Genomic DNA, 111,148 nt, shown 5'->3' with positions numbered 1-111,148 from the left:
GTCCTTCGTCGACCTGATGAAGAAGCGGTCCCGCCAGCAGGCCATCCTGCTTCCGCGCCAGGTGGCCATGTATCTCGCCCGCGAGATTTCATCACTGCCCTTCGCTGACATCGGACGATCCTTCAACATGCACCACTCCACCGTGATGAACGCCATCGACTCGGTGCGGGACCGGATGAAGCGCGATCCCGAATTCCACAGGATGGTCCAGGCTTTACTGAACAGCATCCACTGATTTACCTGTTGTTATGGTCTTTTCCACAGGCCCCTGTCCATCTGGATCCACACCCGGGCGCTTCCTGCCCCGCCAGACGGCCCCGAGGGCTTTGTTCCGCAGGCATCCAGGCGCTTTCCACAGCCTGTCCCAGGCAGTGAAACTCCGGTAGGATAGGGCTTTGACACGTCTTTCCACAGGTTGCCCAGGTCCTCAGCATCATCAAGGGTGATTCATGAATCTTCAGTTACAGGTTTCCAAGGATCGTCTGGACCGGACTCTGGGTCTGCTGAAGCATGCCCTCGACCGCCGGGTGACCCTTCCGATCCTTCAGCACATCCTCGTGGACGTCCGTCCCAAGGAAGTGGTGATGAAGGCGACAGACATGGAACTGGCCTTTGAAGCCACCGTGCCTGGCGAAGGGCAGGGCGAATGGACCATGGCTGTGCCTGGGAAGAAGTTCATCGAGACCGTGCGGGTCTTCCCTGAAGGCATCCTCAGCCTCGAATGTCCGGATGCGGGCGGCCGTCTCTGGCTGCGCGCCAAGGGCATGAACTCCGAGCACAACATCCAACCCGGCGAGGGCTTCCCTGAACTTCCCGCCCCTGGCAAGGAACTGCCCGTCGTGAAGATCCCCGTGCTGCGCTTCAAGCGCGCCATCCAGCTGGGATCGATCGCCGTGAGCAAGGACGCCACCAAGCCCACGCTGTCTGCCGTGTTGCTGCACCTGTCCAAGCACCATGTCCGCGTCGTCTCCACGGACGGCTTCCGTCTGGCGGTGGCCGAAGTGCCCTGCGACACGAAGCTGAAGGACGAGGTGCGGCTCATCGTCCCCAAGCGCGCCCTGGACCTTATTCCTACCCTGCTGGGCGATGAGGGCGAGGTGGAACTCTGCTGGGACGGCACGACCCTCTTCCTCGATCAGCCCGGCCTGAAGTTCAGCACCCGCCTCGTTACCGGCAACTACCCGGCCTACGAGAAGGTGCTGCCCGCCGAGCTGCCCAAGCGCGTCATCATGGACCGCGAAGTCTTCCTGCGCACCCTGCGCTTCGTCGGCCTGAAGAAGGATGACTACAACAAGAACGTGCGCCTGTTCTACGAATTCCCCAACCTGCGCACGGTCTTCCAGCATCCCGACGAAGGCGTGAACCAGGCGACGCTGCCCTTCACGGGCGAGGAACATCCCTTCGAACTGGCCTTCAACATCGACTACCTCACGGAGCTGCTGGAGCGGCTCCCGGGCGAGGAAGTGGTCTACCAGTTCAAGGACGAGGTCGGCCAGGGCGTCTTCATGTCGCCCAGCCTCGAGGATTTCAGCTTCCGCTATGTCCTCATGCCCGTCCGCTTCGCCAACAGCGCCACCGCCTGAGGCGCCTGCAGCACCGCATTTCACCGTACCCAACCAAGTGAGTCTTGATGTCCGAAGAAGTCCTTAGCGCCCGCGTTCACACCCCCCTGGAAACCGATAGCTACACCGCCGACAACATCACGGTCCTGAGAGATCTCGAAGCGGTCCGCAAGCGGCCCGGCATGTACATCGGCGATACCGACGATGGCAGCGGTCTCCACCACATGGTCTACGAGGTGGTGGACAACGCCATCGACGAGGCCCTGGCGGGCTTCTGCACCCGCGTCGACGTGATCCTCCACAACGACGGCAGCTGCAGTGTCGAGGACAACGGCCGCGGCATCCCGGTGGACATCCACAAGGAAGAGGGCCGCAGCGCCGCCGAAGTGATCATGACCGTGCTCCACGCCGGCGGGAAATTCGACAACACGAGCACCGAGGGCAAGAACGCCTACAAGGTGTCCGGCGGCCTCCACGGCGTGGGCGTGTCCTGCGTCAACGCCCTCTCCGCCAAGCTCTGGCTCACGGTCTGGAAGGAGGGCCAGGAGCACGCCATGACCTTCTCCCAGGGCAAGGCCGACGCCCCCCTGAAGGTGATGGGCCCCACGGCGCGGCGCGGCACCCGCGTGCGCTTCCAGCCCGATCCGGAAGTCTTCAACAACGTGCTCGACTTCAGCTTCGAAACGCTGAGCCAGCGCCTGCGCGAACTGAGCTACCTCAACCAGGGCGTCCACATCCGCATCACGGACGAGCGCTCCGGCGACACCCACGACTTCATGAACGCCGGCGGCATCAGCGCCTTCGTGGAACACCTGAACCGCAACAAGGTGGCCCTCCACAAGCCGCCGATCTTCATCAAAGACGAGAAGCAGGACACCACCGTGGAGGTGGCCCTCCAGTGGAACGACTCCTACCAGGAGACCCTCTACTGCTTCACGAACAACATCCGCAACCGCGACGGCGGCGCGCATCTGGAGGGCTTCCGGGCCGCCATGACGCGCGTCATCAACACCTACGCCGAGAAGAACAACCTGCTCAAGAGCGCCAAGGTGAGCCTCTCGGGCGAGGATGTGCGTGAGGGACTGACGGCGGTCATCAGCGCCAAGGTGCCGGATCCCAAGTTCTCCAGCCAGACCAAGGACAAGCTCGTCTCCTCGGAGGTGAAGGGCATCGTCCAGACCATCGTCTACGAAAAGCTCTCCAGCTTCTTCGAGGAGAATCCCCGCGAAGCGAAGGCCATCCTGGAGAAGGCCATCGAAGCCGCCCGGGCCCGCGAGGCCGCGCGCAAGGCGCGCGAACTGACCCGCCGCAAGGGCGCCCTCGACGGGGGCGGCCTGCCGGGCAAGCTGGCGGACTGCCAGGAGAAGGATCCGGCCCTCAGCGAAATCTTCCTCGTGGAGGGTGATTCCGCCGGCGGCAGCGCCAAGCAGGGCCGCCACCGCGCCACCCAGGCCATCCTGCCCCTCAAGGGCAAGGTGCTGAACGTGGAGAAGGCCCGCTTCGACAAGATCCTCAGCCACAACGAGCTGCGGGTGCTGATCCAGGCCCTGGGCACGGGCATCGGCAAGGAGGAGTTCAAGGTCGAGAACCTCCGGTACCACAAGATCGTACTGATGACCGACGCCGACGTGGATGGCTCTCACATCCGCACGCTGCTGCTTACGTTCTTCTACCGGCAGATGCCGGAGCTGGTGGAGCGCGGCCACCTCTACATCGCCCAGCCGCCCCTCTACAAGGTGAAGAAGGGCAAGACCGAGAAATACCTCAAGGACGAGCGGGCCCTCGAAGAGTTCCTGTTCCACAAGGCCCTGGACGGCTGGAGCCTCAGCCTGCCGGACGGCACCGAGCACAAGGGCGCCATCCTCGTGCGGGAAATGAAGAAGTGGGGCGAGGTTCAGCAGCTCTACGGCAAATTGAACCGCCGCGGCTATGCCCGTCCCCTGGTGGACGCCCTGCTGGCGGAAGGACTGCTTGATGCGGATCGGTTCGCAGATCGGGCCAACCTCGAGCAGCTGGCTTCGGCCATCACCAAGCAGAAGTTGGGCACCTGCGAGATCGAAACCGTCGAAGCCTTCGAGCGAAGCGCCGAAGGGGAGGATCCCGCGGTCACCGTTCCCGCCAGCCACCGCCTGCGTGTGGTGCGCATGCACCTGAACCGCCCCATCACCCTCTGGATCGACAGCCAGGTGGCGCACTGGGGCGAGTTCCGCCGCCTGTCCGCCCTTCACCTGGAACTGGCCGCCTTCAGCGGGGGCGAGCTGCGGTTGCGCCGCCTCAAGGACGTCAAAGAGATCGCCAAGGAGAAGGATGAAGAGCCCGAAGAGGGCACCAAGCTCAGCAAGGAGCAGGTCTTCACGGATCCGGAGGCCATGCTGGGGGTGATCCTCGAAGAGGGCAAGCGGGGCCTGGGCATCCAGCGCTACAAGGGGTTGGGCGAAATGAACCCCGAACAGCTCTGGGAGACGACCATGGATCCCGAACGTCGCACGCTGCTTCAGGTGCGGGTCGACGATGCCGTGGAAGCCGACGAGATCTTCACCATCCTCATGGGCGATGCCGTGGAACCCCGCCGCCGCTTCATCGAGACAAACGCGCTCCTGGCCGAAAACATCGATATCTAGGCCCTTGTTTTACAACCGGTCGAGCAGCGTTCCACGTAGAACATCGGAAGAACCATGAATCAGAATCGAATCGAGCCCCTGGAAATTGAAAAGGAAATGCGGAAGTCCTACCTGGACTACGCCATGAGCGTCATCGTCGGCCGGGCCCTGCCCGATGTCCGCGACGGCCTCAAACCCGTCCATCGCCGGGTGCTGTTCGCCATGAAGGAGGCCGGGAACGACTGGAACCGGGCCTACAAGAAGTCCGCCCGCACGGTCGGTGACGTGATGGGTAAGTACCATCCCCATGGCGACTCCGCCATCTACGACACCCTCGTCCGCATGGCCCAGCCCTTCTCCATGCGCCACGTGCTGGTGGATGGCCAGGGCAACTTCGGCTCCATCGACGGTGACAGCCCCGCGGCCATGCGCTACACCGAAGCCCGCCTCTCCCGCCTCGCCAACGAGATGATGGGCGACATCGACCAGGACACGGTGGATTTCGGGCCCAACTATGACGGCAGCATGGAGGAGCCCCTCGTCCTGCCCTCGCGGTTCCCCAACCTGCTGGTCAACGGCTCCCAGGGCATCGCCGTGGGCATGGCCACCAGCATCCCCCCCCACAACCTGCGGGAATGCTGCAACGCCCTGGTGGATCTGATCGACCAGCCCAGCCTCGGCCTCGAAGGCCTGATGGCCCACATCAAGGGCCCCGATTTCCCCGGCGGCGGCCTCATGCTTGGCACCGAGGGCGTGCTGGACGCCTACCGCACCGGCCGTGGCCGCTGCGTCGTCCGCGGCAAGGCCCACGTGGAGCAGATCAAGCGGGCGGGCGACCGCGAGCAGATCGTGTTCACCGAACTGCCCTACCAGGTGAACAAATCCACCCTCATCGAGAAGATCGCCGAGCTGGTGCGCGACAAGAAGATCGACGGCATCAGCGACCTGCGGGATGAGAGCGATCGCGAGGGCATCCGCCTGGTCATCGAGCTCAAGAAGAACGAGCCCAGCGACATCGTCCTGAACCAGCTCTACCAGCAGACCCAGCTCCAGAACAGCTTCCCCATCACCATGCTCGCCATCGTGAACGGGCAGCCGCGCATCTGCACCCTGCGCGAGGTGCTGCAGGAGTTCATCGGTTTCCGCCGCGAGGTCGTCACCCGCCGGACCCTCTTCCAGCTCCGCAAGGCCGAGGAGCGGCACCATGTCCTGCTGGGCCTCAAGATCGCCCTCGATCACCTGGACGCGGTCATCAAGCTCATCCGCGCCGCCAAGAGCCCTGAGGAGGCCAAGGCCGGCCTCATGGCCGGTGCCTTCGCCACCGCCGCGGCCATCAAGAAGGACCCCAGCCTCTGCCTGTCCGCCATCCAGGCCCAGGCCATCCTGGACATGCGCCTCCAGCGCCTCACGGGCCTGGAGCGCGAGAAGATCCTCGAGGAACTGGCCGAGATCGAAAAGCTCATCGCCCGTCTCAAGGCCATTTTGGCGGACGAGAAGCTGCTCTTGAAGGTCATCAAGGAAGAGCTGCAGCAGGTGGCCGAGCAGTTCGGCAACGACCGCCGCACGGAAATCGTCGGCTACTCCGGCGAGATCCGCATGGAGGACGTGGTTCCCGACGACCCGATGGTCGTCACCATGTCCAAGGCCGGCTACATCAAGCGCACCGATCTCACGGCCTACCGGCGCCAGCGCCGCGGGGGCAAGGGCAAGGTGGGCATGAAGACGAAGGACGAGGATTTCGTCGAACAGCTCTTCATGACCAAGGCCCACGACACCCTCATGGCCTTCACGGACAAGGGCATTGTCTACGCCCTCAAGGTCTACGACCTGCCTGAGGCCGCCGCCTCCACCCGCGGCAAGCACATCCGCAACCTCATCTCGCTGAAGGACGGGGAGAACGTCGTCACCCTCATGGCCATCCGGGACTTCCCCGAGGGCGAAAACCTGGTCTTCGCCACCAGCGACGGCACCGTGAAGAAGTCCAGCCTGGCGGCCTACGCCAACATCCGGGCCAACGGCCTCATCGCCCTCAACATCGATGACGGCAACAGCCTGGTGGCCGTGCGGCGCTCGACGGGTTCCCAGCAGATCGTGCTGGCCACGGCCCAGGGCAAGGCCATCCGCTTCCCCGAGGAGGACGTGCGGGCCACGGGTCGCGCCACCACGGGCGTTCGCGGCATGAAGCTCGCGAAGGGCGATCACATCGTGGATATGGAAGTGGCCGATCCCCTGCCGGACCTGCCCGAAGGCATCGAGCCCGACGAAAGCACCGAGGATCACGGCATGCTCCTGACGGTCTGCGAAAAGGGCTACGGCAAGCGCAGCCTCCTCCAGGACTACCGGCTCCAGGGCCGGGGCGGCACGGGCGTCATCAATATCCGCGCCGGGGTTCGCAACGGCCACGTGGTGGGCTTCAAGCTCGTCAAGCCTGGCGAAGGGTGCCTGCTCATCAGCCAGGAAGGCATGGTCATCCGCTTCCTCATCGACGAGGTCCGCAAGACGGGCCGCAATGCCCAGGGCGTCGGCCTGCTCAAGCTGGCCAGTGCCGAGGACCGGGTGGTGGGTCTGGCCAAGATCGACGCCAGCGCCATGGCCCTGGACGAGGAAGAGGATCTGGGTGAAACCGAAGTGGCGCACCCGGGCCCCGATGAAGGTGGGGTTCAACCAAAGCTGTCATTGGATTGAACGTCGAAATGTCTGAAAGCGCCTATTATCAGATCTATTGTGACGAATCATGTATTTCTGATCGTTACCATGTAATAGGCGGCTTGATTTTAAATAGGAAACACGAATCAGCAATAATAGAAAAAATTAAAACCTTTAGATCTTCAACAAATATGAGCAAAGAGTTGAAGTGGACAAAGGTGAAGAACCAAAAACGCGAACAATATGTTCAATTTGTTGACATAGGCTCGCAATTGTTTCTTGATGATGTAGCTCATTTTCATGCGCTGGTAATAGATAGTCATCAATATGACCATAAAAAATATAGCGCAGGCAATGCTGAAACCACATTTTATAAAATGATGTATCAATTTGTTTTACATCGGTTTGGGAAATATCTAAAAGTGGGTGATCGATTTTCGTTATTTCTTGATCAAAGAAGCACTTCGTATTCATTGAGTGATTTTAAAACCATAATGAATAGAGGTTTAGTCAAGAGATATGGTTTGCCTCAAAACCCACTAAGAGATGTGGTACCTCTGAATTCAAAAGAACACGACTTGATTCAAATGGCCGATGTTTTTATGGGGGCAATCGGCTTTCGAGTGAATGGCAAAGAACTGGCAGCGAATGCTTGCAGTGCAAAGTTGGCGCTTTGCGCTCATATCGAAATGAATCTTAAAATTCGAAGCTTAGCCCACCCAATTGAGGAACACGGGTTCTCGAGTTGGCATTTTCGATTTCGAAAATAAAAAAGCGCCCTCAACCCTAGGCCCTGTTGGGCTACCCTCTGGGGGTTGCCACGGGTGAACCGTGGTTTTCGGGAATGAGTGGCGCTCACGCGTAGCCTAACATGCTGGATTGCGATAAAAAAGTCAAGACGGATTTTCGTTAATTATTCGCCATTCAACCAGCTCGTCCAATCCCCATTTAGCAGCTCCACGGCCTCCCGTTCCAGCCGGGGCAGGCGTTCCACATGGAACACGTAGACCCAGGCCCGGTAGTGCTGGCCGCCATCGAGGATCACCGGGCGAATTTCGCGGGTGAAGAGGCCTTCTTCCACCCCTTCGAGGGGATCCAGATCGGCCAGGGCGGAGTCGAGGTCGGCCTCGTCGTCGTAACCGACGAAGTCCCCGCGGACCCAGCCTGGGCCCGGTGGACCGTCGGGGGGTTCGGGGCTAGGCACCAGGGCCGGGTAACCCGCAGGAAGGTGGAAGAGCCGCCCGGCCGCCCAGGCACGGGTCAGGCCCTGGGGGTGGGTGCGCATCAACCAACCGTGGTTCGACCCGCCTTCACGCAGGGTGCCGTACACGAAGAGGCCGTCACTCTCCATGGGGGGTGTCCTTTCCGGAGCCCCGCAGCCCGAGGGTGTCGAGGGTTTCGGCCAATTCATGCAACCGGAAGGGCTTGGTCAGGAAACGCCGGTGGGGGCCGTTCAAGAGGTTGGGCCGCGCCTCCGAACTGTAGCCGCTGATCATCAGGGCGGGGAGATCGGGGCGGAGGGCTTCGATCCGGCTCAGCACTTCGGCGCCGCCTAGTCGGGGCATGACCAGGTCCAGGATGACGAGATCCCAGGCCTCGGGGTCGGATTCGAAGCGTTCCAGGGCCTCCTGGCCATCGGCGGCTTCGGACACGTGGAAGCCTTCGCTTTCAAGGAATTCCCGGGTCAATTCCCGGATCCCGGCCTCGTCGTCGGCGAGCAGGATCCGCCGGGACTTGGGGGCCCCGGGCGCGGTCTTCAGCGGGGCCGGTGCGGTCCGATCGAGGGGGAAGACCAGCTCGGCGCGGGTGCCCTCGCCAGGATGGCTCTCCAGGCTGAGCCGCCCACCCATCTGGCGGGCGAGGGAGAACGCGAAGGAGAGACCGAGCCCGCGACCCTTGGCCATGGGCTTGGTGGAAAAGAAGGGGTCACAGGCCCGGCGCAGGATTTCGGGGCTCATGCCCGTGCCGTTGTCCTCCAAAGTAAGGTGAACCGAGTCTTCTTCGTGCCAGGCCTGCAGCTTGATGCGGCCCCGGTCGGGAATGGCGTCCAGACTATTAGCCAGGAGGTGCTGCAGGGTCTGGTTCAGGAGGTCGGGGTCGAGGCTGACCACCAGCCCCTCCTCGAGGGCCAGCTCGAAGGAGATGCGGGCAGGCAGGTCGCCCGTCCGCTGGAAAAAGGGACCCAGAGCCTCCCGGAGGGGCTGGGGGTGGGCCTGCAGGGGGACCTGGTGGGAGAGGGCCTTCAACTGCTGCACCGTCTGGCCAAGGGAAAAGGCGGCCTCGTCCAGCTTTTGAACGAACAGGGAGGCTTGGCTCTCCGCCGGCAAAAGGTCCTGTAACCGGTCGAGATTGCCGAAGACCACTGTCAACTGGTTGTTGAATTCGTGGACGAGACCTCCGGCCAGGGTGCCGACCGCCTCCATGCGTAGGGCTTGTAAATCCCTTGCTTGCAATGCCTGGTGGGCGAGTCGGGATTCTTCGGCCACCGCGGAGGTGACAAGCGCGGCCAGGGCCAGAACCAGCAGGTGGAGCTGGGAAAAACGGAAGGCCTCGTCCGGCAGCTTGGACCCGAAGGCACCGAGGTGGGCGAGGAAGGCGAGGGACAACAAGGCCACTCCGGCGCTGCTGTCCCGCGGGCCGAAGCGGAGGGCCATCCACAGGACCGGCAGCACGAGGGCGAACTGAAGGGCGAGCCTGAAGTCCCCGGAGAGGCCTGGATTGATGCGCCCCCCGAAGAGCAGCAACAGGCAGAAGGCCCCGACCAGAAGCTTGGCCGCGAGGGGCGGGGTGGGGCCGACCTGAGGCGGGCCTGTCTCGGCTTCCATCCAGGCCGGAACGAAGTGAAGGATCCAGGGGCCCAGGCACAGGATGGCCGTCAGGTCCCCGAGGAACCAGGAGAAGGCAGTGGCCACGGCGTGGGGGAAGCCGTGACCCGGGAGGTTCAGGCCCACGATGACCGATCCCAGGCAGGCCGAAAAGAGGGCGCTGGAAAGCAGGGCCGTGCCGAGCCAACGAACCAGATCTCGGGTGCGGCTCAAATCCGGATGAGGACAGCCCAGCCGGACCATGATCCGCCAGGCGGCCCAGGGTCCGAAGGTTTGCAGGGCCGCCATGGCGAGAGCGTGCGGCCAGGGCAGCCATCCCGTGAGGTTGAGGAGGAGGCTGCCGAGGGCGAGGCCCCACCAGGCCCTTCGTCCCAGCACAAAGAAGGCGGTGTGGGATAACGCGGCGGCGGGCCAGAAGAGGTAGGCCTGGAAGGTCAGGCCCGAGGCGAGCGGGATCTTCGCCGTCGCCAGGAAAACCAGGGCCAGCGCCAGGACCTGAAGCACCCGGACCGAGCCGCCCCTCTCCTGGGGCGGAGGGACGGCTGGGCCCGGGCGCTCGGTCATGGACTACTCGGGAATGGGGAACTGGTCGGTCAGGTGGAAGACTTCCTGGCGCACCCGCGCGAAGGTGCTGTCGTCGGCCCGGTGGCGGAGGGTCACGTCGAAGAAGCGGGCGATGTGATCCATCTCCTCCTCCTTCATGCCGCGGGTCGTGAGGGCGGGGCTGCCCAGGCGGACGCCCGAGGGCTTGAGGGGCGGGTTGGGATCGAAGGGGATGCCGTTCTTGTTGGTGGTCATGCCGGCGCGGCCCAGGCATTCCTCGGCTTCATGGCCCAGCAGGCCGTGATCGCGCAGATCGACGAGGAAGAGGTGGTTGTCCGTGCCGCCGCTGACGATGCGCCAGCCGCGCTCCTGCAGGCCCTTGGCGAGGGCGTGGGCGTTGCGGATCACCTGGCCGCTGTAGGCCTTGAATTCGGGCTGCAGGATCTCATGGAAGGCCACGGCCTTGGCGGCGATGACGTGCATGAGCGGGCCGCCCTGGACGCCCGGGAAGACCGCGCGGTCGAGATCCTTCGCGTACTGGGATTTGCAAAGGATGATGCCGCCGCGGGGACCGCGGAGGGTCTTGTGCGTGGTCGAGGTGACGAAATCCGCGTGGGGCACGGGGCTCGGGTGATGCCCGGTGGCCACGAGGCCCGCGATGTGGGCCATGTCCACCATGAGCATGGCGCCCACCTCGTCGCAGATCTGGCGGAAGAGGGGGAAATCCCAGGTGCGGCTGTAGGCCGAGGCGCCGACCACGATCATCTTGGGGCGGTGCTGCAGGGCCAGGCTGCGGACCTCGTCCATGTCCACGCGTTCGTCTTCTTTCTTCACGTGGTAGGGCACGAACTTGTAGAGGATGCCAGAGCTGTTCAGGGGGTGGCCGTGGGTGAGGTGGCCGCCGTGGGCCAGATCGAGGCCCATGACCGTGTCGCCGGGCTTGAGGGCGGCGAGGTAGACGGCCATGTTGGCCTGGGCGCCGCTGTGAGGCTGCACATTCACATGTTCGGCGCCGAAGATCTCCTTGGCGCGATCCCGGGCCAGGTTCTCGATGATGTCCACCTGGCCGCAGCCGCCGTAGTAGCGCTTGCCCGGGTAGCCCTCGGCGTACTTGTTGGTGAAGTGGGAGCCCATGGACTGCATGACCGCGCGGGAGGCGTAGTTTTCAGACGCGATGAGTTCCAGGTGATGCCGCTGGCGCTGGACTTCCAGTTCCAGGGCCTGGAACACGGCGGGGTCTGAGGTTCGGATCACTTCGTACATGGCCGGGGCTCCCGTGTGATGTATTCATCCTAGCCGCGACCGTCGCCCCGCAGAGCCCCTCTTCGTGAGCAGGGTCACAGGTCTACAGACGTGCGACACTGGAAGGTCGGAGAGTCTATGCCCTTCCTGCCCCCTCACGATGGACCCGAACTGGAGCGGTTCGAGCATCCGCTGGCGAGCCGCTACGCCAGCAAGGCCATGGTGCGTCTGCTGTCGCCGCTCTACCGGCAGCGCGTGTGGCGCCGCCTCTGGATCGCCCTCGCGGAATCCGAATCCGAGCTGGGCCTGCCCGTCACCGCTGCCCAGATCACTGAGCTCAAGGCCAGCCAGGACGCGGTGGATCTGGAGACCATTGCCAAGCACGAAGCCGCCCTGCGCCACGACGTGATGGCCGCCATCCACGCCTGGGGTGAGCAGGCACCCGGCGCGCGGCCCATCATCCACCTCGGGGCCACCAGCTGCTTCGTCACGGACAACGGCGACCTGCTCATCGTGCAGGAGGCGCTGGCCCTGCTGCGTCGCCGCCTGCAGGACGTCATCGCGGCCCTGGCCGGTTTCGCCGCCCAGTGGCAGGACCAGCCGACGCTCGGTTTCACCCACTTCCAGCCCGCCCAGCCCACGACGGTGGGCAAGCGCGCCAGCCTCTGGATCCAGGACCTGCTGCTGGACCTGGAGGACCTCGACCACCTCATCCGCACCACGCCCGTGCGTGGCGTGAAGGGCACGACGGGCACTCAGGCCAGCTTTCTGGAACTCTTCGAAGGCGACGGCGCCAAGGTGGAGGCCCTGGAGCAGCGCTTCTGCGCCAAGGTGGGTTTCCCCGCGATCCCCGTGAGCGGCCAGACGGCCACGCGCAAGCTGGAGGACCGCATCGGCCAGGTGCTATGCGGCATCGCCGCCTCGGCTTCCAAGTTCGCCTGCGACCTGCGTCTGCTGCAGCACCTGAAGGAAGTGGAAGAACCCTTCGAGACGAAGCAGATCGGTTCGAGCGCCATGCCCTACAAGCGCAATCCCATGCGCTCGGAACGCATCAACAGCCTCGCCCGCTTCGTGCTCGGGCTCATGCCCTCCAGCTACCAGACCAGCGCCAGCCAGTGGATGGAGCGCACCTTGGACGACAGCGCCCATCGGCGCCTCACCATCAGCCAGGGCCTGCTGGCGGCCGATGCCATCCTCGTGCTGCTGCGCAACGTGGCCTCGGGCCTCGTGGTCTACCCCAAGATGATCGAGGCGCGCCTGGCGCAGGAACTCCCCTTCATGGCCGCCGAGGTGCTGCTCATGGAAGCGGTGAAGCGGGGCGGGGACCGTCAGGATCTCCACGAGCGCTTCCGTGTCGCGGCGCTGGAGGCGGGTCGCCGCATCAAGGCCGAGGGCCGTTCCAATGATCTGTTGAAGCTGCTGGCGGAAGATCCCGCCTGGGCCATGAACGAGTCCGAACTGGCCGCCCTGCTGGATGCCACGCGGTTCACGGGCCGGGCCGGCGATCAGGTCCGCCAGTTCCTGGCGGGTCCCGTGGCCGAGGCGTTGAAGGATCACGCCCCCGCCGAAGAAGCCGCCGTCCGCGTTTGAGCTTGAAAGGTTTCCCATGTTGAAGCTGGCCGTCATCGGCGCCCAATCCCTGCTGGGCCGCGAACTCGTGAACGCCCTGGAGGCGCGCGAGGCCTCCGTGGTGCCGCTTTCCACGGGACCCCTCACCGTGGAGGAAGAGATCGGCGACTTGGTGGTCTTCGCGCCGACGCCGCTGCTGCTGGAAGGCCTGGACGCGGTGATCCTGGCCGACACGCCGGACCCCGCGCTACTGGCCGATTTCCCCGGTCGCATCCTGGATCTGCGTTCCGAGCCCGAAGCCAAGACCGACCCCATGCCCCTGGCCGGAGCCTGGCCCAAGGACGCCCGGGCGCTTCGCAGCCGCCCGGCCCTGGAACAGGTGCTGGCGCTGCTTCCCAGCCTGCTGGAGGGCCTGGGCGACGTGGGCGGAACCCACCTGCGATCCGTGGCCTGGATGGGCGACCAGGGGCTGGACGGCCTCGTGGAGCAGACCCTCGCCGTGCTCAACGGTGAGGATCCGGACCTGGCGAAGCTGGGCTACCGGCAGGCCTTCGAGGTCGTGCCCGTGACGCCGCCCGCGGGCAAGGGCCGCCTGATGGAGGTCCGCGTGCCCTCCTTCCATGGCGACCTGTTGATCCTCCAGATCCGCGCCGCCGAGGGCAAGAGCCTCGTGAAGAAGGAGGCGCCCGCCGGCGTGAAGTGGGTGGACGCGGCGCCCAGTTCCCGGGACGTGGCCGTGAGCGCCGACCTACTGGCCCACATGGACCTCGCGGGCGACAACAAGGCGGCCATGCTCACCCTGGGCTTCGACCCCGTGCTATGGGGCGTGCTGCGGCCCACTCTGCGCGTGCTGGGCTTGATGTAGGCGCCATGGCCAAGAAGCTCGACGAACCCCAGGAGCGCGGCGACTTCTTCAAGTCCCTGGGCACCCTGTTCGCCGGCTTCGTCGCGAACCGCATCGAGGATGCGGTGACGGGCCTCGGCCCCAAGCTGCTGCGGCCCCCGGGCGCCCTCGACGAGCTGGAATTCCTCACCAAATGCACCCGCTGCGACAAGTGCATGCGGGCCTGCCCCGAGAATGCAATCCTCATGGCGCCCGCGTCGGCGGGCCTGGCCCTGAAGACGCCCTATATCGATCCGCGCAGCGTGCCCTGCTTCCTTTGCACAACGCTTCCCTGCGTGGCCGCCTGCGAGGACGAGGCCCTCGTCTGGCCGCGGCTCAAGCGGGCCGATGGTCAAGAGATCGAGGGGCCCAAGGCCACCCGCATGGGCACGGCCCGCGTGAAACCCAGCCAATGCGTCACCTGGGGCAGCCTGGATCGCGAGGCCCGGGCCTGCCGCATCTGCGTGGACCGCTGTCCCTATCCCGAAGAGGCCATCCGCATCGTGACCTTCGAGGGGGAAACGATTGGTCATCCGGTGGTGTACGCCGACGCGTGCACGGGCTGCGGCCTCTGCGTCTTCGCCTGTCCCGCCGAACCCTCGGCCATCGTCGTGGATCCGCGCCGGGACTGAGCCTAGGCGATGCTGATGCCTTCCATCTCCGCCACTTCGTGGGCATTGAAACTGGACCGCACGAGGGGCCCGGCGTAGACCGTGGCGAAGCCGAAGGTCTTGGCCTTGGCGCCGAGCTCGGCGAATTCGTCGGGATGCACGTACCGCTTCACCGGCAGCTGGTGGCGCGTGGGGCGCAGATACTGGCCCAGGGTGAGGATGTCGACACCGGCCCGGGCCAGCGATTCGAAGGTGCTCATCAGCTCGGCTTCGGTCTCGCCCAGGCCCAGCATCATGCCGCTCTTCGTGCGAAACGACGAACCGTAGAGCGAGGTGCCCAGGTCCTTGGCGTGCCGCAGCACGGCGAGGCTGCGCTCGAAGCGGCCCGCGGGACGCACTTCCGAATAGAGGCTGGGCACGGTCTCGGTGTTGTGGTTGAACACGGCGGGACGCGCCGCCACCACGCGCGCCACGGCGTCGAGATCGCCCATGAAGTCGGGCACCAGCACCTCCACGTCCACACCGGGATTGCGGCGGCGGATGGCGAGGACGGTCTCGGCGAAGTGGGCCGCGCCGCCGTCGGGCAGGTCGTCGCGGTTCACGCTCGTGAGCACGGCGAAGCGCAGGTTCAGGGCCGCCACACGCTCGGCGGTCTCCTGCGGTTCATGGGGGTTCAGGAGCCGGGGCTTGCCGCTCTGGATGCTGCAGAAGCCGCAGGCGCGGGTGCAGACCTCACCCATGAGCAGGAAGGTGGCCGTGCCGTGGGTGAAGCAGTGGGTCCGGTTGGGGCAGCGCGCCTCCTCGCAGACCGTGTGTAGGTGCGAATCTCGCAGGTCCTTCTTCATGCCATGCAGATCGGAGAGCTTGACGCGCTCCTTGGTGATCCATTCGGGCAGGCGGGGATGCCCTTCGAGCACTTCGCGGCCGACACGCTTTGAGAAACGGGGCATTCGGACTCCTGATCTTTCAGTTTCCCGTAGGATTCATGGAATGTCCAAGTCGCTTTCCAGACTCCTGCGCCGGGAGCAGTTCGCCTTCCTGGGCCGGGAACGCTCGGCCTGGGATGAGCATCTGGGGCGGGCGCGGGCCTTCCTCGGTGAGGGCCTGCAGGCGGCGGATCCGGGGCACCCCGTGCTGGTGCTCGGGGCGGGTGCGGGCCTGGAGCTGCCCTGGTCCCTGACGCCCAAGCACACAATCGGCTGGGACGCGGATCCCTGGAGCCGGGTCTGGACGGCCCTGCGCCACCGTCGCTGGCCCGCCTGGATCTTCGACGACATGACCGGAGGCCTGGCGGATCTGGAAGCCACGGCGCGGCGGGCCGTGGCAGAGCCCTGGTCGGGCCACCGTCGCGATCGGGACACGGCGGCCCGGCGTCTGGCAGGCCTGATCCCCTTCCTGCACCCCGACCCGGCCCCGCTACGCGCCTGGATTGCGGCGCACCGCCCCGGGGCGATCCTTTGCGCGAACGTCATGGGTCAGTTCGGTGTCGTGGCCGAGCGGGTGGTGGAGGCGGCCTTCGGGTTCGCGCCCTGGAGACTGGATCCAGAAACGCCCGATCCCCTGGCCGAAGCCCTGGAAGGCTGGACGGGGCGGGCCCTGGCGGCCTTCCTGGACGCGCTGCGCGACAGCGGCGCAGACCTGTGGCTCCTGTATGATCGGGCCGTGGTCTTCAGTGGCGGCGCCCTGGAGCTGGGGCCCTGGGATGAAGACTGGTCGCGCCAACTGCGCGGGAATGGCGTGCCCATCGAGGCGAGCGATCCCCTCGGTGGATTGGATGTGGCGGCCCATGTTCGGGGCGGCGGCCTGGAGCTGGCGCGGCAGGAGCGCTGGATCTGGCCCCTGGCGCCAGGGCAAAGGCACCTCGTCGAGGCCCTGGCCTTCCGGCGCAGCCGGTGAATCTCTGTGGCCTCGATCAACCCTTGTCCCCACAAGCTCCAGCAAAGGCCATAATGGTTTTCCTTGGGGTGTGTCGGATATGGCGTGGTTGGGCTGGGCATTGGCGGCGTTGGGCTTCATGGGCCTGGCCAATCTGGGAATGAAGGCGGCAAGCATGCGCGGGCTCGGATCGGCCTCGGTGCTGTTCTGGGTGGTGCTCGGCGAACTTCCGCTGGCGTTGATCTACTGGACCTGGCGCGGGCGTCAGACGGGCCCCACCGTCGGCGCGGCATGGGCCCTGGGGGCGGGCGTCTTCACGGCCGTGGCCCTCATCCTGCTGAACGAAAGCTTTTCCCGCGGCGCGAAGGCCGCGCTCGCCGTCGGCATCATGAACGCCAACTTCATCCTGGTGGCGCTTCTGGCCTTCCTGCTTTTCCGCGAGCACCTCCAGCCCTCCAAGCTGCTGGGTCTCGCGGCCACCCTCTCCGGCCTTTGGCTGATGGCCCGCTGATCCAGGACTCCTGAACGATGCCCAATTTCCGCAGAATCCTCCTGGGCCGTCGCCTCGCCAGCGAAGAAAGTCACGAAACCAAGATCAGCAATCCCATCGCGCTGGCGGTGTTCAGCTCGGACGCGCTCTCCTCCGTGGCCTACGCCACGCAGGAAATCATGGCGCCCCTCACGGCGGCCGTGGCCATCTTCGGCGCGGGCGTGCTGGGCTGGTCCTGGTGGGTGGCTCTCGGCATCGTGGGCCTGCTGCTGGTGCTGAACGTCAGCTACCGCCAGACCATCCACGCCTACCCCAGCGGCGGCGGCGCCTACCTGGTGGCCAAGGACAACCTGGGTGAGGTGGCGGCGCAGACGGCCGGCGCCTCGCTGCTCATCGACTACATCCTGACGGTGGCGGTGTCCGTGTCCGCGGGCGTCTCCGCGATCGTATCGGCCTTTCCCGGGTTGGAAGCCCACCGGATCTTCCTCGCCGAAGGCATCATCGCCTTCATTGGCTTGATGAACCTGCGGGGCGTGAAGGAAAGCGGGCTCGTGTTCTCGGTGCCGACCTACGGCTTCGTGCTCTGCATCCTGGGCCTGCTGATCAAGGGCTTCTGGAACGTGGCCACGGGTCAGGCGGTCGTCACCCAGCACGCGGTGGTCCACCTGGAAGGCACCTCCAAGCTGGCGGCCATGTGGCTCTTCGCCCGGGCCTACAGCGCGGGCTGCACGGCGCTCACGGGCGTGGAGGCCATCAGCAACGGCGTGACCGTCTTCAAGGTCCCCTCGGCCCACAACGCCGCGAAGACCATGACGTGGATGGTGGCGATCCTCGGAACGATGTTCCTCGGCATCACGTTCCTGTCGAACCACTACGGCCTGACCTACCACCCGGATGCGCCGGAGACCCTGCTCTCCCAGCTGACGCGGGCCATCCTCGGCGGGGTGGACCACGGCTTCTCCAAGGCGGTCTACCTCATCACCACGGGCTTCACCATGGCCATCCTGGCCCTGGCGGCCAACACGGCCTATGCGGATTTCCCGCGCCTGGCCGCGCTCCAGGCCAAGGACGGGTTCCTGCCCCGCCAGTTCACGAGCCAGGGCGACCGCCTCGTCTTCTCCAACGGCATCCTCATCCTCTCCATGGCCGCGGGTTTCCTTGTGCTGGTTTTCGGTGCGAAGGAGGACCACCTGCTGCCCCTCTACGCCGTGGGCGTGTTCCTGGGCTTCACCCTCAGCCAGTCGGGCATGGTGCTGCGCTGGTTCCGCCTCAAGGGCAAGGCCTGGCAGCTGAAGGCGCTCATCAACGGCATGGGTGCGGTGACGACCCTCATCGTCATGCTGGTCATCGCCGTGACGCGCTTCACCCACGGCGCTTGGATCGTGCTGGTGCTCGTGCCCGCGATGGTGATGACCTTCTTCAACATCCACCGCCACTACATCCGCGTGAAGTCGATCCTGGCGGGCAGCCGGGCGGAATTTCACAGCCCCCGCAAGAACCGCGTGGTGGTGCTGGTTTCGGGCATCCATTCCGGTGTGGTTCAGGCCCTCAACTACGCCAAGGTCATCGCCGACCACGGCGAGGTGGAGGCCCTCACCGTCGATTTCCCCGATGAGAACGGCCGCGACAGCGCCGCCCTGGAGAAGCTTCGCTCCGACTGGCCGCGCTACTGCGAGGGCATCCCCCTCCGGGCGCTGCGCAGCCCCTACCGCAAGATCGTCGAGCCCATCGTGGATGAACTGGACCGCATGCGGCGCGCGGAGCCTGAATACACCATCACCGTCATTCTGCCCGAATTCGTGACGGGGCACTGGTGGGCGAACCTGCTGCACAACCAGACGGCCTGGCGCATCAAGGGCACCCTGCTGATGAAGCCCAAGACCGTGGTGATCTCGATCCCCTACCACCTGGAGCCCCTGGTGGAGTAGCCTCCATCCTGGAGAGCCTCCATGCAGAGCCTGAGACGGATGTTGCTGGGGCGGCGGCTGGCCAGCGAAGAAACCCAACACACCAAGATCAGCAACCCCATCGCCCTGGCCGTCTTCAGCTCGGACGCGCTCTCCTCTGTGGCCTACGCGACGCAGGAGATCATGGCCTCGCTCTCGGGGGCCCTCATGCACGCGCTTGGCGCGGGCGCGCTGGCGGGTGTGGCGGGCCACGCGATCTTCGGCTGGTCGATTCCCGTGGCCCTGGGCATCATCGCGCTGCTGATGATCCTCGCCATTAGCTACCGGCAGACCATCCTGGCCTATCCCGGTGGCGGCGGCGCCTACATCGTCTCCATGGAGAACCTGGGCGACATCGCGGCGCTGACGGCGGGCGCCTCCCTGCTCATCGACTACATCCTGACGGTGGCGGTGTCGGCTTCCTCAGGCGTGGCGGCCATCACCGCAGCCCTGCCCGTACTGGAAGGCCACAACGTCGCGCTGACGATCCTCTCCATCGGCTTCATCGCCCTCATGAATCTGCGCGGCATCAAGGAGAGCGGCGGCCTCTTCGCGATTCCCACGTACGGCTTCGTGCTCAGCATCTTCCTGATCCTGGGCTACGGGACACTGAAGCTGGCGCTGGGCGGCGGCCCCACCGTGGTCCAGGTCCAGCATGCGGCCCAGCAGGGCGCCCATTTGGCGGGCCTGTCGATGGTCTGGATTTTCATGCGCGCCTACAGCGCGGGCTGCACCGCGCTCACGGGCGTGGAGGCCATCAGCAACGGCACGACGGCCTTCCGCGATCCCGCCGGGCCCAACGCAGCCAAGACCATGATCTGGATGGTGCTGCTGCTGGGGACCATGTTCCTCGGCATCACGCTGCTGGCGCACCGCTTCGGCGTGACCTACCAGCACAGCGCCGATCCCACCGTGGTGGCCGAAACCCTGCTGTCGAAACTGAACAAGGCCATCCTCGGCGATGTCAGCCACGGCCTGCCCAAGATCATCTACTACCTGGTCCAGGGATTCACCTTCGCCATCCTTGTGGTGGCGGCGAACACGGCCTTCGCGGATTTCCCGCGGCTGGCGGCCCTGCAGGCCCGCGACGGCTTCCTGCCGCGCCAGTTCGCCAGCCAGGGGGATCGCCTCGTCTTCTCCAACGGTATCCTGATCCTCTTCTTCTTTTCGGCAGCCCTCGTCTGGGCCTTCCACGCCAACACGGACATCCTGCTTCCGCTCTACGCGGCGGGCGTCTTCATGGGGTTCACCCTCAGCCAGACGGGCATGGTCGTCCACTGGCGCAAGGTGCGCGGCCGGCACTGGCACGCCAAGGCGGTGGTCAACGGCCTGGGGGCCATCACGGCCTCCATCGTGCTGCTCGACATCGCCATCACCAAGTTCATCCACGGCGCCTGGGTGGTGATCCTGCTGGTGCCCGTGCTGGTGGTGGTCCACTTCAACATCCGCCGCCACTACGTCGGCGTGAAGTCCAAGCTGGCGGCCAGCCGCACGGACGCCTTCCTGCCCAACAAGCACCACGCCATCGTGCTCGTGAACGGCATCCACCGCGGGGTGGTGCAGTCGCTCCTGTACGCGCGCCTCATCGCGGGCGACCGTGTGGAGGCCCTGACGGTGGACCTGGGTTCGGACGGCTACCACGAGAGCCCGGCCATGGAGAAACTGCGGGCGGACTGGTCCATCTACGGGCTGGGCATCCCGCTGCGATGCATTCCGAGCCCCTATCGGAAGATGGTGGAACCGATCCTGGAGGAGGTTGACCGCATCCGGGACGCGGAGCCCGAACTCGCGCTCACCATCATCCTGCCGGAATTCATCACGCCCAAGTGGTGGCAGCAGATCCTCCACACCCAGAGCGCCTTCCGCATCAAGGCGAGGCTGCTGCTCAAGCCCGGCGTGATCGTGACCTCGGTGCCCATGCACCTGCCGCAGTAGGAGGCCCCTGGGCTATCCGCGCATCCGCGAGGTGGGCCGCGACAGCAGTTCCTGGCCGCTGAGCCACTCGGCGAGGGTCTGGTGCCGGGGGCTGAGCACCATGCACAGGAAGCTCAGCGGGAAGCAGACGACGGAAAGCAGGTGGACGAGGGAAAAGGCCATACGCCGTTCGGGGCTGTTCTCGGGCAGGGTGACGCCGAAGGTGCCCATCATCGGCGACTGGCCCGTGAGCACGAGGGGGGCCATGAAGAGCATCCACGAGACCGCTACCAGGTAGGGCAGGACCAGGGGCCAGGCGCCGGTGAAGAGGCGGTTCGGTGACACGCCCAGCACCAGGGCCGGAAGGAGCATCGCGAGGGCCTGGACAAACACCAGGAGGAGGGCTTCGCTGGCCTCGACCTTCACGAGGGGCCAGAAGCTCGAGGCGGGTTCCTGGGCACCGAGGGTCGGCTGGGCGGGCGCAGGCGAGGGTGTGGGCTCGGGCCCGCCTGGACGTTCCAGTTCCTCGGGGCTGATCTCCACCGTGACCGGGGCCACCCGCCCGAGGGCCGGGGCCGTGAGGGCCCGGGCGGGTGTCTGGAACGAGGCCTGGGCCAGGGCCGAGGCCTGGAAGAGCAGGGGGCGTCCCTGCCGGGGCGGGGCCAGGGCCAGGCCGCATTCCGGGCACTCCGCCGCGAGGGGTGAGAGGCGGGTGTGGCAGCTGGGGCAGGTGCGGCGGGTGGGCGTGGCCATCGGAACCACTATCCGCCAGGGGGGTGAGGCCTGTAAACAGCCGCGCCCCGGCAAGCCGGGGCGCGGGGAAGGCGGTGCAGCCTACTTCACGTTCACGGCGAGCCAGGCCGTGTTGACGGTGTTGTAGACCGAGCTGCCCGAGGGATAGCCCAGGGCCGTGCAGGCGCTGAGGGTGGCCGTGCGGGCCCCGGCATAGGTGGTGCTGCTGGTCATGTAGGCCGTGAGGGCCTTGTACCAGATGCGGGCGGCCAGGTCGTTGCCAAGGCCCGTGATGCTGGTGACGCCGTTGGCCATGGGGGACTGGATGTTGCCCGAGAAGGCGTCGATCTGGCTGCCGTGGGCCAGGAGGAAGAAGAAGTGGTTGGCGACGCCGGAGCTGTAGTGCACGTCGAGGCGGCCCACGGACTTGGACCAGGCGTCCGCGCTGCTGCCATCGAGGCTGGGCTTGTACATCCAGCGCAGCGGGTGGGCGAAGGAGGAGGTTTCGAGCTGCTCGCCGATGAGGTAGTTGGCCGCCGGAACGACGCCACCCACCGTCGAGATGGTGCCGCCGATGCTGGTGTAGTTGGGGATGGTCGTCGTGCCGCCGCCGTGGCCCATGAACTCGACCATGGTGCCGAAGATGTCGGAGTTGGCTTCGTTGAGGCCGCCGGACTCGCCGCGGTAGGTGAGGTTGGCGGTGCGGGCGCAGACGCCGTGGCTCATTTCGTGGCCCGTCACGTCGATGGAAGTGAGGGTCTGGAAGCTGGTGCCATCGCCGTAGGTCATGCAGAAGCAGCTGTCGGACCAGAAGGCGTTGTCGTAGCCGTTGCCGATGTGGACACGGCTGTAGGTGGCGGTGCCCGCGTTGTCGATGCCGTTGCGGCCGAACACGTTCTTGTAGAAGTCCCAGGTGTTCAACATGCCGTACATGGCGTCCACGGCCGCGGTCTGGCCGTTGGCCGCCGTGGTGGAGGTGCCTTCAACGTAGTTGGCGCCGTCGCCCCAGGTGTTCGTGGTGTTGGTGTAGATGCTGCCCGCTGCCGTGGAGGAGGTGGAGGCGTGGTTGGCGTTGGTCACCACGTTGGCGCCGAAGGTGCCGCCGGTGCCGCGGGTGGTGTCGCGCAGTTCGTAGCCCGTGCCCGTGCTGTTGGTGGGGATGGAGACGACGCCCGAGTACTGGGAGTTGCCCGTGCCCGTGGCGCCCGCCGTGTGCAGGCTGTTCCAGGATTCGAGCACCGCGCCGCTGTGGGCGTCGATGAAGAAATCCGTGTGGCGGATGCCGTCCTGGGCGTTCTCGAGCTCGGTGTGCACGTGGTAGACGAGGGTGGGACGCGCCGAAGCGCGATCCGGCGTGGCGATCACCAGCTCGGCGCTGGGCGCGTAGGCGTAATCGCCATTGGGGGCCAGGAAGGCGTGGGCGGAGGCCAGGGCCTCGGAGGCGCCGAGGGTGGGGGAGACACTGAGATTGAGGCCGCGCACGAGGGCATCCGTGTGCTCGGTCACCAGGCCGCCCCGCATGTGGACGATGGATTCCCCTTCGAAGACGCGCACGCCCTTGTAGAGCTGGTGCATGCGCACGTGGGCTTCGCCCGTGGCTTCCTCGAAGACGTTCTTCGTCGCGAAGCTGTGGTCGCGGCTGAGTCCCAGCTGGTAGACCCGGGTGTCCAGGTGTCGCTGGGCCGCGTCGGCCAGGGGCTGGCCGGCGGGGTGGGCGGTGAGGGCCGGAGCCAGCAGGACCGCGGCGACGGCGAGGCGGAGGGCGAGGCGTGAAGGCATAGAAATCTCCTATGGGAGCCGAGAGGCTCCGCGAGGCGTGGAAAAGGTGAGAAGGAATGGGGGAGACGAATTTAAGCCTGGAGGGGGCGGCCGGCTTTGGATGGTTAAGAGTTGTTAAGTTTGTTGAAAATGGGTTCCGTTTGATGGAAAGGGGGCGGGGCCATGTCACCATCGGTGGTTTGGGCCTGCAGGTCCGATTCCCCTCCGCGATCCCCCGGCCGATAAGGACCCGACGATGACGAGCGAACCCCTGGGCGTCTTCCACCCGAGTGGCCGGTTCTACCGGTTCACCATCCTGATCTTCATCAGCCTGCTGGTGCTCGGGAGCTACTTTGCCTACGACAGCATCGGCGCCCTCGAGAACACGCTGATGGCGGAACTGCACCTGGACCGCAGCACCATCGGATCGCTCTACACCGCCTACTCCGTGGCCGCCATCGCCATCGTGTTCTTCGGCGGCATGCTCTACGACAAGCTGGGGCCTCGCAAGGCGAGCCTACTCTTCAGCGTGCTGGTCTTCCTGGGCGCGGTCATCGTCGCCGTGGCCAAGGGCAAGTGGATGCTCATCTTCGGCCGCCTGATCTTCGGCGCCGGATCCGAATCCCTGATCGTGGTGCAGAGCGCCATCATCAGCCGCTGGTTCAAGGGCAAGGAAATGGCCATGGCTTTCGGCATCGCCCTCACCCTCAGCCGCGTGGGCACGGTGTTCTCCTTCAACACGGAAGAACTCATCGCCGACCATTTCCACAGCTTCCGTGTGGCGCTCTGGGCCGCGGCCCTGCTCTGCCTCTTCTCGGTGCTCTGCAACCTGGTCTTCATCGCCATGGACCGCCACGGCGAGAAGGTGCTCTCCTTGCAGAAGGCCGAAGCCGGCGACAAGATCGTGTTTTCCGACCTCAAGAAGTTCACCTCGTCCTACTGGTTCGTGGTGCTGCTCTGCGTGACCTTCTACAGCGCCATCTTCCCCTTCACGGCCCTGTCCTCGGACATGTTCCACGACAAGTGGGGCATTCCCAACGTGACGGCCATGAGCGGCGGCTTCCTGACCAAGGTGTTCTACAACTTCACCCACATGTTCAACACGGCGCCGGGCATCACCAGCATCACCATCGCCGCTTCGATGATCTTCGCGCCCTTCGCGGGCGGTCTGGTGGACCGCATCGGACGCCGCGCCTCCCTGATGGTGGTGGGCGCGCTGATCATGATCCCCGCCCACCTGCTGCTGGGGGTCACCCACTGGAACCCCATTCCGATGATGGCCCTGCTGGGCGTCGCCTTCGTGCTGGTGCCCGCGGCCATGTGGCCTTCGGTGCCCCTGGTGGTGGAGGAGAAGCGGGTCGGCACGGCCTTCGGTCTCATGACGGCCATCCAGAACGGCGGCCTGGCCCTGTTCCCGCTGCTCAACGGCTGGCTGCGGGACAAGACCGGCACCTACACGTCCACCCAGATCATGTTCTCGGGACTGGGCGCGGCAGGCCTCCTCTTCGCCTTCCTGCTCCTCCGCGCGGACAAGCGCCACGGGGGTGTGCTGGAGGCGGGATCGGGCGCGGGAAGCCGGGGTACGGAGCTTCAGCCCGAGTAGACTGGGAGCGGCTTCCGGAGGACACATGACCCGCTGGCGGAGGATCCTGGCTCACCTGGCCTCTGGCCTGGTTGGCGCCGTGGTGCTTCTGTCGGCGCTGGCCTGCGGTTCGGGCGCGCCTGCGCCCGCGCCGCCTCCGGTCCAGGCGCAGGCCGCGCCACGGGATTCGATTCCGCCGTACGTGCGCGAGACCCTGGCCTATGTCCGGCAGCACGGCTACGCCCCGCCGGGCTTTGTGGGCGGGCGGGTCTTCGGGAACTACGAAGGCCAGCTGCCGCGCTACAACGTGCGCCGCAAGCGCATCGAGTACCGGGAGTGGGACGTGATGCCGAAGGCCGAAGGCCACAACCGGGGCGCCGAGCGCCTGATCACGGGAAGTGACGGCCGGGCCTGGTACACCGCGGATCACTACCGCAGCTTCACCGAAGTGAAATGACCCAGCCGACGCTTCCGATGGATCCCGGAGGCCCCCTGATCCGCCCCTGGTGCGGGTCCACGGGGGCCCTCAGGGCTGCCCTCGGGAATCGCACGGGCCAGGGGTGGCTTCATGGATCCCGCATGCGCACCCGCCAGGGGCTGATGGACGAATGGGCCGTCGCGGCCGGGTTCCCGTCCTATTTCGGAGGCACCTGGGATGGACTGCGGGACTGTCTTTCCGATCTTCCGGAAGGCGGCGTGTTCCTCGTGCTGGAGGCGGATCAGCTGCTCCAGGACGCGCCGCCCGAAGAGGTGGCCACCCTCTGGCGGGTGCTGGAGGATGTGCGTGAAGACCTGGCGCCCAGGCCCTTTTGGGTGGTGCTTCAGGCGGAGCCCGGGCGATACGAAACCCTGGTGGAAGGCCTGAGGGCCATGGGACTGGCCTAGGGCCGCGCCGTTTTGGCCAGGTAGGCCTCCAGCGCGTGAAGGGCCTGGGCGCGGACCTTGGCCTGGAACCAGGGCGTCCAACCCAGCAGGACTCCCGGGAGGCCGAAGGCCTGGCGGGCCCAGGCCCAGAAATCGAACCGGTCCTGATGGGTGCGGATGAGCCCGTCTTCGAAGCCCAGGGTGGCCTCGATGCGGTTGAGGACGGCACGGCCCGTGCGGCTGAAGGTGTAGCGGGCCTCCCAGCGGACGATCACCGTGGCGCCCATCTCGCTGGACACCTGGTGGGTGATGCGGAGGTCGGCGGAGCGGCTCAGCAGCATCGCCCACATGGCGCAGGCTTGGGCGCGGGGCAGGGGGCCGAAGGCCGGATCCTCGAAGGTGGCCTGCGGGTGGTAGCAGGCGGCCATGGCCTCAGCATCATGCCGGGCGAAGGCCTCGTAGAAGCGGTTCGCCACCTCGGCGGGGGACATCAGAACTGGGCCTTGAAGGCTTCGAAGGCCTGGCGCAGCTCCGCGAGTTCTTCACGCAGGGAGGCCACCTCCGCCTCCAGCTGATCGATGCGGCCTGAGCGGGCGGGCGAGGGCTCCGGAAGGGCGGTAGAAGCGGTGTCCACGGGGCCGGAGAGCAGGTGGGCGACGCGTGCTTCGCGGGCGCCGGGGGCCCGGGCCAGGCGCACCACGAGGGGCGGTTCGGCCTCCATCAGCACCGCCAGGCAGCCCTCTACTTCGGCGAGATCGGGGAAGGCATACATCCGCTTGCTGTTGGTGCGCAGCTCGCCGGGCGTCTGGGGGCCGCGCAGCAGGAGCTCGGCCAGCAGCGCGCCTTCCTGCACCGAGAGGTTCCAGGTGGGCTTGGCCGTGTGGGCCACCTTCAGCACGCGTCCCGGCCAGTGCTCCGCGAGGTTTTTCTCGATGAGCGCGGCCACGCCCTCCTGCACCTCGGCTTCCGTCAGCGACAGCACGGGATCTCGGTTGCTGGACTGGTTGCAGGCGTTGAGCAGCGCGTTCAGGGAGAGGGGGTAGACGTCGGGCGTGCTCAGCTGTTTTTCCAGCAGGCAGCCCAGGATGCGACATTCGAGCAGGCTCAGGTTCAAGAGAGGACGAAGCTCCGGTTGGAAAGGGTGTGGAACATGAATAAAACGGCTAAACGCGCTTGAAAAGTGTCTATAGTTTGCAAACCCAATCAGGCGTTTCGCGAAAGCGAGGGACAGTATGGACCTATCACGCCGCAGCTTTCTAGCCACCCAGGGGGCCGCGCTGGGGGCCCTGCTCCTGCCGGGAGGTCTGCTTTCGGCGGTGGAGGCCGCCACGCCCGCGGCGCCGGCCCTGGAGGACTGGGCCCAGGTCCGGGCCCAGTTCCGGCTGTCCCGGGATTTCATCCACCTGGCGGGCTTCTTCATCGCCTCGCATCCCGAGCCCGTGCGGGCGGCCATCGAGGGCTATCGGCGGGCCATCGACGAGAATCCCTTCCTGGCGGTGGAGCAGGGCCTCTTCGAATCCGAGGCGACCAATCTCGAACATCGCGTCTGTGAAGACATCGCGGCCTACCTGGGAGCGCGGCCGGAGGAGATCGCCCTCACGGGCAACACGACCATGGGGCTGGCGCTCATCTACCACGGGCTGCCCCTGAAGCCGGGGGACGAGATCCTGACCACCACGCACGATCACGTCGTGCACCACGAGAGCATCCGGCTGTCGACCCAGCGGAACGGCGCCTCCGTGCGCAAGATCGCGCTCTTCGAGGAGGCGGCCGCGGCCACGACGGAAGACATCGTCGGGCGGATCCGCGCCGCCATCCGGCCGGCGACGCGGGTGCTGGGCCTGACCTGGGTTCATTCGGCCACGGGCATCCGCCTGCCCATCCGCCGCATCGCCGATGCGCTCGACGAGATTAACCGCAGCCGCAGCGAGGCCGAGCGCGTGCTCCTCGTCGTCGATGGCGTGCACGGCCTGGGCGCCGTGGAAGATTCGATCCCCCGGATGGGCTGCGATTTCTTCAGCGCCGGCACTCATAAGTGGATCTTCGCTCCGAGGGGCACGGGCATCCTGTGGGCCCCGGCGAAGAGCTGGGCGCGGCTCACGCCCCTCATCCCGACCTTCTCGGACATGGAGTGCTTCAACGCCTGGGCCGAGGGCCGCCCCGTGAAGGGGCCGACCATCGCGGCCCGCGTCTGCCCCGGGGGATTCCACGCCTTCGAGCATCAGTGGGCCGCGGGCGCGGCCTTCCGCATGCACATGAAGATCGGCCCGGCGCGCATCGCCGATCGCGTCTTCGAACTGAATGATCGCTGCCGGCGCGGCCTCGCGGCCATCCCGGGCGTGAAGCTGCACACCCCGCTGGCCCGGGAGCTTTCGGCGGGCATCAATTGTTTCGAAGTGGCGGGCCACAGCCCGGCCGCCGTCGTGAAGGCGCTGCTGGACAAGCGCATCGTCGCCAGCACGAGCCCCTACGCCATCACGTACGCGCGGCTTTCCGCGGGCCTGATGAACACGCCCGAGGAGGTGGACCAGGCCCTGGTCGCGGTGCGGGCGCTGGCGTCCTGAACCGAGCCTACCGGCCGACGAGGCCCGCCATGGGGCTGCTGGCGCTGGCGTAGAGGCGCTTGGGCATGCGTCCGCTTTCAAAAGCGAGGCGGCCGGCGAGGACGGCGTGATCCATGGCCTGGGCCATCTTGGTGGGCTCGCCCGCCTCGGCCACGGCCGTGTTCAGCAGCACGCCGTCCGCGCCCAGCTCCATGGCCAGGGCCGCGTCCGAAGCCGTGCCCACGCCCGCGTCCACGATCATGGGCAGCTTGAACGAGTCGACGACTTCCTTGATGAGCAGCAGGGTCATGGGGTTCTGCACGCCCAGGCCCGAGCCGATGGCGCTGCCCAGGGGCATGACGGCGGCGCAGCCCACGTCGCAGAGCTTCTTGGCGAGGATGGGATCGGCGTTCACGTAGGGCAGCACGATGAAGCCCTCCTTCACGAGGATCTTCGCGGCTTCCAGCGTCTCCTCGTTGTCGGGGTAGAGGCTCTTGGGATCGCCGATGACCTCAAGCTTCACCCAGTCCGTCTGCAGGGCTTCGCGGGCCAGGCGGGAGACGCGCAGGGCGTCCTCGCGGGTGAAGCAGCCCGCCGTGTTGGGCAGGAGGGCGATATCCTTGGGGATCCAGTTGAGGATGTTGTCCTCGCCCTTGGCGGCGAGGTCGAAGCGGCGCACGGCCAGGGTGACCATCTCCACCCGCGCGGCCCGGTAGCAGGCCTGCATGGTGGCGAAGTCCTTGTACTTGCCCGTGCCGAGCACGAGGCGGTTGTTGAAGGTCTTGCCGGCGATGACGAGGGACATGGGCGCTCCGAACCTCCAGTCTAGCGCCGCTGCCGAGGCTCGACCCGGTCTCAGGGCTCGTGGGAGGTGCCGGAACAGAGCACGTCCAGCCGCTGCTCGCCTGCTGTCGACCGGAAGCGAATCCGCAGCCAGGGGGGCGGCTGGGTTACCGGGCTTCGCAGGAAGACGAGCCCCCGCTGAATCCCGCCCGCGGGCAGGCTACCCGGACGGAAGGCCCGCTCCCGGAAGCAGGCGCCGAGCCGCGCATTGCTGCGGGCGGCGACCCAGGCGTTGGGGAGGCCGAAGACCAGGTCGGTGGTCGCCATGAAGAGCCAGAAGGCGGGGTCGGCCAGGCTGCTCGCGGTGTTGCTGAAGGCCAGGCCCATGAGGCCCGCGGGAATCAGGGGATAGATCAGGTAGCGGATGGGCCTCTGGCGCACGAGGTCGAGGGCGGCTTCGGGCGAGAGGAGGGCGGCGCCTGTAGGGCCCTCCAGCCCCAGGATGTCGAGGGCCTCCGGCGCGTGGTTCTCCAGACCGAGGACCAGAAGCTGAAGCCCCGCCTCGCGGGCCCGGTCCTCGTAGCGGGAGTTGTCCCCCCAGGGTTGGGGCGCCAGGTGTCCGCTCAGATCTTCGGCCCGGCCCGGGATGGGCGCGGCGAGCACCTCGATGGGACGGTAGATCCGCGCGCAGGCGAGGTTTTCCAGGAGGAGCAGGAGCGTGCAGAGGATGGTTTTCATGGCGGCCCTCCAGGGGCTCAGATTCGGCGCGGGTGCCAGCGGCGCATGGGGAGCAGGGAAGGCGCCGCCGCGAGGAGGCCCAGCAGGGCGCCCCATACATGAGCCTCAGGCAGGGGGCGCCAGGCCGCCTGGGAGGGCAGGACGTAGAGCCCCAGGCACCCTTCGAGGCCGAGCTTCAGGCCCAGGCCACCGAGCAGAAGCAGTCCGACGCTGAGGGATTCCTCACGCTGTAGGAGGCGCTGGCCCGTCCAGGCCCACAGCGCGCAGGCCAGGCCGGAGGCTCCGCGGTATTGGCCGCCGCCGAGCCCGGGCAGGAGCGCCAGGCTCAGCAGGGGCGCGATGAGGAGGGCAGCGGCCAGCAGGCGGAGGCGCTCCTGGCGGCGCACCAGAAGCGCGGGCACGGCCAGGGCCATCAGGTTGGCGAGGGCGTGGTCCCATCCGAAGTGGACGAGGTGCGCGGTCCAGAGGCGCCAGGGCTCCTGCAGGGCCTCCGAGGTCAGGGCGAGAGGATCCATCAGGACCTCCGCGAACGAAGGGCGAAGCCGAGGATCGAGAGGGCACCGAGGGCCTCGACCCAGCCGAAGCTGCCGCCGAAGTTCCGGCCCCCGCTCTGGCGCAGCGACACGCCCTGGCGGTCCACCACCTCCACGTCCTTGCGTTCGCCGCGGGCGATCTCGGCCTTGAAGTTGGCGACTTCGACATCGAGGTTTTTCGCCAGATCCGTCATCGCGCTCTGGAGGCCCTCCTGGGAGTGCGCGCGCAGCTGCACCTCGCGATGGGCCCAGGTGGAGCTGCCCTTGATCTGACTTTGGCCCGGGGCTCGGAGCAGGAAGGTGTGGCTGGGCACGTCGTAGACGGCGGCATCGATGAGGGTGCGCGTGTCGTTGGCGTCGCCGGGCAGCACGTAGGCACCGACGATGGACAGGTAGGTGAAGCTGTACCACTTGGGATCGGTGTACTGGATCTGGTCGACGCTGACGAGGGCCATCACGTCCACCCCGTACATCCGGGCCACCTGGTCCAGGTTGTCGAAGCCTCCATTGGGACGGAGGTAGGTGCTGGGCACCAGCTTGATGTCTGCCACCCAGGGCTTGTCCCTGAAGCTCTGCTTGACGACGTCGAGCAGCGGCTTCTCCTGGCCCGGGGCCATGAGGCCCTGCACCCGCCAGGAGGCGGAGGTGGCGGGCACGAAGGCGATGCCGAGCTTCAGGGGCAGCTTCAGCCGCGCCCCGGCGGGGTTGGGCAAGGGGGCACTCTGCTGCTTGGGGTAGAGGTAGTCCATCAGGCTGCTGCGCCGGGCGTGGGTCTGGGGCGTGTTGCAGGCAACCGTGGCGAGGAGGGCGCCCAGCAGGGCCGCGTTGAGGATCAGACGAGGATTCATGGGGATCTCCAGTCTCAATACGCTTGCGTATGGATGCCATACGGTATGGTATGGTAGGCTGGTCGGGTTCTCTGTCAAGGCCGCCATGCCCACACCGAAGAAGAAACCCCGTACCGCCGTCCCGCTCTCGCGGGAGGCCTGGGTGAAGGCCGCCACGAACCTCATCGCCCAGGAGGGGGTGCAGGCCGTGGCGGTGGAACCGCTGGCCCAGGCCCTGGGCGTGACGAAGGGCAGCTTCTATTGGCACTTTCAGAACCGCGACGAGCTCATCCACGCGGCCCTGGAGGCCTGGGAACAGGATCAGAGCCGGGACGTGGTGAGCCGCTACGGCGGCATCAGCGATCCGCGGCGCCGCCTGCGGGTGCTGCTCTTCGCGGCCTTCGAGGACGTGGAGAACGGGCGCTTCTTCGCAGCCCTGGCGGTATCGAGCGAGGATCCCCGCGTGCAGCCCTACCTGCGCCGGGCGACGGAGCAGCGGCTGGCCTTCGGCGTGCAGGCCTTCCAGGCCCTCGGCCTCGCCGAAGGGGAGGCCCGAGAGAAGGCCCTGCTCGCCTACGCGGCCTACGCGGGCTACTTCCAGCTGCTGCGAAGCACGCCCGAGGCGGTGCAGGCCGTGACCGATCTGAGCGGCTATGTCCGGCGCCTGGCGGATGCCTTGGTACCGGCCTAGTTGCGTTTGAGGCGCCGCCATGGGAAGGTGGAGCTTCCGATGGAGGAGCGATTCCCATCATTACCGGCGGCGAGGGCGATGAACCCGATGACCCGTTGGGAAAGGGGAGAATCGCCGAAGGGAACGCGGATCATCAACGCGCCCCCTGGACGTCGAGGCGAAAGCCCGGCGGCTGTCGTGCCGGTCACCCGGTACGGAGGGCCTGAGGCGCAGCGGCGGGATCGCTCCCACCGCGTTCCTGAGGGCACCGTCGGCACGCCGAGGTTTCCATGAACGCATCCCCCGCAGAACTCCGAAGCTGGCTCAGCAGCCGGCTGCTGACGCTCTGCGCGTCGGAAACCACCTCGGGCGCCGAGGATGCCGGCCTGCCGGACCTCCGCGCGCTGCTGGCGGAATTGGGCGCGACCCTCGTGGAACAGCCGGTGGCGCCGGGCCGCACCAACGTACTGGCCATCTGGGGCCGGCCCCAGGTGCTGTTTTCCACGCACCTCGACACGGTGCCGCCCTACCTGTCGCCGCGCCTGGAGGGCGAGACGCTCTGGGGCCGCGGCACCTGCGACGCTAAGGGTCAGATCGTGGCCCAGCTAGGGGCCCTGAAGACGCTGCTGGCCGAGGGCCGCGACGGCTTCGCCTGGCTGGGCGTCGTGGGCGAGGAGACCGACAGCGCCGGCGCCGCGGCGGCCCTGGGCCTGGCGGACCGCCTGCAGGATCTGAAGGCGCTCATCAATGGCGAACCCACGGAGCTGAAGCTGGCCACGGGCCAGCGAGGCGTGCAGCACGTCTGCCTCCACTGCCAGGGCCGGGCGGCCCACAGCGGCAGCCCCGAGCTGGGCCGCAACGCCACCTGGCCCCTGCTGGATTGGCTGCAGCGGCTGCGTGAGCAGGCGCGACCCGTGGACCCGCAGCTGGGCCCAGAACTCTGGAATCTCGGCCTGCTGCAGGCGGGCGAGGCCCTCAACTCCGTGCCCGCGAAGGCCGAGGCCCACCTCATGGCCCGCGTGGTGCCGGGCAGCACCCTCCTCGACGAGATCCGCCGCCTGGCGCCGCCCGAAGGCTCGGTGGACCTGCGCCTCGACGAACCCGCGGACCTCTACCCGGCGGTGCCCGGCTTCGACCGTGCGCCCATGCCCTTCGGCTCCGATGCGCCGGCCCTGCGCGCGCTGGTGCCGGATCGCACCGTAGTGCTGGCGGGACCGGGCAGCATCACCGTGGCCCACACGCTGGATGAACACCTCACCCTTTCCGACCTTGAAGCCGGCGTGGACCTCAACCGCCGCCTGGCCCTGCATTTCCTGGGAGACTGAACCATGACCACCAAGATCCCCGTCACCGTCCTGGGCGCCACCGGCGTCGTCGGCCAGCGCTTCGTCCGCCGCCTGGCAAACCACCCCCTCTTCCGCGTGGAGCACCTCGCGGCCAGCGAGCGCAGCGCCGGCAAGCGCTACCGCGACGCCTGCGCCTGGCGTCTGGACGGCGAGCCCTACGGCGGCCTGGGCGATCAGGTGATGGCCGAGGGCACGCCGGAATTCGCGCTCTCGCCCGTGGTCTTCAGCGCCCTCGACACGGCCCCCGCCAGCGAGCTGGAGCCGGCCTTCGCGCGGGCCGGGGCCATGGTCTTCTCCAATGCCGCGGCTTTCCGCATGTCACCGGAAGTGCCCCTCCTGGTGCCTGAGGTGAACGCCGCCCACCTGGGTCTGCTGGATCTCCAGCGCCACCACCACGGATGGAAGGGCGGCATCGTCACCAACGCCAACTGCACGGCCACCGTGCTCGTGATGGCGCTGGCGCCGCTGCACGAAGCCTTTGGTGTCGAGGCGGTGATGATGACGTCCATGCAGGCCATCAGCGGCGCGGGTTATCCCGGCGTGCCCAGCCTCGACATCCTGGGCAACGTCATCCCCTTCATCCGTAATGAGGAGCCGAAGGTCGAAGAGGAGACGCCCAAGATGCTGGGCTGCTTCACGGGCAGCGGCGTGGAGCTGGCGCCCATGGCCGTCAGCGCCCTCTGCCACCGCGTGCCCGTGCTCGAGGGCCACACGGAGGCCGTCAGCGTGAAGCTGAAGGGCAACCCCTCCCTCGACGCCGTGCGCGAAGCGTTCCTGAATTGGAAACCCGAGCCCCAGCGCCTGGGCCTCTTTTCGGCGCCCGCCGTGCCCATCCACGTGCACACCCTGGAGGATCGTCCCCAGGTGCGCCGCGACGTGGAGCAGGACGAGGGCATGAGCATCCACGTGGGCCGCATCCGCGTGTGCCCCATCCTCGGCCTCAAGTTCGCGCTGCTGGGCCACAACACGGAACGCGGAGCGGCGGGCGGCAGCATCCTCAACGCCGAACTCGCCCACGCGAAGGGGTACCTCCGATGATCGTCCTCAAGTTCGGCGGCAGCAGCGTCGCGGATGCGGCCTGCATGCGGCAGGTGGCGGGCCTCGTGCAGGCGGCTCTGTCCAAAGCGCCTCTCGTCGTGCTCTCGGCCATGGGCAAGACCACCAACGGCCTCTTCGACGCCGCCAAGGCCGCCGAGGCGGGCGACCTGGCCGCGGCCATGGAGTGCCAGCGCGCCCTCATGGCCGCCCACCGCAAGGCGGCGGAGGAACTCTTCGACGGCGCCGTGCCCGAAAGCCTGGACGTGGCCCTGACGGACCTCTTCGGCGAACTGGAGCTGCTGCTGCGCGGCGTGGCCCTGCTGCGCGAACTGAGCCCCCGCAGCATGGACGCCATCGCCTCCCTCGGCGAGCGGCTGTCCACGCGCATCTTCGCGGCCTTCGTGGGTGGCACTTGGGTGGACGCACGCACGGTGTTGCGCACGGATGACGTCTTCGGTGAGGCGGTGCCCCAGCAGGACGCGATCCGCACCCTGGCGGCGGAGCACTTGGCACCCCGCCTTGGCGCAGGCCGATCCGTCGTCACCCAGGGCTACATCGGCGCCACGGAGGACGGCCTCACCACCACGCTGGGTCGGGGGGGCAGCGACTACTCGGCGGCCCTCTTCGGCGCGGCGCTCGGCGCGGAAGAAGTGCAGATCTGGACCGACGTGGAAGGCGTGCTCACCTGCGATCCGCGCATCGTGCCCGAGGCCCTGCCCATTCCCGATCTGAGTTTCGCGGAGGCCGCCGAACTCGCGGCCTTCGGCGCCAAGGTGCTGCACCCCGCCACCATCCAGCCCGCCGTCGAAGCGCGCATCCCCGTCACCGTGCGCCACACGCAGAAGCCCGAGGGCCGCTTCACGACCATCTCGGCCGAGGTGCGCACGGGTCGTCCCATCACGGCGCTGGCCAACCGCGGGCCGGTAACGGTGCTGACGGTGAGCAGCACGCGGATGCTCGCGCAGAGCGGGTTTCTCGCGCGGCTCTTTGAAGTCTTCGGTCGCCGGGGCGTGAGCGTCGACCTCGTTGCCACGGCTGAAGTCAGCGTGTCGCTGACCGTGGAAGCCGACGTGCCCCTGAAGCCCCTGCTGCAGGATCTGGCGGTCTTCGCGACGGTGGAGGTGCACGAGGACCGCGCCATCATCGCCGCCGTGGGCGAGCGCCTGAAATCCACGCCGGGCCTCGGCGCCCAGCTACTCACGGCCTTGGGCGACATCAACGTGGAGATGATCAGCATGGGCGCCAACGAGATCAACCTGAGCCTCGTCGTGAAGGGGGAAAGCACCGCCGAGGCGCTGCGCCGCCTGCACCGCGTGCTGGTGGGAGGCGCCGCGTGACCTTGCGCATCGGACTTTTCGGCCGAGGCCGTCTGGGCTCGGCCATCCTCGCGGAGGCCGGCGAAGGCCTGGCCTGGACCGTGGATAGGGGCGAGGCGCCCGGCGGCGCCGTGGACGTGGCCATCGACGCCAGCCTGGCGGAAGGCGTGGAAGCCCACCTGGACTGGGCCTTGGAAACGGGTACCGATCTGGTGATCGGCGCCACGGGCTGGTCCATCCCGGATCTGGAAACGCGGATCGGAGGTCGCATCGGCGTGCTGACGGCCACCAACTTCTCGCTCACCGTGGCCCTCATGGCGCGCCTGGCGACAGTGATGGGACGCTTCGCGGCCCTGGACCCGACTCGCGATCCCTACCTCTTCGAGCACCACCACCGCCTCAAGGCCGATGCGCCCTCGGGCACCGCCAGGACTCTGGCGGCGGCCCTGATGGCGGGCTGCCCGCGCAAGACCGAATGGACCCTCGGTACCCCCGCGCCGCACCAGCTCAGCCTGGGCGTGCTGCGCGCCGGCGCCGAATTCGGCACCCACACGGTGGGCCTCGACGCCCCCGCCGAGGTGCTGGAACTCACGCACAGGGCGCGCTCCAGGGCGCCCTTCGCCCAGGGCGCCCTCGCCGCCGCCCGCTGGCTGCACGGACGCAAGGGCCTCTTCACCATGGACGACTTGGGCGCGGACCTGCTCGACCCCTTGTTCACCAACTTGAACGAGGGGGGATCGTCCGCTCGCGGTGCTCGCTCTTCGTCCCCCCTCGAACTCCCCCACGGGGTATCCGGGCAAAGCCCCGATACCCCGTCCTTCGGAGGCAAGCCATGACCCTGGATCTGTCCGGCCTCGCCGTCGCGCTGGCCACGCCCTTCACGTCTGCGGGCGACCTGGACCTTCCCGCCTTCCGCAAGCTGGTGCGCCACGTGGTGGGGGGCGGGGTGGACACCCTGGTGCCCCTGGGCACGACGGGCGAGGCGTCCACCCTGCTGGATGCGGAGCGCGACGCGATCATCACGGCCTGCCTCGAAGAAAGCCAGGGCCGCACGGTGATCGTCGGCACGGGCTCGAACGCCACGCGCCAGGCCGCGGCCCTGACGCGGCGCGCGCAGGAACTGGGCGCCGCCGGCGCCCTGGTGGTGACGCCCTACTACAACAAGCCCAACCCCGATGGCCTGGTGGCCCACTACGCCGCCATCGCCGAGGCCGCGCCGGGCTTCCCCCTTGTGGCCTACAATGTGCCGGGCCGGACGGGCCAGAACGTGGTGCCCGCCCTGCTCATGCGGCTCTGGGAGAACCCCCAGGTGGTGGCCGTGAAGGAAAGCAGCGGCAGTTTGTCCCAGATCGCCGAGGTGGCCCGGACCCTGCCCAAGGGCAAGACCCTGCTGTCGGGTGACGACAACCTGGCCTTGGCCTCCATGGCCGTGGGTGCCTCGGGCCTCGTATCCGTGCTGGGTAACGTGCTGCCCCGGGAGACCTCGGCCCTGGTGGCCGCGGCTCGCGGCGGGAATGGGGCCGAGGCCCTGCGCCTGCACCAGCAGCTGCTGCCCCTCATGGACGCGCTGTTCGTGGAGAGCAATCCCGTGCCCCTGAAGGCGGCGCTGAAACTGCTGGGCCTCGGCACGGACGTCGTGCGCCTTCCCCTCGCGCAGGCCTCGGCGGCCACGCGCACCCTTTTGAGTGAGGCCCTCTGCCTGGCCTCGGACGGCACCCTTCCCGGAGTGATGTGATGGTCGTGGATGTGGATCTCATTCGTGGTTTCTTCAGCCAGGCGCCCGAGGCCCTGCTCGTCGATCCCCAGGCTCCGGCCATGCACCAGCTGCTGCTCGTGGGCCTGGAAACCGGCGCCATCCGGGCCGCGGAACGCCAGGAGGACGGCAGCTGGCAGGCCAACGCCTGGGTGAAGCAGGCCATCCTCTGCGGCTTCCGCCGCACGGCCATCGTGGCCATGGAGGGCCCGGGCTTCCCCATGTTCGACAAGACCGCCTACCCGCCGCGCCACTTCGGGCCGGAGGATGCCGTGCGCCTCGTGCCCGGTGGTTCCTCCGTGCGCCGCGGGGCGCACGTGGCCAAGGGCGTCGTCGTGATGCCCCCGGCTTACGTGAACGTGGGTGCCTTCGTGGACGAGGGGACCATGGTGGACAGCCACGCCCTGGTGGGCAGCTGCGCGCAGATCGGCAAGCGGGTGCACCTTTCGGCCGCGGCCCAGATCGGCGGCGTGCTCGAACCCGCCGGAGCACGTCCCGTCATCGTGGAAGATGAAGCCTTCGTGGGCGGCCTCGTGGGCCTCTTCGAAGGCATCGTCGTGCGCAAGCGCGCCGTGCTGGCTTCCGGCGTCGTCATCACGGGCAGCACGGTGATCTACGACCTGGTGAACGGCCGCGAGCTGCGCCAGGAGGTACCCGAAGGAGCTGTCGTCGTGCCCGGTTCCCGCCCGGCCTCGGGGGACTTTGCCAAGGCCCACGGACTCCAGGTGTCGGCCCCCTGTATCGTGAAGTACCGCGACGACAGGACCGATGCGGCCACCGCCCTGGAGCAAGCCCTGCGATGAAGCCTGCAGAACGTCTTTCCCAGCTCAAACCCTCGCCCATCCGCGCCATCACGGACGGCACACCGCCGGGCGCCATTCCTCTTGGATTGGGCGAGCCCACCTGGGACCTGCCCGAGGTGGGGCGCAAAGCCCTGCTGCGCGATCCAGGTCCCTGCGCCTACGTGCCCCACGTGGGACTCACGGAGCTGCGCAAGGCCGTCGCCGCCTTCCACAACGCCCACCTCGACGAGGTGCTCATCACCACGGGATCGCAGGGCGCGCTGTTCTCGCTGTTCCAGGCCTGGGTGAACCCCGGCACCCAGGTGCTCATGCCCGATCCGGGCTTCGTGGCCTACCCGGCCCTGGCCCGCATGGCGGGCGCCGAACCCGTCACCTACCGGCTTTCACCGGACCGCTTCCGCCTGGATGCGGACGAACTGATCCGCGTGCTGGAGGCGACGCCGGACGCCTCGGCCGTGATCCTCAACCTGCCCTCCAACCCCACGGGCGGCGGCGGCGACCTCACGGCGCTCAAGCGCGTGGCGGACGCCTGCACGGCCCGCGGCGTGCTGCTCATCTCCGACGAGGTCTACCGCGACCTGCACTTCGGCGTGCGGGCCCCCAGCCTGCGCGACGTCACGGACCGCGGCGTGGTGACGAGCTCCGTGAGCAAGGGCTGGGGCGCGCCGGGCCTGCGTGTGGGTTGGGCCGTGGGCGATCCCGCCTGGCTGGCCCCCGCCCGCGTGGTGCACGGCTATGCCGTCACCGGCACGGCCACGCCCGCCCAGTGGGCGGCCCTGGCCCTCATCGAGCATTCCGATACGGTGCTGGCCGAGGCCCGCGCCGCCGTGCAGCTGCGCTGGGAGGCCCTGGCGGCCGCCCTGCGCGAAGAGCTGGGACAGGTCGTGGCTCCGCCCGACGGCACCTTCTACCACTTCATGCCCCTGCCGCCTTCGGCCCACGCCGATCCCCTCGCCTTCTGTCTGAAGCTGCGTGACGAGGCCAAGGTCGTGCTCATCCCCGGCCTCGCCTTCGGCGAAGGCGGCCGCGGCCACGCCCGTCTCAGCTTCGCCGCGACGCCCGAGCAGCTGCGCGAAGGCGTGCGGCGCCTGGCGCCGTACTGGAAGAACTGAAAAAGATATTCACTGCAGTTAGAGGTTTTAATGCTTTTCGCTTTTGACGACACTCAGTGCCGCTCCCTCGCCGAAACCCATGGCACGCCCTGCTTCGCCTACTCAGGCGCGGTGGCTGAAGCGCAGTTCCGCGCGCTTCGCGACGTGTTGCCTGGGCGGGTGCGCCTCGCCTACGCGGTGAAGGCCAACCCCCATCCGGGCCTGCTGGCGCGCTTCGCGTCGCTAGGGGCCAGCTTCGACTGCGCGTCCATCGGGGAGCTGGGCCGGGTGGAGGCCCTGAATCTTGAGCCGGGCCGCACCTTCTTCGCGGGCCCGGGCAAGCGCGAGGCGGAGCTGCAGAAGGCCCTGGCCATGGGCGTACGCATCCAGGCGGAGGGTTTCGAGGACCTGGCGCGCATTGACGCGCTGGTGGATCGCGAAACCGCCGTCAACCTGCGGGTACATCCGGCCTTCGACGTCTCCGAGGGGAACCGCATCATCGGCGGCAGCGGGCCTTCGGCCTTCGGCATCGACGAGGAGGACGTGCCGGCCCTGTTGGCGCGCGCGGCGCAGCTGCGCCACGTCCGCATCCGCGGCCTGCATGTCTTCGCGGCCAGCAACCAGCGGGACGCCGCCAAGCTGAAGACCATCCACGGCGCCGTGCTGGACCTGGCCAAGCGTCTGCACGAGCAGCATGGCCTCACCTTCGAGCAGATCGACCTGGGCGGCGGTCTGGGGATTCCCTACGCGCCCGAACAGGCGCCCCTGGATCTGGCGGCCTTTGGACAGGGACTGTCGGATCTGCTCGGGCGGCACGCCTGGTACAAGGGCGAACTGATCCTGGAGCCGGGCCGCTTCCTGGCGGGCCCCTGCGGCGTCTACCTGGCTCGGGTGGTGCGCATCAAGGAGAGCCGGGGCACACGCTTCGCCATCCTGGAGGGTGGCATCAACCACCTCATCCGCCCCCTGCTCACGGGCGAACCCTTCCCGGTCAAGGCCGTGGGCCAGGGGGAAGGCGCCGCCGCCCACACGCTGGCGGGGCCCCTATGCACGAGCCTGGACCGCCTGGGCGAGGTGCGGCTGCCCGAGCTGAAGGCGGGCGACCTGCTGGCCTTCGGCAGCACGGGTGCCTACGGCCTGAACGAGGGCATGACCCATTTCCTGAGCCACCCGGTGCCGCCGGAAATCTGGGTGGGGTGAGGCCCTAGCCGAGCAGCGTGATCCAGGCGCCCCGCTGATCCTTGGGCAGGGCCTTGATCCGTTCGAGGAGCTTGAGGCGGACCTGCCAGGTCTTGTCCCCGGGGAAGAGGGCACGGCCGCGCAGGAGGTCCATCTCGGCCTCCTCCCACTTGGCCTGGCTGGCGTGGGCGACGCAGAGGGCGAGGGCCAGGCGGCCGCCCCGGGCGCGGAGGTCGGTGTCGCCGGGCTGCGCGCGAAGCAGGGTGTCGAGCACCTTCAGGGCGGCCTCGAGATCACCGGCCTGCAGGTGCTTTTGGAACTCAGGCAGGCTGGCGCCGGTGACGCCCCCGGCCAGCCCGGCCCTGGCCTTCTCCAGCAGCTGGGCTCCAGAGGCATCGTTGGGGCTGCGGTTCACGAAGGCCTCGGCGCGGAGGTAGGCCCGCAGAGGGTCAACGACGAGGGCGGCCTCGGCCTCCTGGCGGATCGAATCGGAGGTTTCGGCGAGGTCGGGGGCCTGGGCCTGCTGGGACACGGGGGCCACGGCGGCCGCCCGGGCGGCGCGGACCTCCTCCTTTAGGGCCTGGTCCTTCCGGTAGCTGTGGAAGAAGGTGAGGCCGAGGATGAGGGCGATGGTGCCGCTGCCCGCGTAGGCGAGGGTCTTGGTGTCCTTCAGCCAGGGCAGGCGCTCGGCGGCTTCCCGCAGCCGCTCGGGCAGGGACAGCCCTTCGCGCGGGGCCTGGGCCGTCTTGAGGAGGGCGGCTGGAGGTTCGACGCCCTGGGCCTCGGTGGCACCGGAGGCCTCCACGACGGCCATGGCGATGCGCCCCTGGGGATCCAGCGACACCACCGGGGTGGGCGGGGCCGCGACGGCGCCGGGTCCGCCGGGCTTGCGGCAGCGCTCCAGGCCCTGGAGGGCGCGGGCATTGCCCGGATCCAGGCCCAGGGCCTGCTGGAAGGTGAAGGCCGCCTCCTCGTGGCGCTGCAGGGTGAGCAGGTGCTCGGCCTGCCGGAGCTTGAGGTCCAGGGCCTCCGAGACGGTCGTCGCGGGTTGGGTCGGCGCGGCGGGCGCGGTGGGGGCCGGGGCCGAACCTGCCTCCGCGCGGGCCTGTCTCAGGTAGCCCTCGATCTCGGTGCGATGGGGTTCCAGCGCGAGGACGCGCTCCCACTTGGTGATGGCTTCTTCCACCAGGCCCATGTCGTAGAGCTGGACGGCCTCGCGCAGAAGCTTGTCGATGTCTTCGTCCCCGTGGAGGGCCTCCACTTGCACCGGCGCGGGACTCGGGGCCGCCTCCAGGGGAGGACGTCCCAGTTCGCGGCGAGCCCCGTTGGCATAGCCGCGGGCGAGGGCGTGGGCGGGATCCAGGGAGAGGGCCTGCTCCCACTTCCGCAGCGCGTCCTCCAGTTGGCCCATGTCGTAGAGGGTGCAGCCCTCGGCGACCAGGCGCTCGGGATCCGGGGCGGGTGCGGCAGGCCGCTCGACGGCGGGAGGCACCGGCGCCGCTTCGCCAGGTTCGGCGCCGAATGCAGAGACGGGTTCGGGCTGCGGAAGGGAGGAAGGCAGCGGCACTGGTTCCTCGGCCACCTCGATTACGGGCTCGGGCTGCGGTTCAGGCGACGTCGCGGGGGCTGCCACTGGGGCCGAGGCGGGTTCGGGGGCCGGTGAGAGGACGGGTGCTGGGGGCGGTTCCGGAGCCTTCGCCTGGGCGGCTTCGGCCTCGCGGAGGGCCAGGAGGCGCTGCTTCACGAGGACCAGGCGTTCGCGGGCCTCGGCGTGGGTGGGCTGCTGCTTGAGGATGGCCTGCCAGATCTGGCCGGCCTTGACGATCTCCCCCTTGGCAAAGAGGTCATCCGCCTGACGGAGATGGGGCGCGTAGGGATCGGGCGTCATGGGTCGCGTCTCAGTGAAGCGGGAATTCGTCGGTGCTGCGCACCAGCAGCATGAAGGTGCTGTTCCCGCAGGTGAATTCCTGCTGGCTGAAAAGCTGGACGGCACCCGTGATGCGCTCGCCGTTGACCAGGGTGCCGTTGGTGGACTGCTGATCGCTGATCCACACGGTGCCGTCCCGGTGGATCTCCAGCAGGGCGTGTCGGCGGGAGGTCTCGGGGTCCAGGGTTACGACGTCACCTTCCTCGCGGCCGATGACCGTCTGGGGGTTTTCGATGACCTTCACGGTGGAGGCCTGGGGCCCGGACAGGAAGGCCAGGCTGAACTTCAGGCCCGGGGGCATGCCCGGCACCTGGAGGCCTGCGGCCACGAGCATGGCTTCGCGATCGCGCCGGGCCGTTGTCTGGGCCGCCGGGATCGGGGCGGGGGGCGTCGGCTCGTTGGGGGGCATGGGGGCCGGGACCGTCACGAGGGGAGGTTCGGGCATCAGGGGCGCGGGGGCCAGCGTCGGGTTCATCACCTCGAAGACGTGGCTGCATTTCGGGCATTTGAACCGCTTGACCCGGACGGTGCCGAATCGACTGTCGTCATATTGGAAGCGGGCCTGGCAGGCCGGGCACACCACGATCATCGGGCCCTCGGGAAGCAGTTGCAGTGTATCCCTACTTCTTGCGCGTGGCGAAGAAGCTGAATTCGCTGCGCAGGGGAATGCCCTCGGGGAGCTTGAATCCCGTGACCGTGGGGGGCAGGGGCTGGTTGACCTTCAGCGCGCCGAGTTCGAGGAACCAGGTGTCCCCGCTGCGCTCGATCCACTGGATCTGACGCGGCAGCCAGGACTCCTTGTCCACCCACAGATTCAGGGTCTGCATCCGCTTGCGGAGCGACAGAGTACGCGGCGTGAGGGTGAGGAACCAGGTGTTGGAGCCATCCTTCGCGTCGGAGAGGGCGATCTGGAAGTAGTCCGACAGGTAGCTCAGCTTCTGGCCCAGGCCCAGGAATTTCCGGTCGGCGTTCTTGATGAAGCCGATCTTCATGAGCTCGCCTTCGCGGGCCTCGGGGCTGTACGAGATGAGGGCCTTGGGCGTCAGGTGGAGGATGAGGTCCTCTGGAGGTTGGAAGGCGAAGTGCGCGAAGTCGGAGCCCTGGAGGTACAGCGTGCCCTTCGTGACCGAGGGCGTCTTCAGGAGGGCGCGCCGCAGGGTGAGGGTGAAGGGGCATTGCAGGGTCTGGGCCTGGGCCTGGGCGGCGTCGAAGCGCTCCACCACCTCGCGCAGGGGAGGCGGCGCCTGGGCGGCCAGGGGAGGCGCGGCGCCCAGGGCGAGCAGGATCAGGACGAGGAGGGTTCGGGACATGGACACTCAGTGGGATGCGGTGGACAGGGCGAGGGGTTCCCGCTGATGGGCCACGTGCAATGCCACGGTGGTGCCCCGCAGGACCTCCTCGGCGGCGAAGCGGGCCAGGTCGGGGTGGTTGTTGGATTCGCTGAGGTGGGCCAGCACGAGCCGTTTCAACCGCGGCGAGCAGACCCGCGCCAGCAGCTCGGCCATGGAGGCGTTGCTGAGATGGCCCACCCGGCTGAGGATGCGGGCCTTGAGCTGGGGCGGATAGTCGCCTTCGCGCAGCATGTCCACGTCGTGGTTGGCCTCCAGCACGAGGAGGTCGAGCTCCTGCAGGTGGTCGGCCACCAGGGCCGTGGGATGGCCCAGGTCCGTGACGACGGCGCAGGCGCAGCCATCGGCCTCGACGCGGTAGGCCACGGGATCGGCCGCATCATGGGGCAGGGCGAAGGGCAGGACGCGCCAGCCCTGCCAGTCCAGGGCCTGGCCGGCCTTCAGCTCGACCCAGCGGTGGTTGGGGATCGGCTCTCCCTGGGCCTTTTCGGCGGCCTTGCGCGTGTCGGCCGTCGCGAGGATGGCCCAGTCGGTCCGGCGGAGGATGACGCCCAGGGCGCCGATGTGATCCGAATGCTCATGGGTGAGGGCCAGGGCCTGGACGCCCGCGGGATCGAAGGCCAGGGCCTCCAGGCGCTGCCGGATCTGGCGCAGGGAGATGCCCGCGTCGATGAGGAGCGTCCGCTCGCCATCCGACAGGGCGTGGCAGTTCCCCTTGGAACCGGAGGCGAGCGCCGCATAGTGCATGGTCCAGGATAACGCTTACACTGACCGCATGAGCCCCAGTCAAAAGCCCGCCCCGACCCTGCGTCCCTCCACCCTCGCGGATCTGGAAACCCACGTGGCACACCGCGTCGCCATGTTCCGCGACATGGAGATGGGCTCCGAAGAAGGCCTGAAGCGCATGGCCGAGGCCTTCCGCCACCAGCTGCGGGGCTGGCTGGTGACGGGCCAGTGCCGGGGCCTCATCGCCGAGGAGGCGGGCCGCCCCGTGGCCAGCGTGCTCATGCTGATGAAGGACTCGGTGCCCACGCCGGTCTCGCCCCTGTCGGTGCGGGGCTACCTCTTCAACGTCTACACCGAACCCTCACACCGGCGCCGGGGCCTGGCGGCCCTCCTGACCGAAGGCGCCCTGGACCTGGCCAGGGACCTGGGCATCGAGATCATGGAGCTGCACGCCAGCCTCGAAGCCGAGGGCCTCTACCAGCGGATGGGCTTCGCGCCGACCAGTGAGATGCGCCTCGTGATGGGCGCGGGCATCAAGACGCCGAAGCAGTGGAAGCATCGGCGCTGACGGCGTTCGCCGTCACGCCGCGCCAGCGCCACAGCACGAAGATCGCCAGGCCGCAGACCAGGGCGCAGGGCAGGCTGGCCTCCAGGCCGAAGGCCCCGCCCGTGAGCCATTCGGGCTTGCCGTGGAAGACCGGGGTCCACAGGCCCTTGACATCCGTCGTGCCGCTCACGCCGAAGCCGAGCAGGCTGCCCTGGGCCCAGTTCCAGCCCAGGTGCAGGCCGATGGGCAGGGCCAGGCTCTTGGTGCGCAGGTAGCAGAAGCCCAGCAGGATGGCCGCCAGCCCGATGTTCAGCGTGGCCCAGGCCTTGGTGGCGCCGTGCATGCCCGGGTTGCCCCAGTGCAGAAACGCGAAGAGGGCGGCGAAGACCAGCTGGCCCACCCAGGGGCCGGCGCCTTCCACGAGCCGCTGGAAGGGGTAGCCGCGGGACATGATCTCCTCGTTGAAGGCCACGCCCAGAAAGAGGAGGGCGGCGGCAAGCATCTGCCGGGCGCCGATGGCCGCGGCCTGTTCCCAATGGAAACCTCCGAAGCCCTTCACGACCAGGGCGGTCACCACCATGAGCAGGAGGCCCAGGAGGGCGCCCAGGCCGAACTCGCGGAACCAACGCGATCCCAGGCGGAAACCCAGGTCGCGGAAGGCTCGCTTCTCCAGGCGCACGCAGATGAGGCTGGCGAGGGCCATGACGATGGCGTTGATCCAGACGAGGAGGGTGTTGCTGGGCCGGGGCGCATGGAAGGCCTTGGCGATCATGCCGAGACCGATGCCCATGGCCATGAACAGCGCGATGAAGCCGAGGACCTTCCACCCGCTGCGGACAGAGCCCTCCTCGTTGAGGAACCACTTGGACATGACATCTCCTGGAAAACCGGGCTACGGAGGGATGCGCCCCCGGTTGAGCCCTACATGACGCTCTGGGTTTCGGCGAAGGTGCGGGAGATTTCCAGGAAGAGCCTTTCCTCGTTGGGTTTCAGGGCCACGGCGCGGGCGAACCAGACGGCGGCCTTCTTGCGCTGCCCGGCCACCAGCAGGGCCCGGCCGAAGGCGAGGAAGCGTTCCCAGGCGTCCTTGTCCAGCGCCAGCAGCACGCCCATGTACCGCTCGGCCTCGTTCACCAGGCCCACTTCCGCCAGGTCCACGGCGGCCTGGGTGACGGCCTCCTTGTTCTTGGGATCCCGGGCCAGGATCTTTTCGTAGCCCTCCAGGGCCTCGGTCTTGTAGCCGTGCTTCAGCCAGGCCTGGGCGATGAGGCGCAGTACCTGTCCATCCTTGGGTTCGCGGGTCTCGGCCTCCTTGAAGGCGGCTTCGGCCTTGGGCTTGTCCAGGGCCGCCAGGTAGGCCCGGCCGCACTCGGCCAGGTATTTCGCGTCCTTCGGCTTGAGGGCGCGGGCCTTGTCGGCGCAGCCCTCGAGGATGGCGCGGCGGTCCCCGTTGAAGAAGGCTTCGTCAAAGACAACGGGGGTGGGCACCTGCGCCGCGAGCGACAGGGTGGCGAGGGTGAAGACGAGGCTTGAGACGCGCATGGGCACTCCGGGAATGGAACCAGTCAGGAGCTAGCGAAGGTCGAGTTCGACATCGAAACGGAGACTGACGGGACCGGCTTCCGAGGGCCGGTCGCTCTGCAAGGTGCCCACCCAGGTGCCCGACCGGGTCGCGTCTGGTCTCAGGTCGAGGGTATCCAGACGGCGCCCGCCCTCTGGAAGGTCCTGGTAGCCGAGAAGCCGCATGCGATCGGGCCCGCAGGCGCCCGTCAGGGTGGGCGGATGAGCTCCGGGCACCTGCCAGCGGGCGAGGGCGCCCCGCCTCAGGATGGGTGTGGTGGGCCCGCCCGCGGACCAGCCCACGGGATAGGCCTCGCGGATCTTGGCGGCCGAGGCCGCATCGCCCTGCACGTCCAGGAGGCGGATCCGGACCTCGGCCACGGGAAGCTCGGCGGCCACGGCGGGGGGCGTGGTGGCCGCCGGCGGCCATGCGGCGGACGCAGGGACATCCAGGCTGAGGAAGGTGTAGTCGAAGCTGGCGGCGTGCTCCTGGGCCCGGTCGTGGAGCACCTTGAAACTGGGCGTGCCGACCAGATCCCGGCACCAGGCCCTGGCTTCGTCCCAGCGCCCGCAGTGGGTAGCGGCCACGAGGGCGAAAGTCTTGTCGCGGGGGCGCAGGTCGGTGAGGGGAAGGACGGGTTCCAGCGCCTCGGCCATCCGGGAGGGGTCTTCCAGACGGACGGCGATTTCGAGGGCCAGGGTGTTCATCGTGCGCGTGAATTCCTCGGGGACGTGCTCCTGGCCCACCCGATTGGAGAGGGCCTGGGCCGCTTCGCTGCGTTTCACGGGATCGGCGCCGCGATAGAAACTGGCGCCTCCGCGGGGGACGATGGTCCGGCGGGACTGGGCCAGGGCCGTGCTCACGAGCCGCCAGGCCTGCTCCAGATCCTGGCGCTCGCGGGTGACCGCAGGCACGGGCTCCATGCGGCTGCGCAGCAGGTGCGCCTGCAGGAGCCACTCCGCGGCGAGATAGCGGGTTCGCCACGTGGAGCTGCCGCCCGTAAGGATCATCTTCATGGCCGTCCGTTCCACGGGCGAGCCGGGCTCCACATCGGCGAGCGCCGCCTGGGGATCCGCCTGGAACTTGGCCAGGGAGCTCCTCAGGACGGCGGATTCATCGGCCTGAAGGCTGAGGATGGAAACCGTCAGAAGCAGGGGCAGGCGCATGGGGGCTCCTAGCTCGGTTCGGCGCCGTGATCGGCGTAGGCGAGGGCGATGGCGTTCCACATGCGCTCCTCCTGGGGCTTGGCCTGGCTGGCCCGGGCGAACCACTTGGCGGAGGCGTCGCGGTGGCCTTTGCGCAGGCAGGCGCGGCCGAAGGCCACACAGTTCTGCCAGTCCGAGGGATCCAAGATCCAGGCCCGCTCCATGAGGGCCTCGGCCTCCTTGGCATGGCCGAAATCCGACAGATTCACGGCGGCGCGGGTGAAGGCGTTCTTGTCCTTGGGATCGGCCATCTGCATGTCGGCGATGGCCTTCAGGGCCTCGGCCCGCTGCCCGGCGCGCATCCAGGCCACGGCGATAAGGCGGTGGACGTCGGCATCCTTGGGCTTGTCCATGCGGGCCAGCTGGAAGCAGTCCTCGGCCTTGGCCTTCTCCCCGGCGGCGAGGAAGGCGCGGCCGTATTCGGCGAGCATCTTCGCGTCCTTGGGGCGCAGCAGGCGCGCGCGGTCCGCGCAGCTGCCCGCCAGCCGCTTCGGGTCCCCCCGGAAGGCGGCTTCATCCAAGGCCTGGGAAAAGAGGGCCTGGGACAGAAGGGGAAAGGCCAGCAGGCCGGGTAGCAGGCGGCGCATGGGCACTCCGGAAGGGGTGGCTCATGATAAGCCACTTCGCCGCGCCGGGTGATTTGCGCGGGACTTGTCTAGGGGTGGGCTGTCCAGGCGGGGTTCTCCTGCTCGGCGAAGAGGAGGGCGATCTCGTTCCACATGCGGACCTCCTTCGGACGGGCCAGGACCGCCCGCTCCAGCCAGAGCCCGGCGAGGTCGCGCTTGCCTCCGCGCAGCGCGGCCCGGGCGAAGGCAATGGGATCCTCCCACTCCTTGGGCTCGAGGACGTGGATCCGCTCGATCCACGCGGAGGCCACTTCCCAATGCTGGGTGCGCAGGGCGGCGAAGGCGAAATCCTTGCCGTTGTTGTAGTCCTTGGGATCGAGGGTCCAGGCCCTTTCCATCAGGGTCTGAGCCTCTTCCACGCAGCCGGCGTCCAGCAGGTTGATGGCCGCGTGCTTGAAGACGTTCTTGGCCTTGGGATCCATCGTCTGCATGGTCTGCAGGGCCGCGAGAGCCTCGGGCTTCTGACCCGCGGAGAACCAGGCCATGGCGATGAGCCGGTAGGTCTCGGCATCCTTCGGATCCGACAGCGCAGCGGCCTTGAAGGTGACTTCGGCCTTGGCGCGGTCCCCCGCCAGCAGGTAGGCGCGGCCGTACTCCGCGAGCAGGCGCGAATCCTTGGGATCGAGGGCGCGGGCCCGGTCCGCGCAGACCGTCAGCACGGCCTTGGGGTCGCCCTTGAAGAAGGCCGCCGTGGCGTCCTGGCCCAGCAGGGGAAGCGAGAGGGGAAGTGCGAGGAGGAAGATGAGCCGCCGCATGAGACCGCCTACAGGGGGATGTTCCCGTGCTTCTTGGGGGGCATGGTGTCGCGCTTGGTGTCGAGGAAGGCCAGGGCCTTGACCAGCTTCAGGCGGGTTTCGCGGGGCAGGATCACCTCGTCCACGAAGCCGTGCTCGGCGGCGATGTAGGGGTTGGCGAACTTCTCGTTGTACTCGGCGATGAGCTCGGCCTTGCGGGCCGCGGGATCCGGCGCGATGGCGATGGACTTGCCGTGCAGCACGTTCATGGCGCCCTCGGCGCCCATGACGGCGATCTCCGCCGTGGGATAGGCGAAGTTGAAGTCCGTGCGGATGTGCTTGGAGGCCATCACGCAGTAGGCGCCGCCGTAGGCCTTGCGGGTGATGACGGTGATCTTGGGCACCGTGGCCTCGCAGAAGGCGAAGAGCAGCTTGGCACCGTGGCGGATGATGCCGCCGTGCTCCTGCGTGACGCCCGGCAGGAAGCCCGGCACGTCCTCGAAGGTGATGAGGGGGATGTTGAAGGCGTCGCAGAAGCGCACGAAGCGCGCGCCCTTCTCGCTGGACGCGATGTCGAGCACACCGGCGTAGAAGGCCGGCTGGTTGGCCACGATGCCCACGCTGCGCCCGTCGATGCGGGCAAAGCCGACGACGAGGTTGGGTGCGAAGGCCTCGTGCACCTCGAAGAAGTGGGCGTCGTCCACCACGCCGCGGATGATGTCGCGGATGTCGTAGGGCTTGCTCGCGTCGTCCGGCACCACCTTGTCGAGGTCCGGATTCTCCAGGGGCATATCGCGCTTGGGCGCGCGCCTAGGCGCCTCGCCCAGGTTGTTGCTGGGCAGGAAGGAGAGCAGCTCACGGGTGTGCGCCAGGGCCGCCAGGTCGCTTTGGGTGACGAAGTGGGCCACGCCGCTCTTGGCGCTGTGGGTGGCGGCGCCGCCCAGCTCTTCCTTCGTGACTTCCTCGTGGGTGACGGCCTTGATGACGTCGGGGCCCGTCACGAACATGTAGCTCGTGCCCTTTACCATGGTGATGAAGTCCGTGATGGCGGGGCTGTAGACGGCGCCGCCGGCGCAGGGGCCCATGATGAGGCTGATCTGGGGGATGACGCCCGAGGCCAGCGTGTTGCGCAGGAAGATGTCGGCATAGCCGCCCAGCGAGACCACACCCTCCTGGATGCGCGCGCCGCCGCTGTCGTTGAGGCCGACGACGGGGCAGCCCACCTTCATGGCCAGATCCATCACCTTGCAGATCTTCTTGGCGTAGGCTTCGCTGAGCGAACCGCCGAAGACCGTGAAATCCTGGGCGAAGACGGCCACGGGACGGCCATCCACGCGGCCGAAGCCCGTGATGACGCCGTCGCCGGGGATCTTCTCCACGCCCCAGTTGCGGTGGACCATGAGGGCGTCCATCTCCTCGAAGGAGCCCTCGTCCAGGAAGGCCGCGACGCGTTCCCGGGCCGTGAGCTTGCCGCCCTCATGCTGCTTCTGGATGCGTGCCTCGCCCCCTCCGGCCAGGGCCTGGGCATGCTTGGCTTTCAGCAGCTCGATCTTCTTTTCGAGGGACATGGGTACTCCCGGGCACAGGACCGTCGGCGGATCTGGGGATCTGCCCACAGTCTAACCCAGGGCCCGGGCGAAGCTCGACGCCGGCCAAACCGGCTTATTTGACGGCCTGAATGGCCACGAAGGTGGCGAACTTGTCGGCCCACTTCACGAGCTTGTCCTGGATGTTGCTCATGGCGGTGCCACTGATGGCGCGGTGATGGATGGCCATCAGCACCTCGCCGGACTTGGCGTCCACGATCTTCAGGTCCCAGGTGGCGGTCTCACTGCCGGCGCCGAGGCCGATGAGCCACTTGGCCGCCTTGCTCCCGGCATTGGCGTCCACGAAGCGGCCCACCAGCGCCAGGTCGCCGTCCGAGCGGCTCACCTTGGCCTTGCCGTTGAAGGCGCCGGTGAGAGCGCCGCGAAGCATGCCCGGGAAGCTGTCCGTCAGCTCGGTGGCCTTGGCGTTGTCCTTGCCGTCCCGGCCCTTGCGGAGCATGGCGGGATCCTCCCAGGCCTTCATGAACACCGTGTGGCCGCCGAGGTTTAGGCCGGGCTTGATCCAGTAGTAGTCCACATCGTCGCCCTTGGTGAAGGTGATGTCTTCGCCGAACCAGGCGGGATCCAAGAGGCCGTCGTCCTGGAGAGGGGCCTTGGGCGCAGCCGGCTTGGGTGCAGGCACAGGTGCAGTCGCAGTGACGGACGCAGGCGCTGCTGTGGTCGGAGGAGCCGGGGCCGCCTCCGTTTTGGGCGTTTCCTGAGCCGTGAGACAGAGGGCCGGGCCCAGAAGGAGGGGAAGCGCGCGCCGCATGGGACTCCAAAGGAGAGAAGGTTGTCCCTAGGTTAACCCACAGAGAGCCAGTGAATGGATTTGGACGTTGGTGAGAGCGGGGCTGAACGGAATGGGCTCAGCATAAAATCGCGTTAATTTAGATTAAATATACAATATCTAAAATTTCAGTTGTTTTATTTTTTACCCATGAAATGATCCCCTCGCTCCCGTCGACGAGCGCACCTTCTTAATTCAAATTCATGGAGCCACAACATGAAGCGTGTGATTTTTACTGCCGCGTGCAGTACGGTGCTCTTGTTTGCCCAGCAAACACCACTTTCCCTGAAAGCCAGTATTCCAGCCGGCCAAGGCCGGATGGCCAGTGGAACTAGTTCCGAATCTTCTCTAGCTGGCCTGCCGCAGGTGTGGATCCAACAGGCGTATGCCGGTGCTGGATGGGTCAGCGGTACGGCGTATGCCAAAGGCACTGGGCCGTGGACTTACCTTTGGTCCACTGGCGATACAACCCAAACTATTTTGGTGCCGGGCAAATTCAATGGAGGTAACACGGTCTATACGGTGACGGTTACCGATTCAAATGGCGTTACTGGCACAGCGTCATTTGTCCCTAATTGGTGAGGGTCATGACTCGGTCTTGATCGTGACTGTGCTGTTTTGCAGGTGAATCGTTCGCGATTGCAACTGGCGTGACCGAGCTGCTCACCCAGGGCACAAAAGACAGGAGTGCAAAGGCACTGGCCTATTGTTGCCCCGGGTGAACAGCTTTGAAAGTGAGAGATCGCAAAGCATTCCACTCACGTAATGGTGCAATCTACTATCGGACGGCCCTCGGCTGGGTCATTGCTTCGAGGCTGAGGGTTTCGTCGAGCTCGGCGGGGGTGAGCCAGCCCTTACGGAGGATCAGTTCGCGCACGGGGACGCCGGTCTCCAGGGCTTCCTTGGCCACTTCGGTGGCGCGCTTGTAGCCGATGGCGGGCATGACGGCGGTGACGATGCCGATGCTGTGCTCCACCAGGTCGCGGCAGCGGTCGCGGTTGGCGGTGATGCCGACGATGCACTTGGTGGTGAGCACGTTCACGGCGGCCGTGAGGTTGCGCATGCTGGTGGCCAGGCTGTAGGCGAGGATGGGTTCCATCACGTTGAGCTGGAGCTGGCCGGCCTCGGCGGCGAGGGTGATGGTGAGGTCGTTGCCGATGACCTGGAAGGCCACCTGGTTGACCACCTCGGGGATCACGGGGTTCACCTTGCCGGGCATGATGCTACTACCGGGCTGCATGGGGGGCAGGTTCAGCTCGCCGAAGCCGCAGCGGGGGCCGCTGCTGAGCAGGCGCAGATCATTACAGAGCTTGCTCAGCTTCACGGCGGCGCGCTTGACCGCGCCGGAGAACATGACGAAGGCGCCGGTATCGGGCGTGGCCTCCACGAGGTTTTCCGCCAGCACGATGTCCAGGCCCGTGACCTTGCGCAGCTCCTCGACGACCACTTGGGGGTAGCGGGGATCGGCGCAGATGCCCGTGCCGATGGCCGTGCCGCCCATGTTCACTTCGAGGAAGAAGCGGGCGATCTCCTGCAGGCGCTGGATGTCTTCGCCCGTGGTGACGGCATAGGCCTCGAACTCCTGGCCCAGGGTCATGGGCACGGCGTCCTGCAGCTGGGTGCGCCCCATCTTGATGACATCCGAGAATTCCTTGCCCTTGGCGTGCAGGGCCGCCTTCAATCGGTTCATGGCTTCGAGCAGGCTCTTCAGCATGAAGATCGTCGTGAGGCGCAGGGCTGTGGGGTAGACATCGTTGGTGCTCTGGCCCAGGTTCACGTGGTCGTTGGGATGGCAGAAGGCGTACTCGCCGCGCTTGTGGCCCAGCAGTTCGAGGGCGCGGTTGGCGATCACCTCGTTGGCGTTCATGTTGGTCGAGGTGCCGGCGCCGCCCTGCACCATGTCCGTGGGGAAGTGGCCGTGCCAGTGGCCGTCGATGATCTCCTGGCAGGCACGGTCGATGGCGTCGGCGATGGGGGCGTCCAGCAGGCCCAGGCGGGCGTTGGCGCGGGCGGCGCCCTGCTTGACCATGGCCAGGGCGCGGACCATGGCCGGGAAGTGGCTGGTGGGCGTGCCCGTGATGGGGAAGTTGTAGACGGCACGCAGGGTCTGCACGCCGAAGAGGGCGTCTTCGGGCACGTCCAGGGGGCCGATGAGGTCCGATTCCTTGCGGATCCGTCCGCTGGCGAAGGCCTGCTCGCGGCCCGTGCGCGGCGTGCCCGAGTAGAGCAGGCGCTGGTTCAGCACGTTGGCCACCTTGCTCAGCACGGCGATGGCGGCGGCGCCGTCCGAGGCCAGGCTGGCCAGCACGGCCTCTCGGTTCAGATCCAGCAGCACGGCAGGGGTGAGAGCCACGCCCGTCGCAGAATGGCTGCTGACGGACAGGAAGGACTGCTCGCCGGCCACGTCGCCGGGGCCCAGGAGGACGACTGGCTCGGGGCCGTCGCCGTTGTCGCGGCTGATCTCCACGCGCCCTTCGGCGATGACGAGGGCGCCCTGGCGGGTCTCGCCCTGCTTGAAGAGGGTCGTCCCCGCCGGCACCTCGCGGCGTTTCGCCGCCCGGGCGATGAGGCTCAGGTCCGCATCAGACAATCCGGAGAAGATTTCGCAACGGCGAAGAACCGACGTGTTCGCATCCATGGGGACACCTCAAAGCCTGAAATCAGCAGGCCCCATGCTACCGGCATCACTTTACGATTTGGTCACGTTTGGGGGGCCGCGTCTGACAGCTTGACGGAGTGTCATCGGGCGCCGGATCAGGGTTGCGGGGTCGGATCCTTCGTGATGGCGTCCTCGCGCAATTGCTCTCCGCCCACCACGTGGAAGTGGAGGTGGAAGACGCTCTGGCTCGCATCCTTGCCCGCGTTGGTGATGACGCGGAAGCCCTTGTCGAGGATGCCCTGGTCCTTGGCCACCCTTACGCAGGCGCTGAGCAGGGCCGCGCGGGTTTCCACGGGCAGCTCGTCCAGCTCCTTGAGGCTGGCCACGTGCTGCTTGGGAATGACGAGGAGGTGCACCTTGGCCCGGGGGCGGATGTCCCAGAAGGCCAGGACGTACTGATCCTCATAGACCTTTTTCGAAGGGGCCTTGCCCGCCACGATCCTGCAGAAGATGCAGTCGACGGGCGCCTCTTTGGCGGCCGGGGGCGGGGCTTGAGCCACCAGCCCCGGGCCACCGAGGAGGGCCAGGACCGACAGGAGGATCAGGGCGCGGCGCATCGCCGCCCGCCGATTCCGTTACCGCCCGCTCTTCTTCCAGTCGGCGAGGAAGCCCTCCACGCCCTTGTCCGTCAGGGGGTGCTTGAGCATCTGGTCGAAGACCTTGGTGGGGATGGTGGCCACGTGGGCGCCGGCCAGGGCCGAATCCGTGACGTGGCGGGGGCTGCGGATGCTGGCGGAGAGCACCTGGGTATCGAAGGCGTAGTTCTCGAAGATGGCGCAGATCTCGCGGATCAGGTCCATGCCCTCGAGGTTGATGTCGTCCAGGCGGCCCACGAAGGGGCTCACGTAGGTGGCGCCGGCCTTGGCGGCCATGAGGGCCTGGGTGGCGCTGAAGCAGAGGGTGACGTTGGTGTGGATGCCTTCAGAACTCAGGGCCTTGCAGGCCTTCAGGCCCTCGGCGATGAGGGGCAGCTTCACGACGACGTTCTTGTGGATCTTGGAGAGACGGCGGCCCTCCTCGATCATGCCCGGGGCCTCCAGGCCGATGACTTCGGCGCTGATGGGGCCGTCCACGATCTGGCAGATCTCTTCGATGATGGCTTCAAAGGGCTTGCCGGTTTCCTTGGCGATGAGGCTGGGGTTGGTGGTCACGCCGTCCAGCACGCCGAGGGCATTGATGCGCTTGATCTCATCGATGTTCGCGGTGTCGATAAAAAACTTCATGGTCGTCTCCTGGCCCGGCATGCGCTGGACCCTTCCATTCTCCCAGGCGGCGCGGGAAGCTGGAAGCCCGGAGTCTCCAGATGGCCCATCCCGAAATCAAGGTTCTAGATAAAGGCTTTGTGCGTCTCGTCGACCACATGGGCTCGGATTTATCCGTGGTGAACGCGGCCCGGGTCTCCTTCGGCAAGAAGAAGGAGGCCTTCGAGGAGGGCGACGCCAAGTTGGTGAACTACCTCGCCGAGCACGAGCACACCTCGCCCTTCCGCCACACGGCGCTCACGCTGCACGTGAAGGCGCCGATCTTCGTGTTCAGGCAGTGGATGAAGCACCGCATCGGCTCGGAGTTCAACGAGATCTCGGGCCGCTACGTGGAGTTTCCCGAGGATGAATTCTTCGTGCCCGCCACCTTCCGCCAGCAGGCCAAGGTGAACAAGCAGGGCAGCGAGGGCGAGATCGCTGAGGCGAACCGGGCCCGGGCCCTGGAAAGCTACCTGGAGAGCTGCCGCGGCGCCGTGGCCCACTACAAGGAGCTGATCTCGCTGGGCGTCTGCCGCGAGCAGGCCCGCTGTGTGCTGCCCGTGGCGCTCTACTCCGAGGTCTACTGGACCGTCAGCCTCCAGGCCGTGGCCCACTTCATCCGCCTGCGCGCCGATGCCCACGCCCAGTGGGAGATCCAGCAGTACGCCGCCGCCGTGCGCGAGGTGGTGGAGCCCCTCTATCCCGTGGGCCTGAAGGCCCTCCTCGCCTCCGGCAAAGGATGAACCTCCCGCCCCTCAACCCCGCGCTGTTCCACCTGGACGAGGCCCACCTCTGGGTCATGCACTGTGCCGAGGGTCCCGTGCCCCGCGCGGGCCTGCGGGCCGTGCGCGCCTTCATGCACAAGGAGCTGCAGCCCTGGCGGATGCGCTGGGAGGAGGATTTCCTGGGCCTGCCCGCCGCGGTGCGGACTGAGGCTGCGGCCCTGCTGGGCGGGCGCGCCGAGGACATCAGCCTCAGCCCCACCACCTCGTCGGGCCTGGTGACCGTGGCCCAGGGCTTTCCCTGGTCTCCAGGCGACGAGGTGCTGGCGCCCCTGGGCGAATTCCCATCGAACGCCTGGCCCTGGCTGGCGCTGCGCGCCCGCGGCGTGGCCTTCCACGAGGTGCCCCTCTGGGAGGGCCACCGCTCCGGGACCGAAGCCTGGGAAAGCCTCCCGCCCACCCAGGCGGCGGATCCGGAAGGCCGTCTCATCGCCGCCCTCGGGCCCCGCACCAAGGTGCTCGCCCTCTCCTGGGTGCGTTTCCAGGACGGCCTGAAGTTGGAACTTCAGCGCCTGGGCGCGGCCTGCCGCGACCGGGGCATCCACCTTGTGGTGGACGGCATTCAGGGCGTGGGCACCGCGCCCCTGAACCTGGAGGGCCTGTCCGCCTTCGCCACGGGCGGGTACAAGGGCTTGCTGGCCCCCGAGGGCCTGGGTTTCCTCTGGACCGACGCGGCGTTTCGACAGTCCCTGTCGCCTTGCGGCAGCTGGCTGTCGGTGGAGGGGGCGACGGACTTTGCGCGGCCCTCGACGGATTTCCAGCGGGACTGGCTGCCGGATGGGCGGGCCCTCGAACCCGGCGGGCCGAACCTGCTGCACGCGTCGGTCCTGCTCGAATCCCTGCGCCTCCTCAACGGGGTGGGTGTCCCCGCCATCGCGGCCCACATCGCGGAGCTTCAGGCGAGGCTGCTGGAGGCGCTGGCCGGGACGACCTGGGCTGCGGAGGCCGCGCGGCTGAAGGCGTTGCTGGAGGCGGGTCGGCTGGCCTCGGTGCTGAGCTTCCACCACGGGGGCCGCGGTCTGGAAGGACTCGACCGGATCCTCAAGGCGGGCTACCGCCAGGGCGTCTTCGCCTCCGTGCGGGAGGGCTACCTGCGCGTGGCCTTCCACGGCTTCCACACCGAGGCCGATGTGGACCGTGTGGCCGCCTGGCTTTGCGCGGCTAGCGGAACAGCCAGCTGAGCTTGGCCTGGACGACGTCGTCGGAGGGCAGGGTGCGCAGCACGGCGAAATCGGGCCGCGGCGAGAGGCTGGCCCGGTCATTGATGAGCGCGTCCGTGCTGGCGCCGTGGGTGTAGACGAGGAAGAGGGTCGAGCCCGGCTTGAATTCCCAGCGGCTGATGAGATTTAGATTCCAGGTGCGGTAGCTGAAAGCGGTCTGGGGCGTGGTGCCCGCGGGCTGATCGTCGGGCAGGCCGGGGTCGAAGGTCTGGCCGTTGCTCGTGTGCTTCAGGTCCCGGTAGTTCCAGTTGGCGGCCAGCCACTGGCTGAAGAACTGCAGCGTGAAGCTGGGGCTGAAGGCGTAGGCCACCCGCAGGGTTTGGTTGAGCTGGCTGAGGCGCCGCAGGCCCACGATGGGCGTGGCGACGGGCGTCTCCAGCCACTTCAGCTCGCCTTCGTCGCGGGTGACGGAGGTGGAGAGCTGGACCTCGGTGGCCGAGGTGGGCTGGATGATCTGGAAGAGCGAGGTGTCCATGGAGGGGCCGCCCTCCTGCCACGAGCGGTTGGCGCTGAGGCGCAGGTACCAGGGCCGGTTGCCGGGCGTGTCGAAGCCCAGGTTCATGTAGGGCGTCGAGGGCCGCGCGAGGTACTTCTTGACGGGGTCGTTGTAGGTGCGGAGTTCGCGGTCGTCGTCCACGGGCAGGTCCACGCCGCCTCCGCCCCAGAGGGAGTAGAAGTTGGTGAAGTCGGTCCTCGCCCAGGCGCTGAGGTTCCGCGCGAAGGTGTGGCCGGCCTGGTCCCGTGCCTCCGTGTGCCCGAAGCCCACGCCCCAGTTGCGGAACACGCCCCAGGTGCGGTCCCAGGTGCGATCCACTTCGCCGTGGACACGCTGCTCGTCGGCACGGCCCAGGTAGCCCATGTCGTTGGGATCGTAGGTGCGGCCGGCGTTGACGGCCTGCACTTCGAAGCTCCACCCTTCGGGGCCCTCCTGGTGGGCGCGCACCTGGCCGCGCCAGCCCTGCTCCTGGGCCGTCTTGGGCCCCGCCTGGCTGCGGCTGAGGGTGACCTCCAGCAGGCGGCTGCGGTCCTCGGTGTTGTAGGCGCCGTCCAAGGCCTGGACCTGGGCGATGCGCCCATTGGCACCGGCCTGGTGCACGCCGGAGCTGAAGCCGCCCAGGTAGCTGCCGCGGTCGTTCATGAGCTGCTGCACGCGCAGGACGCCGAAGTTGGTGAGGGGCGCGATCTCGCGCTGGAAAGGGTTCCCGCTGGCGTCGCGGAGACTGGCCCGGGCCGGCTCCACGCTGGCGCCCAGCAGGCCGACATTGGTGCCGCTGGCGTACTTGGCCGTGTACTTGGCGGCGGCGCTGATGTCGGTGGCGTTGGGCCGGCCCAGCAGGGTTTCCCCGGGGTTCAGATCCGGATCCGACAATCCCTGTCCAATGCGGCGGCTGTAGAAGAGGTCGGGGCCCGCCACGCGGAAGATGTCCATGCCCTCGAGGAAGAAGGGCCGTTTCTCGGGAAAGAAGGTCTCCACCGTGCCCAGGTTCAGCACGGCCTGATCCACCTCGACCTGGCCGAAGTCCGGCCGGATCGAAAGGTCCACCTGGGCGTGGGAGTTGAGGCCCCATCGGGCGTCCATGCCCGCCCGGTTGTCCCAGCCGCGATCGTCGTAGGTTCGGGCCGTTTCGAATTTGCGGGCCGACCCCACGTAGGGGAGGTACTCCTTGCGGGCCTGGGGCTTCAGGCCTTCGAGCCCCCTCAGCTCCGGGAAACGGCTGACGAAGCCGCTTTCGCCGCGCGGAACCTCCATCCAGCGGCTGGTTTCGCGGATGGCACCCTGGTCCTGCCGCGTGAAGTTGATGCCCCAGGTCTGGGGGCCTTCGCTGGGCGTGAAGCGCAGCAGGGAGAGGGGAATCTTCAGCTCGGCGGTCCAACCCTCCGCATCCACGCTGACGGCGCTTTCCCACACACCGTCCCAGCTGGGATCGAAGGAGGTGTCGTTGTAGATGACCTGGTCCTTCTGCACCCCGGCGGCGTTGACTTCGAAGACGAGGGCCGTGCGGCGGTCGTGGTTGGAATCCACGGCCACGCTGAACCAGTCGCTTTGGCTGCCCTGGTCCCGGCGGTGGAGGCGGCGCACCACCTTGGCGGTGCCGCCTTCCAGGGCGGGATTGTGGTGCATGCGGGCGCCCACGTAGAGGAACTGGTCGTCGAAGAGGACGCGCACCTCCGTGCGCTGGCGGGCGGGCCGCCCGCGCAGAGGCCAGTCCTGGGTGAAATCCGAAGCGGGCTGGGCTCGCTCCCAGGCGGCCTCATCGAGATGCCCGTCCACCCGGATCTCCGTAGAGGTCCGCAAGGCCCGGATGCCTATGTCCGGCTTGGGACGCGCCGCCACCGAACCGGCCAGCAGGGGGATCACGAGCAGGGGTGGGATGCGCATGGACCTCTCAAAGGCGCCGGGCCGGGGGATTCATGATGCCACAGCATGCGAGGTAGAATGAATGCCGGATCCCCTCGAATCAGCCGCACACTTCCATCGATAATGGATCTCCAGGAGTTCTCATGCGCATGTGGTTCACGGCCCTGCTTTCCCTTCCGCTGCTGGCGGCCGGAGGCGGCACCGTCGTCTTCAAGCAGACGTCGTTCATGGCCGAAGTGGCGGCCACGGATGCGGAAAAGGCGAAGGGCCTGATGTACCGGCAGAGCCTGGCCAAGGACCGCTGCATGTTCTTCGTCTACGGCGAGGAGGGCTACCACGCCATCTGGATGAAGAACTGCCTCATCGCGCTCGATGTGGTCTGGATCGACGCCGAGGGGAAGGTCGTGGAGACCGCCGAGCACGTGCCGCCCTGCAGCCCCATGCGCGGCGACGACTGCCCCACCTATGGCGGCACGATCCCGGCGCGGTACTTCATCGAATTCCCTGCGGGCACCTTCAAACACCTGGGCCTGAAGAAGGGCGACCGCCTGGGCTGGGACCTCACGCTGGACGACGGTCGCGCGGTGCGCGGCGGCCTGCCCCTGCCGAAGGCGAAGAAAAAGTAGGCCGAAGGCAAGAAAGAAATAGGCCGAAGGCGAAGAAGCAGGAGGCGACTACTCCTCCGACTTGGCGGTTTCCTTCCCCTTGCGCGGCGGGCGCGTGAGCGTGCGCAGGTGCTCGGGCGTGGGCGGCAGGCTGCCCAGGTCGAGGGGGCTGAGCCGGTCCGCCAGCAGCTTCCAGGCCTTGGCCTGCCGCGGCAGGCGCTCGGGCTGGATGACCTCGAAGCCCTGGGCGTAGCTCACGAAGGGCGGCATCACCAGGGCGAAGCCCGTGTAGAGGAAGGCGGGAAGGCGCAGCCAGTCCGCTTCGGCCATGGGCCCGGGATTGGGCACGGCGAAGAGGGGATGCACGCCGCCGTTGATCCAGAAACCGTGCGAGGGGTCGTGGCGTGGGTAGACGAAGATGCGCCGGCGGTGCATGAGGGTGAAGGGCCCCACGCGGTGGGTTTCGACGGGCTGGATGCCCGTGCCGTCCAGGGCCGCGCCCATGCTGCGTTCGGGATGGCCCACCACCTGGACCACCTGGCGGCCGCCGGATTTGAGCTTGCGGAAGATGGTGCGCAGCTCCTCGGCCTCGTCACCCTCCACCGTGCCCTGGCTGGGTTTCAGGTCCCCCAGCAGGGCCACCTGCTCGGGGGCGTAGTCGTCGATGAGGCTGAAGACCCGCTCCCAGATCTCCATCTGCGGGGTGGCCGGCATGGGATCGGGACGCCGCCGCCGGGCGGCTCCCAGGCCGAAGAAGAGATCCGACAGCACCAGCGTCTTCTGCCGGGGCAGCCAGACGGCCCTTCGGCTGTCGAGCACCACATCCTCGCTGAGCTGCACCTGCACCGGAACCTCCAACCTTCCATTGGAACACAGGCCACCCCAGAATCCGGGGAGGGGGAGACGTGCAGCACGGCCAAGGCCACTACCTGAAGGTCGAATGGAACGGCGAAGGCCGGCGGGTGCTCGTCCACGACCCTCCCGGCCACGAGGGCCGAAGCCTGCCCCTGATCCTGGCCCTGCACGGCACCGGCGGCACGGGCCGCCTCATGGCCCACCTCTCGGGCCTCAGCCGCCTGGCGGACGAGCGGGGCTTCCGCGTGGCCTATCCCCAGGCTCTGGGCGAGGCGGGCACGGAGGACCCGGCCCTCGGGGCCGCCTGGAACGCCGGGCCGGGCATGGGTTGTCCCCTCCATCCCGACGCCGATGATGTGACCTTCCTGCGGGCTGTGGCGGATCGCGTGGACCGCCACGCGCCGGTGGATCCCCAGCGCATCTACGTGGCGGGCTTTTCCAACGGGGCCCGTATGGCCTACCGCATGGCCCTCGCGGCGCCCTGGGTGGCGGCCATCGCTGCCGTGGCCGGGGCGCCCGTCTGGGGCGAGGCGCCCTCGCGGCCCGTGCCCACCCTCGCCTTCCACGGCACGGCGGATCAGCACATCCCCTACGAGGGCGGCGTGGGTCCCCTGGGCCGCCGGCTGCGGGCCCTTCCGGCCCGGGAGGCCCTGGCGCGCTGGGCGGCCCTCATGGGCTGCGATGGAGAGCCGGAGCGGGACTCGCTGGACGCCCACGGCCTGGATCTCTGGACCTCCGAGGCCTGCCAGGTGGGGTTCTGGACGGTGGCGGGCATGGGCCACGCCTGGCCCGGCGGGCGGCCCTACGCGCCTGGTGCGGACGAACCGGTGAAGGATCTGTCCGCCGCCCACCTGATCTGGGCCTTCTTCGAGGCCCATCCCCTGGAGGCCCCATGAATTCGGGCACGGAACACCTGCTGGGGGGCCTGGGGACGGGCCTTTGCGGCGGCCTGCTGTCGGGCCTCTTCGGCATCGGCGGGGGCATCGTCATGGTGCCCCTGCTGGGCCTGACCCTGCGGCTGGATCAGCACCGCGCCCAGGGGGCGACCCTGGCGGCCATGCTGCTGCCCACGGGGCTGCCGGCCGTGCTCCAGTACCGCCGGCGGGGCATCGCGGCGGACCTGCCCCTGGTGGGCGTGCTCATCCTGGCCTTCCTCTTCGGCATCACGGGCGGCTCCCTGGTGGCCAACGTGATTCCTTCGGAAGGGCTGCGCTGGGGCTACGCGGCCTTCCTCGTCTTCCTCGCCCTGCGCACCTTTCTTCGAGAGGAACCGCCGGTGGTGAATCGGGAGGCGGAGCCGATGAACCTGGGCGGACGCTGGACCTGGGGCCTGCCCATCGGGCTGCTGGCGGGCCTAGTATCAGGCCTCACGGGCCTGGGCGGCGCCGTGGTGGTCATTCCGCTCCTGGCCTCGAAGTTCCGCATGACCCAGCACGAGGCGCAGCTCACGAGCCTGATGATGCTGCTGCCGCCCATCGGCCTGCCCGGCGTCTACGTGTACGCCAAGGCCCAGGGCGGGCTGCCCTGGGGGACCATCGGCGCCGTGGCGGCAGGTTTCGCGGTGGGCGGGTTTCTCGGGGCCCGCATGGCCACGCGCGTGCGCGGCGCGAAGCTGAAGCAGGTCTACGCGGGCTTCGTGCTGCTGATGGCGCTGCTGGTGGTGCTGCGCCGGCACTGAGAGAGGAAATCCGACTACAGGGAATCCAACTACAGGAAACCCAGGCGCGGGTAGGCGCTGCCCAGCAGGGTGTCCGTCGTGCTCGTCGCCTGGCCCAGCCAGCGGTCGAGCACGGTGGCGTAGAGGCTACGGAAGTCGGTCGTGAACTTCATGTTCCCGTTGGCATCCAGGTTCGTGAGATCGGGATAGGCGCCGTAGAAGCCGCCCTTCACGGCCTTGCCCACGCAGAAGGCCAGGCCGGCGGTGCCGTGGTCCGTGCCACCGTTGTTCTCCTGCACGCGGCGACCGAATTCGCTGTAGGCCAGGATCATCACACGGTCCTGGGCGTTTCCGGCGGAGGTGGTGATGGTGGCGAGGTCGTCGTAGAAGGCCTTGATGGAACCCCCCAGGGCGCGCTGGAGGTTGGGATGGTCCACGGCCTGGTTGCTGTGGGTATCCCAGCCGCCGAGGCGGGAGAAGTAGACCTGGCCCGGTAGCCCGGCGGCGATCATCTGGGCGATGAGCTTGAACTGGTTGCTGAGGCTGCTGGTGAGGGGCGATCCGCTGAGCCGCGTGATGGGATAGGTGGTGTCCCCCGGGTAGGCCACGCTGGGCGTGCGCGCGGCGAGGGCGCCTCCGGTGCCGAAGGCCGGGTTGTTCTGCGCATCAAAGAAGAGCTTTCCAGCCTGGGCACCGGCGGCGTAGCCCGGATCCGGGCTGGTGGCGTTCAGCGCCGTGCCCCATCCGGTTTCGAGGGTGGCCGCGTCGGGGACGGTACCGCCGTTCAGCAGGTAGGCCGGGAAGACGTAGCCCCCGGCGCTGGGGATGGAGACGAAGCTTCGGCTGGCGCCCTTGAGCATGACGGGCAGGTCGGAGGTGACGCTGAGGCCGCGCAGCACGTCGCCTGAGGGGCTGAAGGCCGTGTCTGCGAAGCGGCCCAGCCAGCCGGTGCCCGCGGGCACGGTGGCGCCCTGACCCCAGAGGTCGATGGACGTGAAGTGGGAGAGGTTCGGATTCGGCATGCCGATGCCCGGAATCCAGGCCACGCGGCCCAGGGCGGAAAGCGTGTCCATGCCCGTGAAATCCTTGTTGAGGGCGGCACCGCTCCCCAGGTCGGTCAGCAATCCGGAATCCGTGATGCCCAGCGTCGCACGCTTGGTCTGGTAGACGCCGAGGTTGGATCCGGCATTGGGGGGCATCACGTTCAGCCAGTCGTAGCCGCCATCGATGTTGACGATGACGAGGATGGGCGAGGCCGGCGGCGGCGCTGGCGGCTGGGTGCTGCCGCCGCCGCCTCCGCTGCTCTTGCCGCCGCCGCTGCAGGCCGTCAGTCCCGCCAGGGCGGCGCCCGTGGCGCCGAGGGTCTGGATGAATTCGCGTCGCGTGGTCATCGTCGTCTCCCGTCAGTAGAGCTGGCCCGCGGGCGAGCAGAGGATGAGGAAGGCCAGCTCGCGCGCCTTGGTCTGGGCCGCCGCGTCCCAGGTGAAGGTCGAGGGCCAGAGGGCCGCGAGCCAGGCGGCCGAGACGGAGGCGGGAATGGTCCCCGGCTGCAGCAGCGCGACGAGGCGGTCGTAGACGGCCTGGGCCGAGGCCGGCGCCGTGGGGAACCAGTCCGTCGTGAGCGACGTGGGAAACAGCGGATAGGTGGTGCCGCCGGAGGATCGCGTTTCATTCAAGGTGAGCGCCGCGGCGGCCTTGGTGCGGTAGCGCATGGTGTTGCTGTTGAGCCAGGCCGTGTGCTCCTTCCATCCGTTGGGGCCGCTGGCATCCAGCAGCTTCATGCCCATCTGATCGAAGGTGGTGGCGTTGCTTGTGACGAGGCGCCAGGCGGGGTAGCCCTTGGGCGTCTGGGCGCTGGCGGTGGCGAGGGAGGGGCAGAGCATGCGGGCGGCCCGCACGATCCAGGACACGGGCCCCTCCACCAGGGCGAAGCGGTGGGCGGGGTCGAAGAAGAAATTGGACTTGAGCAGGGTCTTCATCACCACGCGCAGGTCGAAGCCCGCGGCCTGGATCATGGCCGCCACGTCGCTCTGGTCCTGCGCGGAATAATCGGCGCTGACGAAGTGGATGAGTAGGCGCTTGGCGAGGAACTGCGCGCAGTTGGGCCCGCGCTGGACGAGGATGCTGCGCAGGGCGTTCTCGCCCTTGGCCCATCCGTTCGCGGTGGTGGTGATGTCGAGGGTCTGGCCAAACAGGGAGATGGTGCCCGTGCCGTGCAGGTTGTACGTGGTGCTGCGCGCGCCGCCGTAGTAGAGGCGGGTGTCCGGGGCGATGGCGCTGCCGTCGTAGACGCGGAAATGGCCGTCGGCGGCGGTCTTCTGGCTGGGGCTCGCGGGGTTCGCGATGTAGTCGGTCTCGGCGAAGGTGAAGCTCCAGCCGCTGAGCGCCCGGGCCAGCTGGGTGATGTCGGTCTGGTTGTAGCCGTTGTCAGCCCCCAGGCTGTAGAGCTCCATCACTTCGCGGGCGTAGTTCTCGTTGGGGATGTTCGTGCCCGAGGCGTTGTTCAGCACCGAATCCAGCCAGATGCACATGGCTGGGTCCTTGCTGACGGCCACAAGCAGATCATCGAACTTGACCAGGCCCTGGCTGCGGAACAGCTGGATCTGCTTGAGCATCAGGGCCGCGTTGTTGACCTTGTGCTGGCCCGTGGCGAAGAGGTTGTGCCAGAAGAGCGCCATCCGCTCCTGGAAGGCGTAGGGGTTGTGCTGCATGCGCCAGGCGCAGAGGGCCTGGGCCGTGTTCAGGTTGTTGCGCCAGGCGTTCGCCCCCTCGACGAGGAAGGCGTGGGGCCCGGGCACGGCGGGCACGTCCACGCTGCCGGGATCCGTCGTGCTGGCCGTGACGAGGGCTTCCGTCACGACGTCCGCGGAGGCGAGGGCGGCGGTGAAGGCAGCGGAATCGGCGGCGGTGCCGTCGATCCAGGCGTCGATGGCCGCGCCGGGGGCCTGGGCCTGGAGCGCCGCCGCATCGGCCGGGTTCAGGCCGAAGCCCGCGCGCCGGGCGAAGTGCTGGACATCGGCGAGGGTCCAGCTGGCGAGGGGACTGAGATCGGCCATGGTGGGCTCCTAGTTGTCGGGGGCCCCGGCGCTGATCCAGGCCGAGAGCGTATCGACGGTGGGTTGGCACAGGTTGGGCGCGCCCTGGGGCATGCGCGTGCCGTAGCCGGATCCGCCGGGTTGATCCTTGGTGACTTTCTCGATGATCCAGGAGTGCGCCGGATCCCCGGGCTTGACGAGCAGCCAGCCCGCAGGCGCGTTGGCGGGCGCGACGTTAACAAGGGAGGCCCGGATCTGGGAGGCCGTGCCCGAATAGCTCACATGACCCGTGGGTGAGGGGCCGCCATGGCAGGAGCTGGCGGTGGAACCGCAGCTGCTTTGAATGGCGGGCACTAGATCGGCGGAAAAGGAGGGGTTGGTCTTGGCCACCGTGATGGGGCAGGTGGATGGCGAAGGCGCCGGCGGGGCGGGAGTCGCGCTGCTTCCGCCGCCACCGCAGGCGAGGGCGAAGGCCAAGGCACTCAGGGCGGGAAGAACCAGGCGCATGAGACTCCGAATCATTGGAAATAGGATGGACGGGCGCACGAATTGGTCAAGATCAAGATTGTTAGATCTTTAGGTGTAATCCACAGACACGAACAGGCGCCACAGGGTTTAGGCCGCCTTGGGTTATTCTCATGACGGAGGTTGCCGTGCCCCTGGATGCCCCAACGCCCCTCTATGCGGGGGAGCGCCTGCGAGACCTGATCCTGTGCTACGCGGGGCCCTGGGCCTTCCTGCCCTACATGCGGAACCGGGAGGATTCCGAACTGCTCTGGCATGCGCGCCAGGGCGTGATCCTCGCCTTCGCCGAATGCGTGCTGACCCTGGCCATGATCATCGTCGGCCTCTTCCCCATCTTCGGATCCGTGTCCGTGCGCTTCTTCCTGCCCCTCTGGCTGCTCTGGTGCCTGGGCATGTCCGTGACGAGCGTCCTGCAGGCCACCAAGGGCAAGAAGCACCGCATCCCGGTGATCCACCAGTTCGTGGATTATTTGTAGGCACGAGCCTGCCGAGCAGTGGCATGAACGCCTCGCCGGGTCCCGGCTTCGCTGAGCCCCCCGGGCTCCGCTACGCCACCCGGCGGGCGTTCAGGATCAGCATGGCGTCGCCGTAGCTGAAGAACCGGTACCGCTCGCGGACGGCCTCGGCGTAGGCGGCTTGGGCGGTCTCGAGCCCCAGCAACGCCGACACGAGCACGAAGAGCGTGCTTTCGGGCAGGTGGAAGTTGGTGAGCAGGTGGTCGGCGGTGCGCAGCCGGTAGCCCGGCGTGATGAAGAGCCGCGTGGCGCCTTCGCGCTGGAGGTGCGCGCCGTCCCAGGCGCCTTCGAGCGTGCGCAGCGCGGTGGTGCCGACACAGAGGACGGGCCGCGCGCGATCGGCCAGCACGGGTTCGAGGCGAGCGGCCGTTTCACCGGGGATCTCGAAGCGCTCCTCGTGCATGGCGTGGTCTTCGAGGCGGTCCGCGGTCATGGGTCGGAAGGTGCCGAGGCCCACGTGCAGCCGAACGGGGTGCCAGCCGCAGCCCTTCGCCTGCAGGGCCGCGATGAGGTCGGGCGTGAAGTGGAGGCCTGCCGTGGGGGCCGCCACGGCCTCGCCTTCGGAGGCTGCGAAGACCGTCTGGTAGCGGGTCTCGTCCTCGCCATCGGCCAGATGCTCGATGTAGGGCGGCAGGGGCAGGCGGCCGATGCGGTCGATCTCGTCCCAGTCCAGGCCGTGGTCGCTGTGGACGCGCACGGCGCGGAGGCCCTCGGGCAGCGTGTCGAGCACGTCGAGACGGGCCAGCTCCGCGCCGGAGGTGGGATCCACCACCAGGGCTGATGCACCGGGCTTCAGGCGCGCGCCGGGCTTCACCATGGCCTCGAAGGCGCCGCCGCCGAGGCTGCGCAGCAGCAGGGCCTCGCCCTCACCGCCGCCACGCCGGCGCAGGAAGAGGCGGGCGTGGCGCACACGCACATCGTTGGGCACGCAGAGGCTGCCCGCGGGCACGAGCTCGGGCAGGTCGCGGATGGCCCGATGGGACCAGGTGCCCGTGCGGGCATCCACCACCAGCAGGCGCGCGCCGTCGCGCTCGGCGGCCGGGTGCTGCGCGATGAGCTCCGGCGGCAGGTCGAAGTGGAAATCGGAACGCTGCATCGGCCTTCAGGCCTCGGCGAACTGCAACTTGTGCAGGCGCGCGTACTCGCCCTGGGCCGCCAGCAGATCCTCGTGGGTGCCCTCCTCCACGATGCGGCCCTGCTTCAGGGCGCAGATGCGGGTGGCCCGCTGGATGGTGCTGAGACGGTGGGCGATCACGAGGGTGGTGCGGTTCTGGATGAGGGTCTCGAGGGCGGCCTGCACGGCCCGCTCGCTTTCCGTGTCGAGAGCGCTGGTGGCCTCGTCGAGGATGAGGATGGGCGGGTCCTGCAGCAGAGCCCGGGCGATGGCGAGGCGCTGGCGCTGGCCGCCGCTCACGCTGGAGCCCGTCTCCGCCAAAGAGGTGTCGTAGCCCTTGGGCAGGGCCATGATGAAGTCGTGGGCGTGGGCCTTCTTGGCGGCCTCGATCACGGCCTCGCGGCTGGCCTCCATGCCGTAGGCGATGTTGTCGTGCACCGTGTCCATGAAGAGCAGGGTCTCCTGGGTGACGATGCCGATGCGCTTGCGCAGCTCGCGGGGATCGAAGTCGCGGAGGTCGGTGCCATCCAGCGTGATGCGCCCGTCTGAGGGATCGAAGAAGCGCGGCACGAGGTTGACGAGGGTCGTCTTGCCGCCGCCGCTGCCGCCCACCAGGGCCACGGTCTCGCCGGAACGGATCTCCAGGTTGATGCCGCGCAGAACCGGGTGCTTGGCGTCGTAGGTGAAGCTGACGTCCTCGAAGCGCAGGCTGCGCGGATGGACGGGTACGGGGCTTGGCTTGGCGGGTACCGCGAGTTCGCTGGTCCGCTCCAGCATGCTGTAGACGCGGTCCAGGCTGGCGGTGGCCACCTGCACCTCGTTGTTGAGCTTGGTGAGGCGGCGCAGGGGATCGTAGAGCTGGTAGACCGCCAGGAGGTAGGTGAAGAAATCCGCGCCGGAGAGCCGCCCCGAGCGGATCTCGGCGGAGGCGTAGGCCACCAGGGCCGCGAGCAGGCAGCCGCCCACCAGCTCCATGATGGGCGTTGATAGCGCCGAGGCGCGGGCGCTCTTCATGCCCAGGCGGTAGAGCTCGTGGTTCTGGCCCTGGAAGCGCCGAACCTCGAAGTCCTCCCGCGCGAAGCCGAGCACGACGCGGATGTTGCTGAAGACCTCCTTGAGGCGCTGCAGGAGGCGGCTGGAGGCCTCCTGGTTGCGGTGGTTCACGGCGCGGATGCGTTGGCTCAGCTTGCGCACGGGGACGATCACGAGGGGGCCGGCGATGAAGAGGGTGAGCGAAAGCTTCCAGTCCATCCAGAGCAGGGCCGCGATCATGGAGACGGCTAGGCAGATCTCGCGGACGGCCTCGGCCAGCTGGTTGCTGGCGATGCCCTGCACGGCGCCCACGTCGGAGATGCAGCGGGTGATGAGCTCGCCCACGGGATGCTTCTGAAAGAAGCCGGGCTCCTGGTCCAGGAGGTGGCTGAACAGCCGCTCCCGCAGGGCCTGGGTGGCCCGGATGCCGCTGCGCACCATCAGCAGGGTGCCGGCGTAGCCGAGGAGCCCCTTCATCAGGAAGAGGCTGATCAGCAGCATGGGGACGAAGCGGCTGCTCTGCTGCAGGTCGGCCCGCTGGGGCATGTGGGCCATGAGCCAGAGCTTCAGGTGGTCCAGGGCCGCGAAGGCGCCGGTGGCCTTGACGCCCGGCGGGGCCATGTGCAGGTTGTCCTTGAAGACGAAGTTGAGGCTGCCGATGAGCAGCGACTGGCAAAGCCCCGCCGCCAGCAGCAGGAGCATGCCGCCCAGGATGGCGGGGAGGAACCGGAGCAGGTGCTCCCGGTAGAAACGGCGAATGCTGGACATGGACCCTCGACCTTCCAGCTTAACGGATCGCTGCTACTCGACGGTCACGCTCACCGTGCTCTTGCCATCGTCCAGGCTGAAGAGCTCGGTGCCCTTCGGGGCATTGAGGGCCTGATCCATGAGGCGCTCCATGTCGACGCCCTTCTTCTTCGCCTGGCGCAGCTGCTCGTCGGACAGGTAGCCGCCCACGGCCCGGGCGAGCCCCAGGGCCAAGCGCACGGTGAGGGCTTCGGATTGCCCGCGCTCCTTCACGCGCACGACGAGGAAACGGCCCTGGGCGGGGCCTGTGACCTGGGGCTGCACGCCCATGGACTGCAGGGCCAGGCGGCAGGCCTCGGAAGAGGCATCCAGCCGCAGACCCGCCTGCAGCACGGGGATCGCGCGCTTGTCGCGGCGCTTGGCCAACTGCAGGGCCGCGGCGATGCGGACCTCTTCGCGGTCCTCGGAAAGGGCGTTCACCAGGCCGGCGGCCGCGGCGGGGTTGTCGCACTGGCGGATGCCCCAGCAGCGAACGCGGTTGAGCCGGGCCTCCTTGCCGAGCATTCGCTGGTCGGGATGTTTGGCGAGGAAATCCGTGTAGGCTTCGGCGGCCTCGTCCCACCGCTGGTCCTGCTCGAGGCTGGAAGCCAGCCAGTAGCGGGCATCCGGAACGCGGAAGGAGGTGGGGAACTCGCGGACCAGGCTGCGGTAGGCCTGGGCGGCCTCCCACCAGCGCTGGGCGTAGCGGAGGTCGCGGCCCTGGCGGAAGAGGGCGTCAGCCTGGCCTTCGGGGGCGACGAGCCGGGGGGGCTCCGCCGGGGCCGGGGCCGGCGAGGAGGTTGGCGTCGGGGCGGAAACCAGCATTAGGAAAGCCAGGATCATGCGCCCTCTCCGCGGAGGCGGCGTTCCATGCGCTCAGACTTGTCTTCCAGGTTGTGGGCCGTGGCCCACTGGCGCAGTTCCTGGGCCCGCTCCACGCTCAGGCAGCTGTCTTCGAAGGCGAGTTCGGAGAGCCAGGAATGGAGGCTGGCGCGGATGGCTTCGGCTTCCTTGAGGGGGGCGCCCTGGGCGGCGAGCTGGTGGCTGGCCTCGAGCAGGGCCCGGGCCATCTCGCGTTCCTGGCGGCGGTCCTCCTCACCCTTCTTGCAGAGGTTGGGATTCTGCTCGAAATCCTGAAGGAGCGTCGTGCTTTGCTGGAAGAAGTCGATCCAGGCGCGCTCCTGGGTCCGCTTCTGGGCCAGCTGTTCCAGGCGGGCCGTGTCCCGGGCCTGGGCCTGGATGCGCTTTGTCATCTGATGGGCGGTGAAGGCGGGAATCAGCGCCACGAGGAAGACGGCGGCGGCGGCCAGGGACCAGGAGGCGCGCCACCGGACCCGGGGGGCCGGGGTCAGCTCTTCGCTGAGTTCGGCGGCATGGCTTCCAAGGCCCAGGTGCAGCTCCAGAAGGCTGGCCAGCTCGGCCTGAACGGCAGGGTCCTCGGGCCACAGTTCGGGCTGTTCGAGCAGCTCGAAGAGGCGGGCTTCGTCCAGTGAACTGGGATCGAGGCGCTGGGGGTCAGGGGAGGCGGTCATGGCTGGGGTCCAAGGGTCTTGCGGAGTTTCTGGAGGCTTTGAAAGAGGGTGGCCTTGACGGTTCCTTCGGCGCATCCCAGATCCTGGGCGATCCGTTTCACCGGATGCTCGTGCACGTAGTAGGCCAGGACCATGGCTCGCTGGCGGGGGGTGAGGCCTTCCAAGGCCCCTTTCAGGGCTTGGATCCGTCGGCTTTGGTCCACGGACTCCCAGGGTGAAGGTTGGTGGGGGTCCGGTGCGTCAAAGGTCTCGGGAGGGGGTACCTCCCGCCCTCTTCTACGCAGGTGGTCGGTCGCCGCATTAGCCGCCAGCGTAAAAAGCCAGGCGGCCACGGGCCGACCCTCCTCAAACCGTTGACAATGCTGGAGGCACTTGAGGAAAACCTCCTGGGCCAACTCCTGGACGACCCCGCCCTCGCCCTGGAGGCGGCGGTGGAGGAAGGCGAACAGGGGTCGCTCGAAGCGGGCCATGAGGTGGGCCAGGGCCTCCTCCTTGCCGGCCTTCAGCTGCGCCATCCAGTATTCGGGCGACGGCTCGTCCGACGACACGAAGCCGCCGTCTGCGGTGATCGGGATGGCCGGACTCATGCCTTGCGGCCTCCGCCGGGAAGCGTGAAGGAGATGCCGGGCTGGCCGAGCTTCTCCATGACCAGCTTGAGCTGATCGGGCGTGAGGGTGCAACGTAGACCTACGCGTTTTTTCTCCTGCATCAGCTCCGGCGCGGAGCCGGGCGAGGACTGGACGGCGTTGGCGGCGGCGATCAGGCGCTGGAGCCAGGGCGCCACCCGGCTGATGCCCTCGGGCTGGCCGGCCAGGGCCAGTTCGAAGTGGACCGGCTGATCCTTGTCGGCGGCGGGGGTGATGCTCCAGAACAGCGCGGTCACGCCCTGGGGCAGCTCCTTGACGATGCTTTCATCCAGGTTCTGGCGCAGCCCGCCGAGCAGCGCCTCGGGCTGCAGGTAGCCCTGGAAGGGCGCGCGGGGGCTGATCCATTCGGCGGCAAGGGCCGCGTCCGCCTGGGAGGCGAGCCCCTCCTTGGAGGCCAGCCGCGTCAGGGCTTCCAGGGAGCCGATCCAGATCTGCCCCTTTTCATCACTGGCGGCGCGGATGTGGGCTTTGACACCGTTGGCTTCCACATCGAGGATCACGTAGAGGGGCCAGTCCCGGCCCTGAAGGCGGAGGCTGCCCTCCTGGGGGAAGGATTCGGACAGGGCCCCCACCAGGGCGGCCGGGTCCTTGAACTGGTTGAGCTGGATGAGGGCGTGTTCCAGCCCCTTCTGCAGGCTGTTTTCCTTGACCTGGGGCATGCCCAGCAGGTGGAAGGTCACGCGGCCGGTTTCGGTGCGGGGATTGATCCGGGCCTTCTGGAGGAAGAGGTCGAGGGCCCGTTCCACCATGGGATCGCGGGCGATGAAGGACTGGACCTCCTTGTGGGTCAGCATCCAGCCCGCCTCGCCCGAAAAGGCCGCCAGGCTGTCGCCGGGCGCGGCCTGCACCCAGGCGGGCGCGTGGGACTTGGGTCGGCAGGAGACGGCGGAGGGCAGGCAGGCCAGCGCGACCACGGCGGGAATCAGAATGGCGGCGGGGCGACGCATGGTGGGCTCCTGGATCGGCTACGGGATCGGGCGGGTGGCGTTTAACCAGGCCGGGTCGGCTCAGCCCAGAGCCCTTAAAGCGGCCGGCAGGTGGGGGCTGTGCAGGAGCTGCTGCTGCTCGGCCTCGGACAGGAGGCCCCAGATGCGGACGGAGGCCTCCCGGGGCGTCTTCGGGTTGAGGAGAAGCTCGGACATGATGGCCGCGTGGGCCATGAGCACCGGATGGCCCGCGATCTGTTCCAGCACGGCGCGCGGGGTCAGCTTGTTCCGCGCCAGTCGCAGCAGGATGCCGGGGTCCAGCTGGCGGTCCGCCACCAGGCGGCGGAGGGTCTCCTCGTCCTGGAGCACTTCCTGGGGCAGGTGGCGCATGAGTTCGCCGCCCGAGGTGCGCAGGGCCGTGATGCGATCGGATACCGGCATGGCCAGGTAGAGGGTGCGGAGGTGTTCGAGGGCCCGCCGCTTGACTTCGAGGTGCAGCAGCCTGGAATCCCGCAGGACTTCGATGGCGGGCTTCATGCCGTGGAGCCGGCCGAAGAGGCGCAGGGCCGAGGCTTCGGAGAGCTGGGGGTGGTGGACGAGGGCCTCGGCCACCATGGGATCCTCGGACCAGGAGCCGTGGGCGGCGATGGCCTCCACGCGACCGTGATCCAGCCCCGGGGCGGTGGCGGCGAGCAGGCGCGGGCTCAGGGCGGGATTCTCCAGCGCCAGCTGGAAGACCTGGGGGTTGGGATCCTTCAGGATCTGGGCGATCTGCTCTTCCTGGGTGGCCTGGGTGGCGAGGAAGACGCGCTCTTCCATCGTCGCCCAGCGGCCCTCCTCGCCGCGTTCAGGCAGGGCCGTCGACAGCCCCGAACGCTCGCGCTGCAGGCGGTCGTAGAAGTACTTCACCACCCGGAGCAGGTGGGGGGACTGCCGCTTGGCCCAAAAGGTGATGAACTGGTACTCGCTTTCGTCCAGCTGGGTGAAGAGGCTCACCATGCGGCGGAGCGAGGCGCGGCCGAGCGAACCCTGCTCCAGGGCGGCCACCAGTTTCTGGGAGAGTCCGATGCGCCGGGACAGGTCCGCCGGGCATCCCGGCGCGTCCTGCAGGCTTTCGCGCACGGGGTCGCGGAAGTACCAGCGGGCTTCGGCGTAGACCTCCTCGAAGAAGGCGGATTCGGTGCTCTGGGCGAGGGCCTGGCAGATGAGTTCTTCGGAGACCATCGGGTTCTGGAGGGCCGTCTGCCGCACTTCGGCATCGGAGCTCACGAGGAAGGACAAGAGTTCTCCAGGCTGGGCCGTCTGCCGTGCCCAGGTGAGGCGGCCGACCCGGTCCAGGCCCGCGCTGGGAGTCTGGGCGGGAAGGGGGGGCGGAGGAGCCGTGAGCGTGTCCCAGTCCGGATTTTCCGTGGGAAGGGGCGGCAGCTCCTGGGTGGTGCCCGTGGCGGACACCGTCTTCGCGAGCTGCTTGGCGAGGAGCTTGGCGACGGGCTTGAGCCCGGTGCTCAGCTGGGAGTAGAGGGCCTTCACGGATTCCGAACGATCGGGCTTCTCCTCGGCGGAAGCCTGGTCCATCTCCCGCATCTGATCGAAGAGGGACACCACCATCTCAAGGTCGCGGCGGATGGGCTCGGGGGTCGCCTCGTTTTCGGTGAGGCCGAGTAGGATGGGCCAGTGGGCCAGCCAATGAGGGGTGCGCGCCATGAGGGTGAGCAGGCGCGGGGAGGCCAGCGAACTGGCGAGGCCCTCCAGCATGTGGATCTGGCTGGGCGTCGGCAAATGCGGGCGGATCATGGCCAGATGATGGAAGTGGACGCGCTCGGATTCCGTGAGGGTTTCCAGGAAGACGGATTCCCCTCCAGTCACGGTCCCTCCCGGATCAGGCGCAGGTGGCTTGGAGGAAGGCCAGAAGCCGCGGATTTTCCTTGAACAGCAAGGCGTCCACCAGGGCGCCCTTGAGTCCGGGATAGGCGTGCACGGTCTCCAGGTGAGTCGGGCTCGTGAGGCTGCCGCCCATGATGAGGGGCAGGCCGGTGGCGGTGGCGAGCTCCTGGGCGGTCTGGAAATCCGGCTCGGCCGCGGCGTTCTCCGGAATGTCGACGAAGAGCAGGCGCCGGAATCCGTAGGCCTTGGCGCGCAGGGCGAGGTCGAGGGCGCTGAGGCTGGCCGAGTCCACCCAGCCGGAGCGGTGCACCTTGCCGCCGCGGGCGTCGATGGCGGCCGTGAGGAAGGATTGGAATCGCGCCATCAGCTGTTCGGAGACCATGGGCGACTTGTGGAGGATGGTGCCGGCGACGAGCCAGGTGGCGCCGAGGTCGATGAAGAACTGGGCCTGGTCCGAACTGCGGATGCCGCCGGCCACCTGGATGCAGACCTTGCGCTCCCGTGCGCGGCAGCGGTGGAGGATCTGGGCGATGAGTTCGCGGTTGTTCCCCCGGCCCATGGCGGCGTCCACGTCCACCAGCGCCAGGCGAGTCGCCCCCTCCTCGATCAGGCGTTCCGCCAGATCCGCAGGTGTCTGAGGGCAGGGCTCTTCCGTGCCGGCGGTCGAGACCACGCGGCCGTGCTGGAGGTTCAAGGTCGGGTAGATCTTCAATCGCACACCCCAGGTGAGATGCAGATTGGGAGTGTAACGCAAGGGTTAGGACTCTGTGTGGGTTCCGAGTTGATCGAGCAGCCGCTGGGCCGCCTCGCCCTCGGCGCGCTTGCGGGTGGGACCCTCGGCCTGGGCCGAGAGGGAGCCGACGGAAACCCGCATGGTGAACCGCGGCGCGTGTCCCGGACCGGCGAGGTCCACCTGGGCATAGACCGGGGCCGGCAGCCCGAGCCGGGCGGCGGTTTCCTGGAGGTGGGTCTTGGGATCTGATCGGGTCCAGCTTTCGGGACGGGCCTGGCGGATGGGCTCCAGGAAGCGGGCTTCCACCAGGGCCGCGACTCGCGCGGTGCCGTCCGATCCGGTGGCCTGGGCGTCGAGGTAGACCGCGGCCAGAAGGGCTTCGAGGGCATCGGCGAGGGGCTTGGGCCCCATGGGCGGGGCCTTGCGGGGATGGACGGCCTTGAGGGCACGGTCCAGGCCCAGGTCCGCGGCCCAGGCGTGCAGCGAATCCGTGCGCACGAGGACGCCCCGGAGCTTGCTCATGGGACCTTCCTGCCAATCCGGGCGTTCCCGATGGAGGATCAGGGCCACGGCGAAATTGAGCAGGGCATCGCCGAGGAACTCGAGGCGCTGGTTGTCGTGGGGAAGTCCCGCGGAGGTGTGGGTCAGGGCCTCGCGCAGCAGGGTCGGATCCTGGAACCGGTAGCCCAGCCGGGCCTCCAGATCGCCCACGTCAGCCTTGGATCGAGTCATGGTCAATCCGCGAGGTCGGAAGGGAGCTTCCGGTTGAACCGCGCCTGATTGAGCACCGACCGGAAGCGGATGTTGCGGGCGGCCATCTGCCCGAGGATGCCCTGCCGCCGGGCTTCGCGGATTTCCTGCACGAACTCGTTCATGCGGCCCTGGTCGTAGAGCACCACGCCCAGCCAGGCATGGGCGTTCACGTTATAGGGGTCGGCCTTGATGGCCTGGCGGAAACCCTGGATGGCCTTGTCCGGCTGGCTGTCCGCCAGTTGGATGGCCTCGCTCAGGGAGACATTGCCCAGATTCAGGCGTTCGTGGACCTGCAGCTTGTCGAGCTTTTCGGGCTGGTAGAGTTCGGGCTGGTCGATGGACTTGGCGGGCTTTGTCTCTGCGGGCTTGGCGGGACGCGCCGGTTCGGGTCGGGCTTCGGGTTTCAGATCGACCTTGGGAGGCTCGGAGCCCGGTTTGGCCGAGGTCCCGCCCACCTGCGCCTGGGTTTCCGAGGGATGGTTGCCGGGTGTGGGCTGGCCCGGCGTCTGGGCACCTGGCGTCGCCGAGGCCCCCGGAGTGCCCTTGGAGGCCGCGGAATCCTTGGGCATTTCGGAAGGCGGAGCCTGGGTCTCGGGTTGGGTTCCGGAAAGCGAGGCCGTTGCGGAAGCGCGACCCTTCAGGGCCCACCAGGCGCCGCCGAGGGAAAGGAGGACGAGGGCCGCGAGCCCCAGCCACAGCCCCTTCGGGCTGGCCTGGCGTTTCGGCTGGGCTGTCGGCGCGGCCGGGGTCGGGACCGCTGCCACCGGGGCTGCTTCGGGTAACGCGGCTGGAGCCGGCGCGGGCTTCTGCGCGGTGATGGCCGACGAGGCCGAAGGCACGGGTGCGGTGGGTGAGGAAGCCTGCAGTTGGGTGGTGACCTCCTCCACCTGGCCCATCCAGGAGGGGTCCTTGGCGGCGCGCAGGGCCTTGGCGAGATCCTCGGCGGTCTGGTACCGCTCGTCGGGATTCTTGCAAAGGGAGCGGTCGAGCACCGATCGGATGGCGGGGCTGATGCCGTGGAGCTTTTCGAGGTCGATGGGATCGGGCGGCTCGTTGACGATCTTGTAGAGCACCGTCGGCGTGGTGTCACCGGAGAAGGGTTTCCGTCCGCTGAGGCACTCGTAGAGCATCACGCCCACGGCGAAGAGGTCGCTGCGCGGATCCGGCTTGCCCGTGCGGATGTACTCGGGAGCCATGTAGCTCACGGTGCCCATGACCATGCCCGTGGCGGTCATGTCGGAATTGCTGATCTTCGCCACGCCGAAATCCATGACCTTGGCGTGGAGCCGCTTGCCGTCGCGCTGGACGCGGACGTTGGTGGGCTTGATGTCGCGGTGGACGATGTGCTGGCGGTGGGCGAAGCCCAGGCCGTCGCAGACCTGGGCCAGCACCTCCAGGGCTTCGGAGCGGGTGAGGGACTGCTCCTGCAGCAGCTCGTCCAGATCGTGGCCCCGGACGAACTCCATAGCGATGTAGAGCACGCCCTGGTCTTCGCCGAATTCATAGATGGTCACCAGGTTGGGATGGTTCAGCACGCCGGCGGCCCGGGCCTCGCGGGAGAAGCGCTCCTTGGCCTCGCCCCCCTGGGCCGAGGCCGGGAGGATGGTCTTGATGGCCACTTCGCGGCCGATGGAGGGGTCCACACCGAGATAGACCTCGCCCATGGCGCCATTGCCGAGGACGCGCTTGATCTCGAATTTTCCGAGCTTCTCGAACATGGACGGACCCTTCCGGGTGCATGCGCTGGGCAGAAAGACAGGATAGGTCCAGACGGGATCAGGGCCAAGGAACTTGGGATAATGCGGCATTCCGATCCCGTTTTCTGGGCTGGCGTCCCAGCCCGGAACATGCAAACTAGAGACCAACTCCCGGAGAGTCAGTGCCCGAAGTTCGGATCCACCATTTCTTGCCGGCCCTCATGGGGTCCCTTCATCAGCAGAAGGCTGAGGGCGAGCTGGTGCTCGAGCAAAACGACGGCGTCCGGCGCCTCTACTGGGCCGACGGCGACCTGAGGTACCTGCGAAGCGACGCGGTGGGCGAGCAGTTCGGCAACTTCCTCATCCGGCGCGGCGTGCTGGACATGGCCGCGCTCAAGGAGCTCCTCGCCGATGGTGAAGGCGCCCGCGTGGGTGATCGCGTCGTGCAGTGGGGCCTGATGACCGTGGAGGAGCGCGACGAGCGCCTCCATGAGCTGTTCGGATCGGTCCTGCTCCACGCCATGGAGCATCCGATCCTGAAGATGACCTGGCTTCCGGGACCTCTCAGCGACAGCCTGGGCGGGGACATGCAGTTCCGGCTCGATCACCGCAGCGTGGTCTGGGATACCTTCCAGAGCGCGCAGATCGATCAGGAGCTGGTCGGGATGTTCCGCAGCGAGCCCGATTGGCGCTGGAAGGCGGTGCCCGACCTCCTCAACGCGCTGACTGACCTTCCGCTGACGCCAACCCTGGCCTATGCCCTGTCCCTGCTGGGCACGGAACCCCTCGGCTGCGACACCATCGAATCGCTGACGGGCCTTCCGCAGACTCAGGCCGCGCGGCTGGTGGCGACCCTCTGGGCCCTGGGCGGCATGAACCTCGTTCGTGGGGACCTTCCGCTCTTGCCGAAAATCGAAGCGCCGCCACCACCGCCTCCACCCCCGCCGGTCGTGGAGCCCGAACCCGAACCCATCATCGAGCCCGAGATCGAAATCGAGATCGAACCGATCCTGCTGATGCCCGAAGAACCGGCGCCCGCGCCGTTTCCGCCGCATCACTCTCCACATCACGCGGATTCCTTCGATCTGGACGTGCCGGCCATGACGCCGCCGGCCCAGCCGCCCGCGCGGGAAGAAGAGGAGCTTTCGGCCACCGAGCGGGCTCGGCGCCTGCTGATCAAAGCCAAATCCTACGTGATGCAGGATCGCACCAGCGAAGCGATCCGCGCCCTGGAGCAGGCCATCAAGCTGGACGGGGATTCGCCCGGGGCCTACGAATCCTGGATGCTGCTCGGCCGCCTCAGGCTGGCCAATCCCGCCTGGTCCACCCGTGCCATCGAGGCGCTGCAGGTGGCGTCAAGGCTCAATCCACGGGCGGCCGAGCCCTGGGCACTCATGGGCGAGCTCTATCACCGCAAGGGATTCCAGGCGAACGCTCAAGGCTGCTTCCGACGGGCCCTGGAGCTCGATCCTTCCGTGGCCGTGCCGGCCGGGTGGGCCGCAGAAGCAGGGGTACCTTCGTCCAAGGACGGCCAGGCCGGTCTCATGGGCCGGCTGCGGGGCATGTTCAGTCGCGAAAAGGACTGACGCACCTTTGAACTGATGGATCCATTGGCCCTTCGTGCATGGAAAGGCGCGCCGCGGCTCGCCCGTGAAAAAAAGCTAAAGGTTTTTCGCCCAGGCACCGAAAGAGGGAAGGTCGGGGGTTCCCCCCACACCCACAACCGGCAGCACGGATGCTGCCAAGGCACATCACGGAGGATGTCATGCCTAGTATTCTCAATAACGTCACCGCTATCGCCGCCAGCCGTCAGCTCGGCGTCACCCAGATGGGTCTGAAGCAGGCGATCGAGCGACTCACCACCGGCAAGCGCGTCAACCGCGCCTCTGACGACGCCGCGGGCATGGTCGCCGGCACGGGCTTCACCGCCCAGGCCAAGACCGCCTCCGCCCAGGTGCAGGCCTACCAGAACCAGTACTTCGCCGCGCAGGCTTCGGACGGTTACCTGGAAGAAGCCACCAACCAGGCCTACCGCCTGGCGGAACTGGAAGGCAGCGGCAACAGCACTTCCGCTGAGTACACCGCTGTGCTGGCCCTTGCGAACTCCGCCGCCGCCCTTGGTGGTGCCAGTTCCTCGGCCACCAACTCCAGCACCGCGCTGTCGGCCATCAACTCGCAGCGCTCCACCCTGGCCGCGACCATGGCCACTGCCCAGAGCAACGCCAACATCAAGGGCATCGAGGGTGAAAACGCCACGTCCCAGGCCGACACCATCATGGGCGCCGACATCGGCCGTGAAATGGTGAACCTCACCAAGTACCAGATCCTGATGCAGGCTGGCACCAGCGCTCTGACGAACGCGAACTCCTCGAGCCAGACCGTTCTGGGCCTCTTCCGGTAACTGACTTCTAACGATTCCCGGAGGGGGCTGGCCTGATCAGCCCCCTCCGGACGTTGAAGTTGGTTGAGGAGTTCAACCATGGCCGATCAAGTCAACCTCACGGGTAGCTTGGCGTCGAGCCTTCCACTGACGCTGGCGGCAGCTCCATCGCGGCCCGCACCCGAAAAGCAGCCCTCGGCGCCGGCTTCCGACATCCAGCCTCAAAAGACGGATACGCCAGCCTCCGAGGGGGCCACGACCCCCGAAAAGGCCGTGGTCCAGATCAACAGCCATCTCCAGCAGGCTGCCACGGACTTGAAGATCCAAGTGGACAAGGGGACGGGTCGAACCGTCTTTAAAGTCGTCGACGAGCACACGGGGGCAGTCGTGCTCCAGGTGCCTTCCGAGGAAGTGCTTGCGATGGCACGGAATTTGAGGGCTCTGGACTCCAAGATGGGCGCCTCGGGCGTCCTGGTGGACAAGCAGGGCTAGCTTTTCGGCAAGTGGAGGTGCGACATGGCGACGAGTGCAAACTCCGCCCTTAGTTTTCAGGGCCTGTCCACCGGGATTCAGACCGACGCGCTTGTGAGCGCCATTCTTGCCCAGGAAGGGCAGGGTTTGGCGGCCCTGCAGGCAAGGCAGACCCGGAACAACAACAAGACCACGGCCCTCACGGCCATGCAAACGAGCATGACGTCGCTGTTCGTGAGCCTGGCCGCGCTTCAGGACAAGTTCAACGCCCGCACCGTCACCAGCACCGATACGAACAACAGCTACGTCACGGCGACCGCGAGCGGTGCCGGTGCTGGCACGTACGATGTGAAGGTCTCGACCCTGGCGACCAAGGGGCGAATTTCGCCTACGTTGGATGCCAGCGGAAACCCCACGAACCTGGCCGTGGCCAATCCGGCCAACGCCATCTTCACGGCCGGTCAGACGACTGGGACCTTCGCCGTTCAGGGCACGGATGGCGTCATCAAGACCTTCCAGGTGACCAACAACAGTCTCAATGGTCTGCGCGATGCCATCAATGCCTCGGGCGCCGGGGTGACGGCCTCCATCGTGAACACGGGGACGGGCACCACTCCCTATCAGCTGGTCATCACGGCCAACGCCACGGGAACCGGACAGACAGGCGGCAACATCACGCTCGCCGATATCACCAACGGCACGAGCAGCTCCGCCGGCGCCTCAGTCAATACCCTCGGCATCACGGCGGGTTTCGTGGACAGCACCACGGCGCCGACCACCATCACCGGCCTGAGCTCCGCGACTTCCGGGGCCACGGCCCAGAATGCCGTGTTCACCCTGAACGGCATCCAGCTCACCCGCCAAAGCAACGTGGTCTCGGACGCCGCCGACGGCATCACCTTCACCCTCAAGCAGGGCGGCCAGACGGGATCCACGACGCTGACCGTGTCCCAGGACATCAGCACGGCCACCGCGGGCATCCAGGATGTGATCACCAAGTTCAACGCCCTGGTCTCGGGCTACAAGAGCGCCTCGGCGACCACCAAGAACTCCGACGGCAGCCTCAACCAGGGGCCCCTCGCCGGCGACTCCACCTCCCGCAGCATCATGGCCCAGATCCGCACCGCCCTGACGGGCGCGTCCGCGGGCCTGCCGAGCACGGCGCCTTTCACGGTGCCCGCCAGCCTGGGAGTCCGGACCAATTCGGATGGCACCCTGAGCCTCGACACGACGACCTTCAAGGCCGCCATGGAGAAGGATCCCAGCGCGGCCCTGCGCCTCTTCACGTTCTCGGGTGACACCACCAACGGCGTGGTGAGCTTCAAGAGCGGGGGCGCCAAGACGGCCACGGGACCGGTGACCTTCAACATCGATCAGTTCACGACGGGGGGCACGGTGTCCGGCACCTTCTCGGGCACCTACAACGGCACCGCATTTTCCAACGTCCGCCTGACGGGTTCCAACGGGACCCTCGTCGGAGCCGCAGGCACCCCACTGGAAGGGCTGACCCTTTCCGTGACCGCCACGGGCACGGGCACCCTCACCCTCGCCCGGGGCGCGGGCCAAGCCGTGAGCGACCTCATCACGAGCTTCTCGGCTTCGGGCACCGGATTCCTGTCCTCGGCGCTGAACAACATCCGGACACAGAACCAGACACTTGCGACTCAGATCAGCGCAGCCCAGTCGGCTTTGAACCGACGGAAGCAGGTGCTTCAACTGCAGTTCTCGACGATGGAGAGCACGGTGGCGCAAATGAGGGCTTCCGCATCGAGCCTCACGGGCGCATAGTCAGCCCTCATCGCTTGGTCTGATTGTGTCGAAAAGGCTCTAGAGGAATTCGCCATGAAACCATACGCTCCACCGACCGATGCCTACCTCGTCCAGCGCGTGATGAACGCCGGCCCCGTGCAGCAGGCCGCCCTGCTCATGGAGGCCGGACAGCGCTTCATCGGGAAGGCCATCAAGGCCATGGAGCAGAGCAATCACATGGAGGCGGGGCGCTGCCTGAGCCGGGTCACCGAGATCATCAACGAGGCGACCCTGCGGCTGAACCACGAAGAAGGCGGAGAGCTGGTCGGGAACCTCGGGAAGGTCTACGACTGGTGGATCTGGGAAGTCTTCGAAGCCAGCGCCAACAAGGATGTCGCGCGCCTCGAGGCCCTGTCCTTCCACATGGGCGAGATCCGCCAGGCCTGGGAGCAGCTCCACATCAAGCTTTCCGGCGCGGCCGCGGCCATGGACTTCCAGGTCAGGGACCGGGTCGTATGAGCGACGCAGCGGTTCTTTCCGCCATCTGCCAGATGGAGGAATGGATCGACGATGCGGCCTGGAATCCGGATCCGGATGGGCTGGCCCAATGGAACGCTGAATTCCAGCAGGCCCTGGCCCAGGCGGAGAGGGGCCCCGGCTGGGCTGAGCTCATCGCGAGGGCCCATGCGGTGGGGGCTCGGCTCGAAGCGCGGATTCCCCCCTTCGAGAAGTTGCGGGACGCGTTGAAGGCCGAATTGGACGCCCAGGAACGCGGCAGCCGCGCCCTCCGGGGCTACGAGGCGAACCTCCGCACGACCTGAATTCGGGCGGGCGGCCTCAGGCCTGCGTGTCGGGATCGCTCGCCAGATCCTGGACCACGTGCCGGAGCACCGAATCCCAGTCGCCCGGCGTGTGCTGGCGATACAGGCGCGTGGCGGGGTACCACGGTGTGTCGCTGCGGCCGAGCATCCAGCGCCAATCCGGGATGAAGGAGAGCAGCAGCAGCGTAGGGATGCCCAGGGCGCCGGCCAGATGTGCGAGGACCGTGTCGGCGGTGATGACCAGGTCCATGTGGCTGAGGGCGAAGGCCGTGTTGGTGAAGCCCGCCAGCAGCGGACCCATGTTGATGAGGCCCGGAAGGGGGGGCACCTCCTTGGCCTCGAACTGGAAGTTGTACCAGGCCACGTCGCCCAGCGCACTCAGCGGCGCCAGGGCCGAAGCGGGAAGAGAGCGCTTGGCATCCTTCGCGTGCCGCTCGCTGCCGGCCCAGCAGATGCCGATGCGCACCCGATCTCCGGAGGCATTCACCTGGTCGATGATCTTGCGGCGTTCGGGCACGGTGTCCGGCACGCGGAGGTAGGGCACCTCGGCGGGAATGGACTCCAGGTCCGTGCCGAAGAGGGCGGGCAGGGAGAGCAGGGAGGCGTGGACATCGAAGGAGGGTGCCGGCTCTCCGGGGACCAGCACCTGATCGATGCCCGGGCAGGTGGCCGCCAGCTCGGCCAGGGGCGGCTGGACCTCCACGAGCACTGTGGCGCCCAGGGCCTTGGCCAGGGGCGCGTAGCGGAGGAACATCAAGGTGTCGCCGAAGCCCTGCTCCCAGGTGAGGAGCAGGGTCTTGCCCGCCAGGGGCTCGCCCATCCAGCGCGGTTTGGTCCGGGTGTGTTCGGGCTGGGGCCGGTTCGGAATGTCGAGGCGGGATTCGAACCTCTGCCAGCCTCCGGGCATGTCCCCGAACATCAGGTCCAGGTGGCTCGACACGTAGTCCGCCTCGGCGCCCGCATAGCGCGCCACCTGGCGCATCATGCTCTTGCGCAGCCCCGCCCAGTCGCCCTGGAGGGCCATGAGCGTGCTGCGCTTGTCCATGGCGATGGCGTGGCTGGGATCCTGCTCGAGCACGTCGTCCAGCAGGGCCCGGGCCTGGTCGGGATCACCCTTCCGCACGAGGCAGTCCGACAGCATCAGGCGCGCGGCGAAGCGCCGCGGCTCAAGCAAGATCGCGCGGCGGAAGAGGGCTTCGGATTCGTCGAGGCGGCCCTGGTTCATGCGGATCCCGGCGAAATAGGTGAGGGCGCCGTAGTGGCTGGAATCCAAGCGCAGCGCGGCTTCGCAGGCTGCCTCAGCCTCGTCCAACCGGTTGAGTCCCAGCAGCAGCCCCGCGCAATCCACCCAGCCTTCGACGACTTCGGGGTGGGCCTGCAGATAGGCCCGGAAGGCCGCGAGGGCCTCTTCGGATTTTCCCGCCAGATCCAGGCTGCGGGCGGTCTCGAGACTGTCGGATGGATGGGTGTGCAAGAGACCCTCATGAGGACATGGGTGTTTGCTTACCACCATAGGCGCGTACTGGATTGGAATTAAGGGAGAATCCTGCCCGTGCGCCTTAGAATCGAACCTGCCCGGAGCCGCAGGTCCTGGCCTGGGTATGAGGTGTGCTGATGTCCGTGCTGGCGCCGGTTTCCTGGGGCGAATTGATCGACAAGGTGACGATCCTCTTGATCAAGGCGGAGCGGATCCAGGATGCGGCCAAGGTGGCCAACGTGCGGCGCGAGCTGGAGGCCCTCCGGCCGCTGCGCGAGCAGGCCCACGCCGCCCATCCGGATCTCGCGGCCTGCGAAGCGGAGCTGAAGGCCGTCAACGAAGCTCTGTGGGAGGTGGAGGACGAGATCCGTCTTTGCGAGCGCCAACGGGCCTTTGATGCGCGCTTCATCGAACTGGCGCGCGCCGTCTACCGGCAGAACGATCTCCGCGCGCAGGTCAAACGCAGGATCAACGAGCTGCTGGGCTCCGATCTGATCGAGGAGAAATCCTATCAATCCTACTGAGGGGCAGCCGAGGATGGGGATTCGACGCCGGGCCGTCTTCCTGGACCGGGATGGCGTGCTGGTGGAGGACCGCGGCCTGCTGGTGGACGCAGAAGACATCCGGATCTACGAGGGCGTGCCCGAGGCCCTGGCGCGCCTGCATCGCGCGGGGTTCGCTCTGGTCGTCGTGAGCAACCAGGCCGTGGTGGCCCGTGGCCTGCTCAGCGAGGCCGGGATGCGGCGCCTCCAGGAAACGCTGGAGGCTCGGCTGCAGGCGCAGGGCGCGCCGGCCTTCGACGGGTTCTACTACTGTCCCCACCATCCCTCGGCCACGCTCCCGGAATACCGCGTGGACTGCGGGTGTCGCAAGCCGCGCCCCGGGATGCTGCTGAAGGCGGCCGAGGATCTGGGGCTGGACCTGGCATCCAGCTACATGGTGGGGGACCGCCCGACGGACCTGCAGGCGGGTCACCGGGCCGGATGCCTGGGCATCTGGGTCCAGTCGGGCCGCCACGCGGACCGGCCCATCGAAACGGCGGAGGCGCTCGATCCGGGGATCGTTCCGGCCTTCGTCTGCGCCTCCCTGACGGAGGCTGCCACCTGGATCCTGGAGGAACGATGAAGGCGATGGTGCTGGCGGCGGGTGCGGGAAGCCGCATGGGGGAGCTCACGAAGGACTGCCCCAAGCCCATGCTGATGGTGCAGGGCCGCCCGATCCTCGAGCACATCCTGCGAAACCTCGCGCGCCACGGGTTTCGCGAGGTGGTGCTGAATCTCTTCCACCATCCGCAGGTCATCCGGGATCACTTCGGCGACGGTTCCGCCCTGGGCCTGCGCATCACCTATGTGCCTGAAACCCAGCTCCTGGGCACGGCGGGGAGCGCGCGGAATGCCGCGGCTCACCTGCAGGGCGACGAACCCTTCCTCCTGCACTACGGCGACATCCTCACGAATCAGGATCTCGGGGCCATGGTGGCCGCCCACCGGCGGACGGGCGCCCTGGCCACGTTGCTGCTGCACCAGCGGGCCAGCTCTAACAGCGTCGTGGTGCTGGACGAAACCTTTCGCGTGACGCGGCTGTTGGAGCGGCCCGATGACCGCGAACGGATGGGCGTCGAGTCCCCTTGGGTGAATTCGGGGATCTACGTGTTGGATCCCTCCATCCTTTCGCGCATCGCGGAAGGGGGTATCCAGGATTTCCCGCGCGACGTCTTCCCCGACCTCATCGCGGAAGGGCGCGTCTACGGGTTTCCCCTGAGCGGATACCGCTGCGCCATCGATTCGCCAGACCGTCTGGAACGCGCCCGGGCCGAATTCCCCGGCATCCCCTGAACCGCGCCTACATGCTGCCGCCGTCCACGGCGAAGACGGCGGCGGTGGCGAAGGTGACGTGGGTGGAGGCCATGAAGAGGAGGAAGGGCGTGATGTCCTCCGGGGTGCCCAGCCTACCGATGGCGTGGTGGTGGCGGACATAGTCCTCGACCAGGGCCGGATTGTCCCGCCGCACCCGAGCCCAGTGGCCGCCTTCGGATTCAAAGGCCGCGGGCATGATGGCGGAGAGGACGAGGCCCTTGGAGGCGTAGGCCCGCCCGACGCCCTTCACGTAGGTGTTGAGGAAGGCCTTGGCGGCGGCGTAGGGCACGGATCCCCGGGCGGATTCCGCCGCCGTGGAGGATATGTGGACGATGCGGCCCCAGCCCCGCTCTTCCATCGCGGGGATGACGAGGTTGTTGAGCTCGATGGTGATGCCGGCGTTGAAGCGCCAGACCTCGGCCCAGCGTTCAGGGGCTGAGAGTGGATCCTTCAGGCCCAGGGTGCCGCCGAGGTTGTGGATGACGATGTCGAAGGGGCCGCCCTGCGCCACGAGCGCCTTCAGGGCCCGCGCCGGCGCCTGGGGTTCCATCAGGTCCGCGCTGAGGACGGCGTGCCCCTTGCCGGGGCCTCCGAGCTCGTTCAGCAGTTGGTCCAGCTTCGCCTGGTCGCGGGCGATCACCGCCACACGGCAGCCTTCCTGCGCGAAGGCCAGGGCCGCCACGCGCCCCAGCCCCTGGCTGCCGGCGGTCACCAGCACCCGCTTTCCTGCGATGCCCAGATCCATGGTGCCCCCGATCAAACCCTCGCGCCGGCCGCCAACTCCAGCGCCTGCTGGGCCACCCGTTCGACGCTGAGACCCTGCTTGGCCATCAGGCTGGCCTGGGAGCCGTAGTTTTCGCAGAACGCATCGGGCAGACCGAGACGCCTGAAGCGCTTGGCCGGCGTGAAGGCGGCCTCCGCCAGGATCTCGGAGATCGCGCTCCCGAGTCCGCCGATCACGGAGTGTTCTTCGAGGGTGAGGATCACGGGGATCTCCGCCATCTGAGCGATGAGCCCAGATACGTTCAGCGGCTTGAGGGTGGGCACGTGGAGCACGCCGGCGTCGAGGGACTGGGCGCGCAGCAGGTCGGCCGCATCCAGGGCCATCTTGGACATGGTGCCCGTCGTGATGAGGAGGACATCCTTCCCGGGTTTCAGGAGGAACAGCTTGCCGATCTCGAAGGGATCCGTGGGATCCGTGACGACGGGATCGCCGCCACGGCCCAGGCGGATGTAGACGGGGCCGGGAATGTCCACGGTGTGCGGCATCATGCGCTTCATTTCCTCGGCATCGGCCGCGGCGAGGATCGTCATGCCCGGCAGGGCGCGCATGATGGCGATGTCTTCGACGGCGAGGTGCGTGGGCCCGAGGGGTGCGTACACGAGGCCGCCGCCGCTGCCGATGAGTCGCACGCGGGTCTTGTGGAGGCAGCAGTCCAGGGCGACCTGCTCGTAGCAGCGCCGCGTGAGGAAGGTGGCGATGGTGTTGATGTAGACGATCTTCCCTTCCAGCGCCATGCCCGCGGCCATGCCCACCACGTGGGCCTCGCTGATGCCTTCCATGAAGAATTGGTTGGGCATCTCGGCCTTGAACTCGTCGAGGGTGCCGGCCCCGATGTCCGAGCCGATGAACACGATGCGTTTGTCCTGCTTGGCCAGCTCGTAGACGCTATCCAGACTTGTCTTGCGCATCAGGCCTCCTCGAGCGCGGCGAGCAGGGTCGCGACTTCCTCGTCGGTGACCTTGTTCTTGTGGTGCCAGGCGGCGTTCCACTCCAGCAGCGGCACGCCCCGGCCCTTCACGGTGTGACAGATGAGCGCGCTGGGGCGGCCCGGCTCGAAGGGCGTCGCCTTGAGCGCCTCGCGCAGCGACGCCACATCGTGGCCGTCCACTTCCTTCACCGCGAACCCGAAGGCGCGCCACTTGTCGGCCATGGGCTCGAGGTTGAGGACCTCGGCCGTCGTGCTGTAGGACTGCATGTGGTTGTAGTCCACGAGGACCGTGAGGTTCTCCAGCCGGTGCTTGGAAGCCGACAGCGCGGCCTCCCAGAGCGAGCCTTCATTGCACTCACCGTCGCTGTCGATGACGAAGACTCGGCCGGCTTCGGGCCGCGCCCGTAGCGCGAGGGCCATGCCGACGCCGATGGACAGGCCGTGACCCAGGCTGCCCGTGGAGGCTTCGACGCCGGGCACCTTGCCGCGTTCGGGATGGCCGCCGAGCTTGCCGTCGATGTGGCAGAACTTCATCAGCTCCGATTCGGGAAAGAAGCTCTTGTCCGCGAGGATGGCGTAGAGCGCCAGACAGCCATGGCCCTTGGAGAGGATCATGCGGTCGCGGCCCTCCCACAGGGGCTTGGTGGCGTCGAAACGCAGTACGTCGTCGTAGAGCACGCGCAGCATCTCCACGAGGGAGAAGGCCGAGCCGAGGTGCCCGCGGCGTCCGGCGCCGAAGGCGCGGAGCACGAGGGTGCGCAGGTCCTTGGACCTCCGGTCGAGGCTCGGCCTGGAGGTGGGTGGGCTAAAGGGGGAAGTAGGGGAAGTGGGCATGGTCATCCAGGAGGTGTCGGAGTTTGAGTCGGGCCTTCTCCAGTTGCTGGGCCTGGCGTTCCTCGGCGCCGCGGGCCTCGAAATCGGCGAAGGCGCGCCGGTCCAGGGAGCCCTTGAGGAATTCATTGAGAAGGATGAGGCACCACTTGATGCCGAAGAGGGGAAAGCTGAGGCGCGTGCGAAGGGGAAGGGTGTCGAGGTCCAGGTGGTCGATGAGCCCGGCGGCGAAACGCTGGCGCTGGCGGAGCGTCAGCTCCATGCCGGGGTGCAGCAGGAAATCTGCCAGCATCTTGGCCGGATCGTCCCACCCGAAGTATTCAAAGTCCAGAAAGACCATGCCCTCGGCCCGCTTCAAGGCGTTGTGGAAGCCGAAATCCGAAGGGCTCAGGGTGCGCTGGGCCTGGGGCAGGGGCGCATCGAAGGCGAGGCCGGAGCGGAGGCAGACCCCCTGGCAGTCATCCAGGAGTTCCAGCCAGGCGGGTCCCAGATCCCGGTTGAGGAAGGCCGCGAGCCCCGATTCCTGAGCCAGCCGGGAGTCCACGGCGCCCAGGCGGTCCAGCCGCGACTGGATGTTCTGGGCCACGTCGCGCAGGGAGAAGCAGGCTTCCGAAGCCTCGGGGAGGCTCCGGGCCGCGGGGTCGGAGGCCAGATCCCGGAGGCCGACGAGAAAGCCCCAGGCCGCGTCCAGATCGGCTTCGGCCGGCTGGGGCTGGGGCCGCCCCTCGATGAATTCATAGAGGCCCAGCCCCGCTTCCGCGTCCATGGCCAGGGGCTGGGGCACGCAGCGGAGGCCGCGTTCCCAAAGGAAGCGCAGGGCGCTGAACTCCGTGCCGAGGCGGTCCCGCGGGTCACCCGCGTGGCGGAAGTAGGCCTTCAGCGCGAAGACGCGGTCCTCCTCGGTCTCCAGCCGGTAGACCTGGCTGTTCCGCCCGCCACCCAGGGGCTTCAGGGCCCGCACGGGGCTTCCGGCCAGCCGCGCCGCGGCGCCCAGGGACAGGGCCGGACTAGACAAGGTGGATCCTTCGGGCGACCTCGTCCCAGGAGCGGGCCACCCAAAGGTGGGGCAGGTCCTCGGGCGCAGGCTCTCCGCCGGGTGCGTACAGGATGGGCTGGACGGTGGATGGGAAGGCGGCTTCGCGGAAGGTCTCCACCAGGTCATCGACGAAGTGGGTGCAGCCGAGATTCCGGATCAGGGCCACCTTTTCCTGCCGCGTCACGCCGCAGTGGAAATGGCTTGGATCGAGGCCGGTCTCTTCCGAAAAGAAACCGTGCCGCGCCAGCCAGGCCGCGGCGGCCGCCTGCAGGTCCGTGCCCGTGGGATCGATGGAGGCGAAGCGGGTCTTGTGGCTGATGATGTGGACCTCGAATCCGGCACGTCGGGCCTTCGACAGAAAGGCCAGAATGCCGGGCGCGGGTGTCGCCTCCTGGATGCGCGGACCATAGGCCTGGCCCTGGAGGCGCTGCCAAGCCACGTCGCCCTCGGGAGATCGTCGCGCGGCGTCGCGGACGGCCTTTTGGCGTGGGGGTGCTTCCGGGGACAACAACCCCGCTTCCACGGCCAGGCGGTGGAACACCGCGTCGTAGCAGATGATCGTGTTGTCGAAGTCGATGCCGAGGCGGGGCGTCATGGGGGCTCCGAAGGGGCGGGGGCCGGCCTCAGTGGAGCGCCACGCTCTGCATGAGCTTGATGTTGGAGTAGAGCGGATTGGTCAGGGGATCCGTCACGAGGCCCGCCTGGAAGGCCTGCTTCAGATCCTGGACGGCAGCCTGGATGGTGTACTTCGGCTCGAAACCCAGCTCTCGCCGGATCTTCTCCGAGGAGATGTGGTACGAACGGTTGTCGTCCGTGGGCGTGGTGACGATGCCCACGTCCTCGCCCATCACGCCCTTCACGATCTGGGCGATCTCGCCCACCGTGTGGTTCTGGTAGCCGGCGTTGTACGTCTTCCCGTCGATGGCTTCGGATTCCCACAGGAGGGTCTTGAGGTAGAGATCGGTCATGTCCTGGATGTGGAGGTTCGGCCGCATCTGGCCGCCGCCGAAGACCTTGATGAGGCGGTTGACGTGGGCGTGGGCGGCCATGACGTTGACCGCCAGATCCAGCCGCAGGCGCGGGGAATAGCCGCACACGGTGGCGGGGCGCAGCGTCAGCGTGGTGAAGCCGGGCTCGCGCTTGGCCTGGAGCACCTCTTCGCACATGGCCTTGTACTTCGAATAGTCCGTCAGGGGCTCGAGGCTCAGTTCCTCGGTGACGTCCTGGCCGGGCTTCACGCCGTAGACGCTCGAGGACGAGGCATAGATGAACCGCTGCACGCCGCTGGCCTTGCTGATGTCCACCAGGCCGAAGAAGGCGTCGTAGTTGATGCTCTTGCCGAGGTCGGGATCCAGTTCGAAGCTCGGATCGTTGGAGATGCAGGCGAGGTGGATGACGGCCTGGCAGCCGGGGATCACCTTCTTCAGGAGCTCCGTGTCTCGCAGGTCGCCCTTGACCTGCTCCAGACCGGGATGATCCTTCACTGCGTCCAGCACGTGGTCGCCGTAGAGGTAGAGGTCCAGCACCCGCACGCGGTAGCCCGCCGCCAGGAGCTTGGGCACCAGGATGGAGCCGACATAGCCGGCGCCGCCGGTGACGAGCACGCGGTCGAACTTGAGGCCAGGTTTGAGCGTGGAATTCATGCGGGCACCTGGGCGCGGAGGTGTGCCAGCACCTGGTCGGTGAGGTGGTGCACCAGCACGGCGTGAGCGGATTCCACCGGGCCGTAGTTGGCGTTGGCCACGTAGAAGTTGAGGTCGCCCTTGCCGCGCAGGGGGTTGTCGGCGCCGAATCCCGAGTAGGTGATGAGGCCGAGGCCCCGCGCCCGCGCAGCCGCGCAGGCGTTGAGGATGTTGGCCGAACGGCCCGAACTGCTGATGGCCACGAGCACGTCGCCCGCATCGCCCCACAGGTCCACGAGCCGCTGGAAGGCGTTCTCGTAGCCGTTGTCGTTGGAGAGGGCCGTGAGCAGGGGCGGCTCGTTGAACACGAGGCCGCGGATGCCCAGGCTGTGGCAGAGGTCCGTCTGCATGTGGCTCGCGATGGCGGCGCTGCCGCCGTTGCCAATGATGAGGACCTTCTTCCCGTGGGCCTTGGCCTCCAGAAGCATGGCCTTGGCGGCCTGGATGGCCTCGTCGAAGGCGAAGGCCTCCCCGGCGGATCCCGTGCTCACCACTTCCCCGGGGTGCCGGGCGAGGTGTTCAAGCCAGAGGCTGGAAATGCTGGGTGCTGGGTTCATGAGGCCCCCTGTTCGAGAAGCGCTGAAATATGCTGCGCCAGAAGCTCGGCGTCCAGGGAGGTGCGGTGACCCACCGTCGCCACGGCGTGGGCCCCGACGATATTGCCGATGAAGCCGACCACGTCCACGGGGGCGCCCTGGGCCACGCAGAGGGTGGTGGCGGAGAAGACGGCATCGCCCGCGCCCACGCGGTCGAGGATGCGGTTGGACAGCGAAGGCGAGCGGAAGAAGCCTTCGTTGCGGCTGAAGAGCTGGTTGCCGTGCTGGCCCGAGGTGACGAGCAGGGTCTGGCAGCCCATCTTGCCGGCCACCTCTTCCATGATCGAGGCGGTTTCCCGGCGGCGGCTGCGCACCTCCAGCCGGAGCTCCTTTTCGGAGAGGCTGATGAAGTCGGCGCGGCGGTACTTCGAAATGGTGTTGAAGCCCTGGTTGTCGGCGTTGGTCTGGGTATTCACCGCGAGGAAGCGAGCCTTCTGGCAGAGAAGCTCCACGGCGCGGGGCACGATCATGCCGTGGCCGTAGTCCGTGACGAGCACCACGTCGTAGTCCGGCAGGATGGCCTCCAGTTTGTCGCAGAGTTCGTCGGCCAGGGGGCTGACCTCTTCCATGTGCTTCAGCAGGTAGACCTCGAAGAGCTTCTGCAGCGGGTAGCTCTCCACGAAGCGCCGCTTGACGATGGTGGGCGCGTCGTCCTGGTAGAGGAAGATGGGGCGGACTTTGGGATTGAGGTGCTGGTGGATGAAGGGCTCGGTGGGATCGGGCTTGCCGTCCTGGCGGCCGAGGACCGTGAGCATGTCCACCTGGTCCACGAAGGCGGCCACGTTGTTCGCCACGGCGAGGATGCCGCCGGCGAAGCTCTCCGTGCGCTGGTAGCGGGTGGCGAGGATGGGCTCCTTGCCGGATTTGCCCATGGTCTCGACGTAGTGGTACTCGTCGATGATGGTTTCGCCCACCACGAGTACCTTGAGGCGGCGCCCCGCATCCAGCCACTGGGTGATGGAGGCGGCCGAGTGGCGGGAGGAGAAGTCCTCCAGGAATTCCGTCACCTCCTTCGGGTAGACGGACATCGGGTTGTAGTACGACATCACGGGCGTGGGCGCGTGGGCGACGGCGAGCCGCGCCCCCACTTCCGCCAGGGCCTGGCCCTCGCCGTGGTCGGAGGTCTCGCCATCGCCGCGCACGAAGACATCGGGCTTCAAAAGGCGGATGGCGCCGGCGGTGTCGGCGTGGGGGCTCACCACCACGAAGTCCACCATGGACAGCGCCGCGAGGGATTGGGCCCGCTGGGGCCCGTCGAAATGCGGGTAGGTGAAGGTCTGGGGCAGGTGACGGTCGGGGGTGAGGGTCACCACCAGCACGTCGCCCATTCGGCGGGCCTCCTCCAGATAGTGGATGTAGCCCGGGTGGAGGACCTCGAAATCGCCGTGACAGAGGACGACCCGCTGTCCCTGGGTTCGATCCTCCAGCCGGTGCGCCAGGTTTTCGAGGCTCAGGACCTTGTCGGTGGTGGGCATGGCGCGCTCACCGGCCGAGGTACTTGAACCAGTCGCGGGTCGCTTCCTGGACGGAGGCCGTGTCCCACACGGGCGCCTGTCGCCACATTTCGATGTGATTCAACATATGGGTGACCCCCTGCTCGAAGCTCACCTGGGGTTTCCAACCGAGTGCGCGGCATATTTTGCTGGTATCCGCGAAGGTACAGTCGGGTTCCCCGGGTCGCTTGGGGACATAAGCAACATCCCCGCCAAGAAGCTGGACCAGGCGGTTCACGCTGTACGTGCCTCCCGAACCGACGTTGAAGATCTCCCCGGCCACCTCGGATTGGGCGGCCTTCACGAAGGCATCCACCACGTCCGTGACATAGGTGAAGTCGCGGGTCTGCTGACCATCGCCCACCACCGTGTAGGGTTTTCCGGCGAGCTTCTGGGCGAGGAAGACCCCGAAGACCGCGCCGTAGGTTCCCGTGGTGCGGGAGCGCGGGCCGAACACGTTGAAGAGGCGCAGCGAGACCACGGGCAGGTGGTAGATCTTGTGCCAGGCCATCACGTACTCCTCGCCCATGTACTTGGTCTGGGCGTAGGGGAACATGGGGCGGATGGGCGCCGTTTCAGGCGTGGGCACCGCGTCGGGCAGGCCGTAGCAGGTCGAAGACGCGGCGTAGAGCAGGCGCTTCACGCCGCCGAGCCGCGCGGATTCCAGCACGGAGATGGTGCCGTCCACGTTGGCGTGGTGGTATTCCAGGGGCCGCTGGATGGAGGGCACGATGTCGGCGAGGCCCGCGAGGTGGAACACCCAGTCGCGGCCCTCGAAGATGGGGCGGAGAGTCAGGAAATCCGCGACGTCCACCTTTTCGACGACAAGGTTGGCGTGATCCCGGAAGCCCGCCAGGTTCTCCAGGCGACCCGTGGCGAAGTTGTCCACCACCGTGACGTGGTGACCCTCGCCGAGAAGCCGCTCCACGAGATGGCTCCCGATAAAACCCGCTCCGCCCGTGACGACCGTTTTGAGGCTCATGCCCACCACTCTACACAGAACGTTTGAAATGTTTGAACCAAGCTGGGACGAAAGGTTCAAGATAGGCCTGTCTCCTACCTTCATACCACTCACTTGGAAACCCGCTGTCCATGCCCCTTTCGCCCGATCCCGCGCCGGAATCCGCCGAGGCCAAGACCTCCCTGCTGGAGGCGGCGCTCCACCGACACGACCTGGGCGATTTGGATGGGGCTGAGGACCTGTTTCGCAGGATCCTGGGCCAGGACGCGCGCCACTTCATCGCCACGCACCAGCTGGGCGTCATCGCGAACCAGCGGGGCCATTACGAAGACGCGGCGCAAATCTTGGCGACGGCCCTCCAGCTTCATCCGAGATCCGCCCTCGCCCACATGAACCGTGGAGTCGCGCTCTGGAACCTGGGCCGGGCCGAAGAGGCGCTGCAGCACTACCAGTTGGCGCTCCTGATCAATCCGAAGTCCGTCGAGGCCCTGCTCAACCAGGCCGTGGCCCTGCGTTCCCTCGGGAGAAGCGAGCAGGCCCGGGCCGCCCTCGAAAAAGCCCGGTCCCTCGAGCCCGAGGATGGCCGGGTGCTTCGGGCCCTCGCGGGCCTGCTGCAGGAGCTGCATCGCCATGAGGAGGCCCTGGCCTGCCTAGACGAAGCCCTGCGCCTGCGGCCCGATGATGCGGACGCGCTAACGGACCGAGGGGCCGTGCGGCAGGCGCTCGGCGACCCGCAGCGGGGGCTCGAGGATCACGACCGGGCCCTGTCCCTGCGCCCCGATCACGCGGACGCGCTCTTGAATCGCGGCACGGCCCTGCTGGACCTGCAGCGGCCCGAGCAGGCCCTGGCCAGCATCGACCGCTCCCTGGCCCTCACGGGGGAGCGGGCCGATGGGCTCATGAACCGCGGCAATGCGCTGCTCCAGCTCCGCCGCTTCAGCGAGGCCCTGGCGGCCTTCGACCGGTCCCTCGTCCTGGCGCCGCAATCCACCAGCGCGCTCAAGAACCGCGCCCTGGCCCTGCATCTCATGGGCCGGCACGAGGCGGCCATCGCGGACCTGGATCGCGTCCTCGCGCTCGATCCCAGCGACGCCGCCGCCCATTCGCCCAAGATCTTCATGCTCGACTTCCTGCCGGAACTGAGCTTCGCCCGACACCAGGAGGAGCGGCGCCGCTTCTTCGAGATGCACGGCCCCGCCTGGCCTGTCACCCCACTCCCGGCCCGGGACCGGAACCCCGGTCGCCCCCTCGTCCTGGGCTACGTGTCCGCGGACTTCTGCGAGCATTCGGCCGCGGTCTGCTTCGGCCCCATCCTTCGCCATCATGACCGTTCCGCCTTCAAGGTGATCTGCTATTCCGGCGTCCTCACCGAGGATGACCGTACGCGCGAATTCCAGGGTTTCGCGGATCAGTGGGTCCGCAGTTCCAGGCTCGGCGACGACGACCTGGCCGAGCGCATCCGGCAGGATGGCGTCGACATTCTCATCGACCTTTCAGGGCACTCCACGGGAAATCGCCTGCCCGTCTTCGGGCGCAGGCCCGCGCCCATCCAGGTGACGGCCTGGGGGCACGGCGGCGGCACGGGCCTGCCCATGATCGACTACCAGTTCACGGACCCCATCCACATTCCGGATGGGGTCAGACCCCTGTTTGCTGAAAGCTCGTACGATCTGCCCTGCTGCATCACCTTCGATCCACCGCCTTTCGCGCCGCCGGTCACGGATCTGCCCGCCAGATCGAAGGGCCACCTTACCTTCGGTTGCCTCAACCGCTTTTCAAAGATCACGCCGGGCCTGATGGAGCAGTGGGCCGAGCTCCTGCTCGCCGTGCCCCGTTCACGCCTGCTGCTGAAGGATGGCGTGCTGGACGATCCCCAGGTGCGGGCCCGCGTCCTCGCCACCTTCGAGAAGCGGGGCGTCGGCGCCGAACGCCTCGACCTGCGGGGCCGCACCTCGAGGCAGGCGCATCTGGCGGTCTATGGCGAGGTGGACATCACCCTCGACACCTTCCCCCAGAACGGCGGCATCACGACCTGGGAGTCGCTCTGGATGGGCGTGCCGGTGGTGGCCCTGCTGGGGGATCATCCGGCCTGCCGCCTCTCCGCGGCCATCCTCGGGGCCCTGGGGCTTGAGGCCTGGACGGCGCGAGATGCCGACACCTATGTGGACCTGGCCCTTCGACAGGCCGCGGATCTTGAGGCCCTGGCCCAACTTCGCGCGGGCCTGCGCGAGCGCATCCGCACCTCGGCCGCCGGCAATCCGGAACGCTACACGCGGGCCGTGGAGGCCGCCTACCGCAGCTTCTGGCACCGCTGGCTGGAACGGAACCCTGAGCCCCCGAGGCCCTTCTGATCGGATCCACATGAGCCCCCTGCTGAACCTCGTGACGCCCCTCCACCGCCAGACGAAGCGGGACTGTCTCGCCCGCATGGTCGACAACAAGGTCGAAGCCATGCTCGTCAGCAAGCAGTACGGCCGCGACTACTGGGATGGGGACCGCCGCTACGGCTACGGCGGCTACCGCTACGATGGACGCTGGAAGGGCGTGGCCCAGCGGCTCATCGAGACCTACAACCTCGGGCCGGACGCCAGGATCCTGGATGTGGGCTGCGGCAAGGCCCACCTGCTCTACGAGCTGCAGCAGCTGCTGCCCCAGGCGGAGTGCCGGGGGTTTGACATCTCGGAACACGGATTGGCCGACGCGCCCGAACCCATCCGGCCCTTCCTCTTCAAGCACGATGCCCGCCAGCCCTTCCCCTTTCCCGACGGGCATTTCGATCTGGTGATCTCGCTGGGCACCCTGCACAACCTGCGGATCTTCCAGCTGGAGCGGGCCCTGAAGGAGATGAGCCGCGTCGCCCGCCGCCAGTACCTGATGGTGGAGAGCTACCGGAACGAGCAGGAGCTGTTCAACCTTCAATGCTGGGCATTAACGGCCGAGAGCTTCTTTGACGAAGAGGAATGGATCTGGCTTCTAGGCCACTTCGGCTACGAAGGGGACTATGAGTTCATCTTTTTCGAGTAGGGGCCCATGGCCATCCTGAACACGAACCTCAAGGTCTTCGGCTATCCGGACAAGGTGAGCTCGCTCCCTCCTGCCGTGGACGAAGTCCTCCCCCCCATCCACGTCCGCATCAAGCCCACCAACATCTGCAACCACGACTGCTGGTTCTGCGCCTACCGCCAGGAGGATTTCCAGCTGGGTGAAACCATGGTCGAGCGGGATCAGATCCCCTTCGACAAGATGATGGAGATCGTGGACGACCTCATCGAGATGAAGGTGCGGGCTGTGACCTTCAGCGGGGGCGGCGAACCCTTCGTCTATCCCCACCTGCTCAAGACCACCCAGCGCCTGGTCGATGGCGGCATCGCCTTCGCCAGCCTCACCAACGGATCGCGTCTATCGGGCGAGGTGGCGGAGCTCTTCGCGGAGCACGGCACCTGGGTGCGGATCTCCGTGGACGGCTGGGATGGGCCCAGCTACGCCAAGGCGCGAAACACCAAGGAGACCGAGTTCGAGAAGGTGCTGTCGAACATGCGGGCCTTCAAGAAGCTGGGCGGCAAGTGCTACCTCGGCGCCGTCATCGTGGTGGGCCACGAGAACGGCCCTCACATCCACGAGCTCGTGAGCCGCATGGCCACCCTCGGCCTCGACAGCATCAAGATCTCCCCGGTCATCGTCAGCAACGAGGGCGCGAAGAACGTCGCCTACCACGCGAAGCACTTCGAGGCGGTGAAGGATCAGGTGGCCCGGGCCATCCAGGATTTCGGCCAGTACACCGAGATCTCGGACGCCTTCGACAACCAGCTCCACACCTTCGACAAGGCCTACACCTGGTGCCCCATGCTCCAGGTGCGCCCCGTCATCGGCGCCGACCTCAATATCTATTCCTGCCAGGACAAGGCCTACAATCCCGACGGCCTGCTCTTCTCCATCAAGGACCGCCGCTTCAAGGATGCCTGGATGGAGAGCAAGGCCCAGTTCATGAAGGTCGATCCCACGCGGCACTGCAACCACCACTGCGTCGCCCACAGCGCCAACAAGCTGCTCGTCGAGTACCTGGACGCCGACCCCAACCACCTTCCCTTTGTCTGATGCCCATGACCCAGTCCCGCGACACCTGGAACAAAGTCACCGAGCTGAACCACCCCGAAGGGTTCCTGCTCGGCCCCGTCAACGCCGCCACCTGGCTGCGCGATCCCCGCCACATGGGCTTCATGCTGGCCCGCTACAAGTTCGCCGCCAAGATGATGCGACGCTGCCAGGCCATCCTCGAAGTGGGCTGCGGCGAGGGCCTCGGCGCCTTCATGCTGGTGCGGGACACGCCGGCCCGGGTGCTGGGAGTGGATTTCGACGAAGCCCAGATCCTGTACGCCCAGCGCGAGGTCGCGCCCCACGGCCGCGGTCGGCTCTCTTTCCTGTGCGGGGACGCCACCACTGAGGCCCAGGCCGCGGGACCCTTCGATGGGTTGGTCTGCCTTGACGTCATCGAGCACGTCGATCAGAAGGAGGAGGCGCGCTTCCTCGAAAACTGCGTGAGTGTGCTGAAACCCGGTGCCGTGGCCATCTTCGGCACACCCAACATCGCTTCGGACGCCTTCGCCTCGCCGCCGAGCCGGGCCGGCCACATCAACCTCTTCGATCCGGACCGCTTCGTCAGCACCCTGGAGGGCCACTTCTCGCACGTCTTCCCCTTCTCCATGAACGACGAGATGGTGCATACGGGTTTCGCCAAGATGGCTCACTACCTCCTGGCGCTCTGCGTGCGGCAAGGAGGCTGAGGTGGACCCCAAGACCACCACTCCCGGGTCCCTCACGATGGTGGAGTACTACAAGGCCCAGGCCTTCAATCCGGTGCTCATCCCCGTGGAGCGCCAGGAGGTCTGGAAGGAGCACGTCGCCAAACGCCGCCACCTCTACGAGCGCCACCTGGGCCTGCCCCTGAGTCTGCTCGGGGGCCGCCGCGTGCTCGAATTCGGATGCAATTCCGGCGAGAACGCGCTGGTGCTCGCCACCCAGGGCGCCCGGCTCACCTTCGTCGAGCCCAATCCCCTCGTGGCGCCCCGGCTGCGGGAACTCTTCCAGTCCTTCGGTCTGGAGGCGTCCATCGAGGCCTTCCACGAAGCCGGAATCGCCGACTTCCAGACCGACGAGACCTTCGACCTGGTGATCGCCGAAGGCTTCCTCAGCACCCTCGCCGATCGGGAGGCGATGCTCGCCAAGATCGTCGGTCTCGTCCGTCCCGGCGGCTTCGGCGTCGTTTCCTTCAACGACCGTCCCGGCGGCCTCCTGGAGATGCTGAAGCGGGCCGTCCTCTACCGCGCCTACGCGTTGGCTTCCGTAACCGACGTGCAATCCGAGGAGGCCCTGGCCATCGCCCGTGGCTTCTTCGAAGCGGACTTCCTCAAGCTGAAGGCTTCGCGCACCTTCGAGACCTGGTGGCGGGATACGCTCGTGGCCCCGGTCTATCTATATGAGCACCTCTGGTCCTACCCCGAGATGCTGGCCATCCTCCAGGCCGAGGGCGCGACGGCCTTCGGAACCTCCCCGATGTGGTCCACCTGGGAGCATTTCAACTGGTACAAGAACACGCCGGAGGCGGGCTCCGTCAACGGCCGTTTCGAAGAGGAATGGCGCCGCCATCTGTTCTACTTCCTCACGGGATTGCCCCCCGCGGGGAAGGAGGCCCGGGCTTCGGATGAGGTCCTGGATGAGGTGGCGGGCCTGGTCCGGGCCCTCGCGCGCATCGGGGACACGCTCGATCCGGGAGCTCCCGCGCCCTTCGAGGCGCCGCGCTTCTTTGAGTACTTGATGGCCAGCCCACAGGAAGCCCCGCGGGCCTTCGCGCGCGAACTGCTGGCGCTGCTCGGCACTCTGGGTTCCCCATTCTCCGACGAACTCCTGTCCACTTATCGGGGGTCTGCCCTGTTGCGCAGCCAATGGGGCACGGCCTACCACTACCTATGCTTCCAGAAGAACCAGGCCTAGGCGGGGACGGGACAGTGTCCGATCATCCGTCCTCGAAGCTTCCCGGCGCGACGTCCGATGCCTCCGTCCTGGTTCAGGAGGCCACGGCCCTGCAGCAGGCGGGCGACCTGGATCACGCCGAGGCGATCTACCGGACCATCCTCCAGAACGAACCCGAACACGTGACGGCCCTTCAGCTGCTCGGAGTGCTCTACAACCAGCGCGGCGACTTCGAGGCCGGAGCCCGTTGTTTCCGGGAGGCCCTGCATCTGAGACCGCGATCGGTCATGGCGTACCTCAACCTGGGGATCGCCCTGTGGAACCTCAGGCGGTTGGATGAAGCCCAGGCGGCCTTCCACCGCGCCCTGCTGCTGAACCCGGACAATCCCGAAGCCCTGCTGAACCGCGGGCTCGTTCTGCAGGAACTGGGGCGGCACGAGGAGGTCCTTGAGGATCTCGAACGGCTGCTGTCGCTTCATCCGGAACACCCCTCCGCCCACATCCACCTCGGCCAGAGCCTGCTGGATCTTCAGCGGCCGGCCGAAGCCCTGGCCAGCTTCGAGCGGGCCCTGGCGAACCAGCCGCAGAGCCTGGAGGCGCGCCGCAGCCGGTGCCAGGCGCTGTTGATGCTCAAGCGGCCCGCCGAAGCGCTCCGAGATCTGGATGAGGTGGTGGCCGCCCGCCCCGACGATGTGGAGAGCCTCATGGTTCGGGGCGTCGTCCTGCTGGAATTGCGGCGGGCCGAAGAGGCGCTCGCCGACTACGATCACATCCTGCGTCTGCGGCCGGACTGGCTGGAGGGGCTCATCAACCGGCACCTGGCGCTCCTGGCCCTTCACCGCACCTCGGAGGCCGGGCAGGCCTTCGAGCGCGCCCTGGCGGTGCACCGGCGATCGCCGGGAGAAGCCTCTCCGCGAGTGGTGCTTCTGATGATCACGACCCTCATGGACACGGGCCGATATGGGGAAGCGCTGCGCCTGTTGTCGGAACCCTTCCAGTGTCCCGACGCGCTGATTCTGGAGGCGGGGGAGCGGGCGCGTCGTTGGCACCTCCTTCTCCTCGATTGGCTGGTGGCCTTTCTGAAGGCGCCCCTGCGCGACCTGTCTCCCTTCCGCGAAGACAGCCCCCGGTACGTCTTCCCCATGGTGGTGTGGGGTGACGCCTACCTGGATACGTTGGAGCAGTTCACCCTTCCCAGCCTGATGGCCGAGGGAAACCTCCCCTATTTCCAAGGGGCGGGGGACGCCCACCTTCTCTTCTTCACGACAGAAGCCGGGGCTGACCGCCTCGCGCGGATGCCCATCCTTGAAGATCTTCGGGCCATGCTTCCGGTCGACATCCTCACCTTCCCCGAGGCGCTCACCCGCACGGGCGACAACTACCGGCTCATGAGCGCCATGCACCTGGCTTGCATGGAGGTGGCCAAGGCCAGCCGATCCCATTTCTTCTTCCTGGCGCCGGACCTGGTCTTCTCCCGCGACTTCCTGCGCGCCTTGGACCGGCGGCTGCGCGACGGCTGCGACGTGGTCTTCGCGCCCGGCCTGATCCTTCATCTGGAGGCCTTCGCAGAAGAGCAGGCCCAGGCCTTCCCGGCGGTGGGCCGGCGCTTGTCCCTGGCCCCCCGCGACCTGCTGGGCCTGGGCATGCGTCACGTGCACCCCTTCGTGAAACAGGACTACGTCTACACCCCCGGTGCCCGGCGTTCGACGGTGGCGGTCTTCCTCTGGCCCCTGGGGGGAGGGGGCTTCGTGATGCATGGCTACCACCACACGCCCTTCCTGATTTCGGCCGAGGCCATGAGCCGCTTCGATGGGTCGATGTTCAAAAACCTGGACGGGGATTTCCTCCCAAAAATCATCCGCTCCGAAGAAGAGCTCGGCCGCTGTGTGATGCTGACCGACCCCGCCGAAGCCAACTATTTCGAGCTCTCCCGGGGCAACCGTTTCGTCAGCGCCAATGGCGACGCCTTCGAGTACGACATGGGGGAATTCAGCCTCGAACGCCTGAGCCGTTTCGGCGCCCACCTCGGCCGGGTCGCCACCTGGCTTTTCCCCCAGCAGGTCTGCTTCGATCCGACGGGCCAGGCCGCGGACGATCCCCGCCTGCGGGAATCGCGACAGGTGGTGGATCAAATCATGGAGGGGATCGGACGCCTCCAGGACAGGTTCTGGGATCATCCTTGATCGTGCCGAGCCGGCCAGAACGTCCCAGAGGCCGGCAGCCATGGAGTGGTATTCGTGAGTGATCCCGCCGACAGCCCCGTAGCACCCGTCCCTGAAACGGGGGATTGGCTGGAGGCAGCCACCGCCGCCCATGACAAGGGCGACCTGGACCTGGCCGAGGCGCTCTACACCCGCATCCTGGAACGGGAACCCCAGCATGCCGCGGCCACGCACCTTCTCGGCGTACTCAAGAATCAGCGCGGTGATCACAGCGCCGCGGCCGAATGGCTGAGCCGTGCCCTGCGCTTGAATCCGCGATCGGCAAGGGTGCACCTGAACCTGGGTATCGCCCTCTGGCAGCTGGGTCGGCAGGAGGAGGCGCTGACGCACTACCGCTACGCCTCGGTGCTCAAGCGGGACGAGCCTGAAGCCCTTCGCCACCTCGCTTCCGCGCTGCAGGTGCTGCATCAGCAGGAGGAGGCCCTGGACAACTGGGACCGCTACCTGGCGCTCGCCCCCGGGGATCCCGCGGCCCTGCTGAACCGCGGCCTCGCCCTCGCCGCCCTCGACCGGATGGAGGAGGCCCTTGCCAGCTTCGATCAGGCCCTCGCCGAGTGCCCGGATTTCGCCGAGGTCCACTTCCAGCGCGGTTTCGCGCTGCAGGAACTGGGTCGGCTCGAGGCGGCCAGGGCGGACTATGAGGCGGCCCTGCGGCTCCGGCCCGAATGGGAGGAGGCCCGGCTCAACCTCGCGGGTGTGCTGCACCTCGAGCATCAGGACGAAGCGGCCCTGGCCGAGGTGGGAAAGGTGCTCGCGCAGCATCCGGACCTGCCCGCGGGCCTCTTGCACGCGGGCGTCCTCCGCCTGGCGCTCCATCTTCCGGCCGAGGCCCTGGTGGATGTAGACCGCCTGCTGGCCCTCGAACCCGGAAGGGTCGAGGCACACGTGAACCGGGGACGAGCCCTGCGGGAGCTCCAGCGTCCCCTGGAGGCCCTGGCCAGCTTCGACAAGGCTTTGGATCTGGATGCGGACCACGAGGGCGCACTCATGGACCGGGGCCAGATCCTGATCGAGCTTCGCCGCCCCCCTGAGGCCCTCGCCAGTTTCGACCACCTCCTCTCGATTCATCCGGAACACCTGGAAGCGCTCCTGGGGCGCGGCAATGCCCAGGTGCTGCTGCACCGGAATGAGGAGGCCCTGGCCACCTACACCGAGCTGCTTGGCCGCCAGCCGGACCACGTGGAAACCCTGGTCAGCCGCGGCACGGCGCTGCATCGCCTGGGCCGCCACGTGGAAGCAGTGGCGAGCTATGATGCGGCCCTGGCCCTCAGGCCGGATCATGCGGTGGCGCATTCGAACAAGATCTTCGTGATGGACTACCTGCCGTCCCTCGGCTTCGAGGCTCATCAGGGCGCGCGCCGGCGGTACTACGAAGCCCAGGCCCAGCGACTCGCGCTGGAGGAGCCCGTCTTCGAGAACGACCGCGATCCCGCTCGGAGGCTGGTGCTGGGCTATGTGTCGGCGGACTTCAAGCGTCATTCGGCGGCCGCCTGTTTCGGGCCCGTTCTGAGGCATCACGACCGGGCGGAATTCAAAGTGATCTGCTATTCAGGCGTGCTGGAGGAGGACGACTGGACCCGCGGGTTCCAGGCCGGGGCCGACGCGTGGCGCCGGACGGCGCGGATGCCTGACGCGGAGCTCGCCGATCTCATCCGGGCCGATGGCGTCGATGTGCTCATCGATCTGTCGGGCCATTCGGAGGGCAACCGGCTCCTGGTCTTTGCGCGCAGGCCGGCGCCGGTGCAGGTCACGGCCTGGGGCGGCGGCGGCGGCACGGGCCTACCCATGATCGACTACCAGTTCACCGACCCCGTCCACATCCCGGACTGGGCCCGGCCCCTGTTCACCGAAACCTGCTTCGACCTTCCCTGCAACATCACCTTCGAGGCCCCCGACTACGCGCCCGAGGTGTCGGACCTGCCCCTTCGCCGCCACGGGTACCTGACCTTCGGATGCCTCAACCGCACCATGAAGGTCACGCCTGAGGCCCTGGCCCTCTGGGCCCGCCTCCTGGAGGCGGTGCCGGGCTCGAAGCTGTGCCTGAAGGACGGCCTTCTGGAAGATTCCCGCGTGCAGGACGACTTCCGCGCGCGGTTCGAAGGGCTCGGCATCGCGCCGGACCGCCTCCTGCTTCGGGGTGGCAGTTCCCATCGAGATCACCTTGCGGCCTACGGCGAGGTGGACATCGCCCTGGATCCCTTTCCCCACAGCGGGGGCATCACCACCTGGGAGGCCCTGTGGATGGGCGTGCCCGTCATCACCATGCCCGGCTCCAAACCTTCGAGCCGCATTTCCGGAGGCATCCTCCACGCGCTCGGGCTGAACGATTGGATCGCTGAATCCGAGGAGGCCTACCTCCATCTCGCGATTGATAAAGCCTCGGACGCGGCGGCCCTGGAAGGTTTTCGGGAGACCATCCGGGCGCGCATCGCGGCCTCGGAGGCAGGGAACCCCGTCCTGTTCACCCGGGCGGTGGAGGCGGCCTATCGAACCATGTGGAGGCGATGGTTGGAGGGCAGGCAGGCCCAAGACCTGGGGAGCGGGCATCCGTGAGCGAATCCTCCGAACCTCCGATCGAAGGGGCAGGGGAGCTTCCGCAGGAGACGCTGACCCTGCTGGAGCGGGCCATGGCCGCCCATGAGCGCGGCGACATGCCGGAAGCCGAGGGCCTGTACCTGCGCATCCTTGAACAGGAACCCAACCATTTCAGCGCGACCCACCTGCTCGGCGTGCTCAGGAATCAGTGCGGGGACCACCAGGCCGCCGCCGACGTCCTGAGCCGGGCCCTGAGGTTGAGCCCGCGCTCGGCGGTGGTCCATCTGAACCTGGGCATCGCCCTGTGGCACCTGGGGCGGCAGCACGAGGCGATCACCCACTACCGCTATGCCCTCGTGCTGGAGCGGGACCATCCCGAAACCCTTCTGCGCCTGGCCTTCTCGCTGCAGGTGATGATGCAGACCGAGGAGGCGCTGGCGCTCTGGGACCGTTACCTGGCCCTCGTGCCTGGAGATGCCCTAGCCCACTTGAACCACGGCATCGTGCTGCAGGAGCTTCACCGGGAAGACGAGGCCCGGACGGATTTCGACCGGGCCCTGGCCCTCGACCCGGCCATGGCGGCGAACCTTCTGGATCGCGCCCGCGAGTTGACCCTGACCCAGCGTCCGGGCGAAGCCCTCCACATGTGCGAGCAGGTTCTGTCCCTCCACCGGGGGCGCGCCGAAGCCTGGCTGATCCGGGGCAACGCGCTCATGGGCCTTCGCCGCTACGAAGAGGCGCTGGCCAGCTTCGGTGAGGTGGTGGCCCTCGAGCCGGATCATGCGGATGGCGAGATGAACCGCGGCACCGCGCAGCTGGCCCTTGGCCGGCCGCTGGAGGCCATGGCCTGCTACGACCGGGCCCTGGCCCTGAGGCTGGATCACGCGGGCCTCCACATGAACCGGGGTAATGCGCTGATGAGCCTGGGCCGCCTCGCCGAAGCGCTGGCCAGCTATGACCGGGCGCAGGCCCTGCAGCCGGATGACCCGGACGTGCTGTTGAACCGCGGTCACGCGCTGCTCGCCCTCAAGCGTCCCCACGAAGCGCTGGAGGCCTGCGACCAGGCTTTGGCACTTCGGCCGGAGCATGCGGGCGCACTCGTGAACCGAGGTACGGCGCTGCTGGATCTGAAGCGCCCCGCGGAGGCCCTCGCCACCTTCGACCGGGCCCTGGTCCTGGACCCCGAGAATGCCAATCTGCTGATGAACCATGGCACGGCGCTGCACATGCTCGGGCGCCACCGGGAGGCGGTCGAGAGTTATGACCGCGCCCTCGCCATCGATCCCAGCCACAGCCAGGTCCACTCCAACCGGATCTTCCTCCTGGATTTCATTCCGGAGGTGAGTTTCGAAGCGCATCAACAGGCCCGCCGCGACTTCTTCGAAGCCCACGTGAAAGGACGGATCCAGCCACGGGACCTGTCCGGCGTGGACCGGGATCCGGAGCGTCGGCTGGTGTTGGGCTATGTGTCCGCGGACTTCAAGCACCACTCCGCCGCCTCCTGCTTCCTGCCCATCCTGCAGCGCCACGCCCAGGGGGATTTCAAGGTCATCTGCTATTCGGGCGTGCTGGCGGAGGACGACTGGACGGGCCGCTTCAAGGCCTGCGCGGAGGTGTGGCGGCCGGTGGCGGGGCTTTCGGATGATGCCCTGGCCGACCAGATCCAGGCCGACGGCGTCGACATCCTCATCGATTTGTCGGGGCATTCCAAGGGAAACCGGCTCCTGGTCTTCGCTCGCAAACCCGCGCCCATCCAGGTGACCGCCTGGGGGCACGCGGGGGGCACGGGCCTGCCGATGGTGGATTATCAGTTCACGGATCCCGTCAGCATTCCGGCCTCGGTCCGTGGTCTCTTTGCGGAAGCCTGTTACGACCTGCCCTGCTTCATCACTTTTGAGGCGCCGGCCTTCGCGCCGCCCGTCGCGCCCCTGCCTGCCCTCACCAAAGGCCATCTGACTTTCGGCAGCTTGAACCGGTACACGAAGGTCACGCCGGCGGTGGAGCGCCTCTGGGCGCGGATCCTAGCGGCGATCCCCGGATCCCGCCTGCTGCTGAAGGATGGCCTGTTCGATGAGCCCGAGGCCCGGCGCGTCACCCTGGCCTCGTTCGAGCGGGAGGGCATCGATCCGGGCCGTCTCGAGTTCCGCGGTTTCACCTCGCACCAGCGTCACCTCGCAGCCTACGGCGAAGTCGACATCGTGCTCGACTCCTTCCCGCAGAACGGCGGGATCACCACGTGGGAATCGCTGTGGATGGGCGGGCCGGTGATCGCCTTGCTGGGCGACAGGTTCGTCAGTCGGATCTCCGGCGCGATCCTCGACAGTTTGGATCTGGGCGAATGGGTGGCCGGAGATGAGGATGCCTACCTGGATGTGGCCATCCGGAAAGCGGCCGATCTCGGCGCGCTGGCGCGATTCCGTGAAGGCATCCGCCCGCGGATCCTGGCCTCATCGGCGGGTCATCCTGGGCGCTACACCCGCACCGTGGAAGCCGCCTACCGGACCATGTGGCGGAAATGGACAGCCTCGTAGCGGGACCTCCGCATCGCGGCCTGGATTCAAGGGTTGGCAACCCAGGCCGAATAGTCCGGCAGACATGATCCACCGACCAACCCCTTCCGCAGCGAGCGCTCCGATGCCGGTGGCGCGGGGTGACGTCCGAGTCGAGGCCACATCATGACTCCTGCGCCCGAACCACCGGATTCCATCGCCTCCTCCGATGCGGCCGAGATGCCCGAGCACGTGGTGGTGATGCTGCTGGAGGGGGCCCAGCGTTTCCTGGGGAAGGCCGAGGAGGCCATCCAGGCCCGGGACTCGATGCTCCGGGATTTCTACCTGAAGCGCGTCCTCAGCATCATCCTGGAACTGACCAAGCGCGTGAATTGCGAACTGGGCGGCTCGCTGGTGAACAACCTCATCCGGATCTACGACTGGTGGGGGAGAGAGGTTCTGGACGGCGGCGAGCAGGACGATGTCGAGCGTCTGAGGACGGTCGCCGATCAGATGGGCGAAATCAGGAAGTCCTGGGAGCAGGTGCTCTTCAAGGGGCAGGGGATGTCGGAAAACCCCGAGTTCTAGACCGTTCCGAAGAGTCGATCGCCGGCATCGCCGAGACCGGGGAGGATGTAGCCCTTGTCGTTGAGCTGCCGGTCCACCGCGCCGACGACGATGGTGAGATCCGGGTGGTCGCGCTGCAGCCGCTCGAGGCCTTCCGGCGCGGCCAGCAGCGAGACGAGGGAGAGGTTCACGGCGCCGGCCGTCTTGAGCTGGCGCACGGCTTCGGAGGCGCTCCCCCCGGTCGCGAGCATGGGATCCAGGATGAAGACGGGCCGCGCTTCCAGGAGGGGCGGGAAGTTGCGGTAGTAGGGCACCGGCACGAGGGAATCGTGGTCGCGGTAGAGACCGAGGTGGCCGACTTTGGCCGTGGGCATCAGCTGAAGGAAGGGCGGAAGGAGGCCGAGGCCGGCCCGCAAAACAGGCACCAGCACTGGATCGAGGGACTTCAGGCGGAGTGAGCCCGTACGCTCGAGGGGCGTCTCCACCACGACGGATTCGGTGGGCAGTGTTCGGGTCGCCTCTGCGGCCAGGATCAGGCCGACCTCTTCGATCAGGGCGCGGAAGAGGATGCCCGGCGTCTTGCGGTCGCGGATGAGGGAGAGCTTGTGGTGGACGAGTGGATGGTCGACAACGTGGATCGTCATGGGGGCCTCTCGAGGGTGTGGTTGGGTTCCGAGGTACCGCTCGCACGGCGCCAAGGGCGGAAGGCGCGAGAAGAAGCCTAGCAGGCGCAGGGGCGGGAAAGCGGCACGAAGGGGACCGGGAGTGGGTGGCCTCGACGTGAATACCGAATCGAATCGCAAGCGCATGGGATCGTGTCGAGAAAACATATCGACTTGAGCAAACGCGCTGGTACAGCGCCTTCGCACGATGCGAACTCATTGAAAGAGTCGTGTCTCATCGAGCCGTGAGCGCGAACTCCGAAGCTTGAAGGTCAGAAATCGGGTCTGTGAACGCGGAAACGAATGGTGCGATGATGGACAGGTAGCGTCAAAAAAAATGAAGATTTTTTGGATTTCTCTGTTGACCTCATCCAGATCGCTGGTTTCATGTTGAATCAGAGGAAAAACGACCGATCATCTTCCCCATAGGGCCAGCAGCGAGGTATCTGAGATTTGGAGAGTGGGAAATGCTAAAGAAAGTCGCCATCTTCAAGGCCCTGGATGTTGAAATCAAGAAGCAGAGGGGCCCTGTGGCGGTAAAAGATGCCTACAAGGGGCATCACTCGCTGAAAGAAGAGCTCAGCCAGCCTGGAATCACGATCTTGGGTGAAGTTGCCGGGGGCGACCCCGGCCGTGGGCAGGTCCGGGAGTCCTACAAGGCCTCCACGCATGCCAAAAGCCTGGCCGAAAACGGCGCCCGCGCCCTGTCGATCGCCACGGACAAGTTCCTTTATTTCGGCGAGGACAAGCACCTCTCCGAAGTGCGGAGTCAGGTGAAGCTCCCGTTAGTGAGGCGCGAGTTCATCTTCGAGGAATACCAGGTCGAGGAGAGCAAGATCCTCGGCGCCGACGCCATCTTCCTGATGCCCGCCCTGCTGACGCAGGACCGGCTTCAGGCCCTCCTGAAATTCGCCACCAGCAAGGGCCTCGACGTGGTCGTGGAAGTCACGTCGGAAGCGGAGCTGCAGCGGGCGATGGAGGCCGGGGCGGACATCATCTGCGCCGTGGGTCGGAACCTCGATACCTGGGAAGCCTCCTGGGATCAGGCCGTGGCCCTCGTTAAGAAGGTCCCCAAGAGCTGTCTCAAACTCGTCGAAGGCGGCATCCACCGGTTGGAGCAGATCAAGCAGATGGAGGCCCTCGGCGTCCACGGCCTGGTGATCGGCGACGCCCTCCTCGATGATTACTATCCCGGCAAGCGCCTGGCCCAGATTCTGGCCGGCGTGGAGCCCCCGAAAAAAGCCGCGAAGCCCAAGGGCAAGACCGGCTCTGCCGCCGACGCGGCGCTAGCCCCCACGGCTGCTTCTGCGGCCAAGGAACGCATATCCACCCAGCGTGAAGGTTCGGTCCATCCTGGCGCGAAAGTTGCTACAGGCAAGCCATCTTCACGCACGACCCCTTCCAACCCCGCCCAAAAGGGCGTAAAGGAGCCACCCATGGCTGAAATGACCAACCCGGTCGCCACCACTGAGCCCGTCGCCGCTAAGAAGCCGGCGAAGAAGGCCGCCCCCAAGAAGAAGGCCGCCGCCAAGAAGCCGGCTGCCAAGAAGGCCGCGCCGAAGAAGGCCGCCGCCAAGAAGCCGGCCGCCAAGAAGGCCGCTCCGAAGAAGGCCGCGGTGAAGAAGGCTGCCGTGAAGAAGGCCGCGCCGAAGAAGGCCGCCGCCAAGAAGGCCGCGCCGAAGAAGGCCGCTGCCAAGAAGGCCGCGCCGAAGAAGGCCGCTGCCAAGAAGGCCGCGCCGAAGAAGGCCGCCGTGAAGAAGGCCGCGCCGAA

Annotated in this window: 104 protein-coding genes and 1 riboswitch (2 of these 105 only partly in view); of the genes, 52 read left to right on the top strand and 52 right to left on the bottom strand. The window is 67.5% G+C overall.

The genetic code is table 11. From position 1 onward, the window contains the following. The 5 genes from dnaA to QSJ34_RS08905 all read left to right on the top strand — a co-directional run. On the top strand, positions 1–235 hold the end of the coding sequence (dnaA, locus tag QSJ34_RS08925; RefSeq protein WP_285574096.1) for a chromosomal replication initiator protein DnaA. 1,145 nt of this gene lie to the left of the window's left edge; 235 of the gene's 1,380 nt are visible here — the last part of the coding sequence; the start codon falls outside the window, past its left edge; it ends in the stop codon at positions 233–235. A gap of 214 nt (positions 236–449) precedes the next feature. Then, the gene (gene dnaN / locus QSJ34_RS08920) at positions 450–1,583 is read left to right on the top strand and encodes a DNA polymerase III subunit beta (RefSeq protein ID WP_285574094.1); all 1,134 of its coding nucleotides are present in this window, start codon (positions 450–452) and stop codon (positions 1,581–1,583) included. 47 nt (positions 1,584–1,630) lie between these two features. Next, a complete protein-coding gene (gene gyrB, locus QSJ34_RS08915) occupies positions 1,631–4,183 on the top strand; it encodes a DNA topoisomerase (ATP-hydrolyzing) subunit B (protein ID WP_285574091.1) in 2,553 nt (850 codons plus the stop codon). A gap of 54 nt (positions 4,184–4,237) precedes the next feature. Beyond that, positions 4,238–6,847, top strand: a complete 2,610-nt coding sequence (gene gyrA / locus QSJ34_RS08910) for a DNA gyrase subunit A (protein WP_285574086.1) — start codon at positions 4,238–4,240, stop codon at positions 6,845–6,847. Between the two features lie 8 nt (positions 6,848–6,855). Continuing rightward, positions 6,856–7,578 carry a DUF3800 domain-containing protein gene (locus QSJ34_RS08905; RefSeq protein WP_285574083.1) on the top strand — a complete coding sequence of 241 codons (723 nt, stop codon included), beginning with the start codon at positions 6,856–6,858 and terminating at the stop codon, positions 7,576–7,578. Between the two features lie 143 nt (positions 7,579–7,721). Here QSJ34_RS08905 and QSJ34_RS08900 read toward each other — a convergent pair whose 3' ends face one another. From QSJ34_RS08900 to QSJ34_RS08890, 3 genes are read right to left on the bottom strand one after another with little or no spacing between them, the layout of a single operon-like run. Beyond that, positions 7,722–8,159, bottom strand: coding sequence for a gamma-glutamylcyclotransferase family protein (locus QSJ34_RS08900; RefSeq protein WP_285574082.1), 438 nt, complete (start codon positions 8,157–8,159; stop codon positions 7,722–7,724). Further along, a complete protein-coding gene (locus QSJ34_RS08895) occupies positions 8,149–10,197 on the bottom strand; it encodes an ATP-binding protein (protein WP_285574079.1) in 2,049 nt (682 codons plus the stop codon). Before QSJ34_RS08895 ends, QSJ34_RS08900 begins: the two co-directional genes overlap by 11 nt. Positions 10,198–10,200: 3 nt before the next feature. Next, positions 10,201–11,439 carry a serine hydroxymethyltransferase gene (locus tag QSJ34_RS08890; protein WP_285574077.1) on the bottom strand — a complete coding sequence of 413 codons (1,239 nt, stop codon included), beginning with the start codon at positions 11,437–11,439 and terminating at the stop codon, positions 10,201–10,203. A gap of 117 nt (positions 11,440–11,556) precedes the next feature. Here QSJ34_RS08890 and purB point away from each other — a divergent pair, with 117 nt between their 5' ends. The 3 genes from purB to QSJ34_RS08875 are packed head-to-tail and all read left to right on the top strand — an operon-like array spanning position 11,557 to position 14,502. After that, on the top strand, positions 11,557–13,008 hold the full coding sequence (purB, locus tag QSJ34_RS08885) for an adenylosuccinate lyase (protein WP_285574074.1): 1,452 nt from the start codon (positions 11,557–11,559) through the stop codon (positions 13,006–13,008). 16 nt (positions 13,009–13,024) lie between these two features. Then, on the top strand, positions 13,025–13,852 hold the full coding sequence (locus QSJ34_RS08880) for a hypothetical protein (protein ID WP_285574071.1): 828 nt from the start codon (positions 13,025–13,027) through the stop codon (positions 13,850–13,852). Between the two features lie 5 nt (positions 13,853–13,857). Further along, complete coding sequence (locus QSJ34_RS08875) at positions 13,858–14,502, top strand: 4Fe-4S dicluster domain-containing protein (protein ID WP_285574068.1); 645 nt, start codon at positions 13,858–13,860, stop codon at positions 14,500–14,502. A gap of 2 nt (positions 14,503–14,504) precedes the next feature. Here the strand turns inward: QSJ34_RS08875 and lipA are convergent, their stop codons facing one another. Then, on the bottom strand, positions 14,505–15,431 hold the full coding sequence (gene lipA, locus QSJ34_RS08870; protein WP_285574065.1) for a lipoyl synthase: 927 nt from the start codon (positions 15,429–15,431) through the stop codon (positions 14,505–14,507). Positions 15,432–15,471: 40 nt separating this feature from the next. Here lipA and QSJ34_RS08865 point away from each other — a divergent pair, with 40 nt between their 5' ends. Genes QSJ34_RS08865 through QSJ34_RS08850 form a run of 4 tightly spaced genes read left to right on the top strand, consistent with a single transcriptional unit; the run spans position 15,472 to position 20,727 of the window. Then, positions 15,472–16,377, top strand: a complete 906-nt coding sequence (locus tag QSJ34_RS08865) for a hypothetical protein (protein ID WP_285574061.1) — start codon at positions 15,472–15,474, stop codon at positions 16,375–16,377. Beyond that, the gene (locus tag QSJ34_RS18690) at positions 16,268–16,867 is read left to right on the top strand and encodes an EamA family transporter (protein ID WP_476620523.1); all 600 of its coding nucleotides are present in this window, start codon (positions 16,268–16,270) and stop codon (positions 16,865–16,867) included. Before QSJ34_RS08865 ends, QSJ34_RS18690 begins: the two co-directional genes overlap by 110 nt. A gap of 17 nt (positions 16,868–16,884) precedes the next feature. After that, positions 16,885–18,774, top strand: a complete 1,890-nt coding sequence (locus tag QSJ34_RS08855; RefSeq protein ID WP_285574055.1) for an APC family permease — start codon at positions 16,885–16,887, stop codon at positions 18,772–18,774. A gap of 21 nt (positions 18,775–18,795) precedes the next feature. Continuing rightward, positions 18,796–20,727: an APC family permease gene (locus QSJ34_RS08850; protein ID WP_285574050.1), complete on the top strand. Its 1,932-nt coding sequence runs from the start codon at positions 18,796–18,798 to the stop codon at positions 20,725–20,727. A 12-nt stretch (positions 20,728–20,739) separates the two neighbouring features. Here QSJ34_RS08850 and QSJ34_RS08845 read toward each other — a convergent pair whose 3' ends face one another. After that, positions 20,740–21,459 carry a ribosomal eL19 family protein gene (locus QSJ34_RS08845; RefSeq protein ID WP_285574047.1) on the bottom strand — a complete coding sequence of 240 codons (720 nt, stop codon included), beginning with the start codon at positions 21,457–21,459 and terminating at the stop codon, positions 20,740–20,742. Between the two features lie 81 nt (positions 21,460–21,540). Beyond that, positions 21,541–23,217, bottom strand: a complete 1,677-nt coding sequence (locus QSJ34_RS08840; protein WP_285574044.1) for a M4 family metallopeptidase — start codon at positions 23,215–23,217, stop codon at positions 21,541–21,543. 235 nt (positions 23,218–23,452) lie between these two features. Here QSJ34_RS08840 and QSJ34_RS08835 point away from each other — a divergent pair, with 235 nt between their 5' ends. From QSJ34_RS08835 to QSJ34_RS08825, 3 genes are read left to right on the top strand one after another with little or no spacing between them, the layout of a single operon-like run. Next, complete coding sequence (locus tag QSJ34_RS08835) at positions 23,453–24,799, top strand: MFS transporter (RefSeq protein WP_285574041.1); 1,347 nt, start codon at positions 23,453–23,455, stop codon at positions 24,797–24,799. Between the two features lie 25 nt (positions 24,800–24,824). Continuing rightward, entirely contained in the window at positions 24,825–25,235 is a 411-nt protein-coding gene (locus tag QSJ34_RS08830) for a guanyl-specific ribonuclease (protein ID WP_285574038.1), read from the top strand. Continuing rightward, positions 25,232–25,663, top strand: coding sequence for a barstar family protein (locus QSJ34_RS08825; protein WP_309568726.1), 432 nt, complete (start codon positions 25,232–25,234; stop codon positions 25,661–25,663). The genes QSJ34_RS08830 and QSJ34_RS08825 overlap by 4 nt, the downstream gene beginning before the upstream one ends. Here the strand turns inward: QSJ34_RS08825 and QSJ34_RS08820 are convergent. Next, on the bottom strand, positions 25,660–26,133 hold the full coding sequence (locus QSJ34_RS08820) for a nuclear transport factor 2 family protein (protein ID WP_285574035.1): 474 nt from the start codon (positions 26,131–26,133) through the stop codon (positions 25,660–25,662). The two genes, QSJ34_RS08825 and QSJ34_RS08820, sit on opposite strands and share 4 nt — an antisense overlap. Further along, positions 26,133–26,756 (bottom strand): YceH family protein, encoded by a 624-nt coding sequence (locus QSJ34_RS08815; protein WP_285574033.1) that lies wholly within the window; start codon positions 26,754–26,756, stop codon positions 26,133–26,135. Before QSJ34_RS08815 ends, QSJ34_RS08820 begins: the two co-directional genes overlap by 1 nt. 118 nt (positions 26,757–26,874) lie before the next feature. On the opposite strand from QSJ34_RS08815, the gene QSJ34_RS08810 reads away from it, so the two are divergent. Next, positions 26,875–28,206 carry an aminotransferase class V-fold PLP-dependent enzyme gene (locus tag QSJ34_RS08810; RefSeq protein WP_285574031.1) on the top strand — a complete coding sequence of 444 codons (1,332 nt, stop codon included), beginning with the start codon at positions 26,875–26,877 and terminating at the stop codon, positions 28,204–28,206. Between the two features lie 7 nt (positions 28,207–28,213). Here QSJ34_RS08810 and QSJ34_RS08805 read toward each other — a convergent pair whose 3' ends face one another. From QSJ34_RS08805 to rhlP, 4 genes are read right to left on the bottom strand one after another with little or no spacing between them, the layout of a single operon-like run. Next, on the bottom strand, positions 28,214–28,990 hold the full coding sequence (locus tag QSJ34_RS08805) for a thiazole synthase (RefSeq protein ID WP_285574027.1): 777 nt from the start codon (positions 28,988–28,990) through the stop codon (positions 28,214–28,216). Between the two features lie 50 nt (positions 28,991–29,040). Beyond that, complete coding sequence (locus QSJ34_RS08800) at positions 29,041–29,706, bottom strand: hypothetical protein (RefSeq protein WP_285574024.1); 666 nt, start codon at positions 29,704–29,706, stop codon at positions 29,041–29,043. 17 nt (positions 29,707–29,723) lie between these two features. Next, positions 29,724–30,221 carry a rhomboid family intramembrane serine protease gene (locus QSJ34_RS08795; RefSeq protein ID WP_285574022.1) on the bottom strand — a complete coding sequence of 166 codons (498 nt, stop codon included), beginning with the start codon at positions 30,219–30,221 and terminating at the stop codon, positions 29,724–29,726. Beyond that, positions 30,221–31,087 (bottom strand): rhombotarget lipoprotein, encoded by an 867-nt coding sequence (rhlP, locus tag QSJ34_RS08790; protein ID WP_285574020.1) that lies wholly within the window; start codon positions 31,085–31,087, stop codon positions 30,221–30,223. The genes QSJ34_RS08795 and rhlP overlap by 1 nt, the downstream gene beginning before the upstream one ends. Before the next feature lie 85 nt (positions 31,088–31,172). Here rhlP and QSJ34_RS08785 point away from each other — a divergent pair, with 85 nt between their 5' ends. From QSJ34_RS08785 to QSJ34_RS08745, 9 genes are all read left to right on the top strand, one after another. After that, positions 31,173–31,757: a TetR/AcrR family transcriptional regulator gene (locus tag QSJ34_RS08785; protein WP_285574017.1), complete on the top strand. Its 585-nt coding sequence runs from the start codon at positions 31,173–31,175 to the stop codon at positions 31,755–31,757. Positions 31,758–31,789: 32 nt separating this feature from the next. Beyond that, a riboswitch (Lysine riboswitch) is annotated at positions 31,790–31,969 on the top strand. A gap of 57 nt (positions 31,970–32,026) precedes the next feature. Beyond that, on the top strand, positions 32,027–33,061 hold the full coding sequence (locus tag QSJ34_RS08780; RefSeq protein WP_285574015.1) for a M20/M25/M40 family metallo-hydrolase: 1,035 nt from the start codon (positions 32,027–32,029) through the stop codon (positions 33,059–33,061). 3 nt (positions 33,062–33,064) lie between these two features. Beyond that, positions 33,065–34,120 carry an aspartate-semialdehyde dehydrogenase gene (gene asd / locus QSJ34_RS08775; RefSeq protein WP_285574012.1) on the top strand — a complete coding sequence of 352 codons (1,056 nt, stop codon included), beginning with the start codon at positions 33,065–33,067 and terminating at the stop codon, positions 34,118–34,120. Further along, positions 34,117–35,457 (top strand): lysine-sensitive aspartokinase 3, encoded by a 1,341-nt coding sequence (lysC, locus tag QSJ34_RS08770; RefSeq protein ID WP_285574009.1) that lies wholly within the window; start codon positions 34,117–34,119, stop codon positions 35,455–35,457. The genes asd and lysC overlap by 4 nt, the downstream gene beginning before the upstream one ends. After that, a complete protein-coding gene (locus QSJ34_RS08765) occupies positions 35,454–36,272 on the top strand; it encodes a 4-hydroxy-tetrahydrodipicolinate reductase (RefSeq protein ID WP_285574006.1) in 819 nt (272 codons plus the stop codon). Before lysC ends, QSJ34_RS08765 begins: the two co-directional genes overlap by 4 nt. After that, positions 36,269–37,171 (top strand): 4-hydroxy-tetrahydrodipicolinate synthase, encoded by a 903-nt coding sequence (dapA, locus tag QSJ34_RS08760; RefSeq protein WP_285574003.1) that lies wholly within the window; start codon positions 36,269–36,271, stop codon positions 37,169–37,171. Before QSJ34_RS08765 ends, dapA begins: the two co-directional genes overlap by 4 nt. Further along, positions 37,171–37,992, top strand: a complete 822-nt coding sequence (locus tag QSJ34_RS08755; RefSeq protein ID WP_285574000.1) for a 2,3,4,5-tetrahydropyridine-2,6-dicarboxylate N-succinyltransferase — start codon at positions 37,171–37,173, stop codon at positions 37,990–37,992. Before dapA ends, QSJ34_RS08755 begins: the two co-directional genes overlap by 1 nt. Next, on the top strand, positions 37,989–39,104 hold the full coding sequence (locus QSJ34_RS08750; RefSeq protein ID WP_285573997.1) for a pyridoxal phosphate-dependent aminotransferase: 1,116 nt from the start codon (positions 37,989–37,991) through the stop codon (positions 39,102–39,104). Before QSJ34_RS08755 ends, QSJ34_RS08750 begins: the two co-directional genes overlap by 4 nt. A 30-nt stretch (positions 39,105–39,134) precedes the next feature. Further along, positions 39,135–40,283 carry a diaminopimelate decarboxylase family protein gene (locus QSJ34_RS08745; RefSeq protein WP_285573994.1) on the top strand — a complete coding sequence of 383 codons (1,149 nt, stop codon included), beginning with the start codon at positions 39,135–39,137 and terminating at the stop codon, positions 40,281–40,283. 4 nt (positions 40,284–40,287) lie between these two features. Here the strand turns inward: QSJ34_RS08745 and QSJ34_RS08740 are convergent, their stop codons facing one another. Genes QSJ34_RS08740 through QSJ34_RS08725 form a run of 4 tightly spaced genes read right to left on the bottom strand, consistent with a single transcriptional unit; the run spans position 40,288 to position 44,285 of the window. Next, positions 40,288–42,150, bottom strand: a complete 1,863-nt coding sequence (locus QSJ34_RS08740) for a tetratricopeptide repeat protein (protein WP_285573991.1) — start codon at positions 42,148–42,150, stop codon at positions 40,288–40,290. Between the two features lie 10 nt (positions 42,151–42,160). Next, positions 42,161–42,778: an FHA domain-containing protein gene (locus QSJ34_RS08735; RefSeq protein ID WP_285573988.1), complete on the bottom strand. Its 618-nt coding sequence runs from the start codon at positions 42,776–42,778 to the stop codon at positions 42,161–42,163. 31 nt (positions 42,779–42,809) lie between these two features. Then, positions 42,810–43,499 (bottom strand): LolA family protein, encoded by a 690-nt coding sequence (locus QSJ34_RS08730; protein ID WP_285573984.1) that lies wholly within the window; start codon positions 43,497–43,499, stop codon positions 42,810–42,812. A 6-nt stretch (positions 43,500–43,505) separates the two neighbouring features. Beyond that, a complete protein-coding gene (locus tag QSJ34_RS08725) occupies positions 43,506–44,285 on the bottom strand; it encodes an MBL fold metallo-hydrolase (RefSeq protein WP_285573982.1) in 780 nt (259 codons plus the stop codon). A gap of 28 nt (positions 44,286–44,313) precedes the next feature. Here QSJ34_RS08725 and QSJ34_RS08720 point away from each other — a divergent pair, with 28 nt between their 5' ends. After that, a complete protein-coding gene (locus tag QSJ34_RS08720; RefSeq protein ID WP_285573979.1) occupies positions 44,314–44,832 on the top strand; it encodes a GNAT family N-acetyltransferase in 519 nt (172 codons plus the stop codon). Here the strand turns inward: QSJ34_RS08720 and QSJ34_RS08715 are convergent. From QSJ34_RS08715 to QSJ34_RS08685, 7 genes are all read right to left on the bottom strand, one after another. Then, positions 44,798–45,682, bottom strand: coding sequence for a CPBP family intramembrane glutamic endopeptidase (locus QSJ34_RS08715; protein ID WP_285573975.1), 885 nt, complete (start codon positions 45,680–45,682; stop codon positions 44,798–44,800). The genes QSJ34_RS08720 and QSJ34_RS08715 overlap by 35 nt on opposite strands. A gap of 50 nt (positions 45,683–45,732) precedes the next feature. Beyond that, complete coding sequence (locus QSJ34_RS08710; protein ID WP_285573972.1) at positions 45,733–46,353, bottom strand: tetratricopeptide repeat protein; 621 nt, start codon at positions 46,351–46,353, stop codon at positions 45,733–45,735. A gap of 30 nt (positions 46,354–46,383) precedes the next feature. Next, on the bottom strand, positions 46,384–47,538 hold the full coding sequence (locus QSJ34_RS08705) for a hypothetical protein (protein WP_285573967.1): 1,155 nt from the start codon (positions 47,536–47,538) through the stop codon (positions 46,384–46,386). A gap of 8 nt (positions 47,539–47,546) precedes the next feature. Further along, positions 47,547–48,164 (bottom strand): tetratricopeptide repeat protein, encoded by a 618-nt coding sequence (locus QSJ34_RS08700; protein ID WP_285573965.1) that lies wholly within the window; start codon positions 48,162–48,164, stop codon positions 47,547–47,549. Between the two features lie 68 nt (positions 48,165–48,232). Beyond that, the gene (locus QSJ34_RS08695) at positions 48,233–48,958 is read right to left on the bottom strand and encodes a tetratricopeptide repeat protein (protein ID WP_285573962.1); all 726 of its coding nucleotides are present in this window, start codon (positions 48,956–48,958) and stop codon (positions 48,233–48,235) included. Positions 48,959–48,966: 8 nt separating this feature from the next. Beyond that, positions 48,967–50,505, bottom strand: a complete 1,539-nt coding sequence (locus QSJ34_RS08690) for an acyl-CoA carboxylase subunit beta (protein WP_285573960.1) — start codon at positions 50,503–50,505, stop codon at positions 48,967–48,969. A 94-nt stretch (positions 50,506–50,599) separates the two neighbouring features. After that, positions 50,600–51,295, bottom strand: a complete 696-nt coding sequence (locus QSJ34_RS08685) for a DUF4410 domain-containing protein (protein WP_285573958.1) — start codon at positions 51,293–51,295, stop codon at positions 50,600–50,602. 234 nt (positions 51,296–51,529) lie between these two features. Between QSJ34_RS08685 and QSJ34_RS08680 the strand changes: the two genes are divergently transcribed. Beyond that, on the top strand, positions 51,530–51,895 hold the full coding sequence (locus tag QSJ34_RS08680) for a hypothetical protein (RefSeq protein WP_285573955.1): 366 nt from the start codon (positions 51,530–51,532) through the stop codon (positions 51,893–51,895). A gap of 196 nt (positions 51,896–52,091) precedes the next feature. Here the strand turns inward: QSJ34_RS08680 and QSJ34_RS08675 are convergent, their stop codons facing one another. The 3 genes from QSJ34_RS08675 to fsa form a co-directional block, all read right to left on the bottom strand. Beyond that, the gene (locus tag QSJ34_RS08675; RefSeq protein WP_285573952.1) at positions 52,092–53,951 is read right to left on the bottom strand and encodes an aspartate ammonia-lyase; all 1,860 of its coding nucleotides are present in this window, start codon (positions 53,949–53,951) and stop codon (positions 52,092–52,094) included. A 116-nt stretch (positions 53,952–54,067) separates the two neighbouring features. Further along, the gene (locus tag QSJ34_RS08670) at positions 54,068–54,472 is read right to left on the bottom strand and encodes a histidine triad nucleotide-binding protein (protein ID WP_420798838.1); all 405 of its coding nucleotides are present in this window, start codon (positions 54,470–54,472) and stop codon (positions 54,068–54,070) included. Between the two features lie 75 nt (positions 54,473–54,547). After that, the gene (gene fsa / locus QSJ34_RS08665; protein ID WP_285573946.1) at positions 54,548–55,195 is read right to left on the bottom strand and encodes a fructose-6-phosphate aldolase; all 648 of its coding nucleotides are present in this window, start codon (positions 55,193–55,195) and stop codon (positions 54,548–54,550) included. An 80-nt stretch (positions 55,196–55,275) separates the two neighbouring features. On the opposite strand from fsa, the gene thyX reads away from it, so the two are divergent. Together thyX and QSJ34_RS08655 are read left to right on the top strand one after the other, a co-directional pair. Beyond that, positions 55,276–55,956: an FAD-dependent thymidylate synthase gene (gene thyX, locus QSJ34_RS08660; RefSeq protein ID WP_285573944.1), complete on the top strand. Its 681-nt coding sequence runs from the start codon at positions 55,276–55,278 to the stop codon at positions 55,954–55,956. Then, positions 55,953–57,176, top strand: coding sequence for an aminotransferase class V-fold PLP-dependent enzyme (locus QSJ34_RS08655; RefSeq protein ID WP_285573942.1), 1,224 nt, complete (start codon positions 55,953–55,955; stop codon positions 57,174–57,176). The genes thyX and QSJ34_RS08655 overlap by 4 nt, the downstream gene beginning before the upstream one ends. On the opposite strand, the gene QSJ34_RS08650 is transcribed toward QSJ34_RS08655, so the two are convergent. Further along, entirely contained in the window at positions 57,157–59,595 is a 2,439-nt protein-coding gene (locus QSJ34_RS08650; protein ID WP_285573940.1) for a DUF5916 domain-containing protein, read from the bottom strand. The two genes, QSJ34_RS08655 and QSJ34_RS08650, sit on opposite strands and share 20 nt — an antisense overlap. A 122-nt stretch (positions 59,596–59,717) precedes the next feature. Here QSJ34_RS08650 and QSJ34_RS08645 point away from each other — a divergent pair, with 122 nt between their 5' ends. Continuing rightward, positions 59,718–60,200, top strand: a complete 483-nt coding sequence (locus QSJ34_RS08645) for a DUF192 domain-containing protein (RefSeq protein ID WP_285573938.1) — start codon at positions 59,718–59,720, stop codon at positions 60,198–60,200. Between the two features lie 48 nt (positions 60,201–60,248). On the opposite strand, the gene QSJ34_RS08640 is transcribed toward QSJ34_RS08645, so the two are convergent. Continuing rightward, complete coding sequence (locus QSJ34_RS08640; protein ID WP_285573935.1) at positions 60,249–61,025, bottom strand: metallophosphoesterase family protein; 777 nt, start codon at positions 61,023–61,025, stop codon at positions 60,249–60,251. A gap of 59 nt (positions 61,026–61,084) precedes the next feature. Here QSJ34_RS08640 and QSJ34_RS08635 point away from each other — a divergent pair, with 59 nt between their 5' ends. After that, positions 61,085–61,930 carry a CE1 family esterase gene (locus tag QSJ34_RS08635; RefSeq protein ID WP_285573933.1) on the top strand — a complete coding sequence of 282 codons (846 nt, stop codon included), beginning with the start codon at positions 61,085–61,087 and terminating at the stop codon, positions 61,928–61,930. Further along, positions 61,927–62,712: a sulfite exporter TauE/SafE family protein gene (locus tag QSJ34_RS08630; RefSeq protein WP_285573930.1), complete on the top strand. Its 786-nt coding sequence runs from the start codon at positions 61,927–61,929 to the stop codon at positions 62,710–62,712. The genes QSJ34_RS08635 and QSJ34_RS08630 overlap by 4 nt, the downstream gene beginning before the upstream one ends. 29 nt (positions 62,713–62,741) lie before the next feature. On the opposite strand, the gene QSJ34_RS08625 is transcribed toward QSJ34_RS08630, so the two are convergent. The 3 genes from QSJ34_RS08625 to QSJ34_RS08615 are packed head-to-tail and all read right to left on the bottom strand — an operon-like array spanning position 62,742 to position 66,233. After that, complete coding sequence (locus QSJ34_RS08625) at positions 62,742–64,082, bottom strand: DUF1501 domain-containing protein (protein WP_285573928.1); 1,341 nt, start codon at positions 64,080–64,082, stop codon at positions 62,742–62,744. Positions 64,083–64,094: 12 nt separating this feature from the next. After that, positions 64,095–65,747: a DUF1800 family protein gene (locus QSJ34_RS08620; RefSeq protein WP_285573926.1), complete on the bottom strand. Its 1,653-nt coding sequence runs from the start codon at positions 65,745–65,747 to the stop codon at positions 64,095–64,097. 9 nt (positions 65,748–65,756) lie between these two features. After that, the gene (locus QSJ34_RS08615; RefSeq protein ID WP_285573923.1) at positions 65,757–66,233 is read right to left on the bottom strand and encodes a hypothetical protein; all 477 of its coding nucleotides are present in this window, start codon (positions 66,231–66,233) and stop codon (positions 65,757–65,759) included. Between the two features lie 146 nt (positions 66,234–66,379). Between QSJ34_RS08615 and QSJ34_RS08610 the strand changes: the two genes are divergently transcribed. Next, positions 66,380–66,727 carry a hypothetical protein gene (locus QSJ34_RS08610; RefSeq protein ID WP_285573921.1) on the top strand — a complete coding sequence of 116 codons (348 nt, stop codon included), beginning with the start codon at positions 66,380–66,382 and terminating at the stop codon, positions 66,725–66,727. 70 nt (positions 66,728–66,797) lie between these two features. On the opposite strand, the gene queA is transcribed toward QSJ34_RS08610, so the two are convergent. From queA to QSJ34_RS08560, 10 genes are read right to left on the bottom strand one after another with little or no spacing between them, the layout of a single operon-like run. After that, positions 66,798–67,862, bottom strand: coding sequence for a tRNA preQ1(34) S-adenosylmethionine ribosyltransferase-isomerase QueA (queA, locus tag QSJ34_RS08605; RefSeq protein WP_285573917.1), 1,065 nt, complete (start codon positions 67,860–67,862; stop codon positions 66,798–66,800). 6 nt (positions 67,863–67,868) lie between these two features. Further along, positions 67,869–69,680, bottom strand: a complete 1,812-nt coding sequence (locus QSJ34_RS08600; protein ID WP_285573914.1) for an ABC transporter ATP-binding protein — start codon at positions 69,678–69,680, stop codon at positions 67,869–67,871. 33 nt (positions 69,681–69,713) lie between these two features. Continuing rightward, positions 69,714–70,541, bottom strand: coding sequence for a tetratricopeptide repeat protein (locus QSJ34_RS08595; RefSeq protein ID WP_285573911.1), 828 nt, complete (start codon positions 70,539–70,541; stop codon positions 69,714–69,716). Continuing rightward, entirely contained in the window at positions 70,538–71,230 is a 693-nt protein-coding gene (locus tag QSJ34_RS08590) for a hypothetical protein (RefSeq protein ID WP_285573909.1), read from the bottom strand. Before QSJ34_RS08590 ends, QSJ34_RS08595 begins: the two co-directional genes overlap by 4 nt. Beyond that, on the bottom strand, positions 71,227–71,817 hold the full coding sequence (locus QSJ34_RS08585) for an RNA polymerase sigma factor (RefSeq protein ID WP_285573906.1): 591 nt from the start codon (positions 71,815–71,817) through the stop codon (positions 71,227–71,229). The genes QSJ34_RS08590 and QSJ34_RS08585 overlap by 4 nt, the downstream gene beginning before the upstream one ends. Beyond that, complete coding sequence (locus QSJ34_RS08580; protein ID WP_285573904.1) at positions 71,814–72,824, bottom strand: hypothetical protein; 1,011 nt, start codon at positions 72,822–72,824, stop codon at positions 71,814–71,816. Before QSJ34_RS08580 ends, QSJ34_RS08585 begins: the two co-directional genes overlap by 4 nt. A 60-nt stretch (positions 72,825–72,884) precedes the next feature. Further along, positions 72,885–74,669 carry a hypothetical protein gene (locus QSJ34_RS08575; RefSeq protein WP_285573903.1) on the bottom strand — a complete coding sequence of 595 codons (1,785 nt, stop codon included), beginning with the start codon at positions 74,667–74,669 and terminating at the stop codon, positions 72,885–72,887. A 13-nt stretch (positions 74,670–74,682) separates the two neighbouring features. Next, positions 74,683–75,441 (bottom strand): 1-(5-phosphoribosyl)-5-[(5-phosphoribosylamino)methylideneamino]imidazole-4-carboxamide isomerase, encoded by a 759-nt coding sequence (locus QSJ34_RS08570; RefSeq protein WP_285573902.1) that lies wholly within the window; start codon positions 75,439–75,441, stop codon positions 74,683–74,685. A 3-nt stretch (positions 75,442–75,444) separates the two neighbouring features. Continuing rightward, on the bottom strand, positions 75,445–76,152 hold the full coding sequence (locus QSJ34_RS08565) for a ribonuclease III family protein (RefSeq protein WP_285573901.1): 708 nt from the start codon (positions 76,150–76,152) through the stop codon (positions 75,445–75,447). A 2-nt stretch (positions 76,153–76,154) separates the two neighbouring features. After that, on the bottom strand, positions 76,155–77,891 hold the full coding sequence (locus tag QSJ34_RS08560) for a serine/threonine protein kinase (protein ID WP_285573899.1): 1,737 nt from the start codon (positions 77,889–77,891) through the stop codon (positions 76,155–76,157). A gap of 161 nt (positions 77,892–78,052) precedes the next feature. On the opposite strand from QSJ34_RS08560, the gene QSJ34_RS08555 reads away from it, so the two are divergent. The 6 genes from QSJ34_RS08555 to QSJ34_RS08530 all read left to right on the top strand — a co-directional run bounded on the left by QSJ34_RS08555 (position 78,053) and on the right by QSJ34_RS08530 (position 83,291). Next, positions 78,053–79,456 carry a tetratricopeptide repeat protein gene (locus QSJ34_RS08555; RefSeq protein WP_285573897.1) on the top strand — a complete coding sequence of 468 codons (1,404 nt, stop codon included), beginning with the start codon at positions 78,053–78,055 and terminating at the stop codon, positions 79,454–79,456. Positions 79,457–79,635: 179 nt separating this feature from the next. Next, positions 79,636–80,271 (top strand): flagellin, encoded by a 636-nt coding sequence (locus QSJ34_RS08550; RefSeq protein WP_285573894.1) that lies wholly within the window; start codon positions 79,636–79,638, stop codon positions 80,269–80,271. A 78-nt stretch (positions 80,272–80,349) separates the two neighbouring features. Continuing rightward, positions 80,350–80,742 (top strand): flagellar protein FlaG, encoded by a 393-nt coding sequence (locus tag QSJ34_RS08545; protein WP_285573890.1) that lies wholly within the window; start codon positions 80,350–80,352, stop codon positions 80,740–80,742. Positions 80,743–80,766: 24 nt separating this feature from the next. Then, positions 80,767–82,509, top strand: a complete 1,743-nt coding sequence (gene fliD, locus QSJ34_RS08540; protein ID WP_285573887.1) for a flagellar filament capping protein FliD — start codon at positions 80,767–80,769, stop codon at positions 82,507–82,509. A gap of 54 nt (positions 82,510–82,563) precedes the next feature. Next, a complete protein-coding gene (fliS, locus tag QSJ34_RS08535) occupies positions 82,564–82,989 on the top strand; it encodes a flagellar export chaperone FliS (RefSeq protein WP_285573884.1) in 426 nt (141 codons plus the stop codon). Further along, positions 82,986–83,291 (top strand): hypothetical protein, encoded by a 306-nt coding sequence (locus tag QSJ34_RS08530; protein WP_285573881.1) that lies wholly within the window; start codon positions 82,986–82,988, stop codon positions 83,289–83,291. The genes fliS and QSJ34_RS08530 overlap by 4 nt, the downstream gene beginning before the upstream one ends. A 16-nt stretch (positions 83,292–83,307) precedes the next feature. On the opposite strand, the gene QSJ34_RS08525 is transcribed toward QSJ34_RS08530, so the two are convergent. After that, positions 83,308–84,765, bottom strand: coding sequence for a tetratricopeptide repeat-containing glycosyltransferase family protein (locus QSJ34_RS08525; protein WP_285573879.1), 1,458 nt, complete (start codon positions 84,763–84,765; stop codon positions 83,308–83,310). Positions 84,766–84,905: 140 nt separating this feature from the next. On the opposite strand from QSJ34_RS08525, the gene QSJ34_RS08520 reads away from it, so the two are divergent. Genes QSJ34_RS08520 through QSJ34_RS08510 form a run of 3 tightly spaced genes read left to right on the top strand, consistent with a single transcriptional unit; the run spans position 84,906 to position 86,603 of the window. Continuing rightward, a complete protein-coding gene (locus QSJ34_RS08520) occupies positions 84,906–85,292 on the top strand; it encodes a DUF6165 family protein (protein WP_285573877.1) in 387 nt (128 codons plus the stop codon). 13 nt (positions 85,293–85,305) lie between these two features. Beyond that, complete coding sequence (locus QSJ34_RS08515) at positions 85,306–85,893, top strand: D-glycero-alpha-D-manno-heptose-1,7-bisphosphate 7-phosphatase (protein WP_285573875.1); 588 nt, start codon at positions 85,306–85,308, stop codon at positions 85,891–85,893. Next, entirely contained in the window at positions 85,890–86,603 is a 714-nt protein-coding gene (locus tag QSJ34_RS08510; protein ID WP_285573872.1) for a nucleotidyltransferase family protein, read from the top strand. Before QSJ34_RS08515 ends, QSJ34_RS08510 begins: the two co-directional genes overlap by 4 nt. Positions 86,604–86,610: 7 nt before the next feature. Here the strand turns inward: QSJ34_RS08510 and QSJ34_RS08505 are convergent, their stop codons facing one another. From QSJ34_RS08505 to QSJ34_RS08465, 9 genes are read right to left on the bottom strand one after another with little or no spacing between them, the layout of a single operon-like run. Then, entirely contained in the window at positions 86,611–87,369 is a 759-nt protein-coding gene (locus QSJ34_RS08505) for an SDR family NAD(P)-dependent oxidoreductase (protein WP_285573869.1), read from the bottom strand. A gap of 11 nt (positions 87,370–87,380) precedes the next feature. Continuing rightward, positions 87,381–88,316 (bottom strand): transketolase family protein, encoded by a 936-nt coding sequence (locus QSJ34_RS08500; protein ID WP_285573867.1) that lies wholly within the window; start codon positions 88,314–88,316, stop codon positions 87,381–87,383. Then, a complete protein-coding gene (locus QSJ34_RS08495; protein WP_285573864.1) occupies positions 88,316–89,170 on the bottom strand; it encodes a transketolase in 855 nt (284 codons plus the stop codon). The genes QSJ34_RS08500 and QSJ34_RS08495 overlap by 1 nt, the downstream gene beginning before the upstream one ends. Next, a complete protein-coding gene (locus QSJ34_RS08490; RefSeq protein ID WP_285573862.1) occupies positions 89,142–90,182 on the bottom strand; it encodes a phosphotransferase in 1,041 nt (346 codons plus the stop codon). Before QSJ34_RS08490 ends, QSJ34_RS08495 begins: the two co-directional genes overlap by 29 nt. Beyond that, complete coding sequence (locus tag QSJ34_RS08485) at positions 90,175–90,798, bottom strand: HAD family hydrolase (protein ID WP_285573860.1); 624 nt, start codon at positions 90,796–90,798, stop codon at positions 90,175–90,177. The genes QSJ34_RS08490 and QSJ34_RS08485 overlap by 8 nt, the downstream gene beginning before the upstream one ends. A gap of 28 nt (positions 90,799–90,826) precedes the next feature. Further along, on the bottom strand, positions 90,827–91,846 hold the full coding sequence (locus QSJ34_RS08480) for an NAD-dependent epimerase/dehydratase family protein (RefSeq protein ID WP_285573857.1): 1,020 nt from the start codon (positions 91,844–91,846) through the stop codon (positions 90,827–90,829). Next, complete coding sequence (locus QSJ34_RS08475) at positions 91,843–92,442, bottom strand: SIS domain-containing protein (protein WP_285573854.1); 600 nt, start codon at positions 92,440–92,442, stop codon at positions 91,843–91,845. The genes QSJ34_RS08480 and QSJ34_RS08475 overlap by 4 nt, the downstream gene beginning before the upstream one ends. Further along, a complete protein-coding gene (locus QSJ34_RS08470; protein ID WP_285573852.1) occupies positions 92,439–93,956 on the bottom strand; it encodes a PfkB family carbohydrate kinase in 1,518 nt (505 codons plus the stop codon). The genes QSJ34_RS08475 and QSJ34_RS08470 overlap by 4 nt, the downstream gene beginning before the upstream one ends. A 7-nt stretch (positions 93,957–93,963) precedes the next feature. Then, complete coding sequence (locus QSJ34_RS08465; RefSeq protein WP_285573850.1) at positions 93,964–94,956, bottom strand: SDR family oxidoreductase; 993 nt, start codon at positions 94,954–94,956, stop codon at positions 93,964–93,966. Between the two features lie 110 nt (positions 94,957–95,066). Between QSJ34_RS08465 and QSJ34_RS08460 the strand changes: the two genes are divergently transcribed. From QSJ34_RS08460 to QSJ34_RS08420, 9 genes are all read left to right on the top strand, one after another. Further along, the gene (locus QSJ34_RS08460; protein ID WP_285573848.1) at positions 95,067–97,286 is read left to right on the top strand and encodes an O-linked N-acetylglucosamine transferase family protein; all 2,220 of its coding nucleotides are present in this window, start codon (positions 95,067–95,069) and stop codon (positions 97,284–97,286) included. A gap of 10 nt (positions 97,287–97,296) precedes the next feature. Further along, complete coding sequence (locus QSJ34_RS08455) at positions 97,297–97,959, top strand: class I SAM-dependent methyltransferase (protein ID WP_285573846.1); 663 nt, start codon at positions 97,297–97,299, stop codon at positions 97,957–97,959. Between the two features lie 6 nt (positions 97,960–97,965). After that, the gene (locus tag QSJ34_RS08450) at positions 97,966–99,030 is read left to right on the top strand and encodes a radical SAM protein (RefSeq protein ID WP_285573844.1); all 1,065 of its coding nucleotides are present in this window, start codon (positions 97,966–97,968) and stop codon (positions 99,028–99,030) included. Between the two features lie 5 nt (positions 99,031–99,035). Next, a complete protein-coding gene (locus tag QSJ34_RS08445; protein ID WP_285573843.1) occupies positions 99,036–99,716 on the top strand; it encodes a class I SAM-dependent methyltransferase in 681 nt (226 codons plus the stop codon). 1 nt (position 99,717) lies between these two features. Beyond that, entirely contained in the window at positions 99,718–100,923 is a 1,206-nt protein-coding gene (locus QSJ34_RS08440) for a class I SAM-dependent methyltransferase (protein WP_285573841.1), read from the top strand. A gap of 14 nt (positions 100,924–100,937) precedes the next feature. Beyond that, on the top strand, positions 100,938–103,085 hold the full coding sequence (locus QSJ34_RS08435) for a tetratricopeptide repeat protein (RefSeq protein WP_285573839.1): 2,148 nt from the start codon (positions 100,938–100,940) through the stop codon (positions 103,083–103,085). Between the two features lie 54 nt (positions 103,086–103,139). Next, positions 103,140–105,677: a tetratricopeptide repeat protein gene (locus QSJ34_RS08430; RefSeq protein WP_285573834.1), complete on the top strand. Its 2,538-nt coding sequence runs from the start codon at positions 103,140–103,142 to the stop codon at positions 105,675–105,677. Beyond that, positions 105,674–108,190, top strand: coding sequence for a tetratricopeptide repeat protein (locus QSJ34_RS08425; protein WP_285573832.1), 2,517 nt, complete (start codon positions 105,674–105,676; stop codon positions 108,188–108,190). Before QSJ34_RS08430 ends, QSJ34_RS08425 begins: the two co-directional genes overlap by 4 nt. A 144-nt stretch (positions 108,191–108,334) precedes the next feature. Then, positions 108,335–108,736 (top strand): flagellar export chaperone FliS, encoded by a 402-nt coding sequence (locus QSJ34_RS08420; RefSeq protein ID WP_285573831.1) that lies wholly within the window; start codon positions 108,335–108,337, stop codon positions 108,734–108,736. Here QSJ34_RS08420 and upp read toward each other — a convergent pair. Continuing rightward, positions 108,733–109,359, bottom strand: a complete 627-nt coding sequence (gene upp / locus QSJ34_RS08415; RefSeq protein WP_285573829.1) for a uracil phosphoribosyltransferase — start codon at positions 109,357–109,359, stop codon at positions 108,733–108,735. The two genes, QSJ34_RS08420 and upp, sit on opposite strands and share 4 nt — an antisense overlap. A gap of 485 nt (positions 109,360–109,844) precedes the next feature. Between upp and QSJ34_RS08410 the strand changes: the two genes are divergently transcribed. Beyond that, positions 109,845–111,148 carry the 5' portion of an indole-3-glycerol-phosphate synthase gene (locus tag QSJ34_RS08410; RefSeq protein ID WP_285573827.1) on the top strand. It continues 145 nt past the right edge of the window, so the window shows 1,304 of its 1,449 coding nt (coding positions 1–1,304); it begins with the start codon at positions 109,845–109,847; its stop codon lies off the right edge, out of view.

The sequence above is a fragment of the Geothrix limicola genome (assembly GCF_030268085.1).
GTDB classification, from domain to species: Bacteria; Acidobacteriota; Holophagae; order Holophagales; family Holophagaceae; genus Geothrix; species Geothrix limicola.
Note: the sequence above shows the minus strand (reverse complement) of the source record. Positions and strands in the feature narration are given on the sequence as shown.

Excerpts from the sequence above, each read along its gene's own strand:
- lysC (WP_285574009.1), top strand. The coding sequence starts at position 34,117 with ATGATCGTCCTCAAGTTCGGCGGCAGCAGCGTCGCGGATGCGGCCTGC.
- QSJ34_RS08875 (WP_285574068.1), top strand. The coding sequence starts at position 13,858 with ATGGCCAAGAAGCTCGACGAACCCCAGGAGCGCGGCGACTTCTTCAAG.
- QSJ34_RS08500 (WP_285573867.1), bottom strand. The coding sequence starts at position 88,316 with ATGCGCAAGACAAGTCTGGATAGCGTCTACGAGCTGGCCAAGCAGGAC.
- QSJ34_RS08880 (WP_285574071.1), top strand. The coding sequence starts at position 13,025 with ATGTTGAAGCTGGCCGTCATCGGCGCCCAATCCCTGCTGGGCCGCGAA.
- QSJ34_RS18690 (WP_476620523.1), top strand. The coding sequence starts at position 16,268 with ATGTTCGGGGCGGCGGCCTGGAGCTGGCGCGGCAGGAGCGCTGGATCT.
- upp (WP_285573829.1), bottom strand. The coding sequence starts at position 109,359 with ATGACGATCCACGTTGTCGACCATCCACTCGTCCACCACAAGCTCTCC.
- QSJ34_RS08695 (WP_285573962.1), bottom strand. The coding sequence starts at position 48,958 with ATGCGGCGGCTCATCTTCCTCCTCGCACTTCCCCTCTCGCTTCCCCTG.
- QSJ34_RS08550 (WP_285573894.1), top strand. The coding sequence starts at position 79,636 with ATGCCTAGTATTCTCAATAACGTCACCGCTATCGCCGCCAGCCGTCAG.
- QSJ34_RS08560 (WP_285573899.1), bottom strand. The coding sequence starts at position 77,891 with ATGTTCGAGAAGCTCGGAAAATTCGAGATCAAGCGCGTCCTCGGCAAT.
- QSJ34_RS08510 (WP_285573872.1), top strand. The coding sequence starts at position 85,890 with ATGAAGGCGATGGTGCTGGCGGCGGGTGCGGGAAGCCGCATGGGGGAG.
- QSJ34_RS08725 (WP_285573982.1), bottom strand. The coding sequence starts at position 44,285 with ATGCACTATGCGGCGCTCGCCTCCGGTTCCAAGGGGAACTGCCACGCC.
- QSJ34_RS08650 (WP_285573940.1), bottom strand. The coding sequence starts at position 59,595 with ATGCGCATCCCACCCCTGCTCGTGATCCCCCTGCTGGCCGGTTCGGTG.
- QSJ34_RS08825 (WP_309568726.1), top strand. The coding sequence starts at position 25,232 with ATGACCCAGCCGACGCTTCCGATGGATCCCGGAGGCCCCCTGATCCGC.
- QSJ34_RS08755 (WP_285574000.1), top strand. The coding sequence starts at position 37,171 with ATGGTCGTGGATGTGGATCTCATTCGTGGTTTCTTCAGCCAGGCGCCC.
- QSJ34_RS08515 (WP_285573875.1), top strand. The coding sequence starts at position 85,306 with ATGGGGATTCGACGCCGGGCCGTCTTCCTGGACCGGGATGGCGTGCTG.
- QSJ34_RS08735 (WP_285573988.1), bottom strand. The coding sequence starts at position 42,778 with ATGATCGTGGTGTGCCCGGCCTGCCAGGCCCGCTTCCAATATGACGAC.
- QSJ34_RS08795 (WP_285574022.1), bottom strand. The coding sequence starts at position 30,221 with ATGGATCCTCTCGCCCTGACCTCGGAGGCCCTGCAGGAGCCCTGGCGC.
- asd (WP_285574012.1), top strand. The coding sequence starts at position 33,065 with ATGACCACCAAGATCCCCGTCACCGTCCTGGGCGCCACCGGCGTCGTC.
- QSJ34_RS08595 (WP_285573911.1), bottom strand. The coding sequence starts at position 70,541 with ATGATCCTGGCTTTCCTAATGCTGGTTTCCGCCCCGACGCCAACCTCC.
- QSJ34_RS08690 (WP_285573960.1), bottom strand. The coding sequence starts at position 50,505 with ATGTCCCTCGAAAAGAAGATCGAGCTGCTGAAAGCCAAGCATGCCCAG.
- dapA (WP_285574003.1), top strand. The coding sequence starts at position 36,269 with ATGACCCTGGATCTGTCCGGCCTCGCCGTCGCGCTGGCCACGCCCTTC.
- lipA (WP_285574065.1), bottom strand. The coding sequence starts at position 15,431 with ATGCCCCGTTTCTCAAAGCGTGTCGGCCGCGAAGTGCTCGAAGGGCAT.
- QSJ34_RS08565 (WP_285573901.1), bottom strand. The coding sequence starts at position 76,152 with ATGACTCGATCCAAGGCTGACGTGGGCGATCTGGAGGCCCGGCTGGGC.
- QSJ34_RS08620 (WP_285573926.1), bottom strand. The coding sequence starts at position 65,747 with ATGGCCGATCTCAGTCCCCTCGCCAGCTGGACCCTCGCCGATGTCCAG.
- QSJ34_RS08800 (WP_285574024.1), bottom strand. The coding sequence starts at position 29,706 with ATGAAAACCATCCTCTGCACGCTCCTGCTCCTCCTGGAAAACCTCGCC.
- QSJ34_RS08730 (WP_285573984.1), bottom strand. The coding sequence starts at position 43,499 with ATGTCCCGAACCCTCCTCGTCCTGATCCTGCTCGCCCTGGGCGCCGCG.
- QSJ34_RS08805 (WP_285574027.1), bottom strand. The coding sequence starts at position 28,990 with ATGTCCCTCGTCATCGCCGGCAAGACCTTCAACAACCGCCTCGTGCTC.
- QSJ34_RS08835 (WP_285574041.1), top strand. The coding sequence starts at position 23,453 with ATGACGAGCGAACCCCTGGGCGTCTTCCACCCGAGTGGCCGGTTCTAC.
- thyX (WP_285573944.1), top strand. The coding sequence starts at position 55,276 with ATGGCCCATCCCGAAATCAAGGTTCTAGATAAAGGCTTTGTGCGTCTC.
- QSJ34_RS08905 (WP_285574083.1), top strand. The coding sequence starts at position 6,856 with ATGTCTGAAAGCGCCTATTATCAGATCTATTGTGACGAATCATGTATT.
- QSJ34_RS08785 (WP_285574017.1), top strand. The coding sequence starts at position 31,173 with ATGCCCACACCGAAGAAGAAACCCCGTACCGCCGTCCCGCTCTCGCGG.
- QSJ34_RS08855 (WP_285574055.1), top strand. The coding sequence starts at position 16,885 with ATGCCCAATTTCCGCAGAATCCTCCTGGGCCGTCGCCTCGCCAGCGAA.
- QSJ34_RS08505 (WP_285573869.1), bottom strand. The coding sequence starts at position 87,369 with ATGGATCTGGGCATCGCAGGAAAGCGGGTGCTGGTGACCGCCGGCAGC.
- QSJ34_RS08420 (WP_285573831.1), top strand. The coding sequence starts at position 108,335 with ATGACTCCTGCGCCCGAACCACCGGATTCCATCGCCTCCTCCGATGCG.
- queA (WP_285573917.1), bottom strand. The coding sequence starts at position 67,862 with ATGCAGCGTTCCGATTTCCACTTCGACCTGCCGCCGGAGCTCATCGCG.
- fliD (WP_285573887.1), top strand. The coding sequence starts at position 80,767 with ATGGCGACGAGTGCAAACTCCGCCCTTAGTTTTCAGGGCCTGTCCACC.
- QSJ34_RS08615 (WP_285573923.1), bottom strand. The coding sequence starts at position 66,233 with ATGCGCCTGGTTCTTCCCGCCCTGAGTGCCTTGGCCTTCGCCCTCGCC.
- QSJ34_RS08780 (WP_285574015.1), top strand. The coding sequence starts at position 32,027 with ATGAACGCATCCCCCGCAGAACTCCGAAGCTGGCTCAGCAGCCGGCTG.
- QSJ34_RS08530 (WP_285573881.1), top strand. The coding sequence starts at position 82,986 with ATGAGCGACGCAGCGGTTCTTTCCGCCATCTGCCAGATGGAGGAATGG.
- QSJ34_RS08890 (WP_285574077.1), bottom strand. The coding sequence starts at position 11,439 with ATGTACGAAGTGATCCGAACCTCAGACCCCGCCGTGTTCCAGGCCCTG.
- QSJ34_RS08470 (WP_285573852.1), bottom strand. The coding sequence starts at position 93,956 with ATGCCCACCACCGACAAGGTCCTGAGCCTCGAAAACCTGGCGCACCGG.
- QSJ34_RS08645 (WP_285573938.1), top strand. The coding sequence starts at position 59,718 with ATGCGCATGTGGTTCACGGCCCTGCTTTCCCTTCCGCTGCTGGCGGCC.
- QSJ34_RS08740 (WP_285573991.1), bottom strand. The coding sequence starts at position 42,150 with ATGACGCCCGATCCCTACGCGCCCCATCTCCGTCAGGCGGATGACCTC.
- QSJ34_RS08495 (WP_285573864.1), bottom strand. The coding sequence starts at position 89,170 with ATGCCCACTTCCCCTACTTCCCCCTTTAGCCCACCCACCTCCAGGCCG.
- fliS (WP_285573884.1), top strand. The coding sequence starts at position 82,564 with ATGAAACCATACGCTCCACCGACCGATGCCTACCTCGTCCAGCGCGTG.
- QSJ34_RS08630 (WP_285573930.1), top strand. The coding sequence starts at position 61,927 with ATGAATTCGGGCACGGAACACCTGCTGGGGGGCCTGGGGACGGGCCTT.
- QSJ34_RS08745 (WP_285573994.1), top strand. The coding sequence starts at position 39,135 with ATGCTTTTCGCTTTTGACGACACTCAGTGCCGCTCCCTCGCCGAAACC.
- QSJ34_RS08715 (WP_285573975.1), bottom strand. The coding sequence starts at position 45,682 with ATGTCCAAGTGGTTCCTCAACGAGGAGGGCTCTGTCCGCAGCGGGTGG.
- purB (WP_285574074.1), top strand. The coding sequence starts at position 11,557 with ATGCCCTTCCTGCCCCCTCACGATGGACCCGAACTGGAGCGGTTCGAG.
- QSJ34_RS08865 (WP_285574061.1), top strand. The coding sequence starts at position 15,472 with ATGTCCAAGTCGCTTTCCAGACTCCTGCGCCGGGAGCAGTTCGCCTTC.
- QSJ34_RS08810 (WP_285574031.1), top strand. The coding sequence starts at position 26,875 with ATGGACCTATCACGCCGCAGCTTTCTAGCCACCCAGGGGGCCGCGCTG.
- QSJ34_RS08850 (WP_285574050.1), top strand. The coding sequence starts at position 18,796 with ATGCAGAGCCTGAGACGGATGTTGCTGGGGCGGCGGCTGGCCAGCGAA.
- QSJ34_RS08485 (WP_285573860.1), bottom strand. The coding sequence starts at position 90,798 with ATGACGCCCCGCCTCGGCATCGACTTCGACAACACGATCATCTGCTAC.
- QSJ34_RS08750 (WP_285573997.1), top strand. The coding sequence starts at position 37,989 with ATGAAGCCTGCAGAACGTCTTTCCCAGCTCAAACCCTCGCCCATCCGC.
- QSJ34_RS08710 (WP_285573972.1), bottom strand. The coding sequence starts at position 46,353 with ATGCGCGTCTCAAGCCTCGTCTTCACCCTCGCCACCCTGTCGCTCGCG.
- QSJ34_RS08840 (WP_285574044.1), bottom strand. The coding sequence starts at position 23,217 with ATGCCTTCACGCCTCGCCCTCCGCCTCGCCGTCGCCGCGGTCCTGCTG.
- QSJ34_RS08585 (WP_285573906.1), bottom strand. The coding sequence starts at position 71,817 with ATGAGTCCGGCCATCCCGATCACCGCAGACGGCGGCTTCGTGTCGTCG.
- fsa (WP_285573946.1), bottom strand. The coding sequence starts at position 55,195 with ATGAAGTTTTTTATCGACACCGCGAACATCGATGAGATCAAGCGCATC.
- QSJ34_RS08600 (WP_285573914.1), bottom strand. The coding sequence starts at position 69,680 with ATGTCCAGCATTCGCCGTTTCTACCGGGAGCACCTGCTCCGGTTCCTC.
- QSJ34_RS08895 (WP_285574079.1), bottom strand. The coding sequence starts at position 10,197 with ATGACCGAGCGCCCGGGCCCAGCCGTCCCTCCGCCCCAGGAGAGGGGC.
- gyrB (WP_285574091.1), top strand. The coding sequence starts at position 1,631 with ATGTCCGAAGAAGTCCTTAGCGCCCGCGTTCACACCCCCCTGGAAACC.
- QSJ34_RS08900 (WP_285574082.1), bottom strand. The coding sequence starts at position 8,159 with ATGGAGAGTGACGGCCTCTTCGTGTACGGCACCCTGCGTGAAGGCGGG.
- QSJ34_RS08685 (WP_285573958.1), bottom strand. The coding sequence starts at position 51,295 with ATGCGGCGCGCGCTTCCCCTCCTTCTGGGCCCGGCCCTCTGTCTCACG.
- rhlP (WP_285574020.1), bottom strand. The coding sequence starts at position 31,087 with ATGAATCCTCGTCTGATCCTCAACGCGGCCCTGCTGGGCGCCCTCCTC.
- QSJ34_RS08520 (WP_285573877.1), top strand. The coding sequence starts at position 84,906 with ATGTCCGTGCTGGCGCCGGTTTCCTGGGGCGAATTGATCGACAAGGTG.
- QSJ34_RS08460 (WP_285573848.1), top strand. The coding sequence starts at position 95,067 with ATGCCCCTTTCGCCCGATCCCGCGCCGGAATCCGCCGAGGCCAAGACC.
- QSJ34_RS08655 (WP_285573942.1), top strand. The coding sequence starts at position 55,953 with ATGAACCTCCCGCCCCTCAACCCCGCGCTGTTCCACCTGGACGAGGCC.
- QSJ34_RS08545 (WP_285573890.1), top strand. The coding sequence starts at position 80,350 with ATGGCCGATCAAGTCAACCTCACGGGTAGCTTGGCGTCGAGCCTTCCA.
- QSJ34_RS08580 (WP_285573904.1), bottom strand. The coding sequence starts at position 72,824 with ATGCGTCGCCCCGCCGCCATTCTGATTCCCGCCGTGGTCGCGCTGGCC.
- QSJ34_RS08720 (WP_285573979.1), top strand. The coding sequence starts at position 44,314 with ATGAGCCCCAGTCAAAAGCCCGCCCCGACCCTGCGTCCCTCCACCCTC.
- QSJ34_RS08590 (WP_285573909.1), bottom strand. The coding sequence starts at position 71,230 with ATGACCGCCTCCCCTGACCCCCAGCGCCTCGATCCCAGTTCACTGGAC.
- QSJ34_RS08680 (WP_285573955.1), top strand. The coding sequence starts at position 51,530 with ATGAAGCGTGTGATTTTTACTGCCGCGTGCAGTACGGTGCTCTTGTTT.
- QSJ34_RS08700 (WP_285573965.1), bottom strand. The coding sequence starts at position 48,164 with ATGCGCCGCCTGCTACCCGGCCTGCTGGCCTTTCCCCTTCTGTCCCAG.
- QSJ34_RS08450 (WP_285573844.1), top strand. The coding sequence starts at position 97,966 with ATGGCCATCCTGAACACGAACCTCAAGGTCTTCGGCTATCCGGACAAG.
- QSJ34_RS08830 (WP_285574038.1), top strand. The coding sequence starts at position 24,825 with ATGACCCGCTGGCGGAGGATCCTGGCTCACCTGGCCTCTGGCCTGGTT.
- dnaN (WP_285574094.1), top strand. The coding sequence starts at position 450 with ATGAATCTTCAGTTACAGGTTTCCAAGGATCGTCTGGACCGGACTCTG.
- QSJ34_RS08625 (WP_285573928.1), bottom strand. The coding sequence starts at position 64,082 with ATGACCACGCGACGCGAATTCATCCAGACCCTCGGCGCCACGGGCGCC.
- QSJ34_RS08845 (WP_285574047.1), bottom strand. The coding sequence starts at position 21,459 with ATGGCCACGCCCACCCGCCGCACCTGCCCCAGCTGCCACACCCGCCTC.
- QSJ34_RS08475 (WP_285573854.1), bottom strand. The coding sequence starts at position 92,442 with ATGAACCCAGCACCCAGCATTTCCAGCCTCTGGCTTGAACACCTCGCC.
- QSJ34_RS08455 (WP_285573846.1), top strand. The coding sequence starts at position 97,297 with ATGAGCCCCCTGCTGAACCTCGTGACGCCCCTCCACCGCCAGACGAAG.
- QSJ34_RS08820 (WP_285574035.1), bottom strand. The coding sequence starts at position 26,133 with ATGTCCCCCGCCGAGGTGGCGAACCGCTTCTACGAGGCCTTCGCCCGG.
- gyrA (WP_285574086.1), top strand. The coding sequence starts at position 4,238 with ATGAATCAGAATCGAATCGAGCCCCTGGAAATTGAAAAGGAAATGCGG.
- QSJ34_RS08445 (WP_285573843.1), top strand. The coding sequence starts at position 99,036 with ATGACCCAGTCCCGCGACACCTGGAACAAAGTCACCGAGCTGAACCAC.
- QSJ34_RS08480 (WP_285573857.1), bottom strand. The coding sequence starts at position 91,846 with ATGAATTCCACGCTCAAACCTGGCCTCAAGTTCGACCGCGTGCTCGTC.
- QSJ34_RS08675 (WP_285573952.1), bottom strand. The coding sequence starts at position 53,951 with ATGGATGCGAACACGTCGGTTCTTCGCCGTTGCGAAATCTTCTCCGGA.
- QSJ34_RS08705 (WP_285573967.1), bottom strand. The coding sequence starts at position 47,538 with ATGCGCCTGCCCCTGCTTCTGACGGTTTCCATCCTCAGCCTTCAGGCC.
- QSJ34_RS08465 (WP_285573850.1), bottom strand. The coding sequence starts at position 94,956 with ATGAGCCTCAAAACGGTCGTCACGGGCGGAGCGGGTTTTATCGGGAGC.